Below are 92,591 nucleotides of genomic sequence, written 5' to 3' on the forward strand. Positions count from 1 at the left end.
CCATCGGGATGGTCTTCGCGCTGCAGATCCGGCGTACGGCCCGTGAGCTGATCCTGGCCGGCCTGTTCTCCGCGCTGATCGCCTTCCTGCTCTTCCTGATCTGGGACTTCGACGCGCCCTACAGCCGTGGCATCACGGCGTCGGCGGAGCCGTTCTTCGCCCTGTTCCCGGACATCAAGGGCTGACGGCCCCTCACCGCGAAGACCGCCAGGACCGCAGGGGGACGTCCGGTGTCCGACACGCCGTCGGCGTCCCCCGAGCGGCCCACACGGATGCCCCATTCGGAGGGACAGCGATCGCGCGAACGCACACCTGTTCCTAGCGTTTCGGTCATCGAGGTGCATTTCTGACTCAGGCGGAAAAGATCCGCAGCTGCTCCTCGGGTACCGGAGGAACCACCATGCGCGCGATACGCGTCGCTTCGGCCGCACTGTTGGGCGTGACCGCCCTGATGTTCTCCGCACCGGCCGCCGTGGCGACGGGCGACACCACCATCACACCCTTCGGCTTCAGCGTCCTGCCCTCGACCGTCTCCGCGGGCGACCAGGTGACGTTGCTGCTGGAACGGAACCACGGCGGCTGCAAGGGCTCCGCGACCGTCGCGTCGGCGGTGTTCGACACCGTCATCGTCCCGCCGCACAAGAGCCAGGCGACGGTCGTGGTCGACTGGGACGCCAAGCCCGGTGCCGTCTACAAGGTGACGTTCACCTGCGACGGCGTGAGCGGCTCCACTGTCCTGACCATCGCCGGCCGCCACCCGGTCACTCCCACGCCCGTGCCGCTCAACCCCGACCGGGGTGTGCGTGCCGGTGAGGGCGGCAGCTTCGCCGGGTTCGACGTGAAGGAACTCGGCATGGGGGCCCTGCTGATCGCGGGGTCGGTCGGCGCGGCGTACCACTTGTCCCGACGCCGCACCGGCGACGACGCCTGACGACTCTTCCGGCCGCACAGGGCTCCGCCCCGGTCCTCTCGGAGTCCGGGGCGGAGCCGGTGGAGATCAGATGTGCCTCTCGGACCGCCTGCGCATCCAGAACACCCCGCCACCGACGACGGCGAGGGCCACCAGACCGCCTCCGATGGCCATGTCGGTCGGGGTGGCCCCGGAGGAGCTGCTGCCGCCGAGACCACCGCGGACGCCGCCGATGACCGTGAAGGCGGTGGGGTTGATCACGGTGCCGTTGCTGCAGACGACACTGATGCTGTGCGATCCCGTGGCCGCGTTCCGGTTGACCGTGGCGCGTCCCGTCGCCAGGTTGTTGGCCCCCGTCCGCAGCCGGATCGTCCGGAACGCGTCCGAGCTCGCGGTGGCGTTGCCGGTGCAGTTGTTGACGGTGATGGTCAGTTGTCCGCCGCGGGCGATGACGTTGGGAAGGGCGACGACATTGCTCGGGCTCAGGTTCATGCCGTCCCGCGCGACGGCCGCCGGAGCGGTGAGTCCGAGCACGGCGACCGCGGCGCCTGCGGCCGCCAGGGCACGAGTAGTACGCATGTGAATCCTCCGCGGGAGACGCCCCGGGAACGGTCCCCGGTGGATCGGCGAGAAAACGCCTCCCAGACAGACCCTCAGATGCCGTGCGCAAGCCCGCATTTCGGCGCTGGTCCGTACGGCGGAGAGGACACGCCGAACGAAAAGCGCACAATCGGATATCTCCGCAGGTCACGGACCGTCAGAAAATTCCTGTTCACGGCAACTCGGATGGCGCACCACCCGCGTTCGGGGGCCACCCGTTCGCCGCCGTCCCGTCGCCGGTTTCGCGCGCGGGACTTAGCGTTCTCGTATGCGCGAATGACGAGGCGACGGCCGCGTCGAGAGGGGAAGTCAATGTCTGCGTCCGAGTTCGCCGAGCTGGCCGAAGAGGAGGAGCAGCGGAGGAAGCGCGCTCCCTGGGGCGTGATAGCGCTTGTTCTGCTGACCGGTCTCGCGCTCATTCGGAACGGTTCGGGGGAATTCGACGTCGGCCCGCCCCAGCCAGCGTCGGCTGCCGCGGCGGACAGCCGCGTGCATGGCACGGCCTTCGGCAAAGCCCCCGCCCCCCTGCCGTTCGCCGCGCCCGACCGGGTCTCCATCCCGGCGATCCGGGTCGACGCGCCGATGGTGCCGGTCGGCCTGGACCCGGACGGCTGGGTCGGCGCGCCGCCACCGGAGGACCCGAACCTGGCCGGCTGGTTCACCGGCGCGGTGTCCCCCGGCGAGAAGGGCACCGCGGTCGTCGTCGGCCATGTCGACAACAAACAGGGCCCCGCCGTGTTCTACGGACTCGGGGCCCTGAAGAAGGGAAATCGCGTCGAGATCAGGCGCCAGGACGGAAAGACGGCGATCTTCGAGATCTACGGCATCGAGGTCTTCGCGAAGAACAATTTCCCCGGCGACCGTGTCTACGGTTCCAAGGGGACCCCCGAATTGCGGGTCATCACCTGCGGAGGCGGTTTCTCCAAGCAGAACGGATACGCGGGCAACGTCGTCGCCTTCGCCCGCCTGGTCGAGGTCCGCTGAACGTTCCCCGACCCGGCGGGCGCGTTTCGGCTGTACGTCTTTACGTACTGCCGTCTATACGTACTGCCGTCGCGGGACGGTGATGTGATAGCCGGAATCGATGAGCTGCGGCAGATAGTCGCGCAACGCCCGGACACTCTGGGAGCGGTCGCCCCCGGCGTCGTGCGAGAGCACCACGACGCCGGGGGCGGCGCCGTGCTCCACCGCGCCGACGATGCGGCGGGTGCCCGGGGTGGTCCAGTCGAGGGTGTCGACGGTCCAGGCGAGGGGTTCCATGCCGAGTTCGGCGCCGAGTTGGAACGCGGCCCGGTTCCAGGCCCCGTAGGGCGCCCGGAACCATTCGGGACGCTCGCCGTAGGCGTCCTCGATGACGTCGCTGGTGCGTTCCATCTCGGAGCGGATGCGGGAGCGGCGGAGCCGAGTGAGCAGCGGATGGGACCAGGTGTGGTTGCCGACGATGTGTCCCTCGTCGGCCATCCGGGCCAGCAGGTCCTGGTTGTCGACCGCCATCTCCCCGCACACGAAGAACATCGCGCGGACGTCGTACTCGGCCAGCGTGTCCAGAATGTGTGGGGTGTAGCGGGGGTCGGGTCCGTCGTCGAAGGTCAGCACCATGGTCCGGCCGCGTCCGGACACCTTCAGCAACGGCTCGTGGCGGACGAGCGTCTTCCTGGGGGCGGTGTGCGGCGGGCCGTATCCGGTCAGGGGCTGGAGGCGGTAGGCCGAGGAGTTGGGCGCGCTGTGGGCCGGTGGGCCGGCGGCGAGCGGCGCCGGCCGGACCGGCTCCTCGCCCGGGAGTGCCGCGAGCACTCCGGCCGTGCCTGCGGCCCCGACCGCGGCCGCGCCGGCCAGCAGGGCCCGGCGCCGCGTGAGCACCGCCGTCGTCTTCGACGACAGCCGTGTGAGCAACTGATCCTTCGTCATGACTCATCAGTCGCCCGGCAGAGCGCCGACGCACCTCAGCAACACCGGTGCGGCTCCACGAATACACCCGCACGGCCCAGCGAAGACGCAGCAGGCCGCATGGCGGAACGTCAGGAGGACGTTGCAGAGGGAGCGGAGGGGCTTCGGCCCCGGCCTCGTCCCCTCCGTCGAGGCCGGGCGCCGAGGGCGGCGGCGGGCTTCGGTGCTGCCCGTTCGCGGCCCGCCCTCCGGGTGCCCCTTTTCCGCAAAGCTTGCGCACCGATGTCGACGGGGGTCCCGTCTGCCGCCCGGACCTGCGGCTTCCGATAGCCTCACAGCCGTGACGGAACAGCACTCGCACCAGTTCGAGCGGGGCACGGACGGGCCCAAGGTCATCGTCGTCGGCGTGGACGGCTCCGACTCCTCTCTGCGCGCCGCGGCCTACGCCGGGGGCCTGGCCCGGCGGCAGCACGCGCTGCTCGCCGTGGTGTACGTCCAGCCGGTGATCGCCTCGGGGGCCGCGCTCGGCGCTCCGGTCGCCGAGACCACGGACGAGATCGCCGAGGACCTGGTCGCCCAGATCCGGCTCGCCACCGAGCAGAACAAGGGGATATTCGATGTGCGCTGGGAGTTCCACACCTTCCGCGGCGACCCCTACAGCGGGCTGACGAAGGCGGCGGACGAACTCAAGGCCGACGCGGTGGTCGTCGGCGCCTCGGAGCAGGCCGGCCACCGGATCGTCGGCTCCGTCGCGGTACGGCTGGTCAAGGCGGGCCGGTGGCCGGTGACCGTGGTGCCGTAGGCCCGTTCGGGGTCGGGCGAGCGCCTCCTCCGCAATCGCGGCTGAGGCGGCATCATCGGCGCGAGCACCGTGGGTCCGGCGGGCGTCCCCAGCAGGCGCAGCACGCCGCGGTCGGCGCTGGTGGGGCGTCAGAGCGAGCGCAGCAAGTCCAGCACGATCGCGTTGAACTCCTCGGGCTTCTCCAGGTTCGGGAAGTGCGAGGTGCCTTCCACGAGCACCGAGCGGCCGTTCTGAGCGGTGTCGGCGAAGCGTTCCGCGTCGACGAGCAAGTCCGGTGAGTCCAGCGTGCCGTTGACGGTGAGCACCGGGACGTCGATCTTCGGCACCCTGGACCAGGTGTCCGTCATGGGCACGTGCCAGTCCCGTTCGCCCGGCGTGTGCTTGGAGATGGTGTGCAGGGCCATCTCGCGCAGGTGGTCGAGGATGCGCGGATCGAGCTCGTCCGGGGAGCGAAACGGGCCGGCCACGGAACCCAGGAAGATCTTCAGCCAGCCCTCGATGTCCCCCGAGTGCAGGGCCCGGTGGGAATCGGTCACGACCTTCCGGGTCGCCTCGTGGGTGTACTGGAAGTCGCTGACCGAGGACCCGCTCAGCACGATCGCGCGGACCAGTTCCGGATACTCGATCGCCATGTCACCGGCTATCGCCCCGCCCATCGAGACGCCGGCCAGGACCGCGGGGCCCGCGTCCAGGTGCCGCAGCAGGTCGGCGAGGTCGTCGGCCCAGCGGAAGGGCTTGGTGGCATTGGCGGTCCAGCCGTGGCCGCGGACATCCACCGCGATGACGCGGTACTCGGCGGCGAGGACCGGCACCTGGGCCTCGAAGAGGCGGTGGTCGACGTAGCCGGCGTGCAGCAGGACCACGGGGTCCCCGGTTCCGGTGTCGAGGTAGGCGATGTCCCCGTCGGCGGACGCGAAGAAGCTCAGTTCCGAAGCAGCTGTCATGACAACCAAGGTGTCATGTCCGAGAAACTTTGACAACCCAGTTGTCATGATGGACCGGTGCATGATGAGCGGGTGAACGACATCGACGAACCACTGCCCCCCGACGATCTCGGCCACCGGGTCAGCGAGGTGTTCGACCTCGTCGGCGCGCTCTACCGACGCGGCCTGCGCAAACTGGAGCAGGACGAGGCGGCCGGAGGGGTGTCCGTCGGCGTGCGTTCCGTCCTCGTCCTGCTCCACAGGTACGGGCCCATGACGGTTCCTCAGATGGCCCGGCTCATGGCGCTGACCCGGCAGTTCGTGCAGCGCATGACCAATGAGGCGATGGACCGGGGCTGGGCCGAGGCCACGCCCAACCCCGCCCATCAGCGGTCCTCGCTGATCCGGATCACGGACGAGGGCGTGGCCGTCATCACCGCGATCCTCGCCCGCGAGCACGCCCTGAACCGGCAGGTCGGCGGCGGCGAGCTGACCGATGCCGAACTCCGGGCGTGCGTACGGGTGTTGAAGGAGATGCTGCGCACCTTCGACCACGTGGACGTGGACTGACCTACTGCCCCATCGTGAGCCCGTCCTTGCCCGCGCCCCGACTCAGCACGACCTCCCGGATGCGGTCGCGCACGCCGCCCAGTTCGGCGCCCTGCTCGATCGCCTCGTTGAGGTTCACCACCCGGCCGGCGTCCACGTCGAACATCTGCGGGATGAACTCCGCCTTCGCGACCCGCCAGCGCTCACCGGGCCGGGCGGGCGGGGCGAACGTGAAGCGGCCGAGGGTGGACTGGTTGCCGCGCGGGTCCTGGGCGCCCTCGTGGTTGAACATCTCGCCGGCGATCTGGTCGCCCATGCCGTAGACCACCCACGTGCCGTTGACCTTCTCGTATGCCTGCGGGACATGGGCGTGGGTGCCGAGGATCAGGTCGACGTCGGGACGTGCGCCGGTGCGGGCGGCGGTCAGGTCGCGGGCCAGAGCCAACTGCTGCTCGTCGGGCGTGTCCTGCCATTCGGTGCCCCAGTGCAGCGAGACGACGACCACGTCGGCGCCCGCCTTCCGGGCGGCCCGCGCGTCCGCCAGGATTTTGTTCCCGTCCATCAGATTCACCGCCCAGGGCTGTCCCTGGGGCAGTGGGAAGCCGTTGGTGTCATAGGTGTAGGCGAGGTGAGCGACCTTGGCCGGGCCCGCGCGCAGGACGGTGACCGTGCGCGCCTCGCCCTCGGTACGAGCCGAACCGGTGTGCCGTACGCCCGCACGGTCCAGGGCGTCGAGGGTGCGGCGGATTCCTTCGGCGCCGTCGTCGAGGCTGTGGTTGGAGGCGGTGGAGCAGCCGTCGTAGCCGGTGGCGGCGAGCCCTTGGGCCACCTCCGGCGGTGACTTGAAGGTCGGGTAGCCGGTGTAGTCGCCGTTCGCGCCGTAGACGGTCTCCATGTGACACAGCGCCAGATCGGCGCGGGAGACGACGGGCCGGATGCCGGCCAGCATCGGGCGGAAGTCGTAGCCGGCCCCGCCCGCGTCGAAGCGGGCCCGGTCGATGATCGAGCTGTGCGGCAGGACGTCACCGGAGGCGACGAGCGTGAACCCGCGCGCCGCGGCGGCGGACGGGGCCGGGCGGCCGGGTGTCTCGTGGCCGTGCGCCTGGCAGGCCGCTCCTCCGGCGAGAAGGGCCGTGAGGGCCAGGGCAACCTGCCGTCTGCGTGCAATCATCAGCTCACCCCACTCAGGTCATATTTACTGACGAATAGGTATGAGCCTGGCCGAGTCCGCAAACGGCCCGGCCGCCTTGTTGACCCGTCCGGGGCGGAACGGACGCGGAACGGATGCCGCCGGTACGCGGAAGGGACCGTTCACCGAACCGTTCGTCGACGCGATCGACCGTCCGCCGCAGATCCTTGTGCGTGCCCTGTCCCCCGGCCCCGCGCTGGGGTGCCATACGGCCATGACGGCCGGAACCACCCTCACGAACGGGACGACCGCCGAGCACGAGCTCGCCGCACTGCAGCGGGAGCACGGCCGGCCCCTCTTCGCGCTCCTCCTCCGGCTCAGCGACGGCGACCGGCAACGCGCCGAGGACCTGGTGCAGGAGACCCTCGTGCGCGCCTGGCAGCATCCCGAGGCGCTGCGCGCCGACGACTTCGACTCCGTACGGCCCTGGCTGCTGACCGTGGGACGGCGGCTCGCGATCGACGCGCGGCGGGCCCGGCAGGCGCGTCCCGCCGAGGTCGGCGACGCGGTGCTGGAGAACGCGCGGGTGTGCGCCGATCACGCCGAGCGGGCGGCCGCCGCCCTCGATGTGCGCGAGGCTGTGAAGACACTCACTCCCGAGCACCGTGAAGTCCTGGTGCTGGTGTATTTCCAGGGGGCGAGTGTGGCGGAGGCCGCCGAAATCCTGGGGATTCCGCCCGGTACCGTGAAGTCTCGCGCGTACTACGCGCTGCGCGCCCTGCGCCGGGTGCTTCCGGGATACGCGGCCGACCTGCGGTGAAACCAATGGGAAAGTCAAACCTCCGTAAAGCGCCTTGCTGAGGACCCCCGTTGAGTAATCGGGTGTTCCTATCCGTGTTCCGGACTGGGGAGCCCGGGGTCGGGCGACGCGCACGCACCGGAGGAAGGCAGGAAGGGATGCTGCACAGAGGTCAACAGGGCACGGACGGCACCGGCGGGGGCGAACTCGTCGTCCCCATGGCCTGGTTGTACGCCGAGTACATCGCCGACGAGCTGCTGCGTTCCGGCGATCTGATGCCGCCGACGTCCTTCGAGTTCCGGGCCGGACGGGACGCGCTGGCGCTGACCGTCTTCCTCGCCGACACCGAGGGAGAGCTCTCCGGCATCCAGGTCGTCTCGCAGCTGGAGAACTGGCTGTCACTGACGGCGTACGACCAGCCGTGGCAGGACTGGGTGTGCGAGCGGATGGCCGCGCTGACCGCCGAGGCCGTCGCCACCGGCGAGCCCGCCGCGGACCTCGAACTCGCGGCCGCGGCCTGGCGCTGGCTGGAGGAGACGGAGCTGCTGGCGCCCGATCTGAACGCCGTGCCGGGCGGCGGTGCGGGGGTCGGCGAGGACGAGGGTCCGAAGGTGTGGACACCGGCCTGGCAGCTCGGCCTGCCGCTCGGCCACCTCGCCATCCACCTCTTCTAGATTCCTTCGCAATCGGACCAATCCGCGGGGCCGACCGCTCCGAATCCCTTGGTCACGATTCTGTGTAGGCCTTGAGTGATTCGGCGGGCTGGTGCGTACCGGTGGGAGCAAGGAGTAACCCCACCCACACTCAACGGCACGAGGTTTCCGCATGAGGTCCTTGGAGAGGCATCGCGACGTCGGCGCGTACGCGCTCGGCGTGCTGGACGAGGCGGAGGCCTTCCGCTTCGAGGACCACCTCATGGAGTGCCCCAAGTGCGCGGCACACGTGACCGAGTTCGGTCCAGTGACCCGTCAGATGATGCTGTACCGCCGGGCGACACCGCGGACCGTGCATCCGATGGCCCAGCCCGGCCCCCAGCTCCTGAACCGACTCCTCGGCGAGGTCGCGACCCGGCACCGGGCACGCCGCAGGCGCCTGCTGTACGCGGTGGCCGCCTCGGTGGTCCTGACCGTGGGCGGTTCCAGCCTCGCGATGACGGCGGGCGGAGACGCGGCGCGGACCACGAGCATCGAGGCCACCGACGCCCGCTCCGGGGTGTGGGCCCAGGTCACCACCGAGGACGAGGACTGGGGCACCCAGGTCGAGCTCAGGGTCAAGGACGAGTCCGGCCCGCGTGCCTGTCACCTCGTCGCGATCAGCCACGACGGCAAGGAGGAGACCGTCACCGGCTGGAACGCCACCGGGCACGCCACCAGCGACAACACGATGATGGGCAGCTCCACCTTCCACTCCGACCAGATCGACCACTACGAGGTCAGGACGTCCGCCGGGGACCATCTCGTGACGCTGCAGCCCAGCTGACGGCCTCCGGTCACTTGAGCAGTCTCGACAGCCTCCGGTCCGCCAGTGGTCTGCCGCCCGTCTGGCAGGTGGGGCAGTACTGGAGGGAAGAGTCGCTGAAGGAGACCTCCCGGATGGTGTCGCCGCAGACCGGGCAGGGATCGCCGGTGCGGCCGTGGACGCGCAGACCGGACTTCTTCTCCGACTTCAGGCGGCCCGCCGCCACACCCCTCGAGCGTTCCACCGCTTCGGTGAGGGTCGTACGCAGGGCCCGGTAGAGGGTTTCCGTCTCCTCGGGGGTCAGGGAGGCCGCCAGTTTGAACGGGGACATTCTCGCCGCGTGCAGGATCTCGTCGCTGTAGGCGTTGCCCACGCCGGCGAGGAGGGCCTGGTCGCGCAGGGCGCCCTTCAGCTGCCGGCGCTCGTCCTTCAGCAGGGCCGCGAAGCTCGCCCCGTCGAAGTCCTCGGCCAGCGGGTCAGGGCCCAGCCGGGCGATACCGGGAACCTCCTGGGGATCGGCCACCACGTACACCGCGAGACGCTTCTGCGTACCCGCCTCCGTGAGGTCGAAGCCCGCGCCGGTCTCCAACGCCACCCTCAGGGCGAGGGGGCCCTTGCCCGGACGGGGCGGGCCGTCGGGCAGGCGGTCCTTCCAGTGCAGCCAGCCCGCGCGGGCCAGGTGGGTGACGAAGTGCGGGCCGCCGTCCGTCTCCAGGTCGAGGAACTTGCCGTGGCGGTGCACGGCGATCACCTCGCGGCCCTCGACGGCGCTGAGCGGAGGGTCGTACGTCTTCAGGACGCTGATGGCCACCGGCAGCACGCGCACCATCTCGTGGCCGACCAGGTTCTCGGTCAGGAAGTCCTTGAGCGCTTCCACCTCGGGGAGTTCCGGCATAGGTCCAGAGTGCCATCGGGGGCCGCCGTGGTCAGGTCAGGGCCGCTCCGGTACGACGAACTCGCACCACACGCACTTGCCGCCGCCGCGTGCCTCCACGCCCCAGACGTCGCTCAGCAGGTCGACCAGGAACAGGCCGCGGCCCGAGACCCCCGACTCGCCCGCCTCCCGGCGGCGCGGCAGGGCGCTGGAGGAGTCCTCGACCTCGACGCGCATCCGCCGGTCGGAGCCGGTCAGGACCCGCAGGGTGACGATCGCGGCGCCCTCGGTGTGCATCAGGGCGTTGGTGATGAGCTCGTCGGCGACCAGTTCGATCTCGTCGGAGCGTTCCCGTGCGCCCCAGGTGCCGACCGCGGTCCGGATCATGTGCCGGGCCTGGGTGAGGGCCTCGGGGTCCCCGGGTGCCACGTGCTGCCGCAGGCGGCTGCCGGACTGCGGGGCGTCCTGGTCGCGGCGGCGCAGCAGGAGCAGGGCCACGTCGTCGTCGCCGGCGCGTTCCTCGGCCACGTCGATGAGCCGGTCGGCGAGTTCCCAGACGTCGACGGGACCCACGGCGATGAGGCGCGTGAGGGTCCGCATGCCGTCGTCGAGGTCGGCGCCGGGCTCCTCGACCAGGCCGTCGGTGCACAGCAGCAGGGTGCCCCCGGGATCGAGTTCGAGGGTGGCGACGGGATAGTCGAGCTGCCCGAACTCCGCGGACAGCCCGAGCGGCAGCCCCCCGTCGACGGTCACCCGGCGGCAGCTGCCGTCGGCGCGGCGGACCAGCGGGTCGATGTGGCCCGCGCGCACGACCTGGACGACTCCGGTGGCCAGGTCGGCCTCGGCGTACAGGCAGGTCGCGAAGCGGTCGGTGTCGAGCTCGTGGAGGAAGACGGAGGCGCGGGCCATCACCGTGGCCGGGGTGTGGCCTTCGGCGGCGTAGGCCCGCAGGACGATCCGCAGCTGGCCCATCACGGCGGCGGCGTGGGTGTCGTGGCCCTGGACGTCGCCGATGACGGCGCCGACCCGGCCCCCGGGCAGCGGGATCAGGTCGTACCAGTCGCCGCCGATGTCCCGCCCGAGAGCCCCCTCGGCGCTGGCGGCCCGGTAGCGCACAGCGACGTCGGCGCCGGGGACGCTCGGGATGGTCCGCGGCAGCATGGCCTGCTGGAGGCCGGTGGCGAGGTCCTTCTCCTGCTCGTAGAGCATGGCCCGCTGGAGGCTCTGGGCGATGCTGCTGCCGAGGGCGATGAGGACGTTGCGGTCCTCGGGGGTGAAGCCGTACCGGTCGCTGTAGAGCAGGCCCATGGCGCCGATCGGGCGGGCCTCGGCGATCAGCGGGAGATAGGCGGCGGAGGTGATGTTGAGGTCGGTGATGTGCGGCCACAGGATCGGGTAGCGGTCCGCGAACTCCTCCGGCGACTCGATGAACCGGGGGCTGAGCGTGCGCACGGCCTCGCTCATCGGGTACGGCTCGTCGATCCGGGTGACGTCGGTGCCGGGCACGAAGCTGCCCGCGGGGCCCTCGGCGATCAGCCGGATGCGGCCGGCCTCGACCAGGCCCATGACGAGGCTGGTGGCGCCGAGGTGGGTGAGCCCGTGGGTGTCCTTGAGGACGTCGATGACGTCCTGGACGGTCCGGGCGTGGGCGAGGGCGGCCGTGGTGAGCTGGACGACATTGGTCTGCCGGCGCCTGGCCTCGTCCTGGGCGGCCTGCTCCCGGCGGGCTTCCAGCTCGCCCATCTCCTGGGTGGCGTCACGGACGATCCCGACGATCCGGCGCGGGCGGCCCGACTCGTCGCGCCGGATGTAGCCCTGGGTGTGGGTCCAGCGCAGGGTGCCGTCACGGCAGCGGATACGGAAGTAGGTGCCGTAGTTCTCGCTGCCGTCCTTGATCGCCTGGGCGACCAGGGCATCGAGCCGGTGGGCCTCGGCCGTGGGCACCCGTACGGCGAGGCTCACGGGGTTGTCGTCGTACTCGTCGGGGCGCAGGTCGAAGACTTCGTGGGCCTGGGCGTCCATGTGGAACAGACCGGTGTCCAGGTCCCAGTCGAAGCTGCCCATGCGGTTGAGCGCCAGGATCGGATCCGGGTGGGCGGGCCAGTCGTCCGGGAGTGACAGGGCGCTCGCTCCCCGATCAACCATGGGCCCACCTTGCCAGGATTTGCCCGATTCTTCGACCGGGGGCTGCGGGGCCCGGCTTCTCGGCAGCCGTCAGGCACCGAGGACGTCGGCGGGACTGCCCGGGACGGCGCCGGCGCCGGCGCCGGTCGGGGCATCGGGATCGTCGGGGATCAGGCCGCCGCCGTCCGGCAGGTCGGGGGTGTCGGGGACTGTCTCGGGGCCGATATCGGGGCCGGTCTCGGCCTCGGGGTCCCCGGGGACGGTCGTAAAGTCGTCCCCCGGCGGGGCCACGGGCGTCCTGGGCCGCGTCGTGGACGGCGGACCGGGCGGCGGGCTGGCGGTGGCGGCGGGCCCGGGACCTTCGGCGGCCGTCAGGCACCGAGGACGTCGGCGGGACTGCCCGGGACGGCGCCGGTCGGGGCATCGGGATCGTCGGGGATCAGGCCGCCGCCGTCCGGCAGGTCGGGGGTGTCGGGGACTGTCTCGGGGCCGGTCTCGGCCTCGGGGTCGCCGGGGACGGTCGTAGAGGTGTCCTCCGGCGGGGCCACGGGCGTCGTGGACGGCGGACTGGGCGGCCGGGTGGCGGTGGGCGGGACGGGGATCGTCGGGGTCGCGCGGCCCGGTGCGGGCCTCCTCACCGGGTCGTCGCCCGGGGTCGCCGTAGGAGTCAGCGGTTCCCCTGCCGGCGCGGTGACGGCGTGATCGTGCCGGCAGTCGTGGTCGATCCGGCGTTCGATCCAGGAGTGGTCGACGAGGTCGATGATCGTGAGGTCGGTGAGGACCTGCTCGCTGGGGGTCACCTCGACCACCTGGTCGGGCCGGTATCCGGGCCACGGCCGCCCGCCCGCGACCGCGCCACCCCGCATCGCCACGGGCGGCGTCAGGGGGTTGCCGCCGGCGCAGCGGACGCGCGGGACGCCCCGGTGGTCGACGAGGACGGCGGTGCCCGCCTGGAGGACGGACAGGAAGCCGCTCGCCCGGCCGCCGCGGTAGCCGTGGTCGGTGACCCGGGTGTCGGCGCGCAGGACGACCGGGGCGAGCCCGCGCAGGTAGTCCGGGACCGAGGCCGGGGGGACGCCCGCGGCCTGCGCGAAGGCGCTCGTCCTGGACCGGTCGGTGGTCAGGTCGTCGATCTGCCGTCCGACGTCGCAGCTGCCGACGCGCTCGCTGCCGCCGTAGAGGCCCGGCAGGTCGCCGGGGACGGTCCGTGGGGCGGGCGAGTCCCGCTGGGGCGTTCGGGTGAAGGGCGGTGGCGTGGTCACCGAGGAACGGGTGAAGGGGTTCGGCCCCTGGGCCGCCGCCGGCTGCGGCAGAAGTGCGCCGCTCACCCCGGCGGTGTTCGCGCCTCCGTCACCACCGCATCCGGCAACGAGAAGCGCCGCCGCGAGCGCGCAGGCCGACGCGAGGGTTCGGGTGGGTGTCCGCACCACGCTCTCCTGTCCGTCCCGGGCGGTTCGTCGCTATTGTCTTCTTCGCCCACTCGGGTTACGCAAGCGCAGGGGAGGTACACGGACCGTCACACAGGGTTCGGCCGGACAATGGAGGCAGGAGAGCACGGCCGTGGACTGGTTCACCGCACCCGAGTACTGGCTGAGCCGGCTGGTCTTCCAGCGGGCTCTGGCCGGGCTGTACTTCGTCGCGTTCCTGGCGGCGGCCCTGCAGTTCCGGGCGCTGCTCGGGGAGCGCGGAATGCTGCCGGTCCCGCGTTTCGTGGCACGGGTGCCCTTCCGGCGTGCGCCGAGCCTGTTCCAACTCCATTACTCCGACCGGTTCTTCGCCCTCTGCGCGTGGACGGGCTGCGCGGTGGCGGTCGCGCTGGCCGCGGGCCTCGACTCCCGGCTGCCGCTGTGGGGCGGGATGCTGCTGTGGCTGGTGCCGTGGCTGCTGTATCTGTCGATCGTCAACGTCGGCCAGACCTGGTACGGCTTCGGCTGGGAGTCCCTGCTGCTGGAGGTCGGCTTCCTCGCGGTGTTCCTCGGCAACGACGAAGTGGCCCCGCCGGTCGTCGTGCTGTTCCTGCTGCGCTGGGTCCTGTTCCGGGTCGAGTTCGGCGCGGGGCTCATCAAGATGCGCGGCGACGACTGCTGGCGCAAGCTCACGTGCCTCGACCACCACCACGAGACACAGCCGATGCCCGGTCCGCTGAGCTGGTTCTTCCACCATCTGCCGAGGCCGGTGCACCGGATGGAGGTGGCCGCGAACCACGTCACGCAACTCGCCGTACCGTTCCTCCTCTTCACCCCGCAGCCGATCGCCACGGCGGCAGCGTCCCTGATGATCGTGACCCAGCTGTGGCTGGTGCTCTCGGGCAACTTCGCCTGGCTGAACTGGATCACCATCGTGCTGGCGGTGCCGGCGCTGGAACTCCCGGGCGACGACCCCGACCTGCCCGCCACCCCGCTCTGGTACGAGGCGGTGGTCATCGCCGTCGCCGCGCTCCTGCTCACCCTGAGCTACCACCCGGTCCGCAACATGATCTCCCGAAGCCAGATCATGAACCGTTCCTTCGACCCGCTCCATCTCGTCAACACCTACGGCGCGTTCGGCAGCGTCAGCCGGGTCCGCCACGAGGTGGTGGTCGAGGGCACCGCCGAGGACGTACCCCGCAGGGACTCCGAGTGGAGGGAGTACGAGTTCAAGGGCAAGCCGGGCGATCCACGGCGCTGGCCACGCCAGTTCGCGCCCTACCATCTGCGGCTGGACTGGATGATGTGGTTCGCCGCGCTGTCCCCGGCGTACGCGGGGGCGTGGTTCGGCACGATGGTCGAACGGCTCCTGGAGAACGACCCGGCCACGCTGGGACTGCTGCGCCACTCCCCGTTCCCGGCCGACTCGCCGCCCCGCTACGTCCGCGCCCGCCTCTTCCGGTACCGGTACACGACATGGCGGGAGCTGCGGGAGACGGGGGCGTGCTGGGAGCGGACGTATGTGCGGGAGTTCCTGCCGCCCACCCGGCTGGCGCAGCCGGCCCGGCAGAGTCAGAGGCCGTAGGTCCGGGTGGCCGTACCGCCGAAGACCTCGGCGCGTTCCGATGGGCCCAGGCCGAGGGTGAGGTCCCGTGCCGCGGACACCACCTCGCCGTAAGTCGCGGCGAGCGTGCACACCGGCCAGTCCGAGCCGAACATCAGGCGGTGCGGGCCGAAGGCGTCCAGGACCGTGTCGGCGTAGGGGCGCAGGTCGTCGAGGGTCCAGGCTGCGAGGTCCGCCTCGGTGACCATGCCGGAGAGTTTGCAGACGGTGTTGGGCAGGGCGGCGAGGGCGCGGACGTCGGTCGCCCAGGGTTCCAGGGTGCCGGAGGCGATGGGGGGTTTGCCCAGGTGGTCCAGGACGAAGGTGAGGTGGGGCAGCGACTCGGCGGCCTTGACGCAGGCGGGCAGTTGGTGCGGGAGGACCACCAGGTCGTAGACCAGGCCGGCGTCCGCCAGGGCGGCCAGGCCCCGGCGTACGTCCGGCCGCAGCAGCCACTCGGGATCCGGCTCGCCCTGGACCTGGTGGCGGATGCCCTTGAGGCGGGTTCCGCCGGGGAGTTGCCGCAGCCGGGCCAGCTCGTCGGCGACGTCGGGGCGGGTCAGGTCGGTCCAGCCGACGACGCCGGCGATCAACTCGTGGCCGGCCGCGAGGGCGAGGAACTCCGGGGTCTCCTCGGGCACGGTGACCGTCTGGACGAGGACCGTGCGGGCGACTGACGCCGCTGCGGCCTCGGGTGCCAGGTCCGCCATCGTGAAGGTCCGTCGCAGCGGGCTGTCCGGGGTGATCCAGTCCTGGTCCCGCACCGACAGGTCCCACACGTGGTGGTGCGCGTCGACGACCGTCACGGCAGCTCCCACACGACGGGCAGACCGGCGTCGGCGCCCTCGTCGGAGTAGTCGTGCACCACGTCGAGGAGTTCGGCCATGCGGGCCTGCCAGGCAATGTTGACCGGCAGTTTCTCCAGTTCGGCGATCATCGCCGGGTAGTCCTCGACCTCGAGGAGGTGGAACAGGTCGGTGCCGCTGCGCCAGATCGTCCACTGGCTCACGCCCGCGGCGCGGATGGCTGCGGTCAGTTCCTCCGGGACCTCGCGGTGGGCGGCCTCGTACTCCTCGACGCGGTCCGCGCGGACCTTGGTGTGCAGGGCGACTCTCATGACGGCTCCTCGGTGGTCAGGAGACCGGTGTCGCGCAGTTCCTGCCAGAAGGCAGGGGGCACCGGGGTCGCGAACTGGTCGGCGGCGTCCCGTACTTCGGCCGCCGAGCGGGCGCCCACCAGGACGCTCGCGACGGCGGGGTGGGCCGCGCAGAAGGCGAGGGCGGCGGCCCGCAGGCTGATGCCGTGCCGCTCGGCGACCTCCCGCATGCGCAGGGCGCGCTCCAGCAGGTCCCCGGGGGCCTGCGCGTAGTTGTACGTCGCTCCCGGTCTCGGATCGGCCAGCAGCCCGGAATTGAAGGCACCGCCGATCACCACGGAGACGCCCCGCTCGACGGCGGCGGGCAGCAGTTCGGTGAGCGCGCTCTGGTCGAGCAGGGTGTAGCGGCCGGCGCACAGCACCACGTCGACGTCGGTCTCCCGGACGAAGCGGGTCAGCATCCCGGCCTGGTTCATGCCGGCGCCGATCGCCCCGACGACACCCTCGGAGCGGAGCTTCTCCAGGGCGGGATAGCCCTCGCGGAAGGCTTCGTCGGCGTGGTCGTCGGGGTCGTGGAGGTAGACGACGTCCACGCGGTCGAGGCCGAGCCGTTCGAGGCTCGCCTCAAGAGTGCGTCGTACGCCGTCGGCGCTGAAGTCCCAGACCCGGCGGTGGGTGGCGGGGACCGCGAAGCCGTCGGCGAGGTCGTCGCCGCCGTCCCTGGACGGCTCCAGGCGGCGGCCGACCTTCGTGGACAGCGTGTACTCCGAGCGCGGAAAGGCGCTCAGGGCCTCCCCCAGCCGGCGTTCCGACAGTCCGAGACCGTAGTGCGGGGCGGTGTCGAAGTAGCGGATGCCGCTCTGCCAGGCGGCGGCGACCGCCTCGTGCGCCTGCTCGTCGCTCACCTCGGTGAAGAGGTTGCCGATGACACCGGCGCCGAAGCCGAGCCCGCTGACCCGGACCCCGCTGCTGCCGAGGGTGGTCACTGTCCCACCGGCCGCAGGCGCAGGCCCTGCATGCCGCCGTCGACGGCGAGGGAGGTGCCGGTAGTGGCGCCGGAGAGCGGGCTCGCCAAGTAGGCGATGGCGCCCGCGACCTCGTCCGCCGAGACCAGGCGTCCGGTGGGCTGGCGGGCCTCCAGGGCGGCCCGCTCGGCGGCCGGGTCGGGGGCCTTGGCGAGGAGGCGGCCGATCCACGGAGTGTCCGCGGTGCCGGGGTTGACGCAGTTGACGCGGATGCCCTCGCGGACGTGGTCGGCGGCCATGGCGAGGGTCAGGGAGTACACGGCCCCCTTGGTCGCGCTGTACAGGGCCCGTTGCGGCAGGCCCGCGGTGGCCGCGATGGAGCAGGTGTTCACGATCGCGGCGTGCGCGGACTCGCGCAGGTGGGGCAGGGCGGCGCGGGTCACCCGGACCATGCCGACGACGTTGACGTCCAGGACGCGGTGCCATTCCTCGTCGTCGTTGTCCGCGACGGTGCCCTGGGCGCCGATGCCCGCGTTGTTGACCACGACGTCGAGTCCGCCGAGGTCGGCCACGGCGGCGGCCACGGCCTCGCGGACCGAAGCGTCGTCGGTGACGTCGGCGCGGTAGGCCAGCAGCGGCTTCTCGACCGAGGAGGTGTCCAGATCGAGGACGGCGACCTGTGCGCCGCGTGCGACGAGGAGTTCCGCGGTGGCCCGGCCGATTCCGGAGGCACCGCCGGTCACCAGGGCCTTCAGACCCTCGAAGTCGCTCATGCCGCCTGCCCCTTCTTCTGTGTGTCGTCGGCGAGGTCTTCTGCCCAGAACCCGCCGTCGGGGAACGTGTACCGCGCGATGGACTCCGGGCGCATGGCGGCCGAGAAGCCCGGCGCGACGGGTGCCGTGTAGTGGCCTTCCCGGATCACCACGGGATCGAGGAAGTGGTCGTGCAGATGGTCGACGTACTCGATGACCCGGTTCTCGGTGGTGCCGGTGACGGCGACGTAGTCGAACATCGAGAGGTGCTGGACGAGTTCGCACAGGCCGACCCCGCCCGCGTGCGGGCAGACCGGCACGCCGAACTTGGCCGCGAGCAGCAGGATGGCGAGGTTCTCGTTGACGCCGCCGACACGGGCCGCGTCGATCTGCACGACGTCAAGGGCACCGGCCTGGAGCAGCTGCTTGAAGACGACCCTGTTCTGGACGTGCTCGCCGGTGGCGACCTTGACCGGGGCGACCGCCTTGCGGATGGCGGCGTGGCCGAGGATGTCGTCGGGGCTGGTGGGCTCCTCGATCCAGTACGGGTCGAATTCCGCGAGCGCCCCCGTCCAGCGGATCGCCTCGTCGACGTCCCAGCGCTGGTTGGCGTCGATCGCCATGCGGATGCCGGGGCCGACGACCTGGCGGGCGACCCGGCAGCGCCGTATGTCGTCCTCCAGGTCCGCGCCGACCTTGAGCTTGATCTGCCTGAAGCCGTCGGCGACGGCCTGGGCGGCGAGCCGGGTGAGCTTCTCGTCGTCGTAGCCGAGCCAGCCGGCGGAGGTGGTGTACGCGGGGTAGCCGGTCGCGAGGAGCTGTGCCGCGCGCTCGGTGGCACCCTCCCGTCCACGGCGCAGGATCTCCAGGGCCTCCTGCGGGGTGAGCGCGTCCGTGAGGTAACGGAAGTCGACCTGGCTGACCAGCCACTCGGGCTCGGCGTCGGCCAGCAGCCGCCACAGCGGCTTCTGGGCGCGTTTGGCGGCCAGGTCCCACACCGCGTTGACGACCGCGCCGATCGCCATGTGCATCACGCCCTTCTCGGGGCCGAGCCAGCGCAACTGGCTGTCGCCGATCAGGTCGCGGTTCAACGTCCCCGGATCCGCGCACAGTTCGTCGACGGACCGTCCGACCACATGCCCGCGCAGCGCCCCGATCGCGGCGACCTGGACCTCGTTGCCCCGCCCGATGGTGAAGGTGAATCCGTGCCCCTCGTGCCCGTCGGCCGCGTCCGTGCGCAGCACGACGTAGGCCGCCGAGTAGTCGGGGTCCGGGTTCATCGCGTCGGAGCCGTCGAGCTCGCGCGAGGTGGGGAAGCGGATGTCGTAGGTGTCTACCGCGGTGATGCGGGCGGGGGACGAGGACACGGAAGGCCTTTCGGTAGGTGACGGGCGGGTGGGGCTCAGTCCTGGGCGCGCCCCGTCGTCACACGGGCGATCATGAGGGCGACCAGGATGATTCCGCCGTAGATGGCCTGGATCCAGAAGGACGGCACCTGGGCGAGCGTGAGCAGGTTCTGTACGACACCCAGCAGGAGTACGCCGGTCAGGGCGCCGAACATGGTGCCCTTGCCGCCGTCGAGGCTGATGCCGCCGATCACCGCGGCCGCGAACACCGTGAAGATCATGTTCTGGCCCTGGTTGGCGCTGATCGCGCCGACGTAGCCGGTCTGCATGATGCCGCCGACGGAGGCGAGAACGCCCGCCACGACGAACACGCCGAGCATCACCCGTTCGACGCGGATGCCGGCGGCGCGGGCCGCGTCGGCGTTGCCGCCGATGGCGTACAGGGAGCGGCCGATGCGGTGGTACTTCAGGACGAAGCCGGTGACGGCGAAGGCGACCGCGGCGAGCCACACCGACATCGGGATGTTCAGGAAGGTCGTCGTGGCCAGGGAGTAGAAGCTGTCCGGCATGCCGAAGAGGGTCTTGCCCTTGGTGGCGCCGACGAGCAGTCCGCGCAGCACGATCAGCATCGCGAGCGTGACGATGAACGCGTTGAGCTTGAACTTCACGACCAGGATGCCGTTGAAGGCGCCGACCAACGCGCCCACCACGAGGACCGCCAACAGGGCGAGCGCGGCCGGTAGTTCGGTGCCCCAGCCGGACTGGGCCGCGGGCAGGACGAGAAGCGCTCCCACTGCCGGGGCGATGCCCACGACCGACTCCAGGGAGAGGTCGAACTTGCCGGTGATCAGCACGAGCGACTCGGCCAGCACCACCATCGCCAGGGCCGCCGAGGCACCGAGGATGGAGATCAGGTTGCGCTCGGTGAGGAACGAGTCGTTGACGAACGCGCCGAGCACCATGAGCAGCAACAGCGCGGGGACAAGGGCGAGTTCGCGGGCGCGGCGCAGCAGGACCGTCCGGGCCGCCCGCACCTCGGGCACCCGCACCTGCTTCACCGGCGGAGCCTTGGTGTCAGCCATGGTGGTCCACTCCTTCGATGGAGGCGATCAGCTCGTGGTCGCGCCAGCCGGCCGGGTGCTCGGCGACCACGCGGCCGTGGAAGAGGACGAGGACGCGGTCGCAACGGCGCAGGTCGTCGAGTTCGTCGGAGACGACCAGGACCGCGGTGCCGTCCTCGCGGGCGGTGTCCACGCGGGAGAGCAGGGACTCCTTCGACTTCACGTCGACGCCCGCGGTGGGGTTGATCAGGACGAGCAGGCGGGGGTCGGAGGCGAGGGCGCGGGCCATGACGACCTTCTGCGCGTTGCCGCCGGAGAGGTCGGAGACGGCCTGCTCGGGGCCCTCGGTGTGGATGTCGAGGCGGTCGATCAGCTCCGTGGCGAAGCCGCGCTTGCGGTCGGTGCCGACGAAGCCGTAGCGGCCGAGCCGGTCCAGGACGCTGAGGGTGGCGTTGTCGCCGATGGTCATGCCGAAGACCAGGCCCTGGGCGTGCCGGTCGCGCGGGACGAAGCCGACGCCCGCCTTCAGGCTGGCCTGTACGTCGCCGAACGGCAGTGGCCTGCCGTCCAGTCGGGCCGTCCCGCCGGTCGGGGTGTGCAGTCCCGTGAACGACTCGGCGAGCTCGATCTTGCCGCTGCCGCTGATGCCGGCGAGTCCGACGACCTCACCGCGGCGCACGGTGAGGTCGACGTCCTGGTAGGCGTCGGAGGTGAGGCCCCGGGCGTCCAGGAGGACAGGCGCGCTCTCCTCCACCTCCCTGAGCTGTACGGCCTGTTCGGCGATGGTCTCGCCGGCCATGGCCTCGATCAGGGCGGCCCGGGGCATGTCGGCGACCGGGGCCGTGGTGATCCAGCGGGCGTCCCTGAGGACCGTCACCGTCTGGCACACCTCGTACACCTCCTGGAGGTGGTGCGAGATGAACAGGAAGGTGACACCGGAGTCCTGGAGCGTCCGCATCCGGCCGAAGAGCCGTTCGATCTCCCGCTTGTCGAGCTGTGCGGTCGGCTCGTCGAGGACGATGAAGCGGGCGCCGAAGCTCAACGCCCGGGCGATCTCCACCATTTGGCGGTCCTCGACCTTGAGGTCGGCGGTGCGCGCCTCCGGGTCGACGCCGACGTCCCAGGTGTCGAGGAGTTCGGCGGCCTCCTTCTTCAGGCTGCGCCAGCTGATGAACCCGCGCCGCAGCGGCTGCCGGTTGATGAAGAGGTTCTCGGCGACCGTCAACTCGGCTACGACGGTGGGCTTCTGGTAGACGCAGGCGACCTTGCTCCGCCAGGCGTCCCGGTCGGTGAGCGGGGGCGCGGGCTCGCCGTCGAAGCGGACGGTGCCCTCGTCGGGGGCCTGGAGGCCGGTGAGGATCGTGACGAGGGTGGACTTGCCCGCCCCGTTGCGCCCGACGAGGGCGTGGGACTCGCCGGGCATTACGGTGAGGCGGCCGTCCGCGAGGGCGGTCGTGGGGCCGTACCGCTTGACGACCCCCTCGGCTTCAACCAGTGGGGTGCTCATTTGACCGTGTTGCCCCACAGCTTGGGGTCGTCGACGTTGTCCTTGGTGACCAGGGGCGCGGGCAACTGGTCCTCCAGGATGCCGCTCGACAGCTTGACGATCGTGGAGTCGTGGTCGGTCGGCCCGGGCTTGAAGGTCTTCCCCTGCATCGCCGCCTTGATGTAGTACATGCCGTACTTGGCGTACAGGTCGGCGGGCTGGGAGACGGTGGCGTCGATCTCGCCCTTGCGGATCGCGTCGAACTCCTGCGGGATGCCGTCGTTGGAGACGATGGCGATGTGGCCCGCCTGCCCGGCCTTCTTCAGCATCCCCTTGGACTTGAGGGTCTGCAGCGTCGGCGCGAGGTAGACGCCGCCGGCCTGCATGTAGATGCCCTTGATGTCGGGGTTGGCGTTCAGGAGGGTGCCCAGCTGCGAGGCGGCCGCGTCGGACTCCCACTTGGCGGGGATCTCCAGCACCTTGAGCTTCGGGAAGTTCTTCTTCACACAGGCCCGGAAGGCCTCGGAGCGGTCGCGTCCGTTGACCGAGGCCAGGTCGCCCATGATCTGCACGACCTTGCCGGAGGGGATCTGCTCTCCGAGGTACTGGCAGGCCTTCTCGCCGTACGACACGTTGTTGGCCCGTACGACCATGGCGACCTTGCCCTTGTCGGGGGCGACGTCGACGGCGACGACCGGGACGCCCTTGCGTTCGGCCTGGTCGAGGCCGGCCTCGATGGCGGCGCTGTCGAGCGGGGCGACGACCAGGCCCTTGACGCCCTGGTTGAGCTCGTTGTTGATGTCGGTGATCTGCTGGGAGGGATCGCTGTTGGAGTTGACCGTCTTCAGCGTGTCGACCCCCTCGGACTTGGCCATCTTGGGCACGTAGTCGTTGTACGACTGCCAGAACGGCGAGGTCAGCAGCGGCAGGATCACGCCCACCTTGCCGGTCCCGTCGCCTCCCTCGGTGCCGGCGCTGCCGGTGTCCTTGGTGCTGCCGCACGCGGCGAGCACCAGCGAGGCGCTCGCGGCCGCGGCCACCGCACCGATCCGAATTCTGTTCCGCTTCCCCACTGTCCTGCCGGGCATCTGGCGGCTCCTCATCGAGCGTGGTTCGCATGATCAAGCACGAGCGTGTTCGAGCAGTTGACGGCATACTTATCAGACCACTCGCCCTTGGCAATACCCTCTGACGGCAGGTTTTCCCGACTTTCGGCCATAGTGGTCCGACCACATCGCCGGTTAGACTGCGGCGCACCCGGTGACCGGCACCCGGTGAGTGGAGGAACGGCGTGGACGAGACAGCCCCGCAGAAGGGCACCGTGACGCAGCGCGCCATCGAGCAGATCAAGGCGATGATCGGCGGGGGCCGACTGGAGCCGGGCCAGCGGCTGCCGACCGAGCGCGATCTCGCGGTGCAGCTGGGCATCTCCCGCAGTTCGATGCGGGAGGCGATCCGCGCGCTGACGGTCCTCGGGGTACTGGAGGCCCGGCACGGCTCGGGCATCTACGTCACCCAGCTGGAGGCCGGCGACCTGCTGGAGACCTTCGGCGTGGTCGCCGACCTGTCCCGGGGCCCGCAGCTGGTGGAGCTCCTGGAGGTGCGCCGCATCCTGGAGTCGACGGCGACCGCGCTGGCCGCCGCCCGCATCACACCCGATCAGCTCGCCGAGGTGGAAAAACACCTCACGGCCATGAACGCCACCGACGACCCGGAGGAGATCCTCGCCCACGACCTGGCCTTCCACCGCGAGATCGCGGTGGCCGCCGGCAACGACACCATGGCGGCGATCCTGGAGGGCCTGTCCTCGCGCACCTTCCGGGCCAGGGTGTGGCGCGGCTACCAGGAGGAGGGCGCCTTCGAGCGCACGCGGCGCGAGCACGCGGCGATCCACCGCGCCCTGGTCGCCCACGACCCGGAGGCCGCCCGCGCGGCTGCGGCCGCCCATGTGGGCGAGGTGGAGGAGTGGCTGCGGGCGCAGCTCGGGGCGTGACCGAGGTCGAGGTGTAGGCGCGCGGTCGGCTGCGGCGACCGGAAAGCCCATGACGGCGACGCCTGCCTCCACGGCCCCCCCATCTCGTTCGCGTCGGAACGCCGACACCCGGGAAAACAAGCGGCCGTGCCGGGAACAGCCGGTCCGTCCGGCACGGTTGCACCGACCGAGGGCCGATACGGGCCCCTGATCGCGGTGCGCCCGCCGCGCTTTTGGATCAAGACGTATGTCTGCAGGAGGACTTTTCCATGACTGACCGGCCCTTGACGCTGATGGCGGTACACGCCCACCCCGACGACGAGGCCACCGGAACCGGCGGGGTCCTCGCGAGGTATGCGGCGGAAGGCATCCGCACGGTGCTCGTGACCTGTACCGACGGCGGCTGCGGTGACGGACCCGGGGGCGTCAAGCCGGGGGATCCCGGGCACGATCCCGCGGCGGTCGCCTCGATGCGCCGCCAGGAGCTCGAGGCCAGCTGCGAGGTCCTGAAGATCAGCGATCTGGAGATGCTGGACTACGCCGACTCCGGAATGGCGGGCTGGCCGAGCAACGACGCGCCCGGATCCTTCTGGCAGACCCCCGTGCAGGAAGGCGCGGCCCGGCTCGCGGAACTCATGCGGCACTACCGGCCCGATGTGGTCGTCACCTACGACGAGAACGGCTTCTACGGTCACCCCGACCACATCCAGGCCCACCGCATCACGATGGCCGCATTGGAGATGACCGCGCTGACGCCGAAGGTGTACTGGACCACGATGCCCCGCTCGATGATGCAGCGGTTCGGGGAGGTCATGCGCGAGTTCCAGGAGGACATGCCGGAGCCCGACCCCGCCGAGGCCGCCGCGCTGGCCGAGATCGGCCTGCCCGACGACGAGATCACCACGTGGGTGGACACCACCGCGTTCAGCGGCCAGAAGTTCGACGCGCTGGCGGCGCACGCCAGTCAGGGCGAGAACATCTTCTTCCTCAGGATGGGCAAGGAGAGGTTCGGCGAGTTGATGGGCACCGAGACGTTCGTCCGTGTCCAGGACGCCACGGGCGCGGCCCTGCCCGAGAAGGATCTCTTCGCCGGCCTGCGCTGATGCGCGTGCCGAGCGCTCGTCACTCGTCGAAGCGGCGGCGCGCGGCCTCGATGTGACCGAGGTACTGGTGGGTCCAGCCGCACATGCCGTCGACCGTGGCGCGCAGGGCCTGGCCCGGCTCGGTGAGGATGTACTCCACGCGTGGCGGCACCGTGGGGTACACCTTCCGCTCGACCAGGCCGTAGCGCTCCAGCATGCGCAGGTTCTGGGTGAGCATCTTGTGGCTGACGCCCTCGACCTCGTGGCGCAGCTCGCTGAAGCGCAGGGTGCGCTCCCCGAGCGCCTCGATGATCAGGAACGCCCACTTGTTGGCGACGTCCGAGAAGATCTCCCGCGCCAGCGAGTCGGCGCGCCTCAGGTCCGCGTCTTCGGGCGAGCCCGTGTACTGCTTGGCCATCCGGCCACTCTCCTACGGTTTCCGAGTCACCACAAGAGAGCACGTGGACGAGGACCCGCCCGCATGTCCCAGCGCGGACACTCTCGACGTGACGTCCCTCTCCGGGCAGAGTTCTCCCTACGTACTCGCGAGTAGCCCGAGGAGCGCACGTGACCAGCTGGGTCGGCCGTACCGCCGCCGAGATCGCCGCCGCCGTCCGTGAGAAGCGGGCCACGCCCCGGGAGGTGGTGGCCGAGCACCTCGCCCGGATCGAGAAGCTCGACGGGCGGATCGGGGCGTTCCGGGTGGTGCGCGCCGAAGCGGCACTGGCGGAGGCGGACGAGGTGGGCTCCCGGGGCGATCTCGGTGAACTGCCGCTGGCCGGTGTGCCCGTGGCCGTCAAGGACAACCTCTCCGTGCGCGGCGAGACGAACCGCGTCGGCACCGCCGCGACCCCGGACACGCCCGCCGACGCCGATCACGAGGTCGTGGCCCGTCTGCGGGCCGCGGGCGCGGTGGTCGTGGGGCTGACGAACGTCCCGGAGCTGTGTGTCTTCGGTACCACCGAGGGCGTTCACGGCACCTCCCGCAATCCTTGGGACACCTCGCGCACGGCGGGCGGCTCGTCCGGAGGGAGCGCCGCCGCGGTCGCCGCGGGCCTGGTCCCGCTCGCCCTCGGCAACGACGGCATGGGCTCCCTGCGCATTCCCGCGGCCAACTGCGGGCTCGTCACACTGAAGCCCGGCTCGGGGGTGGTACCGGCCGGCATCAGCGACGGCGACTGGTTCGGCATGTCCGAGAACGGCCCCCTCGCGACCACGGTCGAGGACGCCCGCCTGCTGCTTTCGATCATCGCCGGCACCGAGTTCGTACGACGGGACGCTCCCGCCACGCTCGACGTCGCCGTGTCCCTGCGCAGCCCGCTCGCCGGAGTCACCATCAGCGCGCCCTACGCGAACGCGGTCCGCGAGGCGGCCGGACTGCTGATCAAGGCGGGACATCAGGTGCGGCGCGCCGACCCGCCGTATCCGCTGTCGTTGAGCCTGACCTCGCTGGCCACCTGGACGGCGGGCACCTCGGTGGACGCGCAGGGGCTGGACCCGCGGCTGCTGGCCCGGCGCACCCGGGTGCACGCGGCGATCGGCCGGCGCTTCGTCAAGTCCGCGCGGACGGGCCGGGCCCGGCAGGAGCTGCGCGAGCGCCTGGAGCCGTTCTTCGCCGAGCACGACGTGCTGGTACTTCCGGCGCTGGCCCGCCGCTCCCCCAAGGCCGAGGCGTGGCACGAGCGGGGCTGGCTGCGCAATGTCCTCGCCAACACCGCCTACTCGCCGCTGACCCCACCGTGGAACCTCACCGGCTGGCCCGCCATGTCGGTCCCGCTCGGCACCCTGCCCTCGGGCGCCCCCTCCGCCGTCCAGCTGGTGGCCCGGCCCGGGTCGGAGACGGTGCTGCTGGAGGTCGCGGCGGAACTGGAGCGGCGGCAGCCGTGGCGGCGGACGGCGCTGCTCGACTGAACACCCGGACCGGAGGCGGGCTAGAGGGCCTTGTACATGATGTGCAGGCCCACCGGTCCGTGGCGGGGGTGGTCGAAGGCGTCCGGCACGGTGCCGAGGACGGTGAAGCCGAGCGAGGTCCACAGCTTCACGGCCGGGTTGGTCTCCACGACGGCGTTGAACACCATGCCCCGGTAGCCGTCGGCCGCGGCGGTGGCCAGGACGTGCTCGGCGAGGGCGCGGCCGTAACCGCGGCCGCCCTGACCGGGGTCGACCATGAAGCCGGCGTTGGCGATCCGGGCGGCGGGGCCGCCGTAGTTGGGGGTGACGTAGGCCGAGGCGACGACGGTGCCGGTCTCGTCCTCGACGACGTGAACGCGCTTGGCAGGGTGCATCCACAGGGCGCGCGCGGCTTCCTCGGAGGTGTCCGGATCCCAGGCGTAGGTCTCGCCCGCGGCCACGATCCGGTGCCAGAACGGCCAGATCCGTGGCCAGTCGTCGGCCACGGCTTCTCTGATCAGCATGGGCGTGAGTCTCGCACGCCCATGCCGTCGGCGATCGCGAAGGTCCTGCGGTCAGTCCACGCTGGGCAGGATGTGGGGCTCGGCGAGGTCGTCCTCGTAGCCCGCGAGACGGATGGGGGCCGAGCGCGCCCACACGTCGAGGCTGCCGATGTCCCCGGGCCTGCGGCCCGCACGCTCCGGTCGATCCTTGGGGCGTTGCTCGCGATTCGTCTTCTCCGGTGTCACCGCGCACTCCTTATGTGTCGGGCTCACCCTCGGGACGTACCTGTTCAACCTACGGTCCGTGCCTGGGCGTCCGCTCGGGTCTGGGTCGAGATCGGGTCGGACGCGGTGGCGCCGGCAACTCAGTGAGAGCAGGCCGTGGTGACCGGCTTGTCCCGGGACGGACTGTGGGTGTGGGTGGGACCCCGTACTGCCGTCCGTCCGCTACAGATTAACCAGATGAGCGGGGGTGCGCTCGATCGGGGATGAAAACAAGGTGTAACCATTACAATTCCCTGCGTTGTTCCCGCCACTTTCCGGGCTGTTTGCCCCTCTGCGCCCTTTTCTGAAGTCACCCGATCGGCCTACGTCTGTTTTCCTGACGGTCCGTCATGAGACGGTACGGCGATGACGTCGTCGTACGGACTGCACGGCAGGGCCGCCCTGGTGACCGGCGGGACCCGTGGCATCGGGCACGAGGTCGCGCGGCAACTGGCCGAGGCCGGGGCGCTGGTGTGTGTCACGGCCAGGGACCGGGAGGACGTCCGGCGGGCCGCCGCCGGGCTCGGCGGCATCGGGCTCGCGGGCAGCGTCGCCGATCCGGCTCACCTGCGCGCCCTCGTGGACCTCGCGTTGCGCGAGTTCGGCCGGATCGACATCGTGGTCAACAACGCGGCGACGAACCAGCCGTACGGCCCTCTCATGGAGGTGGATCCCCAGGCGTGGCGTGAGGCCTTCACCGTCAATGTCGAGGCACCGCTGCGGCTGGTGCAGGCGGTGTGGCGGGGATGGATGCGGGAGCACGGCGGTGCGGTGGTCAACATCTGCACGGAGGGCGCCGGGCACGTGGGCCCGAACGTCGGCGCGTACGGCACCGGCAAGGCGGCGCTGCTTCACCTCACCCAGCAGCTGGCGGGCGAGCTCGCGCCGAAGGTGCGGGTCAACTCCGTCTCGCCCGGTCTCGTCCGCACGGAGATGGCCCGGTTCGTGTGGGAGCAGGGACCCGTCGAGCTGCCGTTGGGCCGGATCGGCGAGCCGGAGGACATCGCGCGAGCCGTGGTGTGGCTCGCGTCCGACGAGGCCGCGTGGATCACCGGGGCGGATCTGCTGGTGGACGGGGGCACGCGGGTACGGGCGGCGCACGCCGGGGCGTACGCCGTCCACGACCGACTTCGCTCGTTCACGCCGCCGCGGCCGTGACGGCGCCTCGTCACGGAAACGCTCATGGAAAGGCGAGGAACCAGACGATGACCACCAGGGCGATGAAGGCGATCAGGACCACCGTGGCCATCCTGCCGCGTTGCGTGGTGCCGCCACCGCGGGGCCGGTCCTCGGGCAGAGTGGCGTCGTGGGGGCGGTCGCTCGCGTAGAACTCCTCGTCGGTGGGATAGACGTTACGCGGATCACTGTGCGCGCGTGGATCGATACCGTGCTCGTCGCTCATGGGAACCTCCCGTGCACTGTCCCACGGCGCCCGGGTTCCCCGGGGCGGACCAGGCCACACGCGCGGTCGGCGCTCACCACTTGCCGGGCGCGTAGTCCTTCAGGAAGACCCCGTACACGTCCTCGCCGGCCTCACCGCGCACGATCGGGTCGTAGACGCGGGCCGCGCCGTCGACCAGGTCGAGGGGGGCGTGGAAGCCCTCCTCGGCGAGGCGGAGCTTGTCGAAGTGGGGGCGCTCGTCGGTGATCCAGCCGGTGTCGACCGAGGTCATGAGGATGCCGTCGGTCTGGAACATCTCCTGGGCGCTGGTCCGGGTGACCATGTTCATGGCGGCCTTGGCGGCGTTGGTGTTGGGGTGGCCCGCGCCCTTGTAACCGCGGCCGAAGACGCCCTCCATCGCCGAGACGTTCACGACGTAGGAACGTCCGCTGCCCGCCTTCTTCGCGGCGTCGGCCATGGCCGGGCGCAATGCGCTGATCAGGATGAACGGTGCCGTGTAGTTGCACAGCTGGGTTTCGAGGAGCTCCACCGGGGAGATCTGCTCGATGGTCTGGACCCAGGTGTTGCTGTCGACGACGTCGGGGACGAGGCCGCCCGCGTCGATGGCGGTGCCGTCGAGGTGCCGGGCCACGCTGGCGTTGCCCGCGACCAGGGCGAGGTCGGCGACCTGCTGGGCGTCGAGGCCGGAGATCCCGGCGGGCAGGGAGGCGAGACCGTCGACCGCGCCGGAACCGAAGGCGCCGATGACGTGGTGGGCGGGGAGTTCACCGGCGGGCAGCGGGGCGCTCTCGCCGTCGACCAGGGCGGCGTAGGCGGAGGGCAGCCGTCGTACGGTCTGGGTGGCGTTGTTGACCAGGATGTCGAGGGGGCCCGCCTCGGCGACCTGCTCGGCGAGGGCCACGGCCTGGGCCGGGTCGCGCAGGTCGATGCCGACGACCTCCAGGCGGTGGATCCAGTCCGCGGAGTCGTCCATGGCCTTGAAGCGGCGGATGGCGTCCTTGGGGAATCGGGTGGTGATGGTGGTGTGCGCGCCGTCGCGCAGCAGCCGGAGCGCGATGTACATGCCGATCTTGGCGCGGCCGCCGGTGAGCAGGGCGCGCTTGCCGGTGAGGTCGGCCCGGACGTCGCGCTTGGCGCGGTTCAGGGCGGCGCAGTCCGGACAGAGCTGGTGGTAGAAGTAGTCGACCTCGACGTACCGGGTCTTGCAGGTGTAGCAGGAGCGCGGGCGCTGGAGTATCCCCGCGACCCGGCCCTCCTCGGTCACCGACCGCGGCAGGATGCCCTCGGTCTCGTCGTCGATGCGCTGGGCGGAGCCGGTCGCCGTGGCCTCCGTGACCGCCTTGTCGTGGGCGGTCTTGGCGGCCCGGCGCTCCTGTCGGCGGCGCTGCTTCACGGTGCGGTAGACCGCGGCGGTGGCCCGGCGCACGGCGATCGCGTCGGGGTGGTCGACCTCCAGCTTGTCGAGCTCCTCGAGCACGGCGAGACAGACGGCCAGCCGCTCCGGGTCGATGCCGGGGCCGTATACGACCTCGTCACCGGGCTCGCGCACGACCTCGTCCATGGTCGTCGCCGAGCCGTCCTCTGTCACCGTCATCGTGCTGCCGCTTTCCTGATCACCCGTGCGGCTGTGGCCGCGTCCGCTGGTCGAACGCGGAATTTTACTTCAGCGGCGGGCCCGACCCGCAATCCGGAAACGATCAAGAGCCGCAGGCGATCAGCAGTTCCTTCACCTCCTCGCTCAGCGCTCGCGCCAGCAGGTCCAGGTCGGGGACCGCTTCCGCGTCGGCGACTAGGCCGTAGTGGACCTGTCCCCGGTACGTCGAGATGGCGATCGCGAGGGACTGGCCGCGGGCGAGCGGGGCGAACGGATAGACCTCGGTGACCGGGTTGCCGCCGAGCTTCAGGCCGATGCCGGGCAGCGGGACGCTGGTGACGAGGATGTCGAACCACAACCGGGCCCCCTGCCCGGCCAGCGGCCCGCCGAGGCGGTGGCCGAGGGCCGGGACGTGGTCGGCGAGCAGGGCGACCGCTCCCGCGCCCCGGTTGGGGCCCGCGTCCTTGTTGCGGTCCATGGCCGTGCGGACCGTGTCGAGGCGGCCCAGCGGGTCGGGGTCGTCGACCGGAAGCCTCATCAGATACCCGGAGAGCCGGTTGCCCTGGGGGTGCGCGGTACGCGGCCGACGCCGGGAGACGGGGATCAGGGCGCGGGGGGTCACACCCTCGCTGCCGTCGCCGCGCTCGTCCAGCCAGCGGCGCAGGGCGCCCGCGACGACCGCGATCAGCACGTCGTTGACGGTGCCGCCGCGGCTCTTGCGGACGATGTGCACGTCGTCGAGGTCGACGACGACTCCGGCGGTGCGCCGGGTACCGCTCGGCTCGGAGACGAGAGCGGCGGAGGAGCGCGCGCCCAGGGAGGACAGGGCGACGGAGGCGCCGATGTCGAGGGCCCGGCCCAGGTCGGAGACGGCACCCCGGACGAGGTCGGGCAGCTTGCGTACGTCCGGGAGCAGGCTCTTCGCGGGCTCCTCGGGGCGTGGCCTGCGTGCGGGCAGGTCCATCGGGTCCAGGACGGCGGCGGCGAGCGTCAGTGCCCGCAGTCCGTCGGCCAGGGCGTGGTGGAACTTGAAGAGCACGGCGAAGGAGACGCCGTCCTCCCCGGGCAGCACATGCGCCTCCCAGGGCGGCCGTTCACGGTCCAGCGGCCGCTGCATGAGCCGGCCGGCCTCGCTGTGGAAGTCCGCGGTCGGGGCGTGCAGCAGGACGTGCCGGAGCGGGTCGAAGTCGGGGTCGGGGACGCGGGCGGCTCCCCCGAAGGCGTACGGGAAGCCGAGCGGCCACACGTCCCGGATCCGCATCCGCAGGCCGGGCACGGCGGCGGCCCGGCCCGCGAGCAGGTCGGCCGCGTGGGCGCCCGCGGTGGGCGAGTGCGCCGTGAAGAGGCCGAGCGCTCCCAGGTGCATCGGGTGCTCGGCGGACTCCATGTTCCAGAACGCCAGGTCGAGAGGGGCCAGCAGGTCAGATGTCAATGGCTTGCCTCGCGTCGACAACGGGTGGGTCAGTCAGTCAATCGCCCTCCGGCGATTACGGTCAAGTACGATCAAGCTACGCACAGTTAACAGCAGATTAAGTCCCGCCCCTCGGAGAAAGGAGCGGGACACATGCTGCTGATGTGGCCACCGGGGGGTGATCAGCCCCGGCGGGGGTCGCCCGGGAGGCATCCCGGGCGAGGGCCCGACGCCCGGACCTGACCCGTTCGGCGTCCGGTTTCAGGACCTCGCGGTCGCAGGAGGTGCCCGCTGTGCAGGGAAGCAAGTCCGCCCGACGCATGCCGTCGGCTCCCCGCGCGCGGGACAATGGGCACAAGAAACCTCCCCTGCCGGAAGAAGGCGACGGAGATGCCGAAGGTTTCCCGCGACACGACCACTCAGGGCGGCGACTTCGGGGCGGTCGTCGACCGCGCCGAGGAGTTCGGCGACTACACGGTCGACTTCCTGACCTTCCGCGAGGACGTCGACCACCGGCCTCTGCTCAAGGGGCTGCCCGACGACCGGTGCCAGTGCCCGCACTGGGGCTATGTCTTCCGGGGCGAACTCACCTTCCACTTCGCGGACCACGACGAGGTGTACCACGAGGGCGACGCGTTCTACGCCCCCGCGGGACACGTGCCCGTCCACACCGAGCCGGGCAGCGAGTACCTGCAGATCAGCCCCTCGGACGAGCTGCGCAGGACCAGTGAAGTGATCATGAAGAACTTCCAGTCCCTGCGCGGACAGGACTGACCCGGCATACGGCCCTAGGACACCAGCTGACCCTTCCCGAGAGCGATCACCCCGCCCTTGGACACGGTGTAGAGCTCCGCGTCCCGCTCCGGGTTCACACCGATCGTGGCGCCCGGCGGGACCTCGACGTTCTTGTCCAGGACGGCGCCGCGGACCACCGCGCCCCGCCCGATCTTGACGTTGTCGTGCAGCACCGAGCCCTGGACGACGGCCCCCGGGTCGACCAGGACGCCGGGTGAGAGCACGGACCGGGTGACCTGGCCCCGGATCAGGCAGCCGGCGCTGATGATGGACTCGCTGGCGATGCCGCCGGAGTTGAAGCGGGCCGGGGAGAGCTGGCCGGAGTGGGTGTAGATGGGCCACTGCCGGTTGTAGAGGTTGAAGGCGGGGCGCTCGGCGATCAGGTCCATGTGGGCGTCGTAGTAGGCGTCCAGGGTGCCGACGTCCCGCCAGTAGCCCTGGTCGCGGGTGGTCTCACCCGGTACGTGGTTGGCGCTGAAGTCGTAGAGCTGGGCCTCGCCGCGGTCGGTGAGCTGCGGGAGGATCGAGCCGCCCATGTCGTGCACGGAGTGCTCGTCCTCGGAGTCCCGCTGGAGCGCCTCGATCAGGGCCTTGGTGGTGAAGATGTAGTTGCCCATGGAGGCGAACACGCGCTCCGGGTCGTCCGTGAGGCCGGGCGGGTCGGCGGGCTTCTCCAGGAAGCGTTCCACCGTGAGGCCGTCCGAGCCCGGGGAGATCACCCCGAACGAGGGGGACTCGGAGCGCGGGACGCGGATCCCGGCCACTGTGACGCCCGCGCCGGACTCGATGTGCTGCGCGAGCATCTGGCGCGGGTCCATGCGGTACACGTGGTCGGCGCCGAAGACCGCGACGTACTCGGGCCTTTCGTCGTAGAGCAGGTTCAGGGACTGCAGGATCGCGTCCGCGCTGCCCAGGTACCAGCGCGGTCCGAGGCGCTGCTGGGCGGGCACCGGCGTGATGTAGTTGCCCAGCAGGCTCGACATCCGCCAGGTGGTCGTGATGTGCCGGTCCAGCGAGTGCGACTTGTACTGCGTGAGCACGCAGATGCGCAGGATGTCGGCGTTGACGAGGTTGGACAGGACGAAGTCGACCAGCCGATACGTTCCTCCGAAGGTGACCGCCGGCTTGGCGCGGTCTGTGGTCAAGGGCATCAGGCGTTTGCCCTCTCCGCCCGCGAGTACGATGCCGAGCACCGAAGGTCCGCCACGACGCATGGCCGCTCCCCTCACCCTGGTTTGTGACCCATGCTTGCCCTTGACCGGGGCTCGCTACGCCTGTTTGACGATCTCCTCGTACAGCCGAACCGTACGCCGGGCGACCGCGTCCCAGCCGAACTCGCCCACTGCGCGCTCCCGGCCCGCCTCGCCCATCCGCCGTGCCGTCGCCGGATCGCCGATCACCGAGTCGAGTGCCCCGGCGAGGGCCGTCTCGAACGTGTCGTCCACGGTCACCAGCAGTCCGGTCCTGCCGTCGTCCACGACCTCGGGGATACCGCCGACCCGCGAGGCCACCACTGGAGTGCCGCAGGCCATCGCCTCCAGGTTGACGATGCCGAGGGGTTCGTACACCGACGGGCAGACGAACACGGCCGCGTGGGTCAGCAGCTGGATCACCTCGGGGCGCGGCAGCATCTGCGGGATCCAGAACACGCCCTCACGGACCCGGCTCAGCTCCTGGAAGAGCTCGCGGAACTCGCGGTCGATCTCCGGAGTGTCCGGGGCGCCCGCGCACAGCACGACCTGCGCGGCCGGATCGATGTCCCGCACCGCGCGCAGCAGGTGCGGCACGCCCTTCTGGCGGGTGATGCGGCCGACGAACAGCACGAACGGGCGATCGCGGTCCAGGCCGATGCGGTCCAGTACCTCGGTGCCGTGGTCGGGCCGGTACAGGGCGGTGTCGATGCCGTTGTGCACGATGTGGACCTTGGCCGGATCCAGCACCGGGTAGCAGCCGAGGATGTCCTCGCGCATGGCGCCCGACACGGCGATCACCGCGTCGGCGGACTCGATCGCGGTGCGCTCGGCCCAGCTGGACAGCGCGTATCCGCCGCCGAGCTGCTCGGCCTTCCAGGGGCGCAGGGGCTCCAGGGAGTGGGCGGTCATGACGTGCGGGATGCCGTGGAGCAGTTTGCCGAGGTGGCCGGCGAGGTTGGCGTACCAGGTGTGCGAGTGGACCAGCTCGCGGTCTTCGAGGCCCGCGGCCATGGAGAGGTCCACGGAGAAGGTGCGCAGCGCGTCGTTGGCGGTGTCCAGCGCGGACCAGGGCCGGTGCCGGATCACCCCCGCGGCCCGCTCCTTCAGGGAGACCTCGCCCCAGCAGTGCACGTCGAGGTCGACGAGGGGCCTCAGCTCGCGGGCAAGGAACTCGACATGGACACCCGCGCCGCCGTACACGTCCGGCGGGTACTCCCGGGTCAGCAGGCCCACACGCACCCGGTACCCCCTGTCTCAGCGGCTGATGGCTTTCATGGTCACCCAGATGTGCCGCGCGGGGAAGAGCGCGGGGCTCGTGTGAAGCAACAGTCACCGCACACACCACCTTCCGGCAACCGGTAGTACAGACAGCAGCTGCGGCGGCGCAGGGTGCTGCTGTCGAGCGTGCCGGTGAGCAGCGGGTGAGCGAGGAGCGCTGCCGTGAGGTCGCGGGTGCGCGCCTGGGCGTCCGGGCGGTGGGCCAGCAGCTGACGGGCGGCGCCGGCGAGCGCCGATGCCGCGTTGCCCCACAGCAGTCCGGTTGCGAGCCGGTACTCGGCGTGCAGCGCCGCCGCCAGCGGTTCGAGATGACCGTGCAGCACGACGTCGGCGAGGGTCTCGGCGTCGCCCGGCAACGGCTCGATGTCGTCCAGCCGCAGGTCGTCGGGGGCGCTCGCGTCGGGGTCCCAGTGCAGCCGCCGGGGCGCCAGATCGGGAATCCGTCCGTACACGACCGCGCAGCCGAGCGCCACCGACCACAGCCGGGCCGCGAGACCCTGGTGGGCGATGGAGGCCGCGATCCGGGGCTCGGGGGCCCGCAGGGCCCCGGCGACCTTTCGGGCCCGAAAAGTCAGGGCATTTCGGTAAACATCCGATCCCCGGTTCTCGTAGACTTGTGCGAGGGTCGGCAGCGCCGGGCGCGATGGCGCGGCAGTGCCGCCGATCGTGCGCAGGACGAAGAAGGCGCCGAGCGGTCGCAGCGCCGCGAGTTCCGGGTCGAGGTCCACGACCAGCAGTAGTACCAAGGCCCCTAGGGGTACCCACCAGGGGGCCTCCACCCCGTGTCACCCGCCTTGGGGAGGACACGGACCCTTTTGTACTCCATCGGCAGTAGGACCCATTGCCTGCTCAGGTACGACGACGGGAAGAACTTTTCCGGGCATCGTGTTGGTCATGGAAGACGACCGTTCGTCGCGCCGGGCAGCCAGCCCCCGCCTCACGCAGAGGAGCAGCTCATGAGTGCCCTCGCGTTGTCCGTGCTCCTGTCCCTCGTCTCCGCCGTCGCCTACGCGGGCGGAGCGATCGTGCAGGAGCAGGTCGCGGTGTCGCACCCGGACGAGCAGTACGCGCCGCTGCGCCGGCCGAGCTGGTGGGCGGCGGTCGCGCTGAACGGCCTGGGCGGACTGCTGCACGTGGTGGCGCTGGCCTACGGGCCGCTCAGCCTGGTCCAGCCGCTGGGCGCCCTGACGATCGTGTTCGCGCTGCCGATGGCCGCGCTGTTCGTCGGCCGCAGGGCCGGGGCCACCGCCTGGCGGGGCGCGATCATGGCGACGGTGGGTCTGGCCGGTCTGCTCTCCCTGGTGGGAACGTCCGACGCGCACTCGCTGAGCACGGCCCAGCGGCTGTTCGCCGGGCTGGTGACGGCCGCCGCGGTGGTCGCGCTGATGATCGCGGGCCGGGCCGCGCACCGGCACCCGGTGGTGCGCAGCGTGCTGCTCGCGACCGCGGCCGGCATAGCGTTCGGGATGTCCTCGGTGTTCACCAAGACGGTCGCCGTCGACTGGGACGGCGTCGTGTCGGCGGCGGACCTGCCCTCGCTGGCCGCGATCGGTGTCCTGGCCACCGCCGGACTGATGCTGTCGCAGGCCTCCTACCGCGGCGCCGGTCTCGCGGCCCCGCTGGCGACCCTCACGGTCGTGAACCCGGTGGTGGCGGCGGTGGTCGGCATCACGATGTTCGGAGAAACCTTCCGCTACGGCACCACGGGCACCGCGCTCGCCCTGAGCTGCGGTGTGGTGGCGGCGGGCGGGCTGATCCTGCTGACGACGGAGCGGATCCAGCGCACCCACGCCGAGCCGTCGGATGCCGAACTCCTCGACGACGGGGGCGTGTTCGTCCCGGCGCCCGCCGAGGAACCGGCCGACGCTCTCGTGCGCGAGGGCGTGCTCGTCGAGCAGGTCGCCGCCCTGCGCGAGGAGTTGCTGGTGCCGGCCCCCGCCGCGCCCGAGACGGCGCGGAGGGAGGGCTCGGCCGGGGAGCTCCCGGACCCAGGCGGCGAGCCCCCGGCGTACTACGGCCCCTTCTACGGCGCCGCGTACCTCCCGATGCCCGTCCTGGACCGGCACCGGACCCGGGTCAAATCCTGATGCCACCGGCCCGGAGATACGCCACCGGGTCGATGTCGGAACCGAAGCCGGGCCCCGTCCGCACCTCGAAGTGCAGATGCGGGCCCGAGCTGTTGCCGGTGGAGCCCGAACGGCCGATGCGCTGCCCGCCGCCCACCGACTGCCCCGCCTTCACGGAGATCGCGGACAGGTGGGCGTACTGCGTGTAGCGGCCGTCGGCGTGCCGGATCACCACCTGGTAGCCGAAGGAGCCGCCCCACCCCGAGGTGACGACCTTCCCGGCCGCGACCGCCTTCACGGACGTCCCGGTGGGCACCGGGAAGTCGACGCCGGTGTGGTAGCCCTTCGACCAGGCGGAACCCGCCTTGCGGTACGGGGTGCCGAGGGAGGCGTGCACGGGGGCCACCAGGCCCGTGTCCGAGGCCTTCTCGGTCTTCCTGCTCTCCTTGCTCTTCTTGCTCTTCTCGTCGGTGTCGGAGGACGTCTTCTTCGTCGGGGTGTGGCCGCCGGTGGTCGGCGCCGCGACGGTGGCGCGCAGTTTCAGCCGCTGTCCGGGCAGGATCAGGTCGGGATCGGCCCCGACCGTCTGCCGGTTGGCCGAGTACAGCCCGCGCCAGCCGCCCCGGACCTTGTGCGCGTCGGCGATCCCGGAGAGCGAGTCGCCGCGGACCACGGTGTACATCTCGGCGGACCCGGCCCGCGACTGCGGGGTGGTCTGCGGCTGGACGTCCCGCACGGAGGCCGTCTTCCTGGTGAGCGGCTGAACGCCCTGGCCTGAAGCCGTCTTCTTCGTCAGCGGCTGGATGTCCGGGGTGGAGCCCCCGCGCGTCAGCCCGGCCCGGACCGAGCACGCCGGCCAGGCTCCCGGTCCCTGTCCGTCCAGCACCTTCTCGGCCACGGCGATCTGCTGGTCCCTGGTGGCCAGATCCGCTCGCCCCGCGTACCGGGTGCCGCCGTACGCCTCCCAGGTGGACTGGGTGAACTGGAGCCCGCCGTAATAGCCGTTGCCGGTGTTGATGCTCCAGTTGCTGCTGGACTCGCACGCGGCGACCTTGTTCCAGGTGTCCACGTCGGCGGCGTGGGCGGTGCCGGTGCCGATGAGCGGGACCGCGATGCCGACGCCGCCGGCGGTGACGGTGAGCGAGGCGCGGTTGATCCTGTTCGGCTGATACCGGCGGTGCCGGCCGCGTGCGGCCATGGAGGCCTCCCCCTACAACATGCGTCAGGAGGGGCAAAAGTAAGCGCCACGAACAGGCCATGACAAGACGGCAACCAGCCGCGTGGGGGCGCGTGCCGGACCGGCGTGTCCGGCTGAACGCAACGAGGCGCCCGAACCGTATCCCTGGTGTGCGGACAGTCCTCCGACAGGCCAGGATGACCGGTGGACGATACTGACAAGCACGACTTGCAGCAGCGATACATGACCTACGCGATCCACAGGATCTTTTGGGAGCAGGCGGTATGAGCAACACAGCGCAGATCGGCGTCACGGGCCTCGCGGTCATGGGCCGCAACCTCGCCCGCAACTTCGCCCGCAACGGCTATACGGTCGCCCTCCACAACCGGACCGCGTCGCGTACGCACGCCCTGGTCGAGGAGTTCGGCTCCGAGGGCGACTTCATCGCGGCCGAGACCGCCAAGGAGTTCGTGGCGGCGCTGGAGCGGCCCCGCCGTCTGGTCATCATGGTGAAGGCCGGTGAGCCGACCGACGCGGTGATCGAGGAGTTCGCGCCGCTGCTCGAGCCCGGCGACATGATCATCGACGGCGGCAACGCGCACTTCGCGGACACCCGGCGCCGGGAGCGCGACCTGCGCGAGCAGGGCATCCACTTCGTGGGCATGGGCGTCTCCGGCGGCGAGGAGGGCGCGCTCAACGGACCGAGCATCATGCCGGGCGGCCCGAAGGAGTCGTACGACTCTCTCGGCCCGATGCTGGAGAAGATCTCCGCGAAGGCCGCGGACGGGGCGCCCTGCGTGACGCACGTCGGTCCTGACGGTGCCGGGCACTTCGTGAAGATGGTCCACAACGGCATCGAGTACGCCGACATGCAACTCATCGGCGAGGCCTACCAGTTGCTGCGGGACGTGGCCGGATACTCCCCCAGCCAGATCGCCGACATCTTCCGCACCTGGAACACGGGCCGCCTGGACTCGTACCTGATCGAGATCACGGCCGAGGTGCTCTCCCACGTGGACGCGGCGACCGGCAAGCCGTTCGTGGACGTCGTGGTGGACCAGGCCGAGCAGAAGGGCACCGGCCGCTGGACCGTGCAGATCGCCCTGGACCTGGGTGTCCCGGTGTCGGGCATCGCGGAGGCGGTCTTCGCGCGGTCGCTGTCGGGGCACGCGGAGCTGCGGGAGGCGTCCCGCGGTCTGGCCGGGCCCAAGGCGTCGCCGCTGTCGGAGTCGGAGGCGGGTGCCTTCGCCGACCGCGTCGAGCAGGCGCTGTACGCCTCGAAGATCGTGTCGTACACGCAGGGCTTCCACGAGATCGCGGCGGCCCGTGAGGAGTACGACTGGGACATCGACCTGGGTGCAGTCTCGGCGATCTGGCGCGGTGGCTGCATCATCCGCGCGGCCTTCCTGGACCGCATCCGGTCCGCCTACGACACCCGCGCGGACCTGCCGAGCCTGCTCTCCGACGACACCTTCGCGCAGGAGATCGCCGACGCCCAGGACGACTGGCGCGAGGTCATCGTCGCGGCGACTCGCCAGGGTGTCCCGACGCCCGGCTTCGCGGCGGCGCTGGCCTACTACGACGCGCTGCGCGCCGAGCGGCTGCCCGCGGCGCTCACGCAGGGGCAGCGGGACTTCTTCGGAGCGCACACCTACCGGCGCACCGACCGGGACGGCTCGTTCCACACGCTGTGGGGCGGGGACCGGTCCGAGGTGACCGGCTGAGCGTCGCCTGAGCTCCGACATGGAGGAGGGCCACCGTCCGGTGGCCCTCCTCCACTGTGTTCACGTGGTTGCCGTCAGCTGAGCGGTGGCCCCGGCTCGGGGTTCGGCACCGGCTCCGGGCCCGGTGGGACCGGGGACGGCGACGGGTCGGGGACCGGGCCTGGGCCCGGTCCCGGAGTCGGGTCCGGGGGTGAGGGGGGCTCCGGGGTGGGGCCCGGAGGCGTGGGGACCGGGCCGGGGCCCGGAGTGGGACCCGGCGGGACGGGGTCGGGGTACGGGTTGGTCATGAGGTCCTCCGGCCAGTCGGTCGACGTCGGCTCTGGACTACTCCCCCGCGTACCCGTGGGCGGCAACCGCAGTCACCCGGGTGGGCTCTCGTCTCAGAACCCCTCGGGGTGGGCCGCCAGCCACTCCTTCGCCGCGCGAAGCAGCTCCGGGCTCGCCGCGGGGGCCTCGTCGGGGTGGCGTTCGGCCCACTTGACGACGTACGGGCAGAGCGGGGCGACCAAGACGCCCTCGCGAGCCGCGATGCCGTAGAGCTCGCGGGCCAGGGAGCCCGCTATGCCCTGCCCCTCGTGGGCCGGTTCCACGATGGTGTGGACCGGGACCAGGGCGCGCTCGGGCGATTCGAGGACGAAGTACTGGATGTGGCCGACGACTTCGCCTCCCCCGGGACCGAAAGCCTCCAGCCGTCCGGCCTGTCGGTCGTCGCGGATCTCGATGTCGCTCATGGGCACGCTCCTGGTCCGAAGGTCGTCGAGCAGGTCAGGCCGGCACCGCCTGCGGGCTGCGCTCCTGGTCCGAACCCGGTACCGGCTCGGACGGATCGGCCCCCAGGGCGACGACGCGGTTGTCACGGTCCACGTGCACGACCCGGGGTTCGAGTGCCCGCGCCTCGGCGTCGGTCACCTGAGCGTAACTGATGATGATCACCAGATCTCCGGGGTGGACGAGATGGGCGGCGGCACCGTTGATACCGATCACCCCCGAACCGCGCTCACCCTTGATGACGTACGTCTCCAGCCGGGCGCCGTTGGTGATGTCGACGATGTGGACGAGCTCACCGGGCAGCAGGTCGGCGGCTTCGAGCAGATCCGCGTCGATGGTCACCGATCCCACGTAGTGCAGGTCGGCCTGGGTGACGGTGGCTCGGTGGATCTTGGACTTGAACATGGTGCGCAGCATCGGAGCACTCCTGAACGTAGGCTCCCTGCCTGCGTTTTTGCAGGTCAAGGGCTGTTGAGGGATTTTACTGCGGGTCCGGCGTCCCGCCTTCGGCCCGGCGGAGTTCGTGACCATCGCCACAGCCGGGCGGGCCTCGCTCCGGCCCCGACGGTTACGGCCCGCCCCGTGGCCTGTGCGTTTCCGGCGTCCTCGGGCGGGGACCCGGCGCCCGTGGTGGCCTACGGAGCGGAACAGCGGGTGCGGGTGCCGGCCCTGCGGGCCCGGTGGCTGCGGCAGACCTTCGTGCACTGGCCGTTCCGGCCGGAGGACGTGCAGGCTCTGCTGCCCCGGGAACTGGCCGTGGACGAGTTTGACGGGGCGGCGTGGGCGGGTTTCACGCCGTTCGTGATGGCGGACGTACGCCCGCCGGGTGTCCCCGCCTCGGTGCCCGGGCTCCCGACGTTCGCCGAGACCAACCTGCGGACCTATGTGCGGCGCGAGGACGGACGGGACGGGATCTGGTTTTTGTCCATCGAGGTGGCCTGCCCGCTGATGCTGGCGGCTCGTGCCGTCGGGGCGCCGTACACGCTGGGCGACCTGTGCGTCGCCACGGACGGCGACACCGTGTCGTACACGGGCTCGCGAGGGGCCGGCCGCGTCTCGTACCGTCTGGACGTGCGTCCCGGTGACCCCGTCCGGCCGACCGAGCGCGACGTGTGGCTGACCTCGCGGTGGCGGGCGTACACCCGTCGGTTGGGGGTTCTGCTGGAGACGCCGGTGGAGCACGAGCCGTGGCCGCTGACCGGGGCGGCCGTCGATGTGCTGGAGGAGACGCTGACCGCCGCGGTGGGGCTGCCCGCCCCGCTCGACGAGCCCGTCGTGCACTTCTCCCCCGGGGTCGAGCACGTCCGGCTCGGGCCTTCGCGGCCCCTTTTCCCATGAGCGGGCGGCTGCGCTTCGACGGCTGGATCGCGGGCCTGGGCACGGCCTCCGGGACCCGTGTCGTGCTGGGGCACTGGCCGCGGTCGCCGTTCGGGCCGTTCAGCGATGTGATGCTGGAACGGCCCGACGGGGAACGGCTGCTGCTCGCCCCCACCCGGCAGACGGCGGACTTCGTCAGCGGCACGTACGTCTTCGACACCGTGCGTGTCGTCCCGGTCGACGTGCGGGTCTCCGGCCGGAATTGGAGTGTCACGGCCGGGCCGCTGGACCTGCGTTTCACGGCGGGCCGCCGACGACTCCTCGGGCTGCTGCTGCGTGCGGTGCCCGGTGTGCTCGCCCGGCAGCCGGCCTGGTGCACGCTCATCTCCGTTCCCGCCCGCGTGCTGCTGCCCGGTGTGCGCACCCGTGGCAGTGCGGGGGCGGGCCGCCGGGAGTGGTACGGAGCCCGGGACCTGCGGCCGATCGACGCGGTGTCGGGGGTCTTCGAGGGCGACGACCTCGGTGCGGCGGCCCCCGTCGTCCCGCCCGTACGGTTCGGGTTCGGGTCCGTGCCGAGGAGACCCTCCCTCACCCGCGTCACGACCACGGTGGAACTGGCCCCGGAGTGAGGGACGCCCGCCGGGGGTACCCGGCCGTCCGGACAGGGAGTGGCGCATGGGCAGGACGAGCACGCGGGGCACGGCGGACACCCTCGCGGTCACGCACGGTCTCTTCAACGTCGTGGGCGGTCTGTGGCCGCTGGTGCATCTGCGCAGTTTCGAGTGGGTCTTCGGTCCGAAGACGGACGTGTGGCTGCAGATGACGACGGGCGGACTGCTCGTCTCCGCGGGCGTCGCCCAGCTCGCCGCGGCTCCCGGTCCGAACGGCCCGGCCCAGGCCCGCCGCATCGGCCTCGGGACCGCCCTGACCCTGCTGGCCGTGGACCTGGTCTATGTACCGAAGGGGCGGATCCGGCCGACGTACCTCCTCGACGCGGCGATGCAGACCGGCTGGATCGGCGCCTGGCTGCGAGCCGCTGACGGGAAGGCGTCGTGAGCGGCGGAGGGGCCACCCGCACGAGCACCACGAACCCCGAGAGGGAGGCGACCATGAGTGAGCAGACCCCGTCCCAGGCGGAGGGCGAGCGCCAGGAGACCACGCCGGACGCCGCGCAGGAGGCATCCGGCCGACGTGACGTGCCCCGGACGACGCCCTCGCAGGCGGAGGGTGACGACACGGACGACACGGAGAACACCGAGAACACGGACGAGGCGAGCGGCCCCGCCGGTACCTGAGAGGAAGCCTGCCGGGCCGTGCGAAAAGTTCGATGAATGGCCTTCGGCAGGCTGGTTACACAGCGCCCTACACGAATACTCCACGGCGCGTTCCTGCTGGGCCTGTCCACCCTGCCCTTCCTCTACAACGTCTGGAAGACCGCCAAGTACGGCGAGCGCATCGAGGTCGACGACCCCTGGGGATACGGCCGCTCCCTGGAATGGTCCACCTCCTGCCCACCTCCACGCCACAACTTCACCGCCCTGCCCCGCATCCGCTCGGAATCCCCCGCCTTCGACATCCACCATCCCGAGATCGCCCGACACGACCAGAAACAGCACTCCGGCAGACGCGACGCCATCGACGCCCCGGGACACGAGGGTGAACGGCCCTGAGGAGGGCAGAGCCCATGAGACCCACGAGGACCTCCGGCCGGCCGGACAGCGCCCCCGCCTCCGGCGTCGAGCCGCGCAGGTCGATGGCCGTGTGCGCGCTGATCGGGGCGGCGGTGACAGCGGCCGTCGACGAGATCGTCTTCCACCAGCTCCTGGGCTGGCACCACTTCTACGACCGCGCCACCACAAGTGCGGGCCTGCTCTCCGACGGACTTCTGCACACCGCCGAACTGCTCGCCCTGTGCGCCGGGTTCTTCCTCTACGCCGATCTGCGCCGACGCGGCTCCCTCGCCGCGCCCCACGCCTGGGCGGGCCTCTTCCTCGGCATGGGCGCCTTCCAGCTGTTCGACGGCATCGTGGACCACAAGCTGCTGCGCCTGCACCAGATCCGCTACGGCGTGGACGTCACCCCCTATGACCTGGCCTGGAACCTCGCCGGTCTGGTCCTGCTGCTCATCGGCGCGGGCCTCGCCGTGCGCGCGGTGCGGCGGCACGGCGAGGGCGAACCCCCGGAATGACTCCCGCGCACGTGCACCCGGGGCCGGCGGGACCCGGACCGGCCGAACTGGTCGTCGGCGCGGCCGTGCTGCTGGTGACCGTCGGCTATCTGGCGGCGGCGGGGCGGCTGCGGCGGCGCGGGGACTCCTGGCCCCTGGCCCGGGACGCCTCGTTCGCGGCCGGAGGCCTGGGCACGGCCTGGGCGACACTGGCCGACCCGTGGGGCGGGCCGTTCACCCAGCACGTGGTACGGCACCTGGTCGTCGCCATGGTGGCCCCCCTGCTGTTCGTCGCGGCGCATCCCCTCACCCTCGCCCTGCGCGCCCTCGCCCCCGGCGGGGTACGGCGGCGCCTGGTGGCCCTCGCGCACTCCGGTGCCGTCGGGCTGCTGCTCTTCCCTCCCCTGGCTGCCGTACTGGACGTCGGCGGGCTGTGGCTGCTGTACCGCACGGAGCTGTTCGCGGCGACGGCGCACCGGCCGCTGCTGCACAGCGCGGTACAGGTGCACATGGCGGCGGCAAGCCTGCTGTTCACCTTCGCGGTGTGCGGGCTCGATCCGGTGCGCCGCCGCTGGAGTCTCGCCGTGCGCGGCGCGACCGTTCTGGCCGCCGGGACCGCGCACGCCGTGCTGGCTCGCACGCTCTACTCCCGGCCGCCGCCCGGCACCGCCTTCACCAGCGCTGACCTGCGTGTCGGCGCCCAGTGGATGTACTACGGCGGCGACCTCGCGGAAGCGGGGCTGGCCGTCCTGATCGGGGTGGCCTGGTACGCCGGTGCCGGGAGGGCCCGGGCCCGCCGTCGGCGCCGGGGATGCGAGGACGAGGTGGTGGACCGGCCCGGCCGGGGCACTCGGAGGCCGTCACAGGACTCCCGCAACCGGAGGGGAAACATGAACACGACGGCACGGACCCCGCTCGACGGTCCGACACGGCAGAAACGGCTGGCGATCTACCTCAACGACCACCTGGCCGGCGCGACGGCGGGCGTCGAACTGGCCCGTCGCATGGCACAGGAGCACCGCGGCTCGCCCTATGGGGAGACCCTGGAGAGCCTGCGGAAGGAGATCTCCCAGGACCGGCAGGCCCTGGTACGCCTCCTCGCCGACCTCGACGTCCCCGTCAGGCACTACAAGACGTACGGGGCGTGGCTGGGCGAGAAGGCCGCGCGGCTGAAGCCCAACGGACGCCTGTTGCGCCGCTCCGGCCTCGCCCTGCTGATCGAGCTCGAAGCGCTGCGGCTGGGAGCGCAGGGCAAGGCCTCGCTGTGGCGCGGGCTGCTCGCCGCGTCGGCCCAGGACTCGCGTCTGGACGCCGACCGGCTGGAGGAGTTGCTGCGCAGGGCGGTGCGGCAGATCAAGACATTGGACTCGCTGCATGCCAGGGTCGCGACGACGCTGTTGTTTCCGGCGACCCGGCGGGAACCGGCGTCGACACCCACGGCGGACACGAGTTCGCCGGCCTGACCTCGTGGTTTCGTCGGCCTGACCTCGTGGTGCGGACGGCCCTCGTCCGTCTGGCCGATTCCGTTCCACCACAGCCTTCACCGTTTGGTTACACCGCATCGGCACGGGTACTCGCGCGGCTCTGTTCCGGTCAACAGCCTAGGAGACCTCATGGGCTTCAACCCCCTGGAACACCAAGGAATCCCTCTGGACCGTCAGTTGCGCAACTGGCGTGAGCTCGACGTCGAGCCCGTCGACCCCGACCACGGTGACCCGTACACCAAGTGCCGCATCATCGCGATGAACGGCATCGAGGTCGAGGCGATCCTCTTCAGCCACCAGTTCGCCCGCCACTGTCCCGACCTGGACGTCAAGCGGCAGCTGGCGGAGGTCCGGTACATCGAGCAACAGCAGCAGAAGGTGGTCAACTGGCTGCTGCCCGGCCTCGCCTCGGTTCTGGAGACGACCATCTCCTACGAGCAGGTGGCGGTCGACCTCACCGGCTGGATCGCCCGTCACGAGCCCGACCCGTATCTGAAGCAGGCGTACGAGTTCGGTGTCCTGGAGGACTTCGACCACCTGTACCGCTACGCCAACCTCTACGAGATGATCGAGCACCGCAAGGCGGAGTCGATCGTCGAGGGGCTCACTGAGGTGATGCCGGGCCGGCCGACCAAGTTCCACCACCGCAACCCGGCCGACAACGTGCGCGAGCCCTACGACCGTACGACGGTCAACCCGCTCTCCCGGCTGCACGCGCTGACCATCATGGCGGCCGAGCAGCAGACGATGAACTTCTACATGAACGTCGGCCCCCAGTACATGGAGCCGATCGCCCGCCAGCTGTACCAGGAGATCGGGCTGATCGAGGAGGAGCACGTCACCCACTACGAGTCCCTGGTCGACCCGGGAGAGTCGTGGTGGGAGCAGCTCGTCACCCACGAGTACAACGAGTGCTACCTCTACCACTCCTTCATGGAGCAGGAGCCCGACCCCAAGGTGAAGGCGATCTGGGAGCTGCACCTGAACATGGAGCTCGAACACCTGCGGATCGCCTGCGATCTGATGCGCCGTCACGACGGCCGTGAGCCCCAGGAGATCCTCGCTCCGGAGCTGCCGAACGTGCTGACCTTCGAGGAGAACAAGCAGTTCGTACGGGGCCTGCTGGACACCCAGATGGATCTGACGACCCTGGGCACCGGCTATGTCCGGGACGCCCACGAGCGGTTCGAGAAGATGCAGGAGCAGATCCACGGGGGCGAGGAGCCGCCCAGCGAGCGGGTGATGGCCCAGCACCGGGAGCTGTTCGGCCGCGAGTACCGCATCGAGACGGAGGGCGAGCACCCCGACTTCGCCTCCCGGGAGAGGAGCTGACATGGCCGGGATCGCGGCGAGCGACGCCGATGTCGTGGCCCTGCTGATGCGTCAGCACGGTGACATCCGCAACCTCTTCGACGAGGTGGAGCGGACGGCCGGGGACGAGCGCCGGGCGGCGTTCCGGAACCTCGTCCAGCTTCTCGCCGTGCACGAGACGGCCGAGGAGGAGGTCATCCGTCCCTTCACCCGCTCCTCCGTGCCGGACGGCGCGAAGGTGGCGGACGAGCGGCTGGCCGAGGAGCGGGAGGCGAAGGAACTGCTGTCGCGGCTCGACGGGATGGACACCGACGACCCCAAGTTCCTGCCCGAGCTCCAGACTCTGCGCCTGGACGTGATGAAGCACGCCCGCGCCGAGGAGCGGTACGAGTTCAACCACATCCGCCGCCACGCGGACAAGGCCCGCCTGGCCTCCATGGCCACCGCCCTGAAGGCGGCCGAGGCCGTGGCCCCGACCCACCCGCACCCCGGGACCGAGTCGGCGGTCAAGAACATGGCCCTGGGGCCGGTCGCCGCCCTGGTCGACCGCACCCGGGACGCCGTACGCAAGGCCATGGGCAAGGACGGTTGACCGGCTCCGCCCTGTCCGGCAGAACGACCCTGGGCTGTGGCTTCGGCAGTGACGGCCGCGGCTCAGGAGTCAGGTGTTCGACGTTTCCCGCCCCTACGCCGCGCTGGTCTGCGTCGCCCCTTCACCGTGTGAGGTGAACTGGGTCCGGTAGAGCTCGGCGTACCGGCCGTCGAGGGCGAGGAGCTCCTCGTGCGTGCCCCGCTCCGCGATCCGCCCGTCCTCGACCACCAGGATCAGGTCGGCCGTGCGGATGGTGGACAGACGGTGGGCGATCACGATCGCCGTCCTGCCCTCCAGCGCCTCCGTGAGCGCCTCCTGGACGGCGGCCTCCGAGGTGTTGTCCAGATGGGCGGTGGCCTCGTCGAGGATGACGACGCGCTGGCGGGCCAGCAGGAGGCGGGCGATGGTCATGCGCTGGCGTTCGCCGCCGGAGAGCCGGTAGCCGCGTTCGCCGACCACGGTGTCGAGTCCGTCCGGCAGGGACCGTACGAGAGCCTCCAGGCGGGAGCGGCGCAGCGCGTCCCACAGCTCCGTCTCGGTCGCCTCCGGGCGGGCCAGCAGCAGGTTCGCGCGGACGGTGTCGTGGAAGAGGTGTCCGTCCTGGGTGACCATGCCGAGGGTGGCCCGCAGGGAACCGGCGGTCAGGTCGCGGACATCCACGCCGCCGATGCGGACGGCACCCTCGTCGACGTCGTAGAGCCGCGGCAGCAGCTGCGCGACGGTCGACTTGCCGGCGCCGGACGAGCCGACGAGGGCGACGGTCTGGCCGGGTTCGGCGCGGAAGGAGACGCCGTGCAGGACCTCGGCGCCACCGCGGGTGTCGAGGGAGGCGACCTCCTCCAGGGAGGCCAGGGAGACCTTGTCGGCGGACGGGTAGCCGAAGCGGACGTCGGAGAACTCGACGGCCACCGGTCCCTCGGGTACCTCACGGGCGTCCGGCTTCTCCGCGATCAGCGGCTTCAGGTCCAGTACCTCGAAGACCCGCTCGAAGCTCACCAGCGCGCTCATCACCTCGACACGGGCGCCGGCCAGGGCGGTGAGCGGGGCGTACATGCGGGTCAGGAGCAGCGCGAGGGAGACCACGGCGCCCGGTTCCAGGCTGCCGCGCAGGGCGAACCAGCCGCCGAGGCCGTAGACCAGGGCGAGGGCCAGGGCGGAGACCAGGGTCAGGGCGGTGATGAACACCGACTGGGCGGTGGCCGTGCGGACGCCGATGTCCGCGACCTGGCGGGCCCGGGCCGCGAATTCGACGGACTCCTGCTCCGGGCGGCCGAAGAGCTTGACCAGGGTGGCGCCGGGCGCGGAGAAGCGTTCGGTCATCCTGGTGCCCATGGCCGCGTTGAGGGTGGCCGCCTCCCGCTGCATCCGGGCCATCCTGCTGCCCATGCGCCGGGCGGGGATCACGAACACCGGGAGCAGCGCTAGCGCGAGCAGGGTGATCTGCCAGGACAGGGTGAGCATCACCACAAGGGTCAGCAGCAGGGTGACCAGGTTGCTGACCACGCCCGACAGGGTGTTGCTGAAGGCACGCTGGGCGCCGATGACGTCGTTGTTGAGACGGGAGACCAGCGCTCCCGTACGAGTGCGTGTGAAGAACGCGACCGGCATGCGCTGCACATGATCGAACACAGCCGTGCGCAGATCGAGGATGAGTCCCTCCCCGAGCGAGGACGACAGGCGTCGGGCGAGGATGCCGAGCGCCGCCTCCGCGACCGCGATGAGGGCGATGAGCAGGGCCAGACGTACGACCTTGCCCTCGTCGTCGCCCGACACGATCGCGTCCACGACCTTGCCGGCCAGCACGGGCGTGGCCACGGCGAGCAGCGCGGTGGCCACGCCGAGTACGACGAAGCGGGCGATACGGGTACGGTGCGGGCGGGCGAACGCGCCGATGCGGCGCAGCGTCGCGCGGGCGAACGGGCGGCGTTCCTGCTCGGCGTTCATGACACTGTGCAGCTGTGTCCAGGCTGTGGTCTCCATGCTCATGGGAGAGAACGTACGACCTCAAGCGTTCTTGAGGTCAATGACCGACCATCTTCCCTCCGCCGGAAGGACTCGATGACCGTACGTAAGACCCTGGCCCCGCTTCCGCAACCCGCCGTTGGCGCGGCGGGGACAGCCTCTCCCGGTGTGACAGCGGTAGAGCTCCCCCAGGGACGCCCTCTCCAGCGCCTCCCCGTCCGCCGTATCCGCCAGATCCTGTGTCTGGTCCCGCTCCTGCTGGTCACCGTCGTGGCGGTGCAGCACCGTTCCGTGCTCGCGGAGGGCTTCGGTCAGCTGCGGCACGCCGAGTGGCCATGGCTCGTGGTCGCGGTCGGCACCACCTGTCTGACGTGGGTGGCCGCCTCCTTCACCCGGCAGGGTGCCGTCGTGGAGCGGCTGCCCCGGCGGCGGCTGCTGGCCACGCAGTTCGCGGCCGGGGCGGCCAACCATCTGCTGCCGACGGGCCTCGGCGCGAGCGCGGTCAACCTGCGGTTCATGACCGTGTGCGGGGTTCCGCTCACCCGCGCCTCGGCCGCGCTGGCCCTGTATCTGCTGGCGGAGTCGATCGGCCGGCTCACCCTGCTGACCGCCCTCTTCATCGCCTTCCCGGACGCGCTGCGGCTCGGCGCACTGCTGCCCGACACCGCGGTGGGTCCGCTGCTGCTGGGTCTGGGCGCGGTACTGGTGGCGGCCGTGGGCGTCCTCGCCGGTGTCCGCCGGGTGCGGACGGCGGTGGGCTCCTTCCTGCGGACCGCGCTGTGCGAGGCGCGCTCGGTGCACACCCGGCCGTCCCGGGCGCTGGCCCTGTGGGGCGGTTCGCTCGCCTTCCCGGCACTCCAGGCGGCGGGGCTTGCCGCGGTGGGGCAGGCGCTGGGGCTGTCGGTGCCGCCCGCGCACGTGGCCCTCGCGTACCTCGCGGCGACCTGCGCGGTGGCCCTGGTACCCACGCCGGGCGGGGTCGGCTCGGTGGAGGCGGCCCTGGTGATGGCGCTGGTGGCGGCCGGCGGCCCGGCCTCCGTGGCCACGGCGGCGGTGCTCGCGTACCGGATCATCACGGTCTGGGTGCCGCTGGTGCCGGGGGCGGTGACGCTGGGTGCGCTGGTGCGGCTGAAGGTGATCTGACCTTCTGGCTCGGCCGCGGGGTCGTTCACCAGCCCGTGAGCCGTACTCGTACGGGGCCGCCCTCGGGGTCGACGCGGTGTGTCCAGCGCGCGCCGAGGGTGAGGGTCCGGTGCGGAAGCGCCCTGAGAAGGCCTTGGCGGTGCAGCGTGCGGCCGTCCTGGGTGACGTGGAGCAGCGGGCGGTACAGCGGGGCCGTCGTGCGCAGGAGGTACGGCAGTCCGCGGTCGGCCGGGGTGACGCGGTTCGGGGCGATCCAGCGCAGGGGTGGGTCCACCAGCAGGGGGACACCGTCGGAGGGTTCGGCTCCGGCAAGGGCCTGCAGAACGGCGCCGGCCACGTGTGCCCCCTCGCGGGCCGCGGTCGCCGCGCTCTCCACGGGGTGCAGCACACTGCCGACCGCGAACACGCCGGGCCGTGAGGTGCGCAGCGACCCGTCGACGGCCGGACCTCGGGTGCCGCCGTCCAGAATCAGGCCGCCGCGCCGGGCAAGTTCGTGTTCGGGCACGAAGTCGCCGGTGAACACCACCGTGTCACAGAGCAGTACGGCCGTCCTGCCGTCCCGGTGCCGTACGCGGACGCCCGACAGCCTTCCGTGTCCGAGGAGTTCGGTGACCGTGGTGCCGGTCAGGAGCGGAATGCCTTGCCGGAGACGGGCGTCGGCGGCGCGGGAGGGCGTGGTCTGTGCACGCGACCCCTCGGTGACCAGGGCGACGACCACCGCTCCGGCGGCCCGTACGGTGCCGGCGGCCGCGTAGGAGACGTCCTCGGCGCCGACCACGACCGCGCGCTCGCCGATGCGCTGCCCGTGGAGGTGCACGGCCTGTTGGAGTTCGCCCGTGGTGAGAACGCCGGCCGGGCGGGTGCCGGGGACCAGCCGTGCGGAGCGCGGGCGTTCCCGGGCGCCGGTGGCCAGGACGACCGCCCGTGCCCGGATCGTCTCGTGGCCGCGCGGTCCGACGGTGCGCAGCGCCAGCGGACCGGCCCAGTCGAGGGCGGTGACGCCGGTACGTACGACGGCTCCGGCGCCCTCGGCGGCGGTGACGAGGAGTCGGGCGTAGGCGGGACCGGTCAGGGGGCGCAGCCGGCTGCCGTAGCCGCCGTGGGCACAGTGCCGCGGCACTCCCCCGGCCTGTTGTTCACGCTCCAGGACCTCGACCCGCCCCACTCGGGCGGCGGCCAGGCGGGCGGCGGCCGCGAGCCCGCCTGGGCCAGCACCGACGATCAGGACGTCGACCTGGCGTACGGCGGTCATGGGCGGGCCTTCTCGGACGGCGCCGGGGGCTGGGCCCTCTCGAACAACTCCCGTACCGCCGCCCCGCAGTAGAAGCCCTGGCAGCGCCCCGCTCGGGCCCGGGTCCGGCGGCGCAGGCCATCGAGGGTGGTCGGGGGGATCGTGGTGGTGAGGGCGTCGCGGATCTCGCCGCGGGTGACACGTTCGCAGTGGCAGACGAGGGTGCCGTACTCCGCGTCGGCGGCGACGAGTTCGGGCCGCTGGTAGGGGCGCGGGAACATCTCGCCGAGGTTGGGCATGTGCACCGGTTCCAGTTCCTCGGCGGGGCCGAGGTCGAGGCCGGTGTCGGCGAGCAGGTCCCTCACGTGTGCGGCGATGGCGAGCGAGGCGGTCAGTCCGGTCGAGCGGATGCCGCCGACGGTGACGTACGCCTGTTCGGGGTGGGCCGAGATGCGGTAGTCCTCGTGCTCGGTGGCGGCGCGCAGGCCCGCGTAGACGGCGGTGACCTCCTCGTCGAGCAGGCCGGGGAGGATGCGGCGGCCCTTGTCGCGCAGCCCTTCCAGACCGTCGGCGGTGGAGCCGGTGGCCCGCTTGTCGTCCAGGTCCTCGGCGGTGGGGCCGAGCAGGACGTTGCCGTACACGGTGGGGGCGACCAGCACGCCCTTGCCGAGGGCGGTGGGGACGGGCAGGAGGATGTGCCGCACGAGGTCGCGGGCGAACTTGTCGAAGACGAGGAGCTGGCCACGACGCGGAGTGACGGTGAAGTCGTCGTGGCCGAGGGCCCGGTCGAGGGTGTCGGCGTGCAGACCGGCGGCGTTGACGAGCCAACGGGTGCGCAGGGTGCCCCGGGACGTCGTCAGGTGGTGCGTGCCGTCCGGGCGACTCACCTGTTCCACACGGGTGTTGAGGTGGAGGTCGACTCCGTGCCGGACGGCCTGGGTGGCGTACGCCAGGGTCGTCGTCCAGGGGCAGACGATGCTCTCGCTGGGGACGTGCAGGGCGCCGAGGGCGCCGGGACCGAGGTGCGGCTCACGGTCGTAGAGCTCCTCGGGGCCGATCAGGCGGGTGTCGTGGCAGTCGTTGCGCTCGGCCTTCTCGGCGAGGCGCGGCAGGGCGGCGAGTTGCTGCTCGTCCCAGGCGACGAGGAGGGCGCCGACGGGTTCGACGGGGATGCCGGACGCTGCCGCGTAGGCGGCGAGCAGTCGTGAACCCTCCCGGACCAGGCGTGCCTCCAGCGTGCCGGGGGTGGCGTCGAAACCGGTGTGCAGGATCGCGGTGTTGGCCTTCGAGGTGCCCTGGCCGACGTCGTCCTGTGCTTCCACGAGGGCGACGTGGAGGTGGGGCTGGCGGGCGAGGGAGCGGGCGATCGCCGTACCGACCACTCCGGCGCCGACGACGGTGATGTCGTACGGCGGTGTGGGCAGGGGACCCCGGCGGGTGACGGCGCCGTGCGCACGGCCCGTCATGCGCGTCCGCCGGCCAGGAAGGGGCGCAGGGAATTGCGCGACCCGCCACGACGGCGCCGCCGACCAACCGTGCCCGACGTCCGCCCTCTCATCCGTCCGCCTCCCGGAGCAGCATGTCGACCGCGGCCTGGAACCTGCCCATGCGCTCCCCCGCCTCCTGGGCCGAGATCCGCGGCTCGTACACGGCGGCCGGCTTCCAGTGCGGCAGCGCGTCGGCCACCTCGAGGCCGCGTTCCGCGCCGAGCCGCGCCAGCGTGCCCACGCCCAGCGCGGTCGCGTCCGGCAGTGCCGACACCTCCACGGGGCGTTGCAGCAGGTCGGCCTGGGTCTGCATGAGGAGGGCGGAGCGGGTGAGGCCGCCGTCGACGCGCAGGACGTCCAGGGGCGAGCCGAGATCCGTGGCGGCTGCCTCGGCGAGCAGGACGACCTGTGCGGCCAGGCCGTCGCAGAGCGCTCGCACCAGATGCCCGGGGCCGGTGTCGAGGCCCAGGCCCGTGAGGGAGCCCCGCAGGTCACCCCGCCACCAGGGGGCCGCGAGCCCGGCGAGGGCCGGGACGAAGGTGACCCCGCCGCTGTCGGGCACCGTGCCGCCCACCGCGTCGAGGTCGGCGGCGCCCTCGATGACGCCCAGGTCGGTGAGCCAGCGGACCGCGGACGCGGCCGTGTACACCTGGCCGTCGAGACAGTAGCTGGTCCGCCCGCCGAGCTGCCAGGCCACACAACTGACCAGTCCCGCGTCACCACGCCGGGGCACGGACCCGGTGTGCGCGAGCAGGAACGCACCCGTCCCGTAGGTGCACTTGGCGCCGCCGGGGGCCGTGACGCGCTGGGCGAGCAGGGCGGCCTGCTGGTCGACGGCCAGCCCGGTGAGCGGGATCTCCGGGCCGAACGCCCTGGTCGCACCGACCAGTTGGGCGTTGCCGACGACCTCGGGGAGCCGTTCGTCCGCGAGGCCGTACAGGTCGAGGGCACGCCGCGACCAGCGCACACGATCGAGGTCGAGGAGCTGGGTGCGCCCGGCGGTGGCGGCGTCCGTGACGAAGGCACCGGTGAGCCGGTGGACCAGCCAGGCGTCACTGGTGGTGACGACTCCCTCGCGGGTGTGGTGCCGTCGTATCCAGGCCATCTTGGGCGCGGCGAAGTACGGGTCCAGCGGGAGACCCGTCAGGGCCCGTAACTCCTCCGCGTGCGGACGGAGTTCGGTGCACACGCTCTGTGCCCGGCGGTCCTGCCACACGAGCGCGTCGGTGAGCGGCCGGCCCGTCGCCGGGTCCCAGGCGAGCACGGTCTCGCCCTGGTTGGCGAGGCCCAGCGCGACCACGGACTCGCCCGCCTCGGCCACCGCCCGCGTGCCCGCCTCGATCACCGAGTCGTACAGCCGCGCGGGGTCGACCTCGACCAGTCCGCCGGGCCGGTGGCGGGGCCGCACCTCGGCGAACCCGGTGCCGATGACACCGCGTTCGGGGCAGATCACCAGGGCCTTGGTGCCGGAGGTGCCCTGGTCGACGGCAAGCACCGGACCGGTCATCACGTCCCTCCCCTGGTGATCACGGTCCGACAGCCTGCCGTCGTCGTCCGTGCCGCGTCAAGCGGCCCCCCACCAGCGGTTACTCGGCCGCCTTGACTGGCCGATCACCAGTCAACTTCCCTTTTGTGAAAAGAAGTTCTCAACGATCGGGAAGGTGGTGTGCCTGCGATTCTCCGCCCCTATAGTGACCGCCGACCACCCGCGATCTCCTCAACCGCCGCCCCGAGGAGGGCTGTTGTTACTCCACCCTGCCGTCCTGCCCGGTCCCGCGCCCGGGGCGGGCAGGTGATGGCCAGAGAAGGAGCACGCCCCGTCTTCGACCCCGCCGGCCACGATCCGGAACTGCGCGCGGCCCTCCAGGAGGTCCGCGCCGGGCGCTGGATGTCGATGCGCACCCTGCTGGAGCGGACCACCGCCTGGTGGCAGTGGACCCAGCGCACCCAGGTGCTGGCCGCCGCGGCCGCGGGCACCGACGTGGTGCGGACCTGGCTCGCGGAGGAGCCCGGCAGCGTGCCGGCCACGGTGATGCGGGCCCGGGTCGCCGTGGAGCGCGCGCTGCGGGCCCGGCGCGAGCGGCACCGCCGTACGCACGAACTGTGGATCGAGGCCTGGGACGTCAGCCGGACCGCCGCCCGGGTCGCGGCCCACGACCCGGTGCCCTGGGTGTGTCTGCTGGCCCTGGCGCAACTGGACCACCGGCGGCTGTGGGAGGAGCACCGGGCGAAGCCGCCGGCGCCGATGCTGCCGCCGGGGCCCTGGGGGCTGCTGGCCGAGGCCGACAGGCGGGACCCGTACAACCGCGAGGCCCACCACCGCATGCTCCAGTTCCTGTACGCGCAGGCGTCCTCGGAGCGGCTGGCGGAAGCGGTCGGCCATGCGCACTGGGCCGCCGAGTCCGCCCCGCCCGGGTCCGCACTGCACGTACTCCCGCTGTACGTGCGGGTCGAGCGGTACCGGCGCGAGGCCTCCCACAGTGCCGCGCTCGACCTGCACTGGGTGGCCGAGGACGCCGTCCGGGAGGCGGGCCGGGCCTATGACGCCTGGTTCGCCCGGGCTCCCGCCGAGGAGCGCACCCCGCTCGACCTCAACCATCTCGCCCACGCCCTGTGGGGGGCGCTGCGGTTCGAGGAGGCGAACGAGGTGTTCGACGCGCTCGGCCCGTACTACACGCCCCTGCCGTGGTCCTACCGCGCCGACGCGGGAAGCGAGCGAGGGCAGGGCGGGCAGGTCTTCCTCCGGGCGCGGGCGCGCAGCCGGTCCGCGACGCACGGCCCCTGACACCCGTACCACTCCCGCCCCTTCATCGGAGGTCTCCGTATGGCGTACGAACCATCGATATCCCCGCACGTCCCGCAGCCCGACGAGGAACAGCGGCTGCGGGAACTCGGCTACCGGCCCGTGCTGGCCCGGCGCATGGGCGGCTTCGGCAACTTCGCGATCAGCTTCTCGGTGATCTCGATCCTGTCCGGCTGCATGACCCTGTACGGCTTCGGCATGGGAGCGGGCGGGCCCGCGGTGATGCTGTGGGGCTGGGCGGGCGTCGGGCTGTTCGTGCTGTGCGTGGGACTCGCGCTGGCCGAGGTCACCAGCGCGTATCCGACGTCCGGTGCCCTCTACTACATGGCGGACCGGCTCGGCGGACGCCGCTGGGGCTGGTACACGGGCTGGCTGAACCTGCTCGGGCTGCTCGGCGCGATCGCCGGGATCGACTACGGCGCCGCCCTGTTCGCGGGCGCGTTCGCCAACCTCCAGTGGGGCTTCGAGCCGACTCCGGGCAGGACCATGCTGATCTTCGCGGCGATCCTCTTACTGCACGCCGTACTGAACCTGTTCGGCGTACGGCTGGTCTCCGTGCTCAACTCGATCAGTGTGTGGTGGCACCTGGCCGGTGTGGCGGTGATCGTCGGCGCCCTGTGGATCGTCCCGGACAGCCACCGGTCGCCGTCCTTCGTGTTCACGGAGTTCGTCAACGACACCGGCTGGCACAACCCCGTCTACGTGGCCGCGATCGGCCTGCTGCTCGCGCAGTACACGTTCTCCGGCTACGACGCCTCGGCCCATCTGTCCGAGGAGACCTCCAACGCCTCGGTGTCGGCGGCCAAGGGCATCGTGCGGGCGATCTGGGTGTCGTGGATCGCCGGGTTCGTGCTGCTCGCGGGGCTCACCTTCGCGATCCAGGACTACGACGCCACGCGGGCCACCGCGACCGGGGTGCCGCCGGCCCAGATCCTGCTCGACGGTCTCGGCACGGACGGGGCGAGCGCGCTGCTCGTCGTGGTGGTCGTGGCGCAGCTGTTCTGCGGCAACGCCGAGGTGGCCGCGGCCAGCCGGATGGTGTTCGCGTTCAGCCGGGACAAGGCCCTGCCGGGCTCGGCGCTCTGGCGGAAGGTCAGCGCCCGCACCCAGACGCCGGTCGCGGCCGTGTGGCTGTCGGTCGTGGTCGCCGGAGTGCTCGCGCTGCCCTCGCTGTACTCGGCGACCGCGTACGGCGCGGTGACCGCGATCAACGTCATCGGCATCACACCCGCGTACGCCATCCCGGTGTTCCTGCGGCTGCGCGCGGGGAGCCGTTTTCAGCCGGGTCCGTGGAGCCTGGGCAGGTGGAGCAAGCCCATTGGATGGACGGCCGTGGTGTGGGTGGCCTGTGTGACGGTGCTGTTCTGCCTGCCGCAGTCCTCGCCGGTGACGGTGGACACGATGAACTACGCCTCCGTGGCCCTGGCCGTCGTCCTGCTTCTCGCCACGGTGTGGTGGTTCGTGGCCCGGCGGTCGTACGGAACGCCCACGACGGCCGCGTACTCGGACCGCGAGCAGGCCGAACTCTCCGAGGGGATCGTCTGAAACCCGGCGATCCGGCGTCGGGCCAGGTACGAACTGCCGTGCCGGATACGGCAGGATGAGCGGTCGCGTCGGCCACGGAACCTTCACACGGCCGACGCGATCGCACTTCCCGCAATTTTCGAACAGGTGGCAACGTGACGGCATTTCAACGGGATCTCACCATGGACGACATGCTCGGCGCCGGCATCGCCGTGGTCGCGGGCCTGGTGGCGGCTTTCCTGCTGCGCATGCTGCTCAAGTGGCTGGGCAAGCACGCGGACCGCACCAAGTGGGGCGGCGACGACGTCCTCGTGGCCGCGCTGCGGACCGTGGTGCCCTCGGCGGCGATCGCGGGCGGCATCGCCGTCGCCGCGGCGGCGCTGCCGCTGACCAAGGGCGTCCAGCGCACGGTCAACCAGGTGCTCACCGTGCTGCTGATCTTCGTCGTCACGGTGGCGGCGGCCCGGCTGGTCGCGGGGCTCGTGCGCACGGTCACCACGTCCCGCTCCGGGGTCGCCGGTTCGGCCACGATCTTCGTCAACATCACCCGGGTGCTGGTCCTGGCGATCGGTTTCCTGGTCGTGCTGCAGACCCTCGGCATCTCCATAGCGCCGATGCTCACCGCCCTCGGCGTCGGCGGTCTCGCGGTCGCGCTCGCCCTCCAGGACACCCTCGCCAACCTCTTCGCGGGCATCCACATCCTCGCCTCCAAGACGGTCCAGCCCGGCGACTACATCCGGCTGGCCAGCGGCGAGGAGGGCTATGTCGAGGACATCAACTGGCGCCAGACGACCGTCCGCGCGCTCTCCAACAACCTGATCGTCGTCCCCAACGGCGAACTCGCCAAGACGAACATGACCAACTTCATGCGTCCCGAGCAGCAGTTGACGATCCTGGTCCAGGTCGGGGTGGCGTACGACAGCGATCTGGACCACGTCGAGCGGGTCACCTGCGAGGTCGTCACCGAGGTCATGACCCGGGTCGAGGGCGCCCTCCCCGAGCACGAACCGCTGGTCCGCTTCCACACCTTCGGCGACTCCCGGATCGGCTTCACCGTCATCCTGGGCGTCGGCGAGTTCAGCGACCAGTTCCGCATCAAGCACGAGTTCATCAAGGAGCTGCACAAGCGCTACCGCGCGGAGGGCATCCGGATCCCGGCGCCGACGCGGACCGTTGCCCTCCAGCAGGGCTCGGTGTCCATTCCGCACCAGCGCGGCGGGCAGCCCGTGATCGAGCCGGGCGAGGTGTCCTCCGCCCGGCTCGACTAGGTCAGCCCGTCGTACCGGACCGGCCTCGAGGAACGGCGCACTCGGTCCGGCCCGTGCAGGGGCGACGCTCGGGGTGCCCCGCGCGGCCGGGACCGGGCTCTCGACCGCGGCACCGCGAAGCCGTGGCTGCGCGGGCCGTCCGGGCTGATCGGGAGCACCGGCCCCGTCGTGGTCGGCTACAGGGTGGCCGAGTTGTCGTGCGGGGCGCTCGGCCGGTTCTGCGGCTGCCGCAGGGCGGAGGTGACCGGCGTCACCGTCCAGTCCCGGTGACCGGGCATCCTCGGTGTCCTGGTGCCGTACAGCCAGTCCCGCAGGAAACCGGACTGGTCGGTGCCGGAGACCTCCGAGGCGACAGCGATGTAGTCCTCGGTCGACGCCGAGGCGTTGCGGAAGCGCTCCAGGAACGTCGACTCGATCGCGCTGAAGACGCTCTCACCGACCTGCTGGCGCAGCGCGTACAGGACGAGGACGCCGCCCAGGTAGCGCTGGCTGTCGAAGAGGTTGGCCTCGCTCGGGGCGGCGACGGGGCCCGAGGACTTGCGCCACTGGTCGCCGCGCGCGTACGTGTCCTTCATGCGGGCTTCCATGGTGGTCAGGCCGAGGGAGTCGGTCCAGCCGCGCTCGTAGCGGTACAGCAGCCCGTAGAAGTCGGCGTGTCCCTCGTTGAGCCACAGGTCGGCCCAGGTGGCGGGGCTCACGCTGTTGCCGAAGTAGGAGTGGACCAGCTCGTGCATCATGTGCGAGCCGATGCTCTTCTCCGCCTGGAGCAGGTAGTTCGGCTTGTACAGGGTGAGGGTCTGGGTCTCCAGGCCGGTGAAGTCGAAGGCGTTGGAGGCGTCGTTGTTGCACGGCAGCAGGCCGTACGTCTCGAACGGGAACGCCCCGAGCCGCTGCTCGATCCAGCTCACCAGGTTCGGGGTGAGGGCGAGCGCGGGCTCCAGGGCGGTGGCCCGGGCCGTCGGGACTATGTCCCTGAGCGGGAGTCCGTGCGGGCCCTGCCGTTCCTTGACCACGTAGTCGCCGACCGTGATCTGCACGAGCTCCGTGGCCATCGGCTCCCGGGACCGGTAGCAGTACGCGGTCCGGCCGTCGCCGAGGTCCTCGGTGCTCACCAGCCGGCCGCTGGCGACGCCCTTGAGACCGGCCGGGACGGTGACGCGGAAGGTGAAGTCCGCCTTGTCCGAGGGGTGGTCGTTGCACGGGAAGACGGTGTGCGCCGCGTTGGGCTGGGGGCAGATCGCGAAGCCGTCCGGCGTGGGCACCCAGGCGGTGGGGCTGAGGACGGCACGCGGGTCCGCCGTGTAGGTCACGGTGACGGTAGCCGTGGACCCCGCGGCCAGCGGGGCGGCCGGGGTGATGCGCAGCTTCTCGCCGGCCTGCTCCCGGTCGGCCCGGACGCCGTCGAGCAGCACCTCGTGCACGTCGAGGCCGAGCGCGTCCAGGGAGAGGCGGCTCAGCTCCTGGGTGGTGGTGAGCGTCAGGGTCGCCGTCGCGTCGACGAGCCGGGTCGTGGCGACGTACGCGAGGTCGAGGTGGTACGACGAGACGCGGTAGCCGTCGTTGCCGAGGCTCGGGAAGACCGGGTCCCCGAGGGTCTCCGGGCCAGGGGTGGCGGTCTCCGGGTCGGCGTGCGCCGGGGCGGCAACGGACAGAGCCGCCACGGTGCCGAACAGCGCTGCCGGGGCCGTCACTCTGGTGCGATATCTCATGGTCTGCTTTCCCTCGGGCGGCCGGCTGGTCGGGTCCGGCCGTCGGATGAGTGTGATCACCGTGCATGACCACAAGATCAGACGCCTTGGTTGCACCGGAGGAGACACGAGATCTTCGGAACTGGGCGAGGACCGCTGTCGAGCCCGGGTCGGTCACGAGATATCTTGATGTCGAGCAATGTTGCAGACGTGGAGCGGAGCACCCGGTGACTGACTCGACCATCATCTATACGCACACTGACGAGGCCCCGGCCCTGGCGACGTATTCCTTCTTGCCGGTGGTCCAGGCGTACGCCTCGCAGGCGGGTGTCTCCGTGGAGACGCGGGACATCTCGCTGGCCGGGCGCATCATCGCCGTGTTCCCGGAGTACCTGACCGAGGACCAGCGGATCCCGGACGCCCTGCACGAGCTGGGCGAACTGGCCAAGACGCCCGAGGCCAACATCATCAAGCTGCCGAACATCTCGGCGTCGATCCCGCAGCTCAAGGCCGCCGTCGCCGAGCTGCAGGCGCAGGGCTACGCGCTGCCGGACTACCCGGACGACCCGAAGACCGACGAGGAGCGGGACATCCAGGCCCGCTACGACAAGGTCAAGGGCTCCGCCGTGAACCCGGTCCTGCGTGAGGGCAACTCCGACCGCCGCGCCCCCGCCTCGGTCAAGAACTACGCCAAGAACCACCCGCACCGCATGGGCGCCTGGTCGTCGGAGTCCAAGACCAACGTGGCGACGATGGGCGTGGACGACTTCCGCTCCACCGAGAAGTCCGTCGTGATCTCCGAGGCCGGCTCGCTGAAGATCGAACTGGTCGGCGACGACGGCTCCACCACGGTGCTGCGCGAGTCGGTACCGGTCCTCGAGGGCGAGGTCGTCGACGCCTCGGTGCTGCACGTGGCCCAGCTGCGGGAGTTCCTCACCGCGCAGATCGCCCGCGCCAAGGCCGAGGACGTGCTGTTCTCCGTGCACCTGAAGGCCACGATGATGAAGGTCTCCGACCCGATCATCTTCGGTCACGTGGTGCGCGCGTTCTTCCCGAAGACCTTCGCGCAGTACGGCCAGACGCTCGCCGCGGCCGGCCTGACCCCGAACGACGGTCTGGGCGGCATCTACAAGGGCCTGGAGTCCCTGCCCGAGGGCGCCGAGATCAAGGCGTCCTTCGACGCCGAGCTCGCCGAGGGCCCGGCCCTCGCGATGGTCGACTCCGACAAGGGCATCACCAACCTGCACGTGCCGTCCGACGTGATCGTGGACGCCTCGATGCCGGCCATGATCCGCACCTCCGGTCACATGTGGGGCCCGGACGGCGAGGAGGCCGACACCCTCGCGGTGCTGCCGGACTCGTCGTACGCCGGTGTCTACCAGGCCGTGATCGACGACTGCCGTGCCAACGGCGCCTACGACCCGTCGACCATGGGCTCGGTGCCGAACGTCGGCCTCATGGCGCAGAAGGCCGAGGAGTACGGCTCCCACGACAAGACCTTCGAGATCCCGGCCACCGGCACGGTCCGTCTCGTCGACCAGGCCGGCAACGTGGTGATCGAGCAGGCGGTCTCCGCCGGTGACATCTTCCGCGCCTGCCAGACCAAGGACGCGCCGATCCGGGACTGGGTCAAGCTGGCCGTCACTCGCGCCCGCGCCACCGGCAACCCGGCCGTGTTCTGGCTGGACGAGACCCGCGCGCACGACGCCAACCTGATCGCCAAGGTCACCGCCTACCTGGCGGAGCACGACACCGAGGGCCTGGACATCCGGATCCTGAACCCGGTCGAGGCGACCAAGCTGTCGGTGGAGCGCATCCGCCGCGGCGAGGACACCATCTCGGTGACCGGCAACGTCCTGCGTGACTACCTGACCGACCTCTTCCCGATCCTGGAGCTGGGCACCAGCGCCAAGATGCTGTCGGTCGTCCCGCTGATGGCGGGCGGCGGCCTGTTCGAGACGGGCGCCGGCGGTTCCGCCCCGAAGCACGTCCAGCAGCTGGTCAAGGAGAACTACCTGCGCTGGGACTCCCTCGGTGAGTTCTTCGCGCTGGTCCCCTCCCTGGAGCAGTACGCCGACTTCACGGGCAACTCGCGTGCGAAGGTCCTCGCCGACACCCTCGACCGCGCCACGGCGACCTTCCTCAACGAGGACAAGTCCCCGACCCGTCGCGTCGGCGGCATCGACAACCGCGGCAGCCACTTCTACCTGTCCCTGTACTGGGCCCAGGAGCTGGCCGCGCAGACCGACGACGCGGACCTGGCCAAGGCCTTCGCCTCGCTCGCCGAGAAGCTCGCCGCGAACGAGCAGAAGATCGTCGAGGAACTGAACGCCGTCCAGGGCAACCCGGCCGACATCGGCGGCTACTACCAGCCCGACCCGGCCAAGGCCGCGAAGATCATGCGCCCGTCGCCGACGTGGAACGACACGCTGGCGTCCCTGAGCTGACACCCGCTCCCTCGGTGACCCCGCCCCGGCCGGCTTCTGCCCGGCCGGGGCGGGGGCGTTTCCGGGGGGTGTATCGCGCGTGGGACCGCGTCCGGGGGAATCGCGTGGGCGCGGCGGTCGGCCTTGGGGGGGAGGCGGGAGGGGCGAGGTGCGAGCCGCGACGGCGTGGGCCGCTGGAGGCCGCCGGGGCTGAGGCGGCGGGGCTGCAGCCGAGGGTCCGCCGGCCGAGCCGCGGGGGTCTGCCCCGGGGACCGACCGTGCACGCGGCGAACCGTGCGCGCCACCAACCCGGGCAAACCAGCCGCGCGCGGCCGACCCGGGGCCACCGGCCATCCGCGGCAGACCGGGAAGGTCAGCCACGCACCGCAGACCCGGGGTGTCGGCCGCGCGCGTCGCGGACCCAGGCGACCAGCCGCGTGCGCCGCGGACCGGAGATCGGCCGTGTGCGCCGCGGCTCACCAGTCTCGCGTGCCGATCAGCTCCTCCACGTCCGCGTCCTCGAAGCCGTAGGTCCGTGCGATGAACCAGAACTCCTCGGCTATCTCCTCGCGGGCCACGGTCTCGATGTCGAAGTCGTCGTCCTGCAGGTCGTTGAACTCCTCGGTGGCCGCCTGGGCCAGCACGTACAGCGCGGGCAGGTCGGCGGGTCGGTCCGTCTCGATCCGCTCGCACAGCCGCAGCAGGATCTCCTTGCCCCGGTCCACCGCGCGGTCGGGGTAGTAGCCGTCGCGGTGGAGCGCCTCGAGGAACGAGTGGGCGATCACCCGCTGGTTGCCGATGTTCATGCTGAGATGGTGCACCACGCCACTGACAACGCCCCCGGAGCAGCCGTATGCCCTCGTTCGACCTGTTGCCCGGTGCCGAGCGGTCGCCGGTGATCCTCCATGTGCCGCACTCCGCGCGGGAGATCCCGGCCGAGGTCCGGGACGGGATCGTGCTGGACGACCTCGCGTTGGAGCGGGAGCTCGATCACATCGTCGACGCGCACACGGCGGAGCTCGCCGAGATGGCGGCCGGACTGGTGCGGACAACGCCGTGGCGGTTCGTGAACCGGCTCTCGCGGCTGGTCGTCGATCCCGAGCGGTTTCCGGACGAGCGGGAGGAGATGCTCGCCGTGGGCATGGGGGCCGTCTACACGCGGACCACACACCGGGAGGAACTGCGGCCCGCGGACACCGACCCCGAGCCGCTCATCGCGCGCTACTTCCGGCCGTACGCCCGTGCCATGACCGAAGCCGTGGCTGAGCGGCTGGACGTCACGGGGCGGGCCGTCATCATCGACGTGCACTCCTATCCCAGCGCGCCGCTGCCCTACGAACTGCACGGTGAGGGGCCCCGGCCGCCGGTCTGTCTCGGCACCGATCCCTTCCACACGCCGCCCGAACTGCTCGCCGCGGCCCGGAAGGCGTTCGGGGAGGTCGGGTTGGACAGTCCGTTCAGTGGGACGTACGTGCCGCTGGAGTTCTACGGCCGCGATCCCCGGGTGAGCGCCCTGATGGTGGAGATCCGGCGGGACACGTACATGACGGAACCGGGCGGACCCACCGGGCCGGGACTCCACCGGCTCGCACAGGCACTCGCCGCTCTCGTGGATGCCGTGGACTGACGTCCGCCGACTGACCTCCGGCTGGAGCGCTTCCGCGAGACACACGGCGGGGGCGCGGCACGCCGACAGAGCAGGGCCGCCGCCGGTGCGGCAGTGGCCCCAGCTCGACCTGGCCGGGACCGAGCCGGCCCGGTGCTCGCGGAGCAGATGCGCCGGACGTCGGCGACGGCCTGCACCACTGGCTTCAGACCGTCACCCAGTCGGTGACGATCACTCCCTCGTCGGTTCGCAGCCGGAGTGCGAAGGGGCCTGCGGGGGACGCCTCACAGGTGAAGCGGCCCATGTCGTCGGTCGTGAGTGGTACGCCTGCCTGCGGGCCACTGAGCACCTCGATCCGGGCCGGCCGGGGCGGCAGCACCTGCCCCATCAGGCCCTGCGGGGTGAGTTCGACGTCGACCGTCACCTCGCCCGCGTGGAAGGTCAGCATCCGCGGCGCCCCCGTCGCTCCCCGCACCGGAAGGGCGTCCACCACCGAGTCGAAGGAGAGCTCGGCGATGCGGCTGTCCAGGTCGTGCAGCGCGAACGCCTCCACGGCGAGCTGCCGCAGGGCGGGCGGCACGGGATCCAGGATGGCCGCCGCCTGCCGGAGCTCCTCCTCCAGCAGTTCGAGGGCGAACTCCTCGTCCGGCAACGCCTCTTCGTCGAAGACTGCGTCCTGATCGTCCTGATCGTCGTGCATGTCGCTCATACCGCCCCCCGTGCTTCGAGCCGCGCCCGCAGCCGCCGCAGGCAGCGCTGGCGCAGCGGTCCGATGCTGCCCACCGCGATCCCCAGAGCGGCGGACACCTCCTGGTAGCCGGGCTTCGGCGAGGCCATCAGGATGCGCAGCAACTCCCGGCAGCGCTCGCCGAGTTCCTCGAACTCCTGCCACAGGTACCGGACACGCTCGCTCTGGGCGGCGGCCTCCTCGGAGTCGAGGAACGACTGCTCGGGCGTACGGTCGTCGCTGATCCGGTCCAGGAGTTGCGGATCGTCCGTGACGGTCAGCCGCCGTAAGCTCTTGAGCACCTTCAGGCACTCGTGGCGTGCGGTGCTCGCCAGCCAGGACTTGGCCTTGTCGGGTTCGCGGATCCGCCCGAGGTGCTGGGCGAAGCGGAACCACACGGTCTGGTACACCTCGTGCGCGTCCGCGTCGGAGAGCCGGTGCGCGCGCACCACGGCCCACACCAGTGGGCTCAGCCCTTCCACGAGCGCCTTCCAGGCCGCCGCGTCACCGTCGACGGCGGACTGGACCAGCGCACCGACATCTGCTCGGTCCACGGTCCCACCCCTCGTGTACGGCAAGTCATCGTACGCCGTGGAAGGGACCACTCCGGCCGTCATGTGCCGAGCGGGCGCTGCACGACCGGCACCGGACGCCAGCCGGCCGGCCTCAGCGCCGGTACGTGCGCCCCGCGCACTTCGGCGAACTGCGTGTTGGTGGCAAGGAGTTGCTGCCGGGCGGCGCGCGGGTCCATCTCCTTGTTCGCGGTCATGTGGGCGGCGATCAGACCTGCCACGACCGGCGTCGCGAAGGAGGTGCCGCTCCAGTGCGCGTACCCCTCGAACATCACCTGGTCCGGCTTCGCCGTGGTGCCGTCCTCGCTCAACGCGCCGGTGTGGGAAGGCGACTGGCAGGTGCACACGTAGGTGAAGCCGTACCGGCAGGCCTCGTACGTGGAGTGCTGGTAGAGGTACGGCACCGGCGCGTCGAAGCCGGTCAGGGTGCTGGTGAGGCGCTCGCCGGGGGCGTAGACCTGCACCCAGGGGCCGTGGTTGCTGAAGCAGGCGCCGAACTCGCCGTCGCCGCGCAGCGCCCCGACCGACAGGACGACGCCCTGGTAGTCGGGGAGGGAGGCGTAGGCGGCGGGCCAGAAGGGGCTGGCGCTGGCGTTGTTGCCGGCCGCGGCGACCAACAGGGTGTCGTGGGCGCGCAGTTCCTGCATGAAGGCGTCCATGCCGAGCAGGCCGTTGGTGCGGCCGTTGGAGGTGCCCGCGGAGAGGCTGATGATGTCGGGCCAGCCGTCGGCGACCGCCTCGAAGAGCCTGTCGCCGAGCTCGGACTCCAGGATGGCACCCGCGTCGTTGAGGGTGTTGCGGACGGTGATGTCGGTGTTGGGCGCGACGGCCGCGACGACACCGGCGATGAACGTGCCGTGGCCGACGTACTGGAGGAGGTTCCCGGTCCCGTCCGTCTCGGTGCCGTGCAGGTCGCCCTCGACATGGGCGAGGAGCGGGACGAGCGCGTGGTCGTGGGTGAGGCCGTTGTCGACGACCAGGACGCCCACGGCGGTGTCGGCGTCGTAACCCGCCTCCACGGGGGCCGGGTTGGTGCCCTGGCTGAGCGCGGCGGGAACCGGTTCGTCGCCGGGGCAGGAGTTGACCGCGATCGACACGACGTGGTTGCGGCTGACCAGGCGGTGTCCGGCGCGTCCCTCGCGTTCGCCCATCGCGCGCAGGGCGTGGGTGACGGCACGGTCGCCGCGCCGGTCGCCGTGGCCCGGGTCGCCGACCTTGATCCGGGTGATGCCCGAGCGGTTGGTCTCGGGGCTGTCCCTGCGCACATGATCGCCGGTCAGACCGGTCGCCTCGGTGAAGTGGGTGCGCACGGTCTCCTCGACCAGCGCCGCGTCGCGGCCGTCCCGGGCGAGGACCACGCCCTTCTCGTAGATGAACTCGGAGGCGTCGTCGGGCCCCAGTGCCAGCGGGACGTCGGGCATGGAACGCTGGATCTGGTCGAACTGCTCGTGGAATCGCTGAGGTGCCATGGCGTTTCCTCCCACTGAGGCGGCGGTCGTCAGTCAGAGCCGCGGGGCCGGTGATTGATACAGCGCCAAACCGGTGTGGCCTGCCACCTGGGCCACTACCATCCATGGAGTGACAGCGGGAAGCGACTCGGTTCTCGAACTGCTGCCGATGGTGTTCGCGGCGCCCAACCAGGCGCTGGCGAGGGCAGAGGAGGTACTCGGCTCGGATCCCTCACCGCTGCACGCCTCCGTCGCCCATCAGGTGATCGGCATCTGGCAGCGGGACTGGGGCGACATGCGGATCGCCCTGGACCATCTGCGCCGGGCCCGCGATCTCGCGGCGCGCGCGGAGTCGGCCGACCGGGAGGCGGACGTGCTGGCCGCGCTCGGGGTGGCGCTGGTGCACGCGGGGCGTACCCGGCAGGGTCTCGCGGCGCTGGAGCGGGGTGTCGAGGTCGGCACCGGGCACACACGCGCGCGTGTCCTGTTCCGGCGGGCCTACGCGTCCTGGGTGCTCGGGCATCACGGGGCGGCGCTGGAGGACGTACGGCGGGCGATTCCGGTGCTGCGGCAGGCCGACGACGTGATCTGGACGGCGCGGGCGCTGACCCTGCGGGCCACCGTGCATCTCGCGCTCGGGGCGGTGGAGCGGGCGGACGCCGACTTCACGGCGGCGGAGGCACTGTGGGACACGACCGGCCAGGAGCACGACAAGGCCGACGTGGTGGAGAGCCGGGGCCTTGCCGCGTACCGGTCGGGGGACATCCCCGCCGCGCTGCGGCTGCTCGACGAGGCGCAGGAGCGGTACGCCAAGCTCGGCACGCCGACGTTCATGCTCACCATCCGGCGCTGCGAGGTGCTGATGGCCGCGGGGCTCGCCCCGGAGGCGCTCGCGGAGGCGGACGCGGCGATCGGGGTGCTGGACGGGATCGGCGGGCAGTCCACCCGCAAGGCCGAGCTGCTGCTGGCCGCGGCGCGGGCGGCCCGGGTCGCGGGTGACGCCCACACCGCGATCGCGCGGGCCGACATGGCCGTACGACTGTTCGCGGGGCAGCGGCGTACCTGGTGGGAGACGCATGCCCGGCTGGTGCTGATCGAGGCGCGGGTCGCCGCCGGGCGCGGCTCGGGCCGGCTGGTCGCGGACGCGGCGGCGGTGGCGGACCGGCTGGCCTCCTTCGGTGCGCCGGCCGCCCCGGAGGCCTCGCTGCTCGCGGGCCGGATCGCGCTCGGCCTGGGGTGGCGGGAGGACGCCCAGCGGCATCTGGAGGTGGCCGCCCGCAGCCGGCACGGCGGGCCGCCGCTGGCCCGGATGACGGGCTGGGCGGCGCGGGCGCTGTGGGCGCGGGCCGTGGGCTCCGACCGGGGGGTCCTGGAAGCCTGCCGCCGGGGCCTGGACGTGCTCGACGACCACCGTACGACGCTGGGCGCCTCGGAGCTGCGGGCCCGGGCCACCGCGCAGGGCGCGGAGCTCGCCGGGCTCGCGGCGCGGGCCTCGCTCACGTCGGGCGGGCCGCGGCGGCTGCTGGTGTGGAGCGAGCGCTGGCGGGCCACGGTCCTGTCAGCGCCGCCGACCCGCCCGCCGGCCGACCCCGCGCTGCTCAGCGACCTGACCGCCTTCCGGGAGATCGCGGCACGCGCGGAGGAGGCCCGGATGGAGGGCCGGCCGGTGCCGACGCTGGAGCGCGAACAACGGCGCCTGGAACGGGAGATCCGCTCCCGGACCCTCCATATGCGCGGTGACGCGCCCGGTGACGGTTACCGGTTCGACCCCGGCGGGCTGCTGGAACGGCTCGGTGACGACGTACGGCTGGTCGAACTCGCCGTGCTCGACGGGCGTGTTCAGGTGCTGCTGTGCGCGCAGGGGCGGGTGCGGCGGTTCGAGGGCGGACTGCTGGCCGACGCCGAGCGCGAGGCCGAGCATGTCCAGGCGGGGCTGAGGAGGCTGGCCCACCCGGGCGCGGAGGCCCGGCTTCCGGTGGTGGAGGCGGCCGGTCGGCGGCTGGAGGAACTGCTGCTCGGACCGGCCGCGACGCAGCTCGGCCCCGGACCGGTCGTGGTGGTACCGCCGGGACGGCTGCACCGGGTGCCGTGGGCGCTGCTGCCCTCGCTGCGGGAGCGGGTGTTCAGCGTGTCGCCGTCGGCCAGCAGCTGGCTTCGGGCGCGGGACACCGTGCCGCCGCCGGGCGGGCGTCAGGTGCTGGTACGCGGGCCGGGGCTCGCGACCGAGGGTGCCGAGGTGCCCGAACTGGCCGGGCGCTACGGCTCCGCCACCGTCCTGGAGTACGACGACGCGCGCGTGCCGCGGGTGTTGGAGGAACTGGACGGGGCGGCGCTGGCGCACATCGCCGCGCACGGCACCTTCCGTGCGGACAGCCCGCTGTTCTCGGCGTTGCGGATGGCCGACGGGCCGCTCATCGTGCACGACTTCGAGCGCCTGGACCGCAGCCCGTACCGGATCATCCTGTCCTGCTGCGACACCGCCCGGTTCGCCTCGGTCGGCGCGGACGAACTGCTCGGCCTGGTCACCGCGCTGCTGCCGCTGGGTACGGCGGGGGTGGTCGCGTGCAGTGCGCCGGTCAACGACGCGGCGGTGGTGCCGTTGATGCTGACGCTGCACAAGGGGCTCAGTGCGGGAGCGTCCATGGCGGAGGCGCTGCGGGACGCGCGGTCCTCGCTGCCGGGGGATGCGGTGCACCAGGCGACGGGGTGGGCGTTCTCGGCGTTCGGGGCGGCGTGACGGCCGAGGGGTGCGTGAGGTGCCGCGGGGGCGTGGTGCCAAGGGGTGCGTGAAGTGCGGGGCGGCCTGACCCCTCCCCCGAATACTGGGGGTCAGACCGCCCCGGTCCGGTGTACGGCTCAGGCCGGCTGTGCCTGCTCCAGCTCCACCAGGCACGGCAGGGCGTCGCGGTCGCTCGCGCCGAGGCGGGCGTACGCGCTGTAGAGGTGATTGCCGACCGTACGGATGGACAGGGTGAGTTTCTCCGCGATCTGGCGGTTGCTCAGGCCGGCGGCCGCGAGGGTGACAATCTGCCGCTGCCGGGCGGTGAGTTCACCGAGGACCAGTCCGGACAGGGCTGGGGTACGGGCACCCTGGCAGCGCCGGGCCAGGGCGACGGCTCGGGTGCGGGAGGTACGGGCGGCGCTCGGGTCGCGGTGCGCTCGTACGGCCTGGGCGTACGCCTCCGCCGCGAAGAGCAGGAAGCCGCGCTCCTCCAGGGCCTGTGCGGCACGGTCGAGGGCGGGCCCGTCACCGCGGGCGAGCGCGTCGGCGTGCTCGGCGAAGACACCGGTCAGCCGGCCTACGGTCCGGTCGGGCGCACCCAGGCGGACGGCGTCGTACAGCTCCTCCCCTACGGTGCCGAGAGCCAGGTCGAGATCACCGTGCGCGGCGGCCCACCAGGTGGCCGCCGAACCGCCCGAGCCGACCGGAGGTGCCACGAGCTCGTGGTGCCCCGACTGTGCCGCGGCCAGGGCGAGTTCGAGACGGCAGGCCGGGTCGTCGGAAGTGGCCCGCAGTCCCTCCCTCGCCCAGGCCGCGGCCTCCCGCAGTTCCCCCCGCAGGCGTGCGAACCGCGCGCGTACCGCGGCGTGCCGGGCCGGTATGCCGGTGCCTTCGTCCAGCAGCCACTCCCCCACCGACGTGGAGACGGCCCGTACGTCCCCCTCGGCGATCGCCCGGACCAGTGTGGCCGTCTCGGTCTCCAGGGCAGCCGCGCGGCCGGCCGGGGTGCGGGCCAGGCGCCGCGTCTTCAGGCGTCCGGCGGCGGCTCGCAGCACCGGGCCGTGCAGGGGGTGGGCGAGGCGGGCAGCGCCTTGCTCGTCGACGTGGACCAGACCGTCGGCCTCCAGGGCTTCGAGGGCGTCCAGGTCGAGCGTGTCGGCGTCCATCGGGAGCGGCTCGCCGAAGGCCAGGCGATCCAGGGTCTCCCGCTCGCCGGGGCCGGTGCGGCCGAGGAGGTGCGCGGTGCGCTCGCGTACGGCCGCGGTGACCGGAACCGGGCCGCGCCACTCCCACTCGGCCGAGTCCGGGAGCCGGTGCAGCAGCCCCCGTTCGCGCACCGCGTCCACCAGCTCGCGCAGCAGTCGCAGATCGCCCCGGCACAGGCGGTACAGCCGGTTGACGGTGAGGATTTCCGGGCCGCCGGCGCCGACCGCGAGCAGGTGTGCGGTCTCCTCGCGGGGCAGCGGTTCCAGAGCGAGGCGCGGCAGGAGCTCTCCGGTCCACAGGCGGGAGATCGCGCCCGGCGCCCGCGTGCCCTCGGTGGCGACGACCAGGAGGCGGGTGCGGCCGTGCACGGCGAGCTGGTGGACCAGGGCCGCCGAGGCGTCGTCCAGCAGATGGGCGTCGTCGACGAGCAGCAGCCGTACGGACGACAGGAGTTGGACCGCCCGCTGCAGGGACACCGGCTCCGGCAGGAGGTGCGCGAAGGCGGCGAACGGAAGACCTCGGGTCCCGGGAGTGCCCGCCACCCTGACGCAGTCCGGGCCGCGTACGGCCTCCGTGACGAGCCGGGTCTTGCCGCGGCCCGCGGGACCGGTCACCACGATGCCCTGCCGCCCTCCGGCGACGGACCTGCGGACCAGCTCGAGTTCGTCCTCCCGCCCGGTGAACGGCCAGGGCAGCTCCAGGGTCTTCGCGTCCCGTTCGAATATCATCACGGAAGCTAGAGCACCGCTACTCAGTCCTGATACAGGGGGACTTGAGTAGCCCCCGACTCAGGCGCCCCGGGGCGCCCGACGGCACGCTGAACCCCATGACCGCACGCTACTGCTCCCTCGCGCAGCAGTCGGCTCCGGCGTTCGTCCCGGGGTTGGCCGCCGAGCGGCTGAGTGCGCTCATCGGCGGCAGCCGGATGTGGGTCAACGGCACGGTCCTGCACTACTGCTTCTTCGACGGCGACACCGACGGTTCGGTCATCGCGGTTCCGGGGACCGGGCAGTCCCGTCGGGTGTCGTGGGTCGGCGCCAAGGAGCAGCGGGACGTGGTGCGCGAGTGCTTCCAGGAGTGGCAGCACCTCGGGATCGGGGTGCGCTTCGCCGAGGTCGGCGACCGTTCGGAGGCCGAACTGCGGATCGGGTTCCAGATCGGCGACGGCTCCTGGTCGACCGTGGGCAAGGACGCGCTCCTCGTCGGTCAGAACGAACGCACCATGAACTTCGGCTGGGACCTGACCGCGCCCGGGGAGCGCGCAACGGCCCTGCACGAGATCGGGCACGCGCTCGGCATGCTGCACGAGCACCAGAGTCCGTTCGCCGGGATCCACTGGGACGACGAGGCCGTCTACGCCGATCTGGCGGGCCCGCCGAACTTCTGGAGCCGGGACCGGACGTTCTTCAACATCGTGCGCAAGCTGGACCCGGACGAGGTCAACGGCTCGGTCTGGGACCCGCAGTCGATCATGGAGTATCCCTTCGAGGCGGGGCTGGTCCTGGAACCGGAGCAGTTCCGCGCGGGCCTGAACCCGCCCGGCACCCTGTCGGCCGCCGACAAGGAGTACGTCCTGCGCTGGTACCCGCCGGCCGCGCCGACACGGGCGCCGGCGCTGGTGCCCTTCCGGTCCGCGCCGCTCGGGCTCGGCCCGGGTGAGCAGGCCGACTTCACCGTGGAACCGCCGGAGACCCGCGAGTACACCGTGGGCACCTTCGGCGACAGCGACACCGTCGTCGTGGTCTTCGAGGAACGGGACGGGGAACCCCGCTACCTCTTCGGCCGGGACGACGGAGGCACTCCGCACAACGCCACGATCAGGGCCCGTCTCGTGAAGGGCCGCCGCTACTTCGTCCGTGTGCGCCTGTACTCCGCGTGGGGTTCGGGGGAAACCGCGCTCATGTGCTGGTGACAGCACAGACAGGCCGCACGGGCGAGGCTGGACCGCTGTCCGGCGCCGGGGGAATGGCCGGCGCACGTCACCTTCGGGGGAGGGAGACGTGCGCCGGCCACACGGCGTTCAGCGGGAGTCCCCCGTGACACAGTGGGGCATGCTGATCGTCATCGGCGGTCTGCCGGCCACCGGCAAGACCACCCTCGCACGGCTCCTGGCGGCCAGGACGGACACCTCTAGCTCCGAGGCCAGTTGACGTGCCGTCACCTATGACTGACCGCCGGGGTTGACGATCGCAAGACTGACAAAGGGTGTCAGTCATACGGCCGTAGCGTCGTCCGCGAAGCCCCCGATCGGCAGGGAGACAGCACGTGATCAACGGATATGTCATCGGCGAGAGCCTTCGGTCCGGCGCGGTGTTCGAGCCTCGCGGACTGCGCTTGCGGAAGGTCAGCAGGGTCGAGATCGGCGCGGCGGCCGACGCGCAGCCGCCCGTGTGGACGCTCGTCGAGTGGGAGACCGACAGCGAGGACGTGGGTGCGCTCGCGGAAGCCTTGGCCTCGGCGCTGGAGCCGGAGCTCGGCTGGTACGCCGACTTCACCGCCGGGGACGAGCGCGTGGTCGTCTTCGCGGGGAAGGTGTTCCGCTATCGGCGCGGCGACGAGGCGGGCCGCGCCGAAGCGGTGGAGTACGGGCGGTCGGTGGGTACGCCCGGCCATCAGCTCGACTGGGAGGACTGACCACGCTTCACGACGCCGCCCGTTGCTCGTCGTGGGTGTCGTCGGGGTGGGCGAGGCCGAGGTGGTGGCGCAGGGTCGGGCCCTGGTAGTCGGTGCGGAAGACGCCCTGTTCCTGCAGGAGCGGGACGACCTTGTCGGCGAAGTCGTCCAGGCCGGTCGGGGTGATGTGCGGGACCAGGATGAAGCCGTCGCTCGCGTCGGCCTGCACATACTCGTTGATGGTGCGGGCGATGGTCTGCGGTGAGCCGATGAAGTTCTGCCGGTTGCCGGTGTTGATGACCAGGTCGCGGATGGACCACTTGTTCGCGGCGGCCAGTTCGCGCCATTCGCGGGCGGTGGCCAGCGGGTCCCGGTACATGCGCACCTGGGCCCGGCCCTTGGAGATGTGCTCGCCGCTGACGTCGGGGTCGATGTCGGGCAGCGGTCCATCGGGGTCGTAGGCGGACAGGTCCCGGTTCCACACGAACTCCAGGTGCCGGAGCGCGGTGGCCCCGCTGACCTGCTGGCGCCGCACGGTCCGTGCGAGTTCCTCGGCCTCGGCGTCGGTGTCGGCGAGCGCGAAGGAGGCGGCGGGCAGGATCAGCAGCTGGTCGTGGCGGCGGCCGTACCTGGCCAGGCGGTTCTTGACGTCGGTGTAGAAGGCCTGGCCCTCGGTGAGGGTGGCGTACCGGCTGAAGATCGCATCGGCGGACGAGGCGGCGAACTCGCGGCCCTCCTCGGAGTCGCCGGCCTGGAAGACGACCGGGCGGCCCTGCGGGGAGCGCGGGACGTTGAACTGCCCGTGGATGTCGAAGTGCTGCCCGGTGTGCTCGAAGGAGCCGGCCTTCGCCTCACGCAGGAACACGCCCGCCTCCTGGTCGGCGAGGATCTCGTCGCCGTGCCAGGAATCGAACAGCTCCTGGGTGGTGGCCAGGAACTCCTTGGCGCGCGAGTAGCGCTCTTCCTGCGGCAGGAAGCCGCCGCGGCGGAAGTTCTCGCCGGTGAAGGCGTCCCAGGAGGTGACCACGTTCCACGCCGAGCGGCCCCCGGAGAGGTGGTCGAGGCTGGCGAACTGGCGGGCCACCTCGTAGGGCTCGTTGAAGGTGGAGTTGATGGTGCCGGTCAGGCCGAGGTGGTCGGTGACGGCGGCCAGCGCGGCGAGGATCGTGAACGTGTCGGGGCGGCCGACCACGTCCAAGTCGTAGATTTTCCCGCCCTGTTCGCGCAGGCGCAGCCCCTCGGCCAGGAACAGGAAGTCGAACTTGGCGCGTTCGGCGGTCTTCGCGAAGTGGGCGAATGAACTGAACTCGATGTGGCTGCCGGCCTTCGGGTCGCTCCACACCGTGGTGTTGTTGACGCCCGGGAAATGCGCGGCCAGATGTATCTGCTTCAGGGGCTTGGTCATCGGTCCTGGGGTTCCTTCCGAGGTCAGGCGGTCGCTGCGGCGTAGCGGTTGGCGGGGCGGGCCAGGCCCAGCAGGCCGCGCAGGGTGTCGGCCTCATAGGCGGTGCGGAAGGCGCCCCGGCGCTGGAGCTCGGGAACCAGGCCACCGGTGATGGCCGGCAGGTCGTGACCCAGGACGCCCGGCCGCAGCCTGAAACCGCTCAGCCCCTGCTCAGCGAACTCCTGCAACAGGTCGGCGAGTTGGGCTGGGGTGCCGGTGAAGATACGGGCATCGCTCTGATACGGCTCTCCCGCGAGCCCGTCGAGACGCTCCCGGCGGGCGGCGGCCTCGGCCGGCTCGTCGTCGAGGAAGACCACCAAGTCGCCGAAGACATGCAGGAGTTCACCCGCCCGCCCGGCCCTCTCCTGCTCGGCGCGGATCTCGGCGACGATCGCGCGGGCCTGGCCGCTGTCGTGCGGAGTGACGTGGCCGACGTCGGCCTGGCGGGCGATGAGCCGGTAGGGGACGGTCTGGTGGCCCAGGGCGGTGACCAGGGGCTGGCCCTGCGGCGGGCGCGGTGTGATGGAGGGGCCCTTGACGCTGAAATGCTTCCCCTGGAAGTCGATGTAGTGCAGCTTGTCCCGGTCGATGAAACGGCCGGTGGCCGCATCACGGATCTCGGCGTCGTCCTCCCAGCTGTCCCACAACCGCCGCACCACTTCCACGTAGTCGGCGGCCTCGTCGAAGAGATCGGTGACCAGTTCCTGGGCCCCGGGACTGTCGTAGGCCTCGATCGAAGGAATGGTGCGGCGCCCGAAGTGCGCGGCCTCGTTCGGGCGGGCACTGATCTGGACGCGCACGCCCGCCCGGCCGCTGCTGACGTAATCCAGGGTCGCGATCGCCTTGGAAAGGTGGAACGGCTCGGTATGGGTGACCACCGCGGTCGGCACCAGACCTATGTGCCGGGTCAGCGGGGCGACGCGGGAGGCGATGAGCACGGCGTCGAGGCGGCCACGGACCTGGTCGGTGCGCTCGTCCGGGTCGAGGAAGTGGGAGGACTGCGGGCCCAGTCCGTCCTCGATGGTGACGAAGTCGAGCAGGCCACGCTCCGCCTCGTCGACCAGGTCGGCCCAGTATCCGGCGGTGAGCAGCTCTTGGGGCCGGGCCACCGGCTCACGCCAGGAAGCGGGGTGCCAGCCGGTGCCGTCCAGAGCGACGGCCAGATGCAGCAAGGGGGAAGAAGGGGACACGGGCGGGTGCCTTCCTGGAGATCCGTACGAGAAAACCGGCCCACGGGCGGGCGGGACACGGCGGCTGGGGCAGCTGAACGGGTCAGGAACAACAGAGCGCGGCGGACACGCGCAGGAGATCGACATGAGGCCGGGAGTGGAGGTGGACGGAGCGAAGTGTGCTGGTCACTCCCGTCACCTCCTCCTTCTGGGCGGCGCGGCGGCGCCCGGCAGATCTCGTCGTGAGTCACAACACCCCGGCCTCACGGGATGTTCCCAACCGTGGGCCGGGCCGTGCTGCGTCCCCGTGCGAGGGAGCCGGACGCAGAGATGCCCTGCACGGCTTCCTGGCGGTGGGTCAGGAGTTGTCCAGCGGCAGCCCGGGCGGGTTGACCTCCGACTTGGAGACGGCGTCGTGGGAGAGGTTCCACGCGGCGAGCCACTTGGCGTACTGACCGTTGTCGATCAGGTAGTTGATCGCGTCGGCGAGGGGCTTGGCGAGGCCGCTACCCTTCTTGGCGGTCGCGGCGATCAGGCCCTGGAGCGTCTCACCGGCACCGGAGTACTGGCCCGCGATGCGGGTCGCGTTGGGTGTGCTCGCGGTCTGGGTGACGTGGTAGGAGGAGTTGGGGCTGGGACCCAGGTAGGCGTCGATCTTGCCGCTGGCGAGGGCCAGGTAGATGCTGGGGCTGTCCTGGAAGTACTTGATGGTGAGCTTCTTGCCCTCCTTCTTCAGCTTGGCCTGCCACTCCAGCAGGATCCGCTCCTGGTTGGTGCCGGCTCCGACCGAGACCGTCTTGCCCGCGAGGGCCTCGTAGTCACCGTCGAAGGTCCACTTCGAGGTCTTGAGCGTCTCGAAGGCGAGATCGTCCTTGCGGTAGGAGGCGAACTCGTACTTCTGCTTGCGCTCCTCGGTGTCGGTGATGTTGGAGAAGCCGACGTTCACCTTGCCGCTGTCGATGCCGACGAAGAGGTTCTCCCAGGTGAACCGCTTGACCTCGGGCTTCAGGCCGAGGACGGCGGCGACCAGGCGGGCAAGGTCGCTCTCGGAGCCGGTGAGGGTCTTCTGGTCGCTGCCCACGAAGCCCAGCGGCGGGGAACCGGAGGGCAGGGTGCCGGAACCGATGACCAGCTTGCCGCTCTTCTTCACGGCGGCGGGCAGTTCGGCGCTGATGGACTTCACCTCGGCGACCTTGAGAGTGGTCTCCTTGGCGGCGCCGTTGGACAGGCGGCCCACGGTGACCGTGCCCGCGCTGTCGGTCGTCCTGGTGGCGGCGTCGCTGTCACCGCCGCAGGCGGCGAGCCCGCCCGCAAGGGTGGCGACGGTGGTCGCCGCGGTGATGCCGCGTATCAGGCTGCGTCGGGAGGGGTGAACGGGCATGGCTGTCCTTAGGAGTTGAGAGAGTTGAGAGAAACAGGCGGTGGGAAAAGGGGTTCAGAGGACCTTGCTCAGGAAGTCCCGGGTCCGTTCGTTGCGCGGCCGGTCGAGGACCTCGGAGGGCGGGCCCTGCTCGACGATGCGTCCGCCGTCGATGAAGACGACCCGGTCGGCGACCTCGCGGGCGAAGCCGATCTCGTGGGTGACGATGACGAGCGTGGTGCCGCTGGTCGCCAGGTCCTTGATGACGGCCAGGACCTCACCGACGAGTTCGGGATCGAGGGCGGAGGTCGGCTCGTCGAAGAGGATGACTCCCGGTCGCAGGGCGAGGGCGCGGGCGATGGCCACGCGCTGCTGCTGGCCTCCCGACAACTGCCGGGGGTATGCGCCGATTTTGTCACCGAGTCCGACCCTGCCGAGGAGTTCGCGGGCCAGTTCCTGCGCCTGCGCCCTGCCGAGCTTGCCGGTCGCCACCGGCGCGGCGGCCACGTTGTCGAGGACGGTCAGGTGCGGGAAGAGGTTGAAGTTCTGGAAGACGAACCCGATGCGGCTGCGCTGGGCCAGGATGGCGCGCTCGCTGAGCTCCTTCAGCCGGTCACCCTGCCGGCGGACGCCGATCAACTCGTCGTTGACGCTGACATAGCCGATCTCCGGCTTCTCCAGGTGGTTGATGACCCGCAGCAGGGTGGACTTCCCGGAGCCGGACGCGCCGAGGATCACGGTGACCTCGCCGGGCCGCACGGTCAGGTCGACGCCGTCCAGGACCCGGTGGGTGCCGTACCACTTGTGCACGCCGTGCACTTCGAGCGCGACGGGGGTGATGTCGGTGACGGTCATATCGCGGTCTCCCTGCGGACACGCGCCGTGAGGTCGGTGAGACCGGCGCGCAGTTTCTGGAGCGGGGTCGGCGGCAGGGAGCGGGTGGCGCCGCGGGCGTAGTACCGCTCGACATAGAACTGCACGACGGAGACGGCACTGGTCAGGATCAGGTACCAGACGGTGGCGACCAGCAGCAGCGGCACGATGTCTCCGGGGTAGGTGGAGCCCATGGACTGCACGCTGCCGAACAGGTCGAGCAGGGAGACGTAGAAGACCAGCGAGGTGCTCTTGATGAGGCCGATGAGCTGGTTGACGTAGTTCGGGGTGATCGAGCGCAGCGCCTGCGGGAAGACGATCATGCGGAACTGGTAGCCCTTCGGCAGACCGAGGGCCGAGGCCGCTTCGTGCTGGCCCTGGTCGACGGAGAGGATGCCGCCGCGGACCACCTCCGCGGCGTAGGCGGCCTCGTTGAGGCTGAGGCCGATCACCGCGATGACCATGTCGGTGGCGAGCCGGGACTCGTCGAAGGAGAAGAAGGCAGGACCGAAGGGGACGCCCACGCTCAGGGTCTTGTACAGGGCGCTGAAGTTGTAGAGGAACAGCAGCAGGACGATCAGCGGAATGGAGCGCAGAGCCCACACGTAGGTCCAGCTCACCGCCCGCAGCACCGGGCTCTTCGAGAGCCGGGCCAGGGCGAGCAGAATGCCGCCGAGCAGGCCCAGCACCGCACTGTAGGCGGCGACTTCCAGAGTGATGACCAGCCCGTCGAGGACGGTCGGCCGCAGGAACCAGTAGGCGAACCGGTCCCACTGGTAGAACGGGTTGGTCACCAGGCCGTGGACGAACTGGGCCGTCAGGACCAGGACGACGGCGGTGGCGATCCAGCGGCCCGGTCGCCGCAGCGGCAGAACTCGCTGCGCCGCGAGCGGCTTTGACGGGGTGTCGGGCTGCGGCGGTGCCTCGGTGACGGACACGGCAGCGCCTGGGGGTTCACTCATGAGGGGCTCCGGCGGAGTCGGGTTTCCCCTGGGGCACGGCGAACACGGCGTACTACGGCGGCAGTACGGGATGCTCGGGCACCGGGGGCTGGGCGGACGACGGCACACCGCGAACGCGGTGTTCGTCAGGAACGCGGGGGCTGCGGAGGCGGAACGTCAGCCCCGACAGCGGGCGCGGCCCGGTGCGGTACACAGTGCGCTGCTCACGCGGAGGAGATCGACGCTCCGGTCGGCCACGAGCACGTCCGTGTACGGCTGTACGCAGCCCGGGGAGCGGCGCGTGGCCGTCCTGGAGACTGCGTACATGTCCGTCACCGTGCTCTTCCGGCCCCTGGGGCCCTCGCGCTTACCGAAACGCCGTCCGGTCCGGTCGTCACCTGGGGCACCCCACCGCCGAGCGAGGGTTGCCGGTCAGCAAGCCAGGGCATGTCGCTGACACTCATGACCGTTCTGGGCCGTAGTTAAGACAAATGCCCGAACGAATGTCAATCGTGGTCCAACAGTTGGAACGGTCAGGACGTGCGGGCGCTGTGCGAGGCCCAGTCCAGAATCTGTACGGCGGCCCCTGCGGCCTCCAGGCCCCGGCAGTGGGCGTGGTGCCGGCGGGCGATGCCGTCGAGGTCGAGGTGGGTGCCGAAGGCCGGGTGGGCGGTCAGCCGGCGGGCGTAGGCCCACAGGGTGGGGTGGTCGGCGATGCGCTGGACCGCGGCGGCGTCGAGGTGGTCGCGGTGCACGGTGTCGAGTTGCACGAGCGTGACCCACAACTCGACGTCGGCCGCCGTGATGTGATCCCGGATCAGGTAGCTGCGGCCTTCCAGCCAGCGCTCCAACGAGCCCAAGGTGTCCAGCAGTTGCTCCAGCGCGGCGGTGCGGTCCGCGGCGGCGCCGCCCGCCGACCCGGCCTGCTGCGCGGCCTGCTCGACGGCCCTGCCCATCCGCTCCACGGCGTCGGTCTCCGACTCCGCTCCGCACGGGTACAGCGCCGGCCGGCCGCCGCCGAAGTGCCGGGCGAGGTCGCGGGTGATGTCGGCGGCGTGGGTGCTGACGATCCGCCCCGACCAGTCGTCGCTGAGCACCGGCGCGACGGCCGCGCCGGTGTACCGGTGCGCGCTGGCCTCGTACAGCGGGCGCAGCGCGGAGTGCCCCCCGTCCGGACAGTCGGGGACCGGGTCCAGGAAGGTCACGGGACAGACGTCGTCGAGGCCGAGCAGGCTGTGCACGACGGCGATGCGCAGGCCGTCGGCGCAGGCGGCGGCCAGGTGGAGCCGGTAGCGGCGCGGCACGGCGTAGTGCCCACTGCGCGCGTCCCGTCCGATCCTGCCCCGGAACGCGGGGGCCGGGTGGCCGGCGGGGACATGGGCGAGCGGTGTGACGGACATAGGTCTCCCCAGGGTGTCGGTGCGCAGACGTACGCGCGGCGGAAGCGTCGTCGGGCCGGAAGTGGGGGTCGGTACAGGGAGGGGCGGCGGGGCGGCGGGGCGGCTGCGGCCGGGCTCAGCCCAGGGCCCTGATCGCGCTGCAGACACGCAGCAGGTCGATGTGCCGGCGGGAGGTCAGGAGAGGCGAAGGCCGAGGTGTACGGCTCACTCGGCCGATGGCCGGTTCAAGGCGCCCCATGTTTCCCTACCTGTTCACTAGGATTCCCATGTGGAGTGTCGATCGGGCCGGGGCGCACGTCAAGAGGGCGTCCACGAGGTGGGCGAACGCGGGACCGCCGGAGCGCTCCTGGTCAGTGCGACTCGCGGCTGACCTCCGAGCCGCTGGAGCCGACGAGGAAGTCGAGGTCGGCGCCCTGGTCGGCCTGTTGGACGTGGTCGACGTACAGCCGCTCCCAGCCGCGCCTCGGGTTCGCGAAGCCCGCCACGGTGGCCGCGTTCGGGGTGCGGGCGGCGAGTTCGCCGGCGGGCACCTCCAGGTCGATGCGGCGGGCGGCGACGTCGAGGCTGATGACGTCGCCGGTCCGTACGAGAGCGAGCGGGCCGCCCGCCGCCGCCTCCGGGGCGACATGCAGCACGACGGTGCCGTACGCGGTGCCGCTCATCCGGCCGTCGCAGACGCGGACCATGTCCCGCACGCCCTGCTCCAGCAGCTTCGTGGGCAGCGGCATGTTGGCCACCTCGGGCATGCCCGGATAGCCCTTGGGTCCGCAGCCGCGCAGGACCAGGACGGAGTCGGCGTCGACGTCCAGGTCCGGGTCGTCGACGCGGGCGTGGAAGTCCTCGATGCTGTCGAAGACGACCGCCCGGCCCCGGTGGCGCAGCAGATGCGCCGAGGCCGCCGCGGGTTTGATCAGCGCCCCGTCGGGTGCGAGGCTGCCGCGCAGGACGGCGATGCCGCCCTCCTCGACGAGCGGCCGGGCCCGGGTCCTGATCACCTCGGGGTCCCAGATCGGGGCGTCGGTGAGGTGGTCCACCAGCGGCCTTCCGGTCACCGTCAGCGCGTCGGGGTCCAGCAGGTCGGCGACCTCGCGCAGCACGGCGAGCAGTCCGCCGGCCCGGTGGAGGTCCTCCATGAGGAAGCGCCCGGCGGGCTGGAGGTCCACCAGGACCGGGACCCGGGAGCCGATGCGGTCGAAGTCGTCCAGGGTCAGCTCGATGCCCAGCCGGCCCGCGATGGCGAGGAGATGGACGACGGCGTTGGTGGAGCCGCCGATCGCGGCCAGCGCCACGATCGCGTTGTGGAAGGACTCCTTGGTCAGGAAGGTGCTCGGACGGCGCTCGGCCGTCACGAGCTCCACCGCGAGGCGTCCGGTGCCATGCGCGGCCTCCAGCAGCCGGCTGTCCGGCGCGGGCGTTCCGGCCACCCCGGGGACGACCGTGCCCAGCGCCTCGGCGACCAGCGCCATCGTCGAGGCCGTACCCATGGTGTTGCAGTGCCCGCGGCTGCGGATCATCGACGACTCGGAGCGGGTGAACTGCTCCTGCGACAGGGTCCCGGCGCGGACCTCCTCCGACAGCCGCCACACGTCCGTGCCGCAGCCCAGCGGGGTGCCGCGGAAGGTGCCGGTGAGCATGGGGCCGCCTGGTACGACCACGGCGGGCAGGTCCACCGAGGCGGCGGCCATCAGCAGGGACGGGATCGTCTTGTCGCAGCCGCCCAGCAGGACCACTCCGTCGAGGGGGTTGGCCCGCAGCATCTCCTCGGTGGCCATCGCCGCCATGTTGCGCCAGAGCATCGCGGTGGGCCGCACGTTGGTCTCGCCCAGCGACACCACGGGCAGGTCGAGGGGGATGCCGCCCGCCTCGTACACACCGTCGCGCACGGATCCGGCCACCTCGTCCAGGTGCGCGTTGCAGGGCGTGAGGTCGGAGGCAGTGTTGGCTATGGCGATCTGGGGCCGGCCGGTGAACGCGTCGGCCGGGACGCCCCGGCGCATCCAGGCCCGGTGGATGTAGGGGTTGCGGTCCTGTCCCGCGTACCACTGCGCGCTGCGAAGGCCCATCGCTCGGCTCTTTCGGGTGATCGGTACGGCGGTCTACCATCCGGAACGCGATGCAGCTTACGCAGCCGTTCTCCGCTTCGACAGCCCCCGCCACGGACCGCGCCGAGGGCGACCGTCCCGTGGGACCCGACGACGCTGTCCGCCCGGTGCGGCGAGACGGCGTTCCCTGCCCCGTACGGCACCTCGTCCACGGTCCCCTGAAGGAGCCTCTGCGTTGAACCTCCCCTCCGCGGCGGGCCGGCCGATGCGGGCCTTCGTCCTCACGGCCCCCGGCGAGTTCGCGGTCCAGGAGGTGCCCGCGCCCGTCGCCGCTCCCGGTGAGGTCGTCGTCGACGTCGAGCGGGTCGGCGTGTGCGGTACCGATCTGGAGTTCTTCACGGGCGCCATGGCCTACCTCCACCAAGGGCACGCCGGCTATCCGATGCGGCTGGGCCACGAGTGGGCCGGCCGGGTGCGTGCGGTGGGTGCCGGGGTCGATCCGGGCTGGGTCGGGCGGCGGGTCATGGGCGACACCATGCTCGGCTGCGGGACCTGCCGCCGCTGCCGGCGGGGACGCGGGCATGTGTGCGAGAAGCGGGAGGAGGTGGGCATCCGGGGCGGCCGAGCCGGCGCCCTGGCCGAGCAACTCGCGGTACCCGCAGGCTCGTTGCACGTCCTGCCGGACTCCGTGGACCCGCAGCTCGGCGCGCTCGTCGAGCCCGGTGGCAACGCCCTGCGGGCCGCGCGGGCCACCGGTGCGGGGCCCGGCGACCGGGTCCTGGTGCTGGGGCCGGGCACCATCGGGCTGCTGGTCGCGCTGTTCGTGCGGGCCGCCGGGGCGGAGGTGCACCTGATGGGCGCCACCGAGGGCTCCCTCGCCTTCGCGCGCTCACTGGGCTTCCCGCACGCCTGGCGCGAGGACACGCTGCCGGACCTGCCGTTCGACGCGGTCGTCGACGCCACCAACGCGGTCCGTCTGCCCGCCCTGGCCCAGGAACTGGTCGAACCGGGCGGGCGGCTCGTGTACATCGGGCTGGCCGGCGAGCCCAGCCGGATCGACACCCGCACGCTCGTCCTGAAGGACGTGACGGCGGTGGGCGTCCTGTCGGCCTCCCCCGGGCTCGACGCCACCATCAGGGCGTACGCCGACAAGGTCATCGACCCGAGGCCGCTCGTGGCCGCCACCGTCGCACTGGACGCGATCGGCGCCGTACTCGCGGGCGGACGCCCACCCGGTGCCGGTCCCGGCCCGAAGATCCACGTCAATCCTGGCCTCGTCTGAGGCCGTCCCCGCAGCGGACGCACTCACGAACGGAGGCTGGTATTCCGCCGACGCGGTGATCAGACTCGGTCCGACAAGGACACCGTCGACATGCTCGGCGACCAGACATGCTCGACGAGACGAAGGATTCAGCCCCGTGAACTTCAAGGTGCAGCCCACCGCCCAGGTCGACGAGACGGCGGCGATCGGCGACGGGACGACCGTCTGGGATCTGGCCCAGATCCGCGAGGACGCCCGGCTGGGCAGCGGATGCATCGTGGGCCGGGGCGCCTACGTCGGCCCCGGGGTGCGCATCGGCGACAACGTGAAGCTCCAGAACTACGCGCTGGTCTACGAACCCGCCGTGCTCGGCAACGGGGTGTTCGTCGGCCCGGCAGCGGTCCTCACCAACGACTACTTCCCCAGGTCGGTGGACCCGGAGGGCAAGCTGAAGCGCGGCGACGACTGGCAGGCCGTGGCGGTCGAGGTGGCCGAGGGAGCGTCCCTCGGGGCCCGCTCGGTGTGTGTGGCACCGGTCCGCGTCGGCCGCTGGGCACTGGTCGCGGCGGGCGCCGTGGTGACCCGGGACGTGCCCGACCACGCGCTCGTGGCCGGCGTTCCGGCGCGCCGCATCGGCTGGGTGGGCCGGGCCGGCGTACGACTGGTCGAGCGGGAGGGCGAACCGGACGTGTGGGAGTGTCCCGAGACGGGTGCGCTGTACGACGAGAAGGACGGCGGACTCGTCGAGCGCGCATGACTCCTGTTTCCGCCAAATCGCAAATCTTCGAACATTCACCGGCATAACATGTGTGCGATCTGTGCAGACCAAGCACAATGGGCGCACGAACCAGTAGTGCCCAGGGGGGGGTTACCGGGTGGAAACACCTATGCCTGAAATCGGGATCGGCACCAGCTCCGACGTCTGACGTCCGCCTGCCTTCCACCGCCCGGCCGTCCGCGCCGCGGCGCTCACAAGTCTGCGCAAAAACAGGGGGGTTGGTGTGACCAACCGATGAGCATCACACGTCTGGCCGCGCTCGGCCAGGACGATCCGACGCTGCTCCCACTCGCCCGACGACTCCTCGCGGTCGCCGAGTCGGGGCTGCCGTCGATGCTGCTGCCCGGCGGTGAGGCCTTCGCCTTCACCATGGCCGGGCGGCAGACGGCCGCCGGTTCCTGGACGCTGGAGCGGCGCGGGACCAGCACCCGGTACGCGGCCATCACCGCACTCGGTGTCCGGTTCCTCCCGGAGGACCGCCAGCGCGCGGTCCTCGGCGGGCGCACTGCCGAGGAGTTCACGGGCCTGCTGATCGAGTCGCTGCCCGGCGTCACCAACCTCGGTGACGCGGCGCTCATCGCCTGGGCCGCCGCCGAGACCGGACACCCCAAGCTGTCCGACGCACTGGCCCGGGTCGACGACCTGGACGAGGAGGACCGGCCGCAGTACACCGTCGAGGCGGCCTGGGTGCTGTCCGCCCTGGCGGCCGCTCGCGACACGGTCGACGTGGAGAGACGTTTCTCCACAGCTCGCGACCGTCTGCTGCGGGCCCGCATCGGCGACAGCCCGCTCTTCCCGCACGCCACCGGGCCCGGCCTGGTGCCCTGGTACCGGGCTCATGTGGCCTGCTTCGCCGACCAGACGTATCCGCTCCAGGCCCTGGCCCGCGCCCACGCGAGCGACGGGGCCGGCGATCCCGAGGCGCTGGCCGCCTCCGAGGCGTGCGCCGCGCGCATCTGCGAACTCCAGGGCGACGGCGGGCAGTGGTGGTGGCACTACGACGCGCGCACCGGCCAGGTCATCGAGGGCTACCCGGTCTACAGCGTCCACCAGCACGCGATGGCGCCGACCGCGCTGTTCGACCTCACCGACGCCGGTGGCAGCGACTTCGGCGCGGCCATCCGCAAGGGCCTGCGCTGGATGACGGAGGTGCCCGAACTGGCCGGACACCCCGAGCCGATGATCCTCGACGAGCTCGGCGTGACCTGGCGCAAGGTCTACCGGGGCGACCCGAAGAAGGCCGTACGCGCCGCCCGGGGACTGTCCACCCGCATCGCTCCGGGCCTGCGCCTGAAGACCCTGGACCGGGTGTACCGCCCGCTCTCCGTGGACCGCGAATGCCGGCCGTACGAGTTCGGCTGGATGCTCTACGCCTGGTACGGGGGACGAATATGAGCGAGCGCCAGACCCTGTTCGGGGTCGAACTGGACCCGCTGACCATGGACGAGACCGTCGAGCGCTGCCTCGCGGCGGTGCGGGACGGCAGACAGCTGGAGATCGGCGTGGTCAACGCCGCCAAGCTGGTGAACATGCGGCGCGACCCCCGGCTCGCCGAGGCCGTGTCCGGCTGCGATCTGGTCCTCGCCGACGGCCAGGCCGTGGTGTGGGCCGGGAAGGTCCTGCGCGCCCCGCTGCCCGAGCGGGTGGCCGGTATCGACCTGTTCCTGCGGCTGCTGGCCGAGGCCGAGTCGGCGGGCATCTCCGTGTACTTCCTGGGCGCCAAGGAGGAGGTGCTGGAGGAGATGCTGCGCCGGGTGGCCGACCGCTTCCCGGCGCTGAAGGTCGCCGGCAGCCGCAACGGCTACTTCGACGACTCCCAGCAGGAAGCCGTCGCGGGCGACATCGCACAGAGCGGCGCCCAGATGCTCTTCCTCGGTATGACCTCGCCGAAGAAGGAGATCTTCACCGCCGCGTACGGCGCGCAGACCGGTGCCCGGGTGGTGCACGGGGTCGGCGGCTCCTTCGACATCCTCGCCGGGGTCACCAAGCGGGCCCCCGCGGCCTGGCAGCGGTTCGGTGTCGAGTGGCTCTACCGCGCGCTCCAGGAGCCGCGCCGGCTGGGCGGGCGCTACGTCACCACCAACACCGCCTTCCTTCTCATGACGGCACGGGAGTTCATCCGGCTCATCCCGCAGGCCGCTCCCGCGAACAGGAGTCATTGATGCGTGTCGTCGTGGTTGGACAGGGATACGTCGGCCTGCCGCTGGCCATCCGGGCCGCCGAGGTCGGCCACGAGGTGATCGGCTACGACGTCGACTCCCGCCGGGTCAAGAGCCTCGCCGCCGGTGAGTCCTTCGTCGAGGACGTCACCTCCGAGCGGATCCGCGCGGCGCTGGACAGCGGTGCCTACCGGCCGAGCGAGTCGGCCAAGGACTGCGGCGGTTTCGACGTCGCCGTCGTCACCGTGCCCACCCCGCTGCACGAGGGCACGCCCGACCTGCGGTACATCCGCGAGTCGGCCATCACCCTGGCCCGGTATCTGAGACCCGGGGCGACCGTCGTCCTGGAGTCGACCACCTACCCCGGTACGACCCAGGAGATGTTCGCCCCGATCCTGGAGGACGGCTCGGGGCTGACCGCGGGCACCGACTTCCAGCTCGGCTACAGCCCGGAGCGGATCGACCCCGGGAACACGGTGTGGGGCTTCAAGGAGACCCCGAAGGTCGTGTCGGGCGTCGACGAGGCCTCGCTCAAGGCCGTCCAGGACTTCTACGACGAACTCGTCGACACCACGGTGCCGGTGGGCTCGCCGAAGGAGGCCGAGCTCGCCAAGCTCCTGGAGAACACCTTCCGGCATGTGAACATCGCGCTGGTCAACGAGATCGCGATGTTCGCCCACCACCTGGACATCGACGTCTGGCAGTCCATCGACGCGGCCTCCACCAAGCCCTTCGGCTTCATGCGGTTCACGCCCGGCCCGGGCGTCGGCGGCCACTGCCTGCCGATCGACCCCTCGTACCTGTCCTGGCGGGTGCAGCGCGAACTCGGCCAGAGCTTCCGATTCGTGGAGCTGGCCAACGACATCAACAACCACATGCCCGAGTACGTGACGCGCCGCATCAGCGACCTGTTCAACGAGCGCCGGCGCTCGGTCAACGGCTCGCGCATCCTGCTGCTCGGCCTGGCGTACAAGAAGAACACCGGCGACGCGCGTGAGTCGCCCGCCCTGCGCATCTCGCAGCTGCTGCTCGACATGGGCGCCCAGGTCAGGGCGGCGGACCCGCACGTCGTCGAGAGCCTGCCGGTGGACACCCGGCTGGTGCGGGTCGAACCGACGCCCGAGGAGTTGGAGTCCGCCGACGTGGTGGTCCTGCTCACCGATCACGACGCCTTCGACTACGACCTCGTCGCCGCGCACGCCCCCTTCGTCCTCGACTGCAGGCGTCGGCTGCCGTCCGGACCCACGATCGAGGTGCTCTGAACCATGCCGCGCATCGTCTGCGTCGCCGGGGCCCGCCCCAACTACATGAAGATCAAACCGGTGATGGACGCCCTGGAGAGCCGGGGCGCCGAGGTGATCCTCGTCCACACCGGACAGCACTACGACCCGGCCATGAACGACGTGTTCTTCGCCGATCTCGGCATCCGCCCGCCCGACCGCTTCCTCGGGGTCGGTTCGGGCAGCCACGCCGAGCAGACCGGACGCGTGATGACCGCGTTCGAGCCACTGCTCACCGAACTCGCCCCGGACATCGTCGTCGTGGTCGGCGACATCAACTCCACCCTGGCCTGCGCCCTGGTCACCGCGAAGGCCGGGCCGCTGCTCGCCCATGTCGAGTCCGGGCTGCGCAGCCGGGACTGGAGCATGCCGGAGGAGGTCAACCGGGTCGCCACCGACCGGGTCAGCGACTATCTGCTGGCCCCCTCCCCCGACGCCGCCGACAACCTGCGCACCGAGGGGTACCGGGACGACCAGATCCACCTGGTCGGCAACGTCATGATCGACACGCTCCTCGCCAACCTGGAGCGGGCCAGGGCCTCGGACGTCCTGGACCGGCACGGCCTGACCAGGGGCGAGTTCGGGCTGGTCACCCTGCACCGCCCGGCCAACGTGGACGACCCCGAGGTTCTCGCCGGGCTGCTCAAGGCGCTCGGCGAGATCGCCGGCCGGCTGCCGTTGCTGCTGCCCGTGCATCCGCGCGCGGCCGGCCGGCTGGCCGAGCTCGGCGTACCCGGTGGCATCCGACTGGTGCCGCCCGCCGGGTACCTGGACTTCATCGCCCTCCAGGACGCCGCGCGTGTCGTCCTGACCGACTCGGGCGGCATCCAGGAGGAGACGACTGCTCTCGGCGTGCCGTGCGTGACCCTGCGGGACAACACCGAGCGGCCCATCACCGTCGACCAGGGCACCAATGTGCTGGCCGGCCGGGACCCGGCCCGGATCGTGTCCGTCGTGAACCAGGTGCTCGACGCGCCTCCCGCACCGCGTCGGCCGGAACTGTGGGACGGCCACGCCAGTGACCGGATCGCCGAGGTCCTGCTGGAGGGAGGCACGGCGCACACCCGACCGAGGCCCACCGATCGAACGTTCCCCATATGATCCGCTTGCAACATATGCTCGTCGAACGTTTGGGCGCGAGGGGGGACCACCATGGATCTCGCTGAGATCTTCCGGGTGATGCGCAGGCGCTGGTACGTCCTGCTGCCAGGGCTGCTGCTGACCATCGGCCTGACCGTCGCCGTGGCCATCACGGTCCCGGTCACCTATCAGTCGCAGAGCACGGTGGTCCTGCTGAACTCCGAGAAGGCCACCAAGGCCTACGACGGCAACCCCTTCCTCAGCACCCAGACCTCGCTGACCGGCATGGCCGACAGCCTGGCCCGCAACCTCAACTCCGACGTCTCCCTGCGGCAGCTCAAGTCCCGGGGCGCCACCGGCACGTTCGAGGCCAAGCTCGCCGACAACGCGCAGGGGCCGCTCATGTGGCTCACGGTGACCGGCACGGACAAGGAGGCCGTCCTGAAGTCGGACCGCCTCCTGACCGAGTACGCGAACGAGCGGCTGCTGGAGTTCCAGAAGCAGCAGTCGGTCACCGAGAACGCCAGGATCCGGATGATGACGATCGTGGCCCCGCAGAACCCGGCCGCGCAGACCAAGACCCGGCTCGAGTACATGGTCATGGCGGGCGGTCTGGGGCTGGTCCTGAGCCTGGTCGCCACCTTCTACGTGGAGGCGCGCCGACGCCCCCGTCCGCCGGCGGCACCGCAGGAGGAGCCCGCGCAGCCGGTCGCCGACCCGGAGCCGGCGCCCGAGGCGGCGGAATCGGTCGCCGAGCAGACCATGGCCCTGCGGACGCCGCCCAGTTGGTCGCGGTCCGCCGAGAAGAGGCGCGCCGACGGGCCGCGGGCCGGGCGGTCCGTCATGACCGTGGCCCCCGCAGCCGAGGCGCTCGACGAGGAGCCGACACATGGACAGCGTTCGCACACCGGACAGCGAGAGAGCTGATACGGGCGAGGGCCCGTCGTCTCCCGCCCCTGCCTCCCTCGGCAGCAAGGTCCGTTCCGCGGCCCGCTGGAGCCTGATCAACACCTTGGTCATGCGCCTCGGCAACTTCGCCACCGGCATCCTGCTGGCGCGGTTCGCGCTCGGGCCCGCGGAGTGGGGCGTCTACGGCATCGCCCAGACCGTGCTGCTGGTCCTGCTCTCCGCGAACGAACTGGGCGTGAGCCTCGCCATCATCCGCTGGGAGGGCGACCCGCGCCGCTTCGCGCCGACCGTGCTGACCCTGAGCGTCCTGTCCAGCGGCCTGCTGTACATCGCCCTGTTCGTCTCGGCGCCCGCGGTGGCGGGGCTGCTCGGCTCGCCCGACGCCTCGGGCGTCCTCAGGGTGATGTGCCTGTGCCTGGTGATCGACGCGGTGGCGCACGTGCCCGCCGGCATCCTGACCCGGGAGTTCGCGCAGGGCAGGCGGATGGTCATCGACGCGCTCAACTTCGTCCTCAGCACCGCCGTGACCCTGCTGCTGGCCTTCCACGGCTGGGGCGCGATGAGCTTCGCCTGCGGCGCGGTCGTGGGCAACGTGGCCGCGCTCGTCGGCTGCGCGATCGCCGTCCCCGGAACCCTGCGGTTCGGCTGGGACCGCGAACAGGCCCGCGCTCTGCTGAAGTTCGGGCTGCCGCTGGCCGGCGCGAGCATGCTCGCCCTGGCCGTCGTCAACGTGGACACGATGGTCGTGGGCTCCTCCCTCGGCCAGATCTCGCTCGGTTTCTACGTCCTGGCGTTCAACATGTCCGGCTGGCCGGTCCGCGTCATCTCCGAGGCGGCCCGCAGGGTCTCCTTCGCGGGCTTCTCCCGCCTGGCCGACTCCCCGCAGGCCCTGGCGCAGGGCTTCAGCCGCGCCCTGGGCGTCCTGGTCACCGGCACCGTGCCGCTGTGCGTCCTGCTGGGCGGCCTCGCGGCCCCGGTCATCCACCTCGTCTACGGCGGCAAGTGGCTGCCCGCCGCCGAGGCGCTGCCGTGGCTGATGGCCCTGGGCCTGATCCGCATCGTCTGTGAACTGGCCTACGACTGTCTCGTCGCGGTCGGTCGGCGCCGCTCGCTCATCCTCGTCCAGGGCCTGTGGGTCGCCGCCCTGATCCCGGTCCTGATCGTCGGCTCCCGTATGAACGGCATCGTCGGTGTCTCCCAGGGCCATGTCCTGGTAGGCGCCGGTCTGGTGGTCCCCGTGTTCCTCTACGCGCTCGCCCGCGCCGGGATCGGCCTCGGCCCCGTCGCGCGGGCCTGTGCCTGGCCGTTCCTCGGGGGCGCGGCGATGATCCTGGTCCTCCTCGGCGCCAAGCGGCTGCTGGGCGACGGCACCCTGGCCCTGTTCGCCGTCGCCGCGACCGCCCTGGCCTGCTACATGGTGTGTGTGCTGCCCAGCCGCCGCTTCCTGCTCGGCTCCCGGACCCCGGAGACCGCATGACGACGCTCCACCGACTCCTCGTCGGCCTGGCGCTTCTCCTGACGGCCGCCCGCTCCTCCGGAGGCGAAAGGGCCCACCGCGCCGAGCCCACACCCACGCGAACGCCCCGGACCGCCACCGACCCCACACGCGTGCGTGCTGCCCAGCCGCCGCTTCCTGCTCGGCTCCCGGACCCCGGAGACCGCATGACGACGCTCCACCGACTCCTCGTCGGCCTGGCGCTTCTCCTGAC

88 protein-coding genes, 1 pseudogene and 1 riboswitch (1 of these 90 only partly in view) are annotated in these 92,591 nt (G+C 71.5%); of the genes and pseudogenes, 43 read left to right on the forward strand and 46 right to left on the reverse strand.

Annotated elements, in window-relative coordinates; all coding sequences use genetic code 11:
* A protein-coding gene (locus tag ACZ39I_RS08445; RefSeq protein ID WP_467243686.1) for a bestrophin-like domain crosses the window boundary here: on the forward strand, positions 1 to 185 show its 3' portion. 580 nt of this gene lie to the left of the window's left edge; 185 of the gene's 765 nt are visible here — the last part of the coding sequence; the start codon falls outside the window, past its left edge; its stop codon occupies positions 183 to 185.
* Between the two features lie 215 nt (positions 186 to 400).
* Positions 401 to 931 (forward strand): hypothetical protein, encoded by a 531-nt coding sequence (locus ACZ39I_RS08450; RefSeq protein WP_467243687.1) that lies wholly within the window; start codon positions 401 to 403, stop codon positions 929 to 931.
* Between the two features lie 66 nt (positions 932 to 997).
* On the opposite strand, the gene ACZ39I_RS08455 is transcribed toward ACZ39I_RS08450, so the two are convergent.
* Positions 998 to 1,489, reverse strand: a complete 492-nt coding sequence (locus tag ACZ39I_RS08455; protein ID WP_352384486.1) for a hypothetical protein — start codon at positions 1,487 to 1,489, stop codon at positions 998 to 1,000.
* 333 nt (positions 1,490 to 1,822) lie between these two features.
* Here ACZ39I_RS08455 and ACZ39I_RS08460 point away from each other — a divergent pair, with 333 nt between their 5' ends.
* A complete protein-coding gene (locus ACZ39I_RS08460; RefSeq protein ID WP_467243688.1) occupies positions 1,823 to 2,494 on the forward strand; it encodes a class F sortase in 672 nt (223 codons plus the stop codon).
* 54 nt (positions 2,495 to 2,548) lie between these two features.
* Here ACZ39I_RS08460 and ACZ39I_RS08465 read toward each other — a convergent pair whose 3' ends face one another.
* The gene (locus tag ACZ39I_RS08465; RefSeq protein ID WP_467243689.1) at positions 2,549 to 3,418 is read right to left on the reverse strand and encodes a polysaccharide deacetylase family protein; all 870 of its coding nucleotides are present in this window, start codon (positions 3,416 to 3,418) and stop codon (positions 2,549 to 2,551) included.
* A gap of 319 nt (positions 3,419 to 3,737) precedes the next feature.
* Here ACZ39I_RS08465 and ACZ39I_RS08470 point away from each other — a divergent pair, with 319 nt between their 5' ends.
* Positions 3,738 to 4,199, forward strand: a complete 462-nt coding sequence (locus ACZ39I_RS08470; RefSeq protein ID WP_037716497.1) for a universal stress protein — start codon at positions 3,738 to 3,740, stop codon at positions 4,197 to 4,199.
* Positions 4,200 to 4,327: 128 nt separating this feature from the next.
* On the opposite strand, the gene ACZ39I_RS08475 is transcribed toward ACZ39I_RS08470, so the two are convergent.
* Positions 4,328 to 5,143 carry an alpha/beta fold hydrolase gene (locus tag ACZ39I_RS08475; RefSeq protein ID WP_467243690.1) on the reverse strand — a complete coding sequence of 272 codons (816 nt, stop codon included), beginning with the start codon at positions 5,141 to 5,143 and terminating at the stop codon, positions 4,328 to 4,330.
* A gap of 72 nt (positions 5,144 to 5,215) precedes the next feature.
* Between ACZ39I_RS08475 and ACZ39I_RS08480 the strand changes: the two genes are divergently transcribed.
* On the forward strand, positions 5,216 to 5,692 hold the full coding sequence (locus ACZ39I_RS08480; RefSeq protein ID WP_467243691.1) for a MarR family winged helix-turn-helix transcriptional regulator: 477 nt from the start codon (positions 5,216 to 5,218) through the stop codon (positions 5,690 to 5,692).
* A gap of 1 nt (position 5,693) precedes the next feature.
* Here ACZ39I_RS08480 and ACZ39I_RS08485 read toward each other — a convergent pair whose 3' ends face one another.
* Positions 5,694 to 6,842 (reverse strand): CapA family protein, encoded by a 1,149-nt coding sequence (locus ACZ39I_RS08485; RefSeq protein WP_467243692.1) that lies wholly within the window; start codon positions 6,840 to 6,842, stop codon positions 5,694 to 5,696.
* Positions 6,843 to 7,074: 232 nt separating this feature from the next.
* Here ACZ39I_RS08485 and ACZ39I_RS08490 point away from each other — a divergent pair, with 232 nt between their 5' ends.
* The 3 genes from ACZ39I_RS08490 to ACZ39I_RS08500 all read left to right on the forward strand — a co-directional run bounded on the left by ACZ39I_RS08490 (position 7,075) and on the right by ACZ39I_RS08500 (position 9,078).
* Positions 7,075 to 7,620: a sigma-70 family RNA polymerase sigma factor gene (locus ACZ39I_RS08490; protein WP_028809221.1), complete on the forward strand. Its 546-nt coding sequence runs from the start codon at positions 7,075 to 7,077 to the stop codon at positions 7,618 to 7,620.
* A 137-nt stretch (positions 7,621 to 7,757) separates the two neighbouring features.
* On the forward strand, positions 7,758 to 8,273 hold the full coding sequence (locus ACZ39I_RS08495; RefSeq protein WP_467243693.1) for a hypothetical protein: 516 nt from the start codon (positions 7,758 to 7,760) through the stop codon (positions 8,271 to 8,273).
* A 151-nt stretch (positions 8,274 to 8,424) separates the two neighbouring features.
* Positions 8,425 to 9,078, forward strand: coding sequence for a zf-HC2 domain-containing protein (locus ACZ39I_RS08500; RefSeq protein ID WP_467243694.1), 654 nt, complete (start codon positions 8,425 to 8,427; stop codon positions 9,076 to 9,078).
* A gap of 10 nt (positions 9,079 to 9,088) precedes the next feature.
* Here the strand turns inward: ACZ39I_RS08500 and ACZ39I_RS08505 are convergent, their stop codons facing one another.
* From ACZ39I_RS08505 to ACZ39I_RS08515, 3 genes are all read right to left on the reverse strand, one after another.
* Positions 9,089 to 9,952, reverse strand: coding sequence for an Fpg/Nei family DNA glycosylase (locus ACZ39I_RS08505; RefSeq protein ID WP_467243695.1), 864 nt, complete (start codon positions 9,950 to 9,952; stop codon positions 9,089 to 9,091).
* Between the two features lie 36 nt (positions 9,953 to 9,988).
* Positions 9,989 to 12,076 (reverse strand): SpoIIE family protein phosphatase, encoded by a 2,088-nt coding sequence (locus ACZ39I_RS08510; protein ID WP_467243696.1) that lies wholly within the window; start codon positions 12,074 to 12,076, stop codon positions 9,989 to 9,991.
* A 350-nt stretch (positions 12,077 to 12,426) separates the two neighbouring features.
* Positions 12,427 to 13,482: a DUF6777 domain-containing protein gene (locus tag ACZ39I_RS08515; protein WP_467243697.1), complete on the reverse strand. Its 1,056-nt coding sequence runs from the start codon at positions 13,480 to 13,482 to the stop codon at positions 12,427 to 12,429.
* A gap of 133 nt (positions 13,483 to 13,615) precedes the next feature.
* Between ACZ39I_RS08515 and ACZ39I_RS08520 the strand changes: the two genes are divergently transcribed.
* Positions 13,616 to 15,046 carry a lipase maturation factor family protein gene (locus tag ACZ39I_RS08520; RefSeq protein ID WP_467243698.1) on the forward strand — a complete coding sequence of 477 codons (1,431 nt, stop codon included), beginning with the start codon at positions 13,616 to 13,618 and terminating at the stop codon, positions 15,044 to 15,046.
* Here the strand turns inward: ACZ39I_RS08520 and ACZ39I_RS08525 are convergent.
* From ACZ39I_RS08525 to ACZ39I_RS08560, 8 genes are read right to left on the reverse strand one after another with little or no spacing between them, the layout of a single operon-like run.
* Positions 15,034 to 15,870, reverse strand: a complete 837-nt coding sequence (locus ACZ39I_RS08525) for an amidohydrolase family protein (RefSeq protein WP_467243699.1) — start codon at positions 15,868 to 15,870, stop codon at positions 15,034 to 15,036. The two genes, ACZ39I_RS08520 and ACZ39I_RS08525, sit on opposite strands and share 13 nt — an antisense overlap.
* Positions 15,867 to 16,181: an L-rhamnose mutarotase gene (locus tag ACZ39I_RS08530; protein ID WP_403654334.1), complete on the reverse strand. Its 315-nt coding sequence runs from the start codon at positions 16,179 to 16,181 to the stop codon at positions 15,867 to 15,869. The genes ACZ39I_RS08525 and ACZ39I_RS08530 overlap by 4 nt, the downstream gene beginning before the upstream one ends.
* Positions 16,178 to 17,146 (reverse strand): aldo/keto reductase, encoded by a 969-nt coding sequence (locus ACZ39I_RS08535; protein ID WP_467243700.1) that lies wholly within the window; start codon positions 17,144 to 17,146, stop codon positions 16,178 to 16,180. The genes ACZ39I_RS08530 and ACZ39I_RS08535 overlap by 4 nt, the downstream gene beginning before the upstream one ends.
* Entirely contained in the window at positions 17,143 to 17,898 is a 756-nt protein-coding gene (locus ACZ39I_RS08540; RefSeq protein WP_467243701.1) for an SDR family NAD(P)-dependent oxidoreductase, read from the reverse strand. Before ACZ39I_RS08540 ends, ACZ39I_RS08535 begins: the two co-directional genes overlap by 4 nt.
* Entirely contained in the window at positions 17,895 to 19,244 is a 1,350-nt protein-coding gene (locus ACZ39I_RS08545; RefSeq protein ID WP_467243702.1) for an L-fuconate dehydratase, read from the reverse strand. The genes ACZ39I_RS08540 and ACZ39I_RS08545 overlap by 4 nt, the downstream gene beginning before the upstream one ends.
* A 35-nt stretch (positions 19,245 to 19,279) precedes the next feature.
* Positions 19,280 to 20,305, reverse strand: coding sequence for an ABC transporter permease (locus ACZ39I_RS08550; protein WP_352384452.1), 1,026 nt, complete (start codon positions 20,303 to 20,305; stop codon positions 19,280 to 19,282).
* Positions 20,298 to 21,791 (reverse strand): sugar ABC transporter ATP-binding protein, encoded by a 1,494-nt coding sequence (locus ACZ39I_RS08555; RefSeq protein ID WP_467243703.1) that lies wholly within the window; start codon positions 21,789 to 21,791, stop codon positions 20,298 to 20,300. The genes ACZ39I_RS08550 and ACZ39I_RS08555 overlap by 8 nt, the downstream gene beginning before the upstream one ends.
* On the reverse strand, positions 21,788 to 22,858 hold the full coding sequence (locus ACZ39I_RS08560) for a sugar ABC transporter substrate-binding protein (protein ID WP_467243704.1): 1,071 nt from the start codon (positions 22,856 to 22,858) through the stop codon (positions 21,788 to 21,790). Before ACZ39I_RS08560 ends, ACZ39I_RS08555 begins: the two co-directional genes overlap by 4 nt.
* A gap of 203 nt (positions 22,859 to 23,061) precedes the next feature.
* Between ACZ39I_RS08560 and ACZ39I_RS08565 the strand changes: the two genes are divergently transcribed.
* Together ACZ39I_RS08565 and ACZ39I_RS08570 are read left to right on the forward strand one after the other, a co-directional pair.
* A complete protein-coding gene (locus tag ACZ39I_RS08565; RefSeq protein WP_352384446.1) occupies positions 23,062 to 23,763 on the forward strand; it encodes a FadR/GntR family transcriptional regulator in 702 nt (233 codons plus the stop codon).
* Between the two features lie 248 nt (positions 23,764 to 24,011).
* Positions 24,012 to 24,845 (forward strand): PIG-L family deacetylase, encoded by an 834-nt coding sequence (locus ACZ39I_RS08570; RefSeq protein ID WP_393597675.1) that lies wholly within the window; start codon positions 24,012 to 24,014, stop codon positions 24,843 to 24,845.
* A gap of 19 nt (positions 24,846 to 24,864) precedes the next feature.
* On the opposite strand, the gene ACZ39I_RS08575 is transcribed toward ACZ39I_RS08570, so the two are convergent.
* Positions 24,865 to 25,242, reverse strand: a complete 378-nt coding sequence (locus ACZ39I_RS08575) for a winged helix-turn-helix transcriptional regulator (protein WP_467243705.1) — start codon at positions 25,240 to 25,242, stop codon at positions 24,865 to 24,867.
* Positions 25,243 to 25,391: 149 nt separating this feature from the next.
* Between ACZ39I_RS08575 and ACZ39I_RS08580 the strand changes: the two genes are divergently transcribed.
* Positions 25,392 to 26,735, forward strand: a complete 1,344-nt coding sequence (locus ACZ39I_RS08580) for an amidase (RefSeq protein WP_467243706.1) — start codon at positions 25,392 to 25,394, stop codon at positions 26,733 to 26,735.
* A gap of 20 nt (positions 26,736 to 26,755) precedes the next feature.
* On the opposite strand, the gene ACZ39I_RS08585 is transcribed toward ACZ39I_RS08580, so the two are convergent.
* Entirely contained in the window at positions 26,756 to 27,238 is a 483-nt protein-coding gene (locus ACZ39I_RS08585; protein WP_467243707.1) for a GNAT family N-acetyltransferase, read from the reverse strand.
* 51 nt (positions 27,239 to 27,289) lie between these two features.
* Positions 27,290 to 27,463, reverse strand: a complete 174-nt coding sequence (locus ACZ39I_RS08590; protein ID WP_352384436.1) for a hypothetical protein — start codon at positions 27,461 to 27,463, stop codon at positions 27,290 to 27,292.
* Between the two features lie 384 nt (positions 27,464 to 27,847).
* Between ACZ39I_RS08590 and ACZ39I_RS08595 the strand changes: the two genes are divergently transcribed.
* Positions 27,848 to 28,639 (forward strand): SDR family oxidoreductase, encoded by a 792-nt coding sequence (locus ACZ39I_RS08595; protein ID WP_467243708.1) that lies wholly within the window; start codon positions 27,848 to 27,850, stop codon positions 28,637 to 28,639.
* A 22-nt stretch (positions 28,640 to 28,661) separates the two neighbouring features.
* Here ACZ39I_RS08595 and ACZ39I_RS08600 read toward each other — a convergent pair whose 3' ends face one another.
* From ACZ39I_RS08600 to ACZ39I_RS08610, 3 genes are all read right to left on the reverse strand, one after another.
* Complete coding sequence (locus tag ACZ39I_RS08600; protein ID WP_467243709.1) at positions 28,662 to 28,883, reverse strand: hypothetical protein; 222 nt, start codon at positions 28,881 to 28,883, stop codon at positions 28,662 to 28,664.
* Between the two features lie 73 nt (positions 28,884 to 28,956).
* On the reverse strand, positions 28,957 to 30,477 hold the full coding sequence (locus ACZ39I_RS08605) for an SDR family NAD(P)-dependent oxidoreductase (protein ID WP_467243710.1): 1,521 nt from the start codon (positions 30,475 to 30,477) through the stop codon (positions 28,957 to 28,959).
* Positions 30,478 to 30,580: 103 nt separating this feature from the next.
* Positions 30,581 to 31,909 carry a wax ester/triacylglycerol synthase family O-acyltransferase gene (locus ACZ39I_RS08610; protein ID WP_467243711.1) on the reverse strand — a complete coding sequence of 443 codons (1,329 nt, stop codon included), beginning with the start codon at positions 31,907 to 31,909 and terminating at the stop codon, positions 30,581 to 30,583.
* 369 nt (positions 31,910 to 32,278) lie between these two features.
* Between ACZ39I_RS08610 and ACZ39I_RS08615 the strand changes: the two genes are divergently transcribed.
* Positions 32,279 to 32,662, forward strand: a complete 384-nt coding sequence (locus ACZ39I_RS08615) for a cupin domain-containing protein (RefSeq protein ID WP_467243712.1) — start codon at positions 32,279 to 32,281, stop codon at positions 32,660 to 32,662.
* A gap of 14 nt (positions 32,663 to 32,676) precedes the next feature.
* On the opposite strand, the gene glgC is transcribed toward ACZ39I_RS08615, so the two are convergent.
* The 3 genes from glgC to ACZ39I_RS08630 are packed head-to-tail and all read right to left on the reverse strand — an operon-like array spanning position 32,677 to position 35,900.
* On the reverse strand, positions 32,677 to 33,897 hold the full coding sequence (gene glgC / locus ACZ39I_RS08620; RefSeq protein WP_390002443.1) for a glucose-1-phosphate adenylyltransferase: 1,221 nt from the start codon (positions 33,895 to 33,897) through the stop codon (positions 32,677 to 32,679).
* Positions 33,898 to 33,951: 54 nt separating this feature from the next.
* Entirely contained in the window at positions 33,952 to 35,115 is a 1,164-nt protein-coding gene (glgA, locus tag ACZ39I_RS08625) for a glycogen synthase (protein WP_467243713.1), read from the reverse strand.
* A 38-nt stretch (positions 35,116 to 35,153) separates the two neighbouring features.
* Positions 35,154 to 35,900 carry a (2Fe-2S)-binding protein gene (locus ACZ39I_RS08630; protein ID WP_467243714.1) on the reverse strand — a complete coding sequence of 249 codons (747 nt, stop codon included), beginning with the start codon at positions 35,898 to 35,900 and terminating at the stop codon, positions 35,154 to 35,156.
* 210 nt (positions 35,901 to 36,110) lie between these two features.
* On the opposite strand from ACZ39I_RS08630, the gene ACZ39I_RS08635 reads away from it, so the two are divergent.
* Positions 36,111 to 37,241 carry a DMT family transporter gene (locus ACZ39I_RS08635; RefSeq protein ID WP_467243715.1) on the forward strand — a complete coding sequence of 377 codons (1,131 nt, stop codon included), beginning with the start codon at positions 36,111 to 36,113 and terminating at the stop codon, positions 37,239 to 37,241.
* On the opposite strand, the gene ACZ39I_RS08640 is transcribed toward ACZ39I_RS08635, so the two are convergent.
* Positions 37,231 to 38,418, reverse strand: coding sequence for a transglycosylase family protein (locus ACZ39I_RS08640; RefSeq protein ID WP_467243716.1), 1,188 nt, complete (start codon positions 38,416 to 38,418; stop codon positions 37,231 to 37,233). The genes ACZ39I_RS08635 and ACZ39I_RS08640 overlap by 11 nt on opposite strands.
* Before the next feature lie 263 nt (positions 38,419 to 38,681).
* On the opposite strand from ACZ39I_RS08640, the gene gndA reads away from it, so the two are divergent.
* A complete protein-coding gene (gndA, locus tag ACZ39I_RS08645; RefSeq protein ID WP_467243717.1) occupies positions 38,682 to 40,121 on the forward strand; it encodes an NADP-dependent phosphogluconate dehydrogenase in 1,440 nt (479 codons plus the stop codon).
* 380 nt (positions 40,122 to 40,501) lie between these two features.
* Here gndA and ACZ39I_RS08650 read toward each other — a convergent pair whose 3' ends face one another.
* Complete coding sequence (locus ACZ39I_RS08650) at positions 40,502 to 40,852, reverse strand: GNAT family N-acetyltransferase (RefSeq protein ID WP_467243718.1); 351 nt, start codon at positions 40,850 to 40,852, stop codon at positions 40,502 to 40,504.
* A gap of 34 nt (positions 40,853 to 40,886) precedes the next feature.
* Positions 40,887 to 41,306: an aspartate 1-decarboxylase gene (panD, locus tag ACZ39I_RS08655; RefSeq protein ID WP_467243719.1), complete on the reverse strand. Its 420-nt coding sequence runs from the start codon at positions 41,304 to 41,306 to the stop codon at positions 40,887 to 40,889.
* A 210-nt stretch (positions 41,307 to 41,516) separates the two neighbouring features.
* Here panD and ACZ39I_RS08660 point away from each other — a divergent pair, with 210 nt between their 5' ends.
* From ACZ39I_RS08660 to ACZ39I_RS08700, 9 genes and pseudogenes are all read left to right on the forward strand, one after another.
* Complete coding sequence (locus tag ACZ39I_RS08660) at positions 41,517 to 42,227, forward strand: YqjF family protein (RefSeq protein ID WP_467244359.1); 711 nt, start codon at positions 41,517 to 41,519, stop codon at positions 42,225 to 42,227.
* A complete protein-coding gene (locus ACZ39I_RS08665; RefSeq protein ID WP_467243720.1) occupies positions 42,224 to 42,835 on the forward strand; it encodes a hypothetical protein in 612 nt (203 codons plus the stop codon). Before ACZ39I_RS08660 ends, ACZ39I_RS08665 begins: the two co-directional genes overlap by 4 nt.
* Before the next feature lie 46 nt (positions 42,836 to 42,881).
* Positions 42,882 to 43,262, forward strand: coding sequence for a hypothetical protein (locus tag ACZ39I_RS08670; RefSeq protein ID WP_467243721.1), 381 nt, complete (start codon positions 42,882 to 42,884; stop codon positions 43,260 to 43,262).
* A 53-nt stretch (positions 43,263 to 43,315) separates the two neighbouring features.
* Positions 43,316 to 43,501, forward strand: coding sequence for a hypothetical protein (locus tag ACZ39I_RS08675; protein WP_467243722.1), 186 nt, complete (start codon positions 43,316 to 43,318; stop codon positions 43,499 to 43,501).
* Between the two features lie 84 nt (positions 43,502 to 43,585).
* Positions 43,586 to 43,876, forward strand: a pseudogene (locus ACZ39I_RS08680) (aa3-type cytochrome oxidase subunit I); the annotation flags it as partial.
* Positions 43,877 to 43,890: 14 nt separating this feature from the next.
* On the forward strand, positions 43,891 to 44,394 hold the full coding sequence (locus ACZ39I_RS08685) for a DUF2243 domain-containing protein (RefSeq protein WP_467243723.1): 504 nt from the start codon (positions 43,891 to 43,893) through the stop codon (positions 44,392 to 44,394).
* Positions 44,391 to 45,836: a cytochrome c oxidase assembly protein gene (locus tag ACZ39I_RS08690; RefSeq protein WP_467243724.1), complete on the forward strand. Its 1,446-nt coding sequence runs from the start codon at positions 44,391 to 44,393 to the stop codon at positions 45,834 to 45,836. The genes ACZ39I_RS08685 and ACZ39I_RS08690 overlap by 4 nt, the downstream gene beginning before the upstream one ends.
* 150 nt (positions 45,837 to 45,986) lie before the next feature.
* Complete coding sequence (locus tag ACZ39I_RS08695; RefSeq protein WP_467243725.1) at positions 45,987 to 47,189, forward strand: hypothetical protein; 1,203 nt, start codon at positions 45,987 to 45,989, stop codon at positions 47,187 to 47,189.
* Position 47,190: 1 nt separating this feature from the next.
* Positions 47,191 to 47,760 (forward strand): hemerythrin domain-containing protein, encoded by a 570-nt coding sequence (locus tag ACZ39I_RS08700; RefSeq protein WP_467243726.1) that lies wholly within the window; start codon positions 47,191 to 47,193, stop codon positions 47,758 to 47,760.
* Between the two features lie 93 nt (positions 47,761 to 47,853).
* On the opposite strand, the gene ACZ39I_RS08705 is transcribed toward ACZ39I_RS08700, so the two are convergent.
* A complete protein-coding gene (locus ACZ39I_RS08705; RefSeq protein ID WP_467244360.1) occupies positions 47,854 to 49,740 on the reverse strand; it encodes an ABC transporter ATP-binding protein in 1,887 nt (628 codons plus the stop codon).
* A gap of 150 nt (positions 49,741 to 49,890) precedes the next feature.
* On the opposite strand from ACZ39I_RS08705, the gene ACZ39I_RS08710 reads away from it, so the two are divergent.
* Positions 49,891 to 50,865 (forward strand): lysylphosphatidylglycerol synthase transmembrane domain-containing protein, encoded by a 975-nt coding sequence (locus ACZ39I_RS08710; RefSeq protein ID WP_451471447.1) that lies wholly within the window; start codon positions 49,891 to 49,893, stop codon positions 50,863 to 50,865.
* Between the two features lie 25 nt (positions 50,866 to 50,890).
* Here the strand turns inward: ACZ39I_RS08710 and ACZ39I_RS08715 are convergent, their stop codons facing one another.
* The 3 genes from ACZ39I_RS08715 to ACZ39I_RS08725 all read right to left on the reverse strand — a co-directional run bounded on the left by ACZ39I_RS08715 (position 50,891) and on the right by ACZ39I_RS08725 (position 55,090).
* A complete protein-coding gene (locus tag ACZ39I_RS08715) occupies positions 50,891 to 52,117 on the reverse strand; it encodes an NAD(P)/FAD-dependent oxidoreductase (RefSeq protein ID WP_467243727.1) in 1,227 nt (408 codons plus the stop codon).
* Positions 52,114 to 53,562: an FAD-dependent oxidoreductase gene (locus ACZ39I_RS08720; RefSeq protein WP_467243728.1), complete on the reverse strand. Its 1,449-nt coding sequence runs from the start codon at positions 53,560 to 53,562 to the stop codon at positions 52,114 to 52,116. The genes ACZ39I_RS08715 and ACZ39I_RS08720 overlap by 4 nt, the downstream gene beginning before the upstream one ends.
* Positions 53,563 to 53,650: 88 nt before the next feature.
* Positions 53,651 to 55,090, reverse strand: coding sequence for an FGGY family carbohydrate kinase (locus ACZ39I_RS08725; protein WP_467243729.1), 1,440 nt, complete (start codon positions 55,088 to 55,090; stop codon positions 53,651 to 53,653).
* Between the two features lie 288 nt (positions 55,091 to 55,378).
* Between ACZ39I_RS08725 and ACZ39I_RS08730 the strand changes: the two genes are divergently transcribed.
* From ACZ39I_RS08730 to ACZ39I_RS08740, 3 genes are all read left to right on the forward strand, one after another.
* A complete protein-coding gene (locus ACZ39I_RS08730; RefSeq protein ID WP_467243730.1) occupies positions 55,379 to 56,368 on the forward strand; it encodes a hypothetical protein in 990 nt (329 codons plus the stop codon).
* Positions 56,369 to 56,407: 39 nt separating this feature from the next.
* Entirely contained in the window at positions 56,408 to 57,931 is a 1,524-nt protein-coding gene (locus ACZ39I_RS08735) for an amino acid permease (RefSeq protein ID WP_467243731.1), read from the forward strand.
* A 161-nt stretch (positions 57,932 to 58,092) separates the two neighbouring features.
* Entirely contained in the window at positions 58,093 to 59,178 is a 1,086-nt protein-coding gene (locus ACZ39I_RS08740) for a mechanosensitive ion channel family protein (RefSeq protein WP_467244361.1), read from the forward strand.
* Positions 59,179 to 59,354: 176 nt separating this feature from the next.
* Here ACZ39I_RS08740 and ACZ39I_RS08745 read toward each other — a convergent pair whose 3' ends face one another.
* Complete coding sequence (locus ACZ39I_RS08745; RefSeq protein ID WP_467243732.1) at positions 59,355 to 60,887, reverse strand: M1 family metallopeptidase; 1,533 nt, start codon at positions 60,885 to 60,887, stop codon at positions 59,355 to 59,357.
* Positions 60,888 to 61,093: 206 nt separating this feature from the next.
* Here ACZ39I_RS08745 and ACZ39I_RS08750 point away from each other — a divergent pair, with 206 nt between their 5' ends.
* Positions 61,094 to 63,313 (forward strand): NADP-dependent isocitrate dehydrogenase, encoded by a 2,220-nt coding sequence (locus ACZ39I_RS08750; protein ID WP_467243733.1) that lies wholly within the window; start codon positions 61,094 to 61,096, stop codon positions 63,311 to 63,313.
* A 455-nt stretch (positions 63,314 to 63,768) separates the two neighbouring features.
* Here ACZ39I_RS08750 and ACZ39I_RS08755 read toward each other — a convergent pair whose 3' ends face one another.
* Complete coding sequence (locus tag ACZ39I_RS08755) at positions 63,769 to 64,098, reverse strand: DUF5713 family protein (protein ID WP_467243734.1); 330 nt, start codon at positions 64,096 to 64,098, stop codon at positions 63,769 to 63,771.
* Between the two features lie 47 nt (positions 64,099 to 64,145).
* Here ACZ39I_RS08755 and ACZ39I_RS08760 point away from each other — a divergent pair, with 47 nt between their 5' ends.
* A complete protein-coding gene (locus ACZ39I_RS08760) occupies positions 64,146 to 64,919 on the forward strand; it encodes an N-formylglutamate amidohydrolase (RefSeq protein WP_467243735.1) in 774 nt (257 codons plus the stop codon).
* A 184-nt stretch (positions 64,920 to 65,103) separates the two neighbouring features.
* Here the strand turns inward: ACZ39I_RS08760 and ACZ39I_RS08765 are convergent, their stop codons facing one another.
* The 3 genes from ACZ39I_RS08765 to ACZ39I_RS08775 are packed head-to-tail and all read right to left on the reverse strand — an operon-like array spanning position 65,104 to position 67,666.
* The gene (locus ACZ39I_RS08765; RefSeq protein WP_467243736.1) at positions 65,104 to 65,607 is read right to left on the reverse strand and encodes a hypothetical protein; all 504 of its coding nucleotides are present in this window, start codon (positions 65,605 to 65,607) and stop codon (positions 65,104 to 65,106) included.
* Complete coding sequence (locus ACZ39I_RS08770) at positions 65,604 to 66,179, reverse strand: RNA polymerase sigma factor (RefSeq protein ID WP_467243737.1); 576 nt, start codon at positions 66,177 to 66,179, stop codon at positions 65,604 to 65,606. Before ACZ39I_RS08770 ends, ACZ39I_RS08765 begins: the two co-directional genes overlap by 4 nt.
* Before the next feature lie 59 nt (positions 66,180 to 66,238).
* Positions 66,239 to 67,666: a S8/S53 family peptidase gene (locus ACZ39I_RS08775; RefSeq protein WP_467243738.1), complete on the reverse strand. Its 1,428-nt coding sequence runs from the start codon at positions 67,664 to 67,666 to the stop codon at positions 66,239 to 66,241.
* 148 nt (positions 67,667 to 67,814) lie between these two features.
* Here ACZ39I_RS08775 and ACZ39I_RS08780 point away from each other — a divergent pair, with 148 nt between their 5' ends.
* Entirely contained in the window at positions 67,815 to 70,382 is a 2,568-nt protein-coding gene (locus ACZ39I_RS08780; protein ID WP_467244362.1) for a CHAT domain-containing protein, read from the forward strand.
* Positions 70,383 to 70,501: 119 nt separating this feature from the next.
* Here ACZ39I_RS08780 and ACZ39I_RS08785 read toward each other — a convergent pair whose 3' ends face one another.
* The gene (locus tag ACZ39I_RS08785; protein WP_467244363.1) at positions 70,502 to 72,301 is read right to left on the reverse strand and encodes a LuxR family transcriptional regulator AbsR2; all 1,800 of its coding nucleotides are present in this window, start codon (positions 72,299 to 72,301) and stop codon (positions 70,502 to 70,504) included.
* Between the two features lie 98 nt (positions 72,302 to 72,399).
* Between ACZ39I_RS08785 and absR1 the strand changes: the two genes are divergently transcribed.
* Together absR1 and ACZ39I_RS08795 are read left to right on the forward strand one after the other, a co-directional pair.
* Positions 72,400 to 73,485 carry a beta-glucuronidase AbsR1 gene (absR1, locus tag ACZ39I_RS08790; RefSeq protein ID WP_467243739.1) on the forward strand — a complete coding sequence of 362 codons (1,086 nt, stop codon included), beginning with the start codon at positions 72,400 to 72,402 and terminating at the stop codon, positions 73,483 to 73,485.
* Positions 73,486 to 73,838: 353 nt separating this feature from the next.
* The gene (locus ACZ39I_RS08795; RefSeq protein ID WP_467243740.1) at positions 73,839 to 74,207 is read left to right on the forward strand and encodes a hypothetical protein; all 369 of its coding nucleotides are present in this window, start codon (positions 73,839 to 73,841) and stop codon (positions 74,205 to 74,207) included.
* A 7-nt stretch (positions 74,208 to 74,214) separates the two neighbouring features.
* On the opposite strand, the gene ACZ39I_RS08800 is transcribed toward ACZ39I_RS08795, so the two are convergent.
* The 9 genes from ACZ39I_RS08800 to ACZ39I_RS08840 all read right to left on the reverse strand — a co-directional run bounded on the left by ACZ39I_RS08800 (position 74,215) and on the right by ACZ39I_RS08840 (position 83,436).
* Positions 74,215 to 75,591, reverse strand: coding sequence for an NtaA/DmoA family FMN-dependent monooxygenase (locus tag ACZ39I_RS08800; protein WP_467243741.1), 1,377 nt, complete (start codon positions 75,589 to 75,591; stop codon positions 74,215 to 74,217).
* Between the two features lie 23 nt (positions 75,592 to 75,614).
* Positions 75,615 to 76,820: an LLM class flavin-dependent oxidoreductase gene (locus ACZ39I_RS08805; RefSeq protein WP_467243742.1), complete on the reverse strand. Its 1,206-nt coding sequence runs from the start codon at positions 76,818 to 76,820 to the stop codon at positions 75,615 to 75,617.
* 82 nt (positions 76,821 to 76,902) lie between these two features.
* On the reverse strand, positions 76,903 to 76,998 hold the full coding sequence (locus ACZ39I_RS08810) for a putative leader peptide (protein WP_467243743.1): 96 nt from the start codon (positions 76,996 to 76,998) through the stop codon (positions 76,903 to 76,905).
* Positions 76,999 to 77,157: 159 nt separating this feature from the next.
* Positions 77,158 to 78,180: a transporter substrate-binding domain-containing protein gene (locus ACZ39I_RS08815; protein ID WP_393597735.1), complete on the reverse strand. Its 1,023-nt coding sequence runs from the start codon at positions 78,178 to 78,180 to the stop codon at positions 77,158 to 77,160.
* A gap of 54 nt (positions 78,181 to 78,234) precedes the next feature.
* A complete protein-coding gene (locus ACZ39I_RS08820; protein ID WP_467243744.1) occupies positions 78,235 to 79,014 on the reverse strand; it encodes an amino acid ABC transporter ATP-binding protein in 780 nt (259 codons plus the stop codon).
* Positions 79,011 to 79,994: an amino acid ABC transporter permease gene (locus tag ACZ39I_RS08825; protein ID WP_467243745.1), complete on the reverse strand. Its 984-nt coding sequence runs from the start codon at positions 79,992 to 79,994 to the stop codon at positions 79,011 to 79,013. The genes ACZ39I_RS08820 and ACZ39I_RS08825 overlap by 4 nt, the downstream gene beginning before the upstream one ends.
* Before the next feature lie 337 nt (positions 79,995 to 80,331).
* Positions 80,332 to 80,441, reverse strand: a riboswitch (SAM riboswitch).
* A gap of 65 nt (positions 80,442 to 80,506) precedes the next feature.
* Positions 80,507 to 81,373 (reverse strand): glutathione S-transferase C-terminal domain-containing protein, encoded by an 867-nt coding sequence (locus ACZ39I_RS08830; protein WP_467243746.1) that lies wholly within the window; start codon positions 81,371 to 81,373, stop codon positions 80,507 to 80,509.
* 115 nt (positions 81,374 to 81,488) lie between these two features.
* Positions 81,489 to 81,611 carry a putative leader peptide gene (locus ACZ39I_RS08835; protein ID WP_352380456.1) on the reverse strand — a complete coding sequence of 41 codons (123 nt, stop codon included), beginning with the start codon at positions 81,609 to 81,611 and terminating at the stop codon, positions 81,489 to 81,491.
* A gap of 112 nt (positions 81,612 to 81,723) precedes the next feature.
* Complete coding sequence (locus ACZ39I_RS08840) at positions 81,724 to 83,436, reverse strand: IlvD/Edd family dehydratase (protein WP_467243747.1); 1,713 nt, start codon at positions 83,434 to 83,436, stop codon at positions 81,724 to 81,726.
* 244 nt (positions 83,437 to 83,680) lie between these two features.
* On the opposite strand from ACZ39I_RS08840, the gene ACZ39I_RS08845 reads away from it, so the two are divergent.
* The 9 genes from ACZ39I_RS08845 to ACZ39I_RS08885 form a co-directional block, all read left to right on the forward strand.
* Positions 83,681 to 84,697 carry a zinc-dependent alcohol dehydrogenase gene (locus ACZ39I_RS08845; protein WP_467244364.1) on the forward strand — a complete coding sequence of 339 codons (1,017 nt, stop codon included), beginning with the start codon at positions 83,681 to 83,683 and terminating at the stop codon, positions 84,695 to 84,697.
* Positions 84,698 to 84,833: 136 nt separating this feature from the next.
* The gene (locus ACZ39I_RS08850; RefSeq protein ID WP_467243748.1) at positions 84,834 to 85,433 is read left to right on the forward strand and encodes an acyltransferase; all 600 of its coding nucleotides are present in this window, start codon (positions 84,834 to 84,836) and stop codon (positions 85,431 to 85,433) included.
* Between the two features lie 255 nt (positions 85,434 to 85,688).
* Positions 85,689 to 86,849, forward strand: a complete 1,161-nt coding sequence (locus ACZ39I_RS08855) for a hypothetical protein (RefSeq protein ID WP_467243749.1) — start codon at positions 85,689 to 85,691, stop codon at positions 86,847 to 86,849.
* The gene (locus tag ACZ39I_RS08860; protein ID WP_467243750.1) at positions 86,846 to 87,616 is read left to right on the forward strand and encodes a WecB/TagA/CpsF family glycosyltransferase; all 771 of its coding nucleotides are present in this window, start codon (positions 86,846 to 86,848) and stop codon (positions 87,614 to 87,616) included. The genes ACZ39I_RS08855 and ACZ39I_RS08860 overlap by 4 nt, the downstream gene beginning before the upstream one ends.
* Positions 87,616 to 88,875 (forward strand): nucleotide sugar dehydrogenase, encoded by a 1,260-nt coding sequence (locus ACZ39I_RS08865; protein ID WP_467243751.1) that lies wholly within the window; start codon positions 87,616 to 87,618, stop codon positions 88,873 to 88,875. Before ACZ39I_RS08860 ends, ACZ39I_RS08865 begins: the two co-directional genes overlap by 1 nt.
* A 3-nt stretch (positions 88,876 to 88,878) precedes the next feature.
* A complete protein-coding gene (gene wecB, locus ACZ39I_RS08870; protein WP_467243752.1) occupies positions 88,879 to 89,994 on the forward strand; it encodes a non-hydrolyzing UDP-N-acetylglucosamine 2-epimerase in 1,116 nt (371 codons plus the stop codon).
* A 51-nt stretch (positions 89,995 to 90,045) separates the two neighbouring features.
* Positions 90,046 to 90,900, forward strand: a complete 855-nt coding sequence (locus tag ACZ39I_RS08875; RefSeq protein WP_467243753.1) for a Wzz/FepE/Etk N-terminal domain-containing protein — start codon at positions 90,046 to 90,048, stop codon at positions 90,898 to 90,900.
* Positions 90,863 to 92,359 (forward strand): oligosaccharide flippase family protein, encoded by a 1,497-nt coding sequence (locus tag ACZ39I_RS08880; protein WP_467243754.1) that lies wholly within the window; start codon positions 90,863 to 90,865, stop codon positions 92,357 to 92,359. Before ACZ39I_RS08875 ends, ACZ39I_RS08880 begins: the two co-directional genes overlap by 38 nt.
* On the forward strand, positions 92,356 to 92,591 hold a 236-nt coding region (locus ACZ39I_RS08885), incomplete at its 3' end, for a hypothetical protein (protein WP_467243755.1). The genes ACZ39I_RS08880 and ACZ39I_RS08885, both read left to right, overlap by 4 nt.

The organism is Streptomyces sp. NPDC024687 (assembly GCF_055559055.1).

Coding starts and splice junctions, on each gene's coding strand:
- ACZ39I_RS08485 (WP_467243692.1), bottom strand. CDS start 6,842: ATGATTGCACGCAGACGGCAGGTTGCCCTGGCCCTCACGGCCCTTCTC.
- ACZ39I_RS08455 (WP_352384486.1), bottom strand. CDS start 1,489: ATGCGTACTACTCGTGCCCTGGCGGCCGCAGGCGCCGCGGTCGCCGTG.
- ACZ39I_RS08835 (WP_352380456.1), bottom strand. CDS start 81,611: ATGGGGCGCCTTGAACCGGCCATCGGCCGAGTGAGCCGTACACCTCGG.
- ACZ39I_RS08830 (WP_467243746.1), bottom strand. CDS start 81,373: ATGTCCGTCACACCGCTCGCCCATGTCCCCGCCGGCCACCCGGCCCCC.
- ACZ39I_RS08880 (WP_467243754.1), top strand. CDS start 90,863: ATGGACAGCGTTCGCACACCGGACAGCGAGAGAGCTGATACGGGCGAG.
- ACZ39I_RS08465 (WP_467243689.1), bottom strand. CDS start 3,418: ATGACGAAGGATCAGTTGCTCACACGGCTGTCGTCGAAGACGACGGCG.
- ACZ39I_RS08670 (WP_467243721.1), top strand. CDS start 42,882: ATGGGCAGGACGAGCACGCGGGGCACGGCGGACACCCTCGCGGTCACG.
- ACZ39I_RS08575 (WP_467243705.1), bottom strand. CDS start 25,242: ATGGCCAAGCAGTACACGGGCTCGCCCGAAGACGCGGACCTGAGGCGC.
- ACZ39I_RS08725 (WP_467243729.1), bottom strand. CDS start 55,090: ATGACCGGTCCGGTGCTTGCCGTCGACCAGGGCACCTCCGGCACCAAG.
- ACZ39I_RS08875 (WP_467243753.1), top strand. CDS start 90,046: ATGGATCTCGCTGAGATCTTCCGGGTGATGCGCAGGCGCTGGTACGTC.
- ACZ39I_RS08800 (WP_467243741.1), bottom strand. CDS start 75,591: ATGACCAAGCCCCTGAAGCAGATACATCTGGCCGCGCATTTCCCGGGC.
- ACZ39I_RS08740 (WP_467244361.1), top strand. CDS start 58,093: ATGGACGACATGCTCGGCGCCGGCATCGCCGTGGTCGCGGGCCTGGTG.
- ACZ39I_RS08785 (WP_467244363.1), bottom strand. CDS start 72,301: ATGATATTCGAACGGGACGCGAAGACCCTGGAGCTGCCCTGGCCGTTC.
- ACZ39I_RS08560 (WP_467243704.1), bottom strand. CDS start 22,858: ATGCCCGGCAGGACAGTGGGGAAGCGGAACAGAATTCGGATCGGTGCG.
- ACZ39I_RS08855 (WP_467243749.1), top strand. CDS start 85,689: ATGAGCATCACACGTCTGGCCGCGCTCGGCCAGGACGATCCGACGCTG.
- ACZ39I_RS08550 (WP_352384452.1), bottom strand. CDS start 20,305: ATGGCTGACACCAAGGCTCCGCCGGTGAAGCAGGTGCGGGTGCCCGAG.
- ACZ39I_RS08695 (WP_467243725.1), top strand. CDS start 45,987: ATGGGCTTCAACCCCCTGGAACACCAAGGAATCCCTCTGGACCGTCAG.
- ACZ39I_RS08705 (WP_467244360.1), bottom strand. CDS start 49,740: ATGGAGACCACAGCCTGGACACAGCTGCACAGTGTCATGAACGCCGAG.
- wecB (WP_467243752.1), top strand. CDS start 88,879: ATGCCGCGCATCGTCTGCGTCGCCGGGGCCCGCCCCAACTACATGAAG.
- ACZ39I_RS08510 (WP_467243696.1), bottom strand. CDS start 12,076: ATGGTTGATCGGGGAGCGAGCGCCCTGTCACTCCCGGACGACTGGCCC.
- ACZ39I_RS08640 (WP_467243716.1), bottom strand. CDS start 38,418: ATGGCCGCACGCGGCCGGCACCGCCGGTATCAGCCGAACAGGATCAAC.
- ACZ39I_RS08675 (WP_467243722.1), top strand. CDS start 43,316: ATGAGTGAGCAGACCCCGTCCCAGGCGGAGGGCGAGCGCCAGGAGACC.
- ACZ39I_RS08495 (WP_467243693.1), top strand. CDS start 7,758: ATGCTGCACAGAGGTCAACAGGGCACGGACGGCACCGGCGGGGGCGAA.
- ACZ39I_RS08715 (WP_467243727.1), bottom strand. CDS start 52,117: ATGACCGCCGTACGCCAGGTCGACGTCCTGATCGTCGGTGCTGGCCCA.
- ACZ39I_RS08690 (WP_467243724.1), top strand. CDS start 44,391: ATGACTCCCGCGCACGTGCACCCGGGGCCGGCGGGACCCGGACCGGCC.
- ACZ39I_RS08475 (WP_467243690.1), bottom strand. CDS start 5,143: ATGACAGCTGCTTCGGAACTGAGCTTCTTCGCGTCCGCCGACGGGGAC.
- ACZ39I_RS08775 (WP_467243738.1), bottom strand. CDS start 67,666: ATGGCACCTCAGCGATTCCACGAGCAGTTCGACCAGATCCAGCGTTCC.
- ACZ39I_RS08570 (WP_393597675.1), top strand. CDS start 24,012: ATGACTGACCGGCCCTTGACGCTGATGGCGGTACACGCCCACCCCGAC.
- ACZ39I_RS08685 (WP_467243723.1), top strand. CDS start 43,891: ATGAGACCCACGAGGACCTCCGGCCGGCCGGACAGCGCCCCCGCCTCC.
- ACZ39I_RS08585 (WP_467243707.1), bottom strand. CDS start 27,238: ATGCTGATCAGAGAAGCCGTGGCCGACGACTGGCCACGGATCTGGCCG.
- gndA (WP_467243717.1), top strand. CDS start 38,682: ATGAGCAACACAGCGCAGATCGGCGTCACGGGCCTCGCGGTCATGGGC.
- ACZ39I_RS08500 (WP_467243694.1), top strand. CDS start 8,425: ATGAGGTCCTTGGAGAGGCATCGCGACGTCGGCGCGTACGCGCTCGGC.
- ACZ39I_RS08780 (WP_467244362.1), top strand. CDS start 67,815: ATGGTGTTCGCGGCGCCCAACCAGGCGCTGGCGAGGGCAGAGGAGGTA.
- ACZ39I_RS08745 (WP_467243732.1), bottom strand. CDS start 60,887: ATGAGATATCGCACCAGAGTGACGGCCCCGGCAGCGCTGTTCGGCACC.
- ACZ39I_RS08765 (WP_467243736.1), bottom strand. CDS start 65,607: ATGAGCGACATGCACGACGATCAGGACGATCAGGACGCAGTCTTCGAC.
- ACZ39I_RS08615 (WP_467243712.1), top strand. CDS start 32,279: ATGCCGAAGGTTTCCCGCGACACGACCACTCAGGGCGGCGACTTCGGG.
- ACZ39I_RS08860 (WP_467243750.1), top strand. CDS start 86,846: ATGAGCGAGCGCCAGACCCTGTTCGGGGTCGAACTGGACCCGCTGACC.
- ACZ39I_RS08700 (WP_467243726.1), top strand. CDS start 47,191: ATGGCCGGGATCGCGGCGAGCGACGCCGATGTCGTGGCCCTGCTGATG.
- panD (WP_467243719.1), bottom strand. CDS start 41,306: ATGCTGCGCACCATGTTCAAGTCCAAGATCCACCGAGCCACCGTCACC.
- ACZ39I_RS08825 (WP_467243745.1), bottom strand. CDS start 79,994: ATGAGTGAACCCCCAGGCGCTGCCGTGTCCGTCACCGAGGCACCGCCG.
- ACZ39I_RS08760 (WP_467243735.1), top strand. CDS start 64,146: ATGCCCTCGTTCGACCTGTTGCCCGGTGCCGAGCGGTCGCCGGTGATC.
- ACZ39I_RS08720 (WP_467243728.1), bottom strand. CDS start 53,562: ATGACGGGCCGTGCGCACGGCGCCGTCACCCGCCGGGGTCCCCTGCCC.
- ACZ39I_RS08490 (WP_028809221.1), top strand. CDS start 7,075: ATGACGGCCGGAACCACCCTCACGAACGGGACGACCGCCGAGCACGAG.
- ACZ39I_RS08840 (WP_467243747.1), bottom strand. CDS start 83,436: ATGGGCCTTCGCAGCGCGCAGTGGTACGCGGGACAGGACCGCAACCCC.
- ACZ39I_RS08730 (WP_467243730.1), top strand. CDS start 55,379: ATGGCCAGAGAAGGAGCACGCCCCGTCTTCGACCCCGCCGGCCACGAT.
- ACZ39I_RS08555 (WP_467243703.1), bottom strand. CDS start 21,791: ATGAGCACCCCACTGGTTGAAGCCGAGGGGGTCGTCAAGCGGTACGGC.
- ACZ39I_RS08815 (WP_393597735.1), bottom strand. CDS start 78,180: ATGCCCGTTCACCCCTCCCGACGCAGCCTGATACGCGGCATCACCGCG.
- ACZ39I_RS08540 (WP_467243701.1), bottom strand. CDS start 17,898: ATGAGCGACTTCGAGGGTCTGAAGGCCCTGGTGACCGGCGGTGCCTCC.
- ACZ39I_RS08460 (WP_467243688.1), top strand. CDS start 1,823: ATGTCTGCGTCCGAGTTCGCCGAGCTGGCCGAAGAGGAGGAGCAGCGG.
- ACZ39I_RS08600 (WP_467243709.1), bottom strand. CDS start 28,883: ATGAGCGACGAGCACGGTATCGATCCACGCGCGCACAGTGATCCGCGT.
- absR1 (WP_467243739.1), top strand. CDS start 72,400: ATGACCGCACGCTACTGCTCCCTCGCGCAGCAGTCGGCTCCGGCGTTC.
- ACZ39I_RS08605 (WP_467243710.1), bottom strand. CDS start 30,477: ATGACGGTGACAGAGGACGGCTCGGCGACGACCATGGACGAGGTCGTG.
- ACZ39I_RS08505 (WP_467243695.1), bottom strand. CDS start 9,952: ATGCCGGAACTCCCCGAGGTGGAAGCGCTCAAGGACTTCCTGACCGAG.
- glgC (WP_390002443.1), bottom strand. CDS start 33,897: ATGCGTCGTGGCGGACCTTCGGTGCTCGGCATCGTACTCGCGGGCGGA.
- ACZ39I_RS08820 (WP_467243744.1), bottom strand. CDS start 79,014: ATGACCGTCACCGACATCACCCCCGTCGCGCTCGAAGTGCACGGCGTG.
- ACZ39I_RS08845 (WP_467244364.1), top strand. CDS start 83,681: ATGCGGGCCTTCGTCCTCACGGCCCCCGGCGAGTTCGCGGTCCAGGAG.
- ACZ39I_RS08665 (WP_467243720.1), top strand. CDS start 42,224: ATGAGCGGGCGGCTGCGCTTCGACGGCTGGATCGCGGGCCTGGGCACG.
- ACZ39I_RS08650 (WP_467243718.1), bottom strand. CDS start 40,852: ATGAGCGACATCGAGATCCGCGACGACCGACAGGCCGGACGGCTGGAG.
- ACZ39I_RS08530 (WP_403654334.1), bottom strand. CDS start 16,181: ATGAGAGTCGCCCTGCACACCAAGGTCCGCGCGGACCGCGTCGAGGAG.
- ACZ39I_RS08755 (WP_467243734.1), bottom strand. CDS start 64,098: ATGAACATCGGCAACCAGCGGGTGATCGCCCACTCGTTCCTCGAGGCG.
- ACZ39I_RS08865 (WP_467243751.1), top strand. CDS start 87,616: ATGCGTGTCGTCGTGGTTGGACAGGGATACGTCGGCCTGCCGCTGGCC.
- ACZ39I_RS08635 (WP_467243715.1), top strand. CDS start 36,111: ATGAGTGCCCTCGCGTTGTCCGTGCTCCTGTCCCTCGTCTCCGCCGTC.
- ACZ39I_RS08450 (WP_467243687.1), top strand. CDS start 401: ATGCGCGCGATACGCGTCGCTTCGGCCGCACTGTTGGGCGTGACCGCC.
- ACZ39I_RS08595 (WP_467243708.1), top strand. CDS start 27,848: ATGACGTCGTCGTACGGACTGCACGGCAGGGCCGCCCTGGTGACCGGC.
- ACZ39I_RS08735 (WP_467243731.1), top strand. CDS start 56,408: ATGGCGTACGAACCATCGATATCCCCGCACGTCCCGCAGCCCGACGAG.